At 48.4% G+C, this 115,343-nt stretch carries 87 protein-coding genes and 1 pseudogene (2 of these 88 running past the window's edge); 58 read left to right on the top strand and 30 right to left on the bottom strand.

Annotated elements, in window-relative coordinates; genetic code table 11:
- The 3 genes in view from QOL41_RS11010 to QOL41_RS11020 are tightly spaced (at most 45 nt apart) and all read left to right on the top strand, a layout consistent with a single transcriptional unit that may run on beyond the window.
- Nucleotides 1–425 carry the 3' portion of a DNA cytosine methyltransferase gene (locus tag QOL41_RS11010; protein ID WP_283429796.1) on the top strand. Its footprint begins 703 nt before the window's first position, so the window shows 425 of its 1,128 coding nt (coding positions 704–1,128); its start codon lies off the left edge, out of view; it ends in the stop codon at nt 423–425.
- A 1-nt stretch (nt 426) separates the two neighbouring features.
- On the top strand, nt 427–2,409 hold the full coding sequence (locus tag QOL41_RS11015) for a hypothetical protein (protein ID WP_283429797.1): 1,983 nt from the start codon (nt 427–429) through the stop codon (nt 2,407–2,409).
- A 45-nt stretch (nt 2,410–2,454) separates the two neighbouring features.
- Entirely contained in the window at nt 2,455–4,443 is a 1,989-nt protein-coding gene (locus tag QOL41_RS11020) for an LlaJI family restriction endonuclease (protein ID WP_283429798.1), read from the top strand.
- A gap of 188 nt (nt 4,444–4,631) precedes the next feature.
- Here the strand turns inward: QOL41_RS11020 and QOL41_RS11025 are convergent, their stop codons facing one another.
- Nucleotides 4,632–5,021: a hypothetical protein gene (locus QOL41_RS11025; protein ID WP_283429799.1), complete on the bottom strand. Its 390-nt coding sequence runs from the start codon at nt 5,019–5,021 to the stop codon at nt 4,632–4,634.
- Nucleotides 5,022–5,087: 66 nt separating this feature from the next.
- Between QOL41_RS11025 and QOL41_RS11030 the strand changes: the two genes are divergently transcribed.
- The 8 genes and pseudogenes from QOL41_RS11030 (at nt 5,088) to QOL41_RS11065 (ending at nt 17,786) form a co-directional block, all read left to right on the top strand.
- A complete protein-coding gene (locus tag QOL41_RS11030) occupies nt 5,088–5,633 on the top strand; it encodes a hypothetical protein (protein ID WP_283429800.1) in 546 nt (181 codons plus the stop codon).
- A 202-nt stretch (nt 5,634–5,835) separates the two neighbouring features.
- Nucleotides 5,836–6,096: pseudogene (locus QOL41_RS11035) on the top strand (ORF6N domain-containing protein); the annotation flags it as partial.
- A 158-nt stretch (nt 6,097–6,254) separates the two neighbouring features.
- On the top strand, nt 6,255–6,497 hold the full coding sequence (locus QOL41_RS11040; protein WP_283429802.1) for a hypothetical protein: 243 nt from the start codon (nt 6,255–6,257) through the stop codon (nt 6,495–6,497).
- Entirely contained in the window at nt 6,463–6,798 is a 336-nt protein-coding gene (locus QOL41_RS11045; protein WP_073188458.1) for a CopG family antitoxin, read from the top strand. The genes QOL41_RS11040 and QOL41_RS11045 overlap by 35 nt, the downstream gene beginning before the upstream one ends.
- Before the next feature lie 139 nt (nt 6,799–6,937).
- The gene (locus tag QOL41_RS11050; RefSeq protein WP_283429803.1) at nt 6,938–9,904 is read left to right on the top strand and encodes a glycosyl hydrolase family 95 catalytic domain-containing protein; all 2,967 of its coding nucleotides are present in this window, start codon (nt 6,938–6,940) and stop codon (nt 9,902–9,904) included.
- A 112-nt stretch (nt 9,905–10,016) separates the two neighbouring features.
- The gene (locus QOL41_RS11055; protein WP_283429804.1) at nt 10,017–12,080 is read left to right on the top strand and encodes a family 43 glycosylhydrolase; all 2,064 of its coding nucleotides are present in this window, start codon (nt 10,017–10,019) and stop codon (nt 12,078–12,080) included.
- A 102-nt stretch (nt 12,081–12,182) separates the two neighbouring features.
- Nucleotides 12,183–15,674 carry a beta-galactosidase, LacZ type gene (lacZ, locus tag QOL41_RS11060; RefSeq protein ID WP_283429805.1) on the top strand — a complete coding sequence of 1,164 codons (3,492 nt, stop codon included), beginning with the start codon at nt 12,183–12,185 and terminating at the stop codon, nt 15,672–15,674.
- 183 nt (nt 15,675–15,857) lie between these two features.
- Complete coding sequence (locus tag QOL41_RS11065; protein WP_283429806.1) at nt 15,858–17,786, top strand: cellulase family glycosylhydrolase; 1,929 nt, start codon at nt 15,858–15,860, stop codon at nt 17,784–17,786.
- A gap of 324 nt (nt 17,787–18,110) precedes the next feature.
- Here QOL41_RS11065 and QOL41_RS11070 read toward each other — a convergent pair whose 3' ends face one another.
- Nucleotides 18,111–19,637, bottom strand: a complete 1,527-nt coding sequence (locus QOL41_RS11070) for a T9SS type A sorting domain-containing protein (RefSeq protein ID WP_283429807.1) — start codon at nt 19,635–19,637, stop codon at nt 18,111–18,113.
- 264 nt (nt 19,638–19,901) lie between these two features.
- Here QOL41_RS11070 and QOL41_RS11075 point away from each other — a divergent pair, with 264 nt between their 5' ends.
- The 3 genes from QOL41_RS11075 to QOL41_RS11085 all read left to right on the top strand — a co-directional run bounded on the left by QOL41_RS11075 (nt 19,902) and on the right by QOL41_RS11085 (nt 25,805).
- Complete coding sequence (locus QOL41_RS11075; protein ID WP_283429808.1) at nt 19,902–21,782, top strand: cellulase family glycosylhydrolase; 1,881 nt, start codon at nt 19,902–19,904, stop codon at nt 21,780–21,782.
- Between the two features lie 199 nt (nt 21,783–21,981).
- A complete protein-coding gene (locus QOL41_RS11080; RefSeq protein ID WP_283429809.1) occupies nt 21,982–23,838 on the top strand; it encodes an endo-1,4-beta-xylanase in 1,857 nt (618 codons plus the stop codon).
- Between the two features lie 191 nt (nt 23,839–24,029).
- Nucleotides 24,030–25,805 carry an endo-1,4-beta-xylanase gene (locus QOL41_RS11085; protein ID WP_283429810.1) on the top strand — a complete coding sequence of 592 codons (1,776 nt, stop codon included), beginning with the start codon at nt 24,030–24,032 and terminating at the stop codon, nt 25,803–25,805.
- Nucleotides 25,806–25,944: 139 nt separating this feature from the next.
- On the opposite strand, the gene QOL41_RS11090 is transcribed toward QOL41_RS11085, so the two are convergent.
- Entirely contained in the window at nt 25,945–26,364 is a 420-nt protein-coding gene (locus QOL41_RS11090) for a hypothetical protein (protein WP_173654773.1), read from the bottom strand.
- Between the two features lie 393 nt (nt 26,365–26,757).
- On the opposite strand from QOL41_RS11090, the gene rplM reads away from it, so the two are divergent.
- Together rplM and rpsI are read left to right on the top strand one after the other, a co-directional pair.
- Nucleotides 26,758–27,186 (top strand): 50S ribosomal protein L13, encoded by a 429-nt coding sequence (gene rplM, locus QOL41_RS11095; protein WP_283429811.1) that lies wholly within the window; start codon nt 26,758–26,760, stop codon nt 27,184–27,186.
- Between the two features lie 17 nt (nt 27,187–27,203).
- The gene (gene rpsI, locus QOL41_RS11100; protein WP_173447304.1) at nt 27,204–27,608 is read left to right on the top strand and encodes a 30S ribosomal protein S9; all 405 of its coding nucleotides are present in this window, start codon (nt 27,204–27,206) and stop codon (nt 27,606–27,608) included.
- Nucleotides 27,609–27,729: 121 nt separating this feature from the next.
- Here the strand turns inward: rpsI and QOL41_RS11105 are convergent, their stop codons facing one another.
- The gene (locus tag QOL41_RS11105; RefSeq protein ID WP_283429812.1) at nt 27,730–28,485 is read right to left on the bottom strand and encodes a flavodoxin family protein; all 756 of its coding nucleotides are present in this window, start codon (nt 28,483–28,485) and stop codon (nt 27,730–27,732) included.
- Between the two features lie 214 nt (nt 28,486–28,699).
- On the opposite strand from QOL41_RS11105, the gene rpsB reads away from it, so the two are divergent.
- From rpsB to QOL41_RS11130, 5 genes are all read left to right on the top strand, one after another.
- Nucleotides 28,700–29,440, top strand: a complete 741-nt coding sequence (rpsB, locus tag QOL41_RS11110) for a 30S ribosomal protein S2 (RefSeq protein WP_073319269.1) — start codon at nt 28,700–28,702, stop codon at nt 29,438–29,440.
- Nucleotide 29,441: 1 nt separating this feature from the next.
- Nucleotides 29,442–30,323 carry a translation elongation factor Ts gene (gene tsf / locus QOL41_RS11115; RefSeq protein ID WP_072801121.1) on the top strand — a complete coding sequence of 294 codons (882 nt, stop codon included), beginning with the start codon at nt 29,442–29,444 and terminating at the stop codon, nt 30,321–30,323.
- 140 nt (nt 30,324–30,463) lie between these two features.
- On the top strand, nt 30,464–33,433 hold the full coding sequence (locus tag QOL41_RS11120) for a hypothetical protein (RefSeq protein WP_283429813.1): 2,970 nt from the start codon (nt 30,464–30,466) through the stop codon (nt 33,431–33,433).
- A 23-nt stretch (nt 33,434–33,456) separates the two neighbouring features.
- On the top strand, nt 33,457–34,548 hold the full coding sequence (locus QOL41_RS11125; RefSeq protein WP_283429814.1) for a hypothetical protein: 1,092 nt from the start codon (nt 33,457–33,459) through the stop codon (nt 34,546–34,548).
- A gap of 272 nt (nt 34,549–34,820) precedes the next feature.
- The gene (locus tag QOL41_RS11130; protein ID WP_283429815.1) at nt 34,821–38,021 is read left to right on the top strand and encodes an EAL domain-containing protein; all 3,201 of its coding nucleotides are present in this window, start codon (nt 34,821–34,823) and stop codon (nt 38,019–38,021) included.
- A 14-nt stretch (nt 38,022–38,035) separates the two neighbouring features.
- Here QOL41_RS11130 and QOL41_RS11135 read toward each other — a convergent pair whose 3' ends face one another.
- Genes QOL41_RS11135 through QOL41_RS11145 form a run of 3 tightly spaced genes read right to left on the bottom strand, consistent with a single transcriptional unit; the run spans nt 38,036 to nt 40,192 of the window.
- Nucleotides 38,036–38,701, bottom strand: a complete 666-nt coding sequence (locus tag QOL41_RS11135) for a DUF4230 domain-containing protein (RefSeq protein WP_283429816.1) — start codon at nt 38,699–38,701, stop codon at nt 38,036–38,038.
- Nucleotides 38,698–39,477: a lysophospholipid acyltransferase family protein gene (locus tag QOL41_RS11140; RefSeq protein ID WP_283429817.1), complete on the bottom strand. Its 780-nt coding sequence runs from the start codon at nt 39,475–39,477 to the stop codon at nt 38,698–38,700. Before QOL41_RS11140 ends, QOL41_RS11135 begins: the two co-directional genes overlap by 4 nt.
- Nucleotides 39,478–39,481: 4 nt before the next feature.
- Complete coding sequence (locus QOL41_RS11145; protein ID WP_283429818.1) at nt 39,482–40,192, bottom strand: beta-ketoacyl synthase chain length factor; 711 nt, start codon at nt 40,190–40,192, stop codon at nt 39,482–39,484.
- Between the two features lie 67 nt (nt 40,193–40,259).
- Here QOL41_RS11145 and QOL41_RS11150 point away from each other — a divergent pair, with 67 nt between their 5' ends.
- Genes QOL41_RS11150 through QOL41_RS11215 form a run of 14 tightly spaced genes read left to right on the top strand, consistent with a single transcriptional unit; the run spans nt 40,260 to nt 54,155 of the window.
- Nucleotides 40,260–40,535 carry a phosphopantetheine-binding protein gene (locus QOL41_RS11150; protein ID WP_173654421.1) on the top strand — a complete coding sequence of 92 codons (276 nt, stop codon included), beginning with the start codon at nt 40,260–40,262 and terminating at the stop codon, nt 40,533–40,535.
- 3 nt (nt 40,536–40,538) lie between these two features.
- Nucleotides 40,539–40,796, top strand: a complete 258-nt coding sequence (locus tag QOL41_RS11155) for an acyl carrier protein (protein ID WP_173654420.1) — start codon at nt 40,539–40,541, stop codon at nt 40,794–40,796.
- Nucleotides 40,796–43,126 (top strand): ApeI family dehydratase, encoded by a 2,331-nt coding sequence (locus QOL41_RS11160; RefSeq protein ID WP_283429819.1) that lies wholly within the window; start codon nt 40,796–40,798, stop codon nt 43,124–43,126. The genes QOL41_RS11155 and QOL41_RS11160 overlap by 1 nt, the downstream gene beginning before the upstream one ends.
- Nucleotides 43,119–43,886 (top strand): glycosyltransferase family 2 protein, encoded by a 768-nt coding sequence (locus QOL41_RS11165; RefSeq protein WP_283429820.1) that lies wholly within the window; start codon nt 43,119–43,121, stop codon nt 43,884–43,886. The genes QOL41_RS11160 and QOL41_RS11165 overlap by 8 nt, the downstream gene beginning before the upstream one ends.
- Nucleotides 43,887–43,889: 3 nt before the next feature.
- The gene (locus QOL41_RS11170) at nt 43,890–44,885 is read left to right on the top strand and encodes a lysophospholipid acyltransferase family protein (RefSeq protein WP_283429821.1); all 996 of its coding nucleotides are present in this window, start codon (nt 43,890–43,892) and stop codon (nt 44,883–44,885) included.
- 12 nt (nt 44,886–44,897) lie between these two features.
- Nucleotides 44,898–46,424, top strand: a complete 1,527-nt coding sequence (locus tag QOL41_RS11175; RefSeq protein ID WP_173654417.1) for an HAL/PAL/TAL family ammonia-lyase — start codon at nt 44,898–44,900, stop codon at nt 46,422–46,424.
- 16 nt (nt 46,425–46,440) lie between these two features.
- On the top strand, nt 46,441–46,881 hold the full coding sequence (locus QOL41_RS11180; protein ID WP_173654416.1) for an acyl-CoA thioesterase: 441 nt from the start codon (nt 46,441–46,443) through the stop codon (nt 46,879–46,881).
- A gap of 59 nt (nt 46,882–46,940) precedes the next feature.
- Entirely contained in the window at nt 46,941–47,501 is a 561-nt protein-coding gene (locus QOL41_RS11185; RefSeq protein ID WP_283429822.1) for a LolA family protein, read from the top strand.
- Nucleotides 47,498–49,873 (top strand): MMPL family transporter, encoded by a 2,376-nt coding sequence (locus QOL41_RS11190; RefSeq protein WP_283429823.1) that lies wholly within the window; start codon nt 47,498–47,500, stop codon nt 49,871–49,873. The genes QOL41_RS11185 and QOL41_RS11190 overlap by 4 nt, the downstream gene beginning before the upstream one ends.
- Before the next feature lie 19 nt (nt 49,874–49,892).
- Nucleotides 49,893–50,492 carry a DUF3261 domain-containing protein gene (locus QOL41_RS11195; protein ID WP_283429824.1) on the top strand — a complete coding sequence of 200 codons (600 nt, stop codon included), beginning with the start codon at nt 49,893–49,895 and terminating at the stop codon, nt 50,490–50,492.
- Nucleotides 50,489–51,718, top strand: a complete 1,230-nt coding sequence (locus QOL41_RS11200) for a beta-ketoacyl synthase N-terminal-like domain-containing protein (protein WP_283429825.1) — start codon at nt 50,489–50,491, stop codon at nt 51,716–51,718. Before QOL41_RS11195 ends, QOL41_RS11200 begins: the two co-directional genes overlap by 4 nt.
- Complete coding sequence (locus tag QOL41_RS11205) at nt 51,715–52,185, top strand: hotdog family protein (RefSeq protein ID WP_283429826.1); 471 nt, start codon at nt 51,715–51,717, stop codon at nt 52,183–52,185. The genes QOL41_RS11200 and QOL41_RS11205 overlap by 4 nt, the downstream gene beginning before the upstream one ends.
- A 15-nt stretch (nt 52,186–52,200) precedes the next feature.
- The gene (gene fabG / locus QOL41_RS11210) at nt 52,201–52,929 is read left to right on the top strand and encodes a 3-oxoacyl-ACP reductase FabG (RefSeq protein ID WP_283429827.1); all 729 of its coding nucleotides are present in this window, start codon (nt 52,201–52,203) and stop codon (nt 52,927–52,929) included.
- On the top strand, nt 52,926–54,155 hold the full coding sequence (locus QOL41_RS11215) for a beta-ketoacyl-ACP synthase (RefSeq protein WP_283429828.1): 1,230 nt from the start codon (nt 52,926–52,928) through the stop codon (nt 54,153–54,155). The genes fabG and QOL41_RS11215 overlap by 4 nt, the downstream gene beginning before the upstream one ends.
- Nucleotides 54,156–54,186: 31 nt before the next feature.
- Here QOL41_RS11215 and QOL41_RS11220 read toward each other — a convergent pair whose 3' ends face one another.
- From QOL41_RS11220 to QOL41_RS11265, 10 genes are all read right to left on the bottom strand, one after another.
- Entirely contained in the window at nt 54,187–55,044 is an 858-nt protein-coding gene (locus QOL41_RS11220) for a DUF6734 family protein (RefSeq protein WP_283429829.1), read from the bottom strand.
- A 3-nt stretch (nt 55,045–55,047) separates the two neighbouring features.
- Nucleotides 55,048–57,129, bottom strand: a complete 2,082-nt coding sequence (locus tag QOL41_RS11225; RefSeq protein ID WP_283429830.1) for a hypothetical protein — start codon at nt 57,127–57,129, stop codon at nt 55,048–55,050.
- Between the two features lie 2 nt (nt 57,130–57,131).
- On the bottom strand, nt 57,132–61,979 hold the full coding sequence (locus QOL41_RS11230) for a hypothetical protein (RefSeq protein WP_283429831.1): 4,848 nt from the start codon (nt 61,977–61,979) through the stop codon (nt 57,132–57,134).
- Between the two features lie 53 nt (nt 61,980–62,032).
- Nucleotides 62,033–66,151, bottom strand: coding sequence for a hypothetical protein (locus QOL41_RS11235; protein ID WP_283429832.1), 4,119 nt, complete (start codon nt 66,149–66,151; stop codon nt 62,033–62,035).
- Nucleotides 66,152–66,197: 46 nt separating this feature from the next.
- The gene (locus tag QOL41_RS11240; RefSeq protein WP_283429833.1) at nt 66,198–72,059 is read right to left on the bottom strand and encodes a DUF6603 domain-containing protein; all 5,862 of its coding nucleotides are present in this window, start codon (nt 72,057–72,059) and stop codon (nt 66,198–66,200) included.
- 321 nt (nt 72,060–72,380) lie between these two features.
- A complete protein-coding gene (locus QOL41_RS11245; protein WP_283429834.1) occupies nt 72,381–74,093 on the bottom strand; it encodes an acyl-CoA dehydrogenase family protein in 1,713 nt (570 codons plus the stop codon).
- A gap of 5 nt (nt 74,094–74,098) precedes the next feature.
- Entirely contained in the window at nt 74,099–75,124 is a 1,026-nt protein-coding gene (locus QOL41_RS11250) for an electron transfer flavoprotein subunit alpha/FixB family protein (protein ID WP_072798132.1), read from the bottom strand.
- 3 nt (nt 75,125–75,127) lie between these two features.
- Entirely contained in the window at nt 75,128–76,009 is an 882-nt protein-coding gene (locus QOL41_RS11255) for an electron transfer flavoprotein subunit beta/FixA family protein (RefSeq protein ID WP_283429835.1), read from the bottom strand.
- A gap of 578 nt (nt 76,010–76,587) precedes the next feature.
- Nucleotides 76,588–77,607, bottom strand: a complete 1,020-nt coding sequence (locus tag QOL41_RS11260) for an FISUMP domain-containing protein (protein WP_283429836.1) — start codon at nt 77,605–77,607, stop codon at nt 76,588–76,590.
- A gap of 99 nt (nt 77,608–77,706) precedes the next feature.
- On the bottom strand, nt 77,707–79,599 hold the full coding sequence (locus QOL41_RS11265) for a M6 family metalloprotease domain-containing protein (RefSeq protein WP_283429837.1): 1,893 nt from the start codon (nt 79,597–79,599) through the stop codon (nt 77,707–77,709).
- A 123-nt stretch (nt 79,600–79,722) separates the two neighbouring features.
- Between QOL41_RS11265 and pyrH the strand changes: the two genes are divergently transcribed.
- Nucleotides 79,723–80,430 (top strand): UMP kinase, encoded by a 708-nt coding sequence (gene pyrH / locus QOL41_RS11270; RefSeq protein WP_088657641.1) that lies wholly within the window; start codon nt 79,723–79,725, stop codon nt 80,428–80,430.
- A 44-nt stretch (nt 80,431–80,474) separates the two neighbouring features.
- Here pyrH and QOL41_RS11275 read toward each other — a convergent pair whose 3' ends face one another.
- On the bottom strand, nt 80,475–81,482 hold the full coding sequence (locus QOL41_RS11275; protein WP_283429838.1) for a Fic family protein: 1,008 nt from the start codon (nt 81,480–81,482) through the stop codon (nt 80,475–80,477).
- 269 nt (nt 81,483–81,751) lie between these two features.
- On the opposite strand from QOL41_RS11275, the gene QOL41_RS11280 reads away from it, so the two are divergent.
- Nucleotides 81,752–82,594 carry a 50S ribosomal protein L11 methyltransferase gene (locus QOL41_RS11280; RefSeq protein ID WP_283429839.1) on the top strand — a complete coding sequence of 281 codons (843 nt, stop codon included), beginning with the start codon at nt 81,752–81,754 and terminating at the stop codon, nt 82,592–82,594.
- 54 nt (nt 82,595–82,648) lie between these two features.
- Here QOL41_RS11280 and QOL41_RS11285 read toward each other — a convergent pair whose 3' ends face one another.
- The 7 genes from QOL41_RS11285 to QOL41_RS11315 form a co-directional block, all read right to left on the bottom strand.
- Entirely contained in the window at nt 82,649–84,415 is a 1,767-nt protein-coding gene (locus tag QOL41_RS11285) for a hypothetical protein (protein ID WP_283429840.1), read from the bottom strand.
- Between the two features lie 16 nt (nt 84,416–84,431).
- Nucleotides 84,432–85,271, bottom strand: a complete 840-nt coding sequence (locus QOL41_RS11290; RefSeq protein ID WP_283429841.1) for a hypothetical protein — start codon at nt 85,269–85,271, stop codon at nt 84,432–84,434.
- A gap of 8 nt (nt 85,272–85,279) precedes the next feature.
- A complete protein-coding gene (locus QOL41_RS11295; protein WP_283429842.1) occupies nt 85,280–86,281 on the bottom strand; it encodes a hypothetical protein in 1,002 nt (333 codons plus the stop codon).
- A gap of 8 nt (nt 86,282–86,289) precedes the next feature.
- A complete protein-coding gene (locus tag QOL41_RS11300; RefSeq protein ID WP_283429843.1) occupies nt 86,290–86,883 on the bottom strand; it encodes a hypothetical protein in 594 nt (197 codons plus the stop codon).
- Nucleotides 86,884–87,124: 241 nt separating this feature from the next.
- Nucleotides 87,125–87,634 (bottom strand): hypothetical protein, encoded by a 510-nt coding sequence (locus tag QOL41_RS11305; RefSeq protein ID WP_283429844.1) that lies wholly within the window; start codon nt 87,632–87,634, stop codon nt 87,125–87,127.
- A 21-nt stretch (nt 87,635–87,655) separates the two neighbouring features.
- Nucleotides 87,656–88,189 (bottom strand): hypothetical protein, encoded by a 534-nt coding sequence (locus QOL41_RS11310; protein ID WP_283429845.1) that lies wholly within the window; start codon nt 88,187–88,189, stop codon nt 87,656–87,658.
- Nucleotides 88,190–88,397: 208 nt separating this feature from the next.
- The gene (locus QOL41_RS11315) at nt 88,398–90,641 is read right to left on the bottom strand and encodes a YgiQ family radical SAM protein (protein WP_283429846.1); all 2,244 of its coding nucleotides are present in this window, start codon (nt 90,639–90,641) and stop codon (nt 88,398–88,400) included.
- A 445-nt stretch (nt 90,642–91,086) separates the two neighbouring features.
- Between QOL41_RS11315 and urtA the strand changes: the two genes are divergently transcribed.
- From urtA to QOL41_RS11400, 17 genes are all read left to right on the top strand, one after another.
- The gene (urtA, locus tag QOL41_RS11320; protein ID WP_283429847.1) at nt 91,087–92,337 is read left to right on the top strand and encodes an urea ABC transporter substrate-binding protein; all 1,251 of its coding nucleotides are present in this window, start codon (nt 91,087–91,089) and stop codon (nt 92,335–92,337) included.
- Nucleotides 92,338–92,469: 132 nt separating this feature from the next.
- A complete protein-coding gene (urtB, locus tag QOL41_RS11325) occupies nt 92,470–93,372 on the top strand; it encodes an urea ABC transporter permease subunit UrtB (RefSeq protein ID WP_283429848.1) in 903 nt (300 codons plus the stop codon).
- Nucleotides 93,373–93,401: 29 nt separating this feature from the next.
- On the top strand, nt 93,402–94,496 hold the full coding sequence (urtC, locus tag QOL41_RS11330) for an urea ABC transporter permease subunit UrtC (protein WP_283429849.1): 1,095 nt from the start codon (nt 93,402–93,404) through the stop codon (nt 94,494–94,496).
- Nucleotides 94,497–94,504: 8 nt separating this feature from the next.
- The gene (gene urtD / locus QOL41_RS11335; protein WP_283429850.1) at nt 94,505–95,335 is read left to right on the top strand and encodes an urea ABC transporter ATP-binding protein UrtD; all 831 of its coding nucleotides are present in this window, start codon (nt 94,505–94,507) and stop codon (nt 95,333–95,335) included.
- Nucleotides 95,336–95,344: 9 nt separating this feature from the next.
- Complete coding sequence (gene urtE / locus QOL41_RS11340; protein ID WP_283429851.1) at nt 95,345–96,058, top strand: urea ABC transporter ATP-binding subunit UrtE; 714 nt, start codon at nt 95,345–95,347, stop codon at nt 96,056–96,058.
- 2 nt (nt 96,059–96,060) lie between these two features.
- Nucleotides 96,061–96,741 carry an urease subunit gamma gene (gene ureA, locus QOL41_RS11345; protein WP_283429852.1) on the top strand — a complete coding sequence of 227 codons (681 nt, stop codon included), beginning with the start codon at nt 96,061–96,063 and terminating at the stop codon, nt 96,739–96,741.
- A gap of 12 nt (nt 96,742–96,753) precedes the next feature.
- Complete coding sequence (gene ureC, locus QOL41_RS11350; protein WP_283429853.1) at nt 96,754–98,466, top strand: urease subunit alpha; 1,713 nt, start codon at nt 96,754–96,756, stop codon at nt 98,464–98,466.
- A 22-nt stretch (nt 98,467–98,488) separates the two neighbouring features.
- A complete protein-coding gene (locus QOL41_RS11355) occupies nt 98,489–98,992 on the top strand; it encodes an urease accessory protein UreE (protein ID WP_283429854.1) in 504 nt (167 codons plus the stop codon).
- 2 nt (nt 98,993–98,994) lie between these two features.
- Nucleotides 98,995–99,705, top strand: a complete 711-nt coding sequence (locus tag QOL41_RS11360) for an urease accessory protein UreF (protein WP_283429855.1) — start codon at nt 98,995–98,997, stop codon at nt 99,703–99,705.
- A gap of 8 nt (nt 99,706–99,713) precedes the next feature.
- On the top strand, nt 99,714–100,322 hold the full coding sequence (gene ureG / locus QOL41_RS11365; RefSeq protein ID WP_283429856.1) for an urease accessory protein UreG: 609 nt from the start codon (nt 99,714–99,716) through the stop codon (nt 100,320–100,322).
- 30 nt (nt 100,323–100,352) lie between these two features.
- Nucleotides 100,353–100,715, top strand: coding sequence for a hypothetical protein (locus QOL41_RS11370; protein WP_283429857.1), 363 nt, complete (start codon nt 100,353–100,355; stop codon nt 100,713–100,715).
- Between the two features lies 1 nt (nt 100,716).
- Nucleotides 100,717–101,028 (top strand): hypothetical protein, encoded by a 312-nt coding sequence (locus tag QOL41_RS11375; RefSeq protein WP_283429858.1) that lies wholly within the window; start codon nt 100,717–100,719, stop codon nt 101,026–101,028.
- Nucleotides 101,007–101,771 (top strand): urease accessory protein UreD, encoded by a 765-nt coding sequence (locus QOL41_RS11380; protein ID WP_502846884.1) that lies wholly within the window; start codon nt 101,007–101,009, stop codon nt 101,769–101,771. The genes QOL41_RS11375 and QOL41_RS11380 overlap by 22 nt, the downstream gene beginning before the upstream one ends.
- Before the next feature lie 147 nt (nt 101,772–101,918).
- Nucleotides 101,919–103,082, top strand: coding sequence for a pyridoxal phosphate-dependent aminotransferase (locus QOL41_RS11385; RefSeq protein WP_283429860.1), 1,164 nt, complete (start codon nt 101,919–101,921; stop codon nt 103,080–103,082).
- Nucleotides 103,083–103,256: 174 nt separating this feature from the next.
- On the top strand, nt 103,257–104,087 hold the full coding sequence (locus tag QOL41_RS11390; protein WP_283429861.1) for a TIGR02147 family protein: 831 nt from the start codon (nt 103,257–103,259) through the stop codon (nt 104,085–104,087).
- The gene (locus QOL41_RS11395; protein WP_283429862.1) at nt 104,080–105,054 is read left to right on the top strand and encodes a hypothetical protein; all 975 of its coding nucleotides are present in this window, start codon (nt 104,080–104,082) and stop codon (nt 105,052–105,054) included. Before QOL41_RS11390 ends, QOL41_RS11395 begins: the two co-directional genes overlap by 8 nt.
- Before the next feature lie 24 nt (nt 105,055–105,078).
- Nucleotides 105,079–105,792, top strand: coding sequence for a porin family protein (locus QOL41_RS11400; protein WP_283429863.1), 714 nt, complete (start codon nt 105,079–105,081; stop codon nt 105,790–105,792).
- Here the strand turns inward: QOL41_RS11400 and QOL41_RS11405 are convergent.
- Both QOL41_RS11405 and QOL41_RS11410 read right to left on the bottom strand, forming a co-directional pair.
- A complete protein-coding gene (locus QOL41_RS11405; RefSeq protein ID WP_283429864.1) occupies nt 105,789–106,475 on the bottom strand; it encodes an epoxyqueuosine reductase QueH in 687 nt (228 codons plus the stop codon). The two genes, QOL41_RS11400 and QOL41_RS11405, sit on opposite strands and share 4 nt — an antisense overlap.
- 3 nt (nt 106,476–106,478) lie before the next feature.
- Nucleotides 106,479–106,871 carry a hypothetical protein gene (locus QOL41_RS11410; protein ID WP_283429865.1) on the bottom strand — a complete coding sequence of 131 codons (393 nt, stop codon included), beginning with the start codon at nt 106,869–106,871 and terminating at the stop codon, nt 106,479–106,481.
- A 232-nt stretch (nt 106,872–107,103) separates the two neighbouring features.
- On the opposite strand from QOL41_RS11410, the gene QOL41_RS11415 reads away from it, so the two are divergent.
- The gene (locus tag QOL41_RS11415) at nt 107,104–108,492 is read left to right on the top strand and encodes a carbon-nitrogen hydrolase family protein (protein ID WP_283429866.1); all 1,389 of its coding nucleotides are present in this window, start codon (nt 107,104–107,106) and stop codon (nt 108,490–108,492) included.
- A 2-nt stretch (nt 108,493–108,494) separates the two neighbouring features.
- Nucleotides 108,495–109,055 (top strand): NUDIX hydrolase, encoded by a 561-nt coding sequence (locus tag QOL41_RS11420; RefSeq protein ID WP_173653894.1) that lies wholly within the window; start codon nt 108,495–108,497, stop codon nt 109,053–109,055.
- Here QOL41_RS11420 and QOL41_RS11425 read toward each other — a convergent pair.
- Entirely contained in the window at nt 109,052–110,506 is a 1,455-nt protein-coding gene (locus QOL41_RS11425; protein ID WP_283429867.1) for a hypothetical protein, read from the bottom strand. The two genes, QOL41_RS11420 and QOL41_RS11425, sit on opposite strands and share 4 nt — an antisense overlap.
- Before the next feature lie 79 nt (nt 110,507–110,585).
- On the opposite strand from QOL41_RS11425, the gene rsmG reads away from it, so the two are divergent.
- Nucleotides 110,586–111,359 carry a 16S rRNA (guanine(527)-N(7))-methyltransferase RsmG gene (gene rsmG / locus QOL41_RS11430; protein WP_283429868.1) on the top strand — a complete coding sequence of 258 codons (774 nt, stop codon included), beginning with the start codon at nt 110,586–110,588 and terminating at the stop codon, nt 111,357–111,359.
- A gap of 88 nt (nt 111,360–111,447) precedes the next feature.
- On the opposite strand, the gene QOL41_RS11435 is transcribed toward rsmG, so the two are convergent.
- Together QOL41_RS11435 and QOL41_RS11440 are read right to left on the bottom strand one after the other, a co-directional pair.
- Nucleotides 111,448–113,625 (bottom strand): PorV/PorQ family protein, encoded by a 2,178-nt coding sequence (locus QOL41_RS11435; protein ID WP_283429869.1) that lies wholly within the window; start codon nt 113,623–113,625, stop codon nt 111,448–111,450.
- Complete coding sequence (locus QOL41_RS11440; RefSeq protein ID WP_173653884.1) at nt 113,618–114,181, bottom strand: hypothetical protein; 564 nt, start codon at nt 114,179–114,181, stop codon at nt 113,618–113,620. The genes QOL41_RS11435 and QOL41_RS11440 overlap by 8 nt, the downstream gene beginning before the upstream one ends.
- 72 nt (nt 114,182–114,253) lie before the next feature.
- Between QOL41_RS11440 and QOL41_RS11445 the strand changes: the two genes are divergently transcribed.
- Nucleotides 114,254–115,343: the 5' portion of an FKBP-type peptidyl-prolyl cis-trans isomerase gene (locus QOL41_RS11445; RefSeq protein ID WP_283429870.1), read on the top strand. Its footprint extends 338 nt past the window's final position; 1,090 of the gene's 1,428 nt are visible here — the first part of the coding sequence; it begins with the start codon at nt 114,254–114,256; its stop codon lies beyond the right edge, outside the window.

The raw sequence follows: 115,343 nt of genomic DNA on the forward strand, positions 1-115,343 counted from the left end.
TTCCGGAAAAAATGACGATCAGCGACAAGATGTGGATTGGTCATCAATTACGCAAAGAACGTAATAGGGCGAACGGGAAAGGATTTGGGTATTCTTTGTTCAAAGAAGATGCCTCCTATTGTAGCACCATTTCCGCACGTTATTGGAAAGACGGCAGTGAAATTCTGATTGATCAGTCAAAGAAGAAAAAAAATCCTCGTAAACTAACTCCTGTTGAAGCTGGTCGTTTGCAAGGGTATAAGATTGTCGGCAATGGTTGGAAGGATCCGCAAGCGGCAAACAACCAAAACAACAAGAATAAGTTGCCAACTATGAGAATTGTGGTGTCAAATAAAGAGGCTTATCATCAATTCGGCAATAGCGTTGCTGTTCCTGTGATTAGAACCTTGGCGAAAGAAATTAAGAAACAACTATTGGAGGTGTGATATGCCTTTAGGAAATTTAATTGAAAACGTCCAATCGTTCTTTAACAGTTCTCGACAGATGGCTAATAATCTGCCCGATGTCGTGTTGTCCGATGATTATTGTCGAGGTTTAAGGGAACTTTTACTTCGTTTTTATCCAAATGGAGTTGAGTGTAAAAAAAGTTTTTTCCAAGTAACAACGGATAGACAACTCAAGATTGTGTGTCCTAATCAATATTTGCTTTTTGCATCGATTGCGCATGACTGCGCTATAGTCCTAAAAAATTATTTTGACTTTCTTGATGGCTCAATCAAGAATGAATACGCTGCATTAGTGAACGACTTGCAAAGAGAATTTGCTGGCAGAGCAAAAAAATTTGATGATGCGACAGAAGATATTCTTGATGAAGTTGATGCATGGTTGATTAATCATAATTGCACTGCATACATAGAACATTGCGGAGAATATCCGGAAGATCGGCATTCGCTTTGTTTCTTCCTAGCAGCGTTTGGAGTAAAGAATTTTAAAGACGGAGATGGCTTTAGGCCAACAAAGGATTTGTTTAAGGGATATATTTTATCTATCACGCCCCTTCAAAGCGAATCTGCTGGATTTCTAGGCTATTTTGCGTATAACTTGACCACACAACCAGAGCTCTTTGATCGGTTGTCAGCGATTGTCAATCAAGACAATGCTGAGGTGATTGCAACATCTGCGCGACAAATAATTCTTTATGGGGCTCCTGGCACTGGAAAATCCTATAAAATCAACGATACTGAAAGAGGGTACGGTTTAAGAACTATAGACAAGGAGCTTAAATTCCGCACCACATTCCATCCTGATTATGATTACGCTCAATTTGTCGGTTCGTACAAACCAATAGAAACGTCAAATACTCCTATATTAAATAAAGACGATCTATCGCGCGAATTGAGACGATTCATGGCGGAGCAGCGTCCCAATCCAGTTCATAAATTTGCATCGTGCTATTTCAAGTCATTAAAAAGGCTATCCGCAGAAGAAAAGAGAGAACTTTTTGATGAAGCTGCAATACCAGAGTCTGTGCAAAACGCTGAAGTTCCCAAGGCTATATCTATCGCGGGATTTCTGGATAAGAGAAACAACTCATCATCCATTACATATTCATTCGTTCCGCAGGTTTTTGCAAAAGCTTATGTAAAAGCATGGTCAGAGTATCTTAAAGCGATAGATCAGGATCAAAACGCTATAGGGGAAAAGGTTTATCTGGTAATTGAAGAAATAAATCGAGGGAATTGCGCCCAGATTTTTGGCGACATATTTCAGCTACTCGATAGAGAGTGCGGCCATTCCGCATATCCGATAGATATTGACTCGGATTTTGCAAAATACATTGAAAATGAATTGAAAAATAATACAGACGTAGAGGATGCTTGGGGTAAATACAAGAATAAAATTCAGGAATGGGATAGTTCCGTGCAAGGAGAAGAACGTGCAGGCGATGATTTTTGCAAAATCGCACTTCCTCCGAATTTCAACATTCTTGCCACGATGAACACAAGCGACCAGTCGTTGTTCCCAATGGACAGCGCGTTTAAACGCCGCTTTGACTGGGAGTATGTGCCGATCAAGTACAAAAGTGATGCGACATGTGGTGCAGAATGGAACGCCGATCAATTTGATATTTCTGTTGGAAATTCCCGCTATATGTGGCTTGACTTCTTGAAAGCAGTAAATGCAAATATCAGCAAAGTAACTAGAAGTGAAGACAAGCAGATGGGCGAGTTCTTCATAAAGCATTCTGTTGATTATAAGGAATTCCGCTCCAAAGTTCTGTTCTATCTTTGGGATTCCGTGTATAAAGATGAAGAAGGTAATGGCGACGCGAAAAAGGTGTTTCATTTCAGGCTTGAAGGCGAAGAAGATAAAACGTTGACGTTCCAGTCGCTTTTTGAAGGGAACGATGAAACCCAGATAACGCGTATAGCAACAATTATGTCTAATTTAGACGTTGACCCCGCATAGGATCCGGATCCTGCGTAATAGAACATGTCGCGATAGGCTTGTTGCATGATTTTTCTATTTGAAGAGTTCCCTTACGATCCGACTTTTTTGAAAACCGTCATCGGTTATGGTGACGGCGATTCTAAAAGTCGGAGTAAAAGCGGATTTAATACGGAAACAATAAAGGCTGGAGTAAAAATTGATGGTGTTGGCTATTGTTTTTACAATGGTCAGCCGGTTTTTGTGCTGCCCAAGGTATTTCTTGAATACGAAAAAGATGAGCGAGGAAATGTCGTAAAGGATGAACGCGGAAATGATGTACGGAAGGCTTTTGACATACAGATAAATCGTAAGGGTGAAGACGTTTTTGGCGGACAAAACGATCTGGAAAATGCGTCTCTTGTGCCTGAACTACGCCATTTTTTCTCATCGTTGTCTCTTTGGCTTTATTCTGCTATTGACAAGTACCACAAGAAGGGAAATAAGGATAGTGGAGTTGAAACTCCTCCGCAAACAGAACATCGGCGGCTTAAAAAGAGTGACCGATATGCCACATTGCTTGATGTTATGAGCAGTATGGAACTGTTCTATAAAAAGAATCAAAGTCTTTTTGTCTTTATCGCAAAGAACAAACATAGCGACAATCACAAAATAAACTGGCAGCGTACCGTCAACAAAACGATTCCTTTTATACAAAACGGAGTTCCCATTTACATGAACCCCGTAAACAAAGTCAAGGTTTTTGATTTAGATGATCGTCTGTTGGTTCTTTATTTTTCCGCAATGAAATATATCCAGGATAAGTTTGGATATCAGATGCCGCAAAGCGAGTTCTATCAGCCGCTCAGAATGATTGAGATGGAACGGCTTTTGGAAAACGAACGTGGCCTGCGTGAACTCAAGAAAATAAAGTACAAGTATTTTGAAGATAGGCTTGTTAAGCTTTATAATATCATGGAAGCCTTCTTCGCATGGGGCGCCCGATATAGCAATACGAATAATAATGCGCAGGAATACCTGATCGCCAATTCGTTCAACAATGTGTTTGAGGCTATGATAGATGAATTGATTGGTGATCCTGAATTTGCGGATTTGAAGGATAATGAAGATGGCAAGATTATTGATCATCTTTATAGAGAAAAATCATTGATTTTCTCTTCTGGCTGCAATGATGATGTTTGGCATATAGGTGATAGTAAGTATTATCAAGATGCCAAGGACATTGAGGATACGTCCATTGCAAAGCAATATACGTATGCCAAAAATATGATACAGAATTTCTTTAGTCCTCAATACTTTAATGATGGCGAAAGTCATGATGCGAATGATGTGCACCATGGCATTCGTTATAGAGATAAATTGACTGAAGGCTATAGCGTTACTCCAAACTTCTTTATTCGTGGTTTTGTTCCAAAATACGAGGAATCTTCACAATATTCTTCTGATTACTTCATCAAGCGAGGTGATGGAACTCCTTTGATTCGTTTGGCGCAAGAGAAAGGTCAAAATAATGTTGAATCAGAAGAAGCGATGATAGAGCGGATGTGGAAAAACCGCAATCGCCATTTCAAAAATCGACTTTTTGATCGAGATACATTGCTGCTTCAGATTTATGACGTTAATTTCTTATATGTGCTCAAGGCGTTCACTTCTAAGCATTCGTCTCTTCGTGAAGAATTCAAGAATGAAGCCCGTGATAAGTTCCGCAAGAATTTTTTGAATTTACTCAGGAAAAAGTATTATTTCTGGGCGCTTTATTTGCCAAATTGGCAAGATGATGGTTATACAGAAAACCTTGAAACGTTTGTTAATGACAATTTCCGAGCGCTTGTGGGCCGTGTGTTTCGGTCAGAAGCAACGCCAAAATGTCTAATTCTAGCATTGGAACGAGAAGTTGTTGACAATTCAGAGGAAGGCTCCGATGATGATTATCGGAAAATCAAGGGAATTGTTGATGACAATAATTGTGACGTTTTTAGCCTGTTGCCCGAAGAAATATGGGGTGATGGGCTAATCCGACGCGATGACATGCGCGGTTGGCTAATGCCCCAATAGACATTTTTTTAAATGCGAACGCACTGCGTTCGCATTCGCGTTAGGGATAGTGACCCCTTGGGGCGGAGACGCGCTTGCGCGGCTCCGTTGCAAGAGCGGCGCGGGGGTGCCGCAGGCGCGCACGGGGCGCCTTGCGATATAGCCCGACCCGGCGAAGGGTGACAGGGGCCAACCGAGCCGGGGAACGCTTATGCATCATTTGAATTTTCCCAATATATTCTTGGCAACTCATAGCCGTCATGGCTGATTTCGCTTCCATCAATGTTTTCTAGCCCAGAATTCAATTCGATGTTCAAATTTTCAAGTTGCGTGTTGACTTTTGATAAAAAAACATCGTCGCTGTAATCCCCGGCTTCAAGATAGTCAACAGTCTTTGCGTAGATATGCGCTATACGCATGGCTTTATAAGCTTTTTTGTATACAGTTAGGTCTTCTTTTGTGTGCGGGGTGAAGTTCATATCTTCATTCTGAGCCCACGTGACCCATTTCTTGTCTTTCTGTTTTACGTATATGTTCCTGATGCACTCTGCAATTTCCTTGATGTACATTTCATGGTATTCAAAAACTCCGCCGGACATATTTCCTCCATGTTGAAAATAGTTCTATTAAGATGATTGCTTGTGCGTAATTTATATCCACACGTTATGGTGGTCAAGACCATTCACCGCGAGCTATTGAGAAGCCAATTGCAGTTTGAAGGTATAGGAAGGTCAAAAAATCTGATATCGCTTGACAGGGTATTCGATAAGATATACTTTTGGAATGTGCAGGCTGAAAATTCAAATGTAGAAGAACGTTATTCCCCGAGGAAGGATCGCACGGCGGCATGGCTCCTGGCGCTTTTGGGTTATTTCGGCGTTTTCGACTTTTACATGAAGCATCCCGTAAAGGGGTGTGTCAAACTGAGTGCCATGATTGCGTCGAATGCATGTGCATTTCTTACTGCAAATGGTGGCGACGGCGTTCTGTTGCTTATTTGTCATTCGCTCGAAGTTGTTTTTGTCTGGAATGTGTTCGACATGTTCCTACTTTCGAGAGGCCGTTATCGAGATGGAGATGGACGCTACGTGAAGAAAGAAACGCGGGATGCCACTGTCTTATTTTGGCTTGTTATAGTGTTGCCAGTCGTTATAGTTGTGTTTCTTGTTGTTAGTTTCTTAACCGGAACGCTCCGGCTACCGGTTGCGTGAATTTTCAAGGCGGGGTTGTAAAATTTTATTGCTCCCCTTGCCACGTTTGGCGATATTAGGTACATTAACGCCCGACGCGATTCTCTGTCAAATGGAGAACCGCGTCTTTTTTATTCCAGAATTTCGGGGTAAAGGGGACGCCTCTAACATCAACTAGCCGCGAACGCGGCTACATGGAGGCTGCATGGCTAAAAAGAATGATATGGCGGTTGCGCCAGTCAAATCGGAGTTTCCTCTCATCGACGAAACCCTGCTCAAATCGCGGATATATACCATCCGCGGGGTCAAGGTGATGCTCGATGCAGATTTGGCCGAGATTTACGGCTACGAGACGAGATTTTTTAATCGTCAGGTGAAAAACAACATTGATCGATTTGCGGAGGATTTTCGGTTTCAATTGAATGAGGATGAAATGCAAAACTTGATGTGCAAAAAATGCACATCAAGTTGGGGTGGAACACGAAACTGCATTGTGGAAAACCAGCAGTTGATTGGGGGTGATTTATTCTGTTCAAAAATGTAGCACTGCCGAAGAGGAGTAAAAAAAACATGTATTTCAATTTGTATTGTAATGTGTATTGACATGTATCTATACATTTTCTATAATAGAGAGGACGATAGATGAATATCACAAGGCACGCTTTTGAGAGGATGCGTGAAAGAGGATTCACCGTGGAAATGCTCGGAAAGGTTCTGCGGAGAAAAGGCTTGGTACGCGACCCATCTGATAAAGAAGGTGTTTCTAAAATCATTACCGAAGTTGATGATCGATTTTGGGCGTTATTTGTCTCTGACGATTTGAAAACTTTGATAACTGTAAGGAGAGCTCATGAAGACGAAGTGCAAAAAGCGCGAGAAGGTTAGGCTGCCCAAGGGGTTCAAGCTGGTTGACGATTTCTTGTCTAAAGAGGAGATTGAAGCGCTTGAAAACGACACATCGATGAGAGATCCGATGGTTATCACCGGCGGTCATGAGTCGGAGACGCTGGAGGAATCCATTGCGCGTATCAGTCGCGCTATTGCCGAGGCCAAGGAAGAAAAGAAGATGTATTCCATAAGGCTCAAGGTCAAGACGGTGGAATCGATCAAACGCAAGGCCGCCGCCGCGGGCATCCCTTACCAGACTTACGTGAACGTGTTGCTCGACAACGCCGCATCTGCCTGATGTGAGTGTCAACAGATGGTGTTGACTTCCCGCTACCCACTCCCATTGATAAAAAATCAATAAAAAGTGTCTTTTGGGGCGGTTTTTAGCCTGTTTTTGGGGCTAATTTTATTGTGGTTGGAAATTTTTAGGAGTTCTTATGAAGACGCTGGGCTTAGTGTTTGGTACTTTGGCGTGTGCTGCTGTGTTTACGGCCGCGGCCGAAAATCCCCTAAAACTGTGGTACAATAGCGATGCGGGTACCTCGTTTACCGATGCTTTGCCCATTGGCAACGGCTACATGGGCGGCATTGTCTACGGTGGCGTTGCAAAAGACATTATCGGCCTGAACGAAAGTACCGTATGGTCGGGCGGCCCTGGCGACAACAACAAGCAGGGCGCTGCAAGCCACTTGAAAGATGCCCGCGATGCCATGTTCCGTGGCGACTACCGCACGGCAGAATCCATTGTATCTAATTATATGATTGGTCCGGGCCCGGCAAGTTTCCAGCCGGTGGGCGATTTGGTGATTACTACGTCGCATTCGGGCGCTACCAATTACCGCCGCGAACTCGACCTGAAAACAGCTATTGCCAAGACCACCTATTCGGCAGGCGGCGTCAACTACACCCGCGAATATTTTGCAAGCTACCCGGACCACGTGATCGTGGTGCGCCTCACGGCTGACAAGAGCGGCTCGGTGAGCTTTGGCGCCACCATGACGACTCCGCACCGCAGCAACAGCATGTCCAGCAGCGGCAACACGCTTGTTTACGACGTGACGGTGAATTCCATCAAGTTCCAGAATCGCCTGAACGTGGTGGCCGACGGCGGTACGGTTTCGGTCGCGAACGGCAAAATCAACGTGCAGGGCGCAAACTCCGCAATGCTCGTGCTCACCACGGCTACGAATTTCAAGTCATATAACGATGTCTCGGGCAATCCGGGCGCAATCGCAACCGAGATTATGTCGAAGGTCGCAAAAAAATCTTACGATGACTTGCTTGCCGCGCACCTCAAGGATTACCAGACGATTTTCAATCGCGTCTCTTTGAACTTGGGCGAACCCGACAAGAGCGCAGGCGACATTACCAGCACTCGCGTCAAGAATTTCAATTCCACGAACGACCCCTCGCTTGTTGAATTGCATTACCAATTCGGTCGTTACTTGCTGATTTCGAGCTCGCGCAAGGGTGGCCAGCCGGCTAACCTGCAGGGCATTTGGAACAAGGATACAAGCCCGGTTTGGGGCAGTAAGTATACCACCAACATCAACCTCGAAATGAACTACTGGCCGGTCGAAACGGCTAACCTTGGCGAATGCGTGTGGCCGCTCATCGATAAAATCAAGAGCATGGTGCCGCAGGGCGAAAAGACGGCTAAGGTGCACTGGGGCGTTGACGAAGGCTGGGTGGAACACCACAATACCGACCTTTGGAACCGTACCGCTCCGATTGATGGCGCTTGGGGCTTGTGGCCTACGGGCGCAGGCTGGCTGAGCACGCACTTGTGGGAACATTTCTTGTTCAACCCGACTGACAAGGCGTATTTGCAGGATGTCTATTCTACCATGAAGGGGGCGGCGCTCTTCTTTGTGAATAGCCTTATCGAAGAGCCCGAAACCGGCAACAAGTACTTGGTCACGGCGCCGAGCGATTCTCCGGAAAACGATCACGGTGGTTACAATGTGTGCTTTGGCCCGACCATGGATAACCAGATTATTCGCGACGTGCTGAATTACACCATCGAGGCTTCCAAGATTCTGGGCGTCGACGAAGAGGCCCGCGCCAAGATGGAAGCGGTGGTAAAGCGGCTCCCGCCTACAAAGACGGGTAAGTATGGCCAGATTACGGAATGGCTGCAGGATTGGGATGACCCGAACAACAAGAACCGCCATATTTCGCACTTGTACGGCCTTTTCCCGAGCGCACAGATTACGCCCGAAGAGACCCCTGACCTGATCAAGGGCGCAGGCGTTACGCTTAAGCAGCGCGGTGACGATGCGACCGGCTGGTCGCTCGCTTGGAAGATCAATTTCTGGGCGCGCATGCACGACGGCGATCACGCTTACACCATGATTCGCATGCTGCTGACGCCGAACAAGACTTATAATAATTTGTTCGATTCCCACCCGCCGTTCCAGATTGATGGTAACTTCGGTGCGGTCTCGGGCGTGAACGAAATGCTCATGCAGAGCCATAACGGCAGAATCAACCTGTTGCCGGCACTGCCTTCTCAGTGGAAGGACGGTAGCATCAAGGGTATTCGTGCCCGTGGCGGTTTCGAAATTGATTCTATGGCCTGGAAGGGCGGCAAGCTCGCCTATGTGGCCATCAAGTCCGATGTGGGCCAGACGCTGAACATTGTGAATGGTTCTAACAAGTTCACCACGACGACGATCCCGGGCAAGGTTTACGAATTCGACGGCAACCTCAAGCTCACGAATCAGCCGTTCGAACCGGTGGTCATTCCGGGCAAGATTCAGGCCGAAGCTTATGTTGCTATGGATGGCGTTCAGATTGAACCCGACGAAGAAGGCGAACCGAATCTCGGCTGGATTAACGATGGCGACTACAGCGAATACTTGGTGAAGGTTCCGGCTGCAGGTGTTTACAAACTTACCGCCCGCGTGGCCTCTGGCGCCGAAGAAAAGTCGACCATTACGGTGTCCGATTCTACGGGAAAGGCGCTTGCGACGCTTACGGTGGACCCCGCAAAGACTGAAGGTTGGAATGACTGGTACGAAACTTCGACCGCGATCGATTTGCCCAAGGGCGAACAGAAACTCAAGTTCACTTATAACGGAAGCGATACGTACCTGATGAATGTGGACTGGTTCAGTTTCGATAGCGATCCGACGGCGATTCCGACGGCGGTGCGTGTGGCAAGCGCACTCTCGGTTCGCCAAGTGTCTATGGCCCGCGCCTCGGTGGCCCTGATGGTGAATGCTGATGGCGATTTTGAAGCCCGCCTGTATACGGCGAACGGCAATATGGTGGCTAAACGGCAGGGTAGCGGGAATTCGCTGGTGGAATTCGGCAAAAATGGCCGCCTGCTGCAAGGGACCTACATTGCGGTTGTCAAGAGCGGCAACCTGCAAAAAACGCTCAAAATCAAGGCATATTGATAACTTGTCCACGCGAAATGCCCTTTCGCGTGGAATTTTGGCCTTTTTTGGGGCTAATTTTAGAGGGGTGAGTAAAGAAAATCGCTCCAGTGGGGGCGTAAAGGGATGAATTATGATGTTTGTGAAGAACATTAAGGCGGCTGTCGCCTTGGTTGGTTTCGGGCTTTGCACGCAGGCCATGGCCGAAAACCCGCTTATCCAGACTTATTATTCTCCGGACCCGGCGCCTGTCGTGTTCGGCGATACGCTTTGCACCTATTCCGGCAACGACGAGGGCGGTAGCTTTTTTACGATGCACGGCTGGCGCGTATCGTGCACCACGGATATGGTGAACTGGACCGACATGAACACCCTCATTTTGGAAGCGGGTGACTTCAACGGTTCTGCCAAGAAAAACGGCGACTGGGCATCTCAATGTATTCGCCGCAATGACAAGTACTATTATTACGTGACTGTGGAATCCACCCGCGGCGGCCGCGCCGTCAACGTGGCCGTGTCTGACAAGAAGGAAGGCCCCTTCAAGGATGCACTGAACGGCAAGCACCTGGCGGGCCCCAACTGGGACTACATCGACCCTACCGTATTTATTGACGACGATGGCCAGGCATGGCTTTACTGGGGTAACCCCAAGCTTTATTACTGCCCCCTCAAGGAGAACATGATTGAATGCGCAAGCGACATCAAGGTCTCCGACATGAGCACCTTTAACGGCAAGTATACCGAAGGCCCGTGGATCCACAAGCGCGGAAAAAAATATTACATGATTTACGCCGCCGGTGGCATTCCCGAATCCATTGACTATTCCTGGAGTGATTCCCCGACGGGTCCTTGGACCTACAAGGGCGTCATTATGCCGAAAAGCGAACCGGGTGCCGCGTTCACCGTCCACTCCGGCATTGTCGACTTCAAGGGCCGCAGCTTCTTCTTCTATCACAACCAGAAGAACGTGAAGGGTGGCGGCTACAGCCGTTCTACCGCTATCGAAGAATTCACCTGGAATGCCGACGGTACCATTCCCACGATCCGCGCTACCAACAATGGCGTCGTGAAGCCCATCAAGAACCTTGACCCGTTCGTGCGCGTGGAAGCCGAAACCAAGTCCTGGGTGGGCGGCATGACAGTCAATACGTCGGGCGGCTACACCATCATCGAACATGTGAAGGCTCAAAACGGTGCGGTTTACCTGACCAATATGGGTAACAGCTTCTATACCAAGGTACGCTCTGTTGACATGGGCGACGGTGCCGACCGCATTATCGTTTGCACCAGGGGTAACGGCGGTAAGCTGGAACTCCATGCCGGCTCCGAAAACGGTGCGCTCCTTGCTACAATGAATATTCCGTCTAGTTCTGCCTGGCAAGAAAATTCGTTCGACTTGACTGATGCCGCAGGCGTCGATGACTTGTTCTTCGTGGTAAAGCAGGGCGGGTTCGATTTTGACTACTGGTACATGGAAAGCGAAAAGACCGCTGTGCCGCAGACTCCTTACAAGGAAGTGGCTGCAAAGATTCCGGGCAAGATCGAAGCCGAAAATTACGACGTGGGCGGCCACAATAAGGCCTTCTACGACAACGACCGCGAAAACCAGGGCAAGGCCTACCGCGAAGACGAAGTCGACGTCGTAGACATTAGCGATTCCAAGTGTGGCGACGCCGCATGCTCGGGCTATGCTATCGGTTACACGAACGATGGCGAATGGGTGGAATATACCATCAATGTCACGGCGGATGCCAAGTACGACATTACGGCGAATGTGGCGACCGCCTTCGAAACTTCTGCAATGCAGCTGTTCATTGACGACAAGGAAATCACGGAATCGGTTGTTGCCCCGAAGGTCGACAGCGTATGGACTACGTACAAGGTGATAGACGTGGGTTCCGTGGATCTCAAGAAGGGCGAACATGTGCTCAAGCTCTTGATTACCGGCGGTTATTTGAATGTCGACTGGATTCAGTTCACTGATCCGAATGCAACGACGATTGCCCGCGAAGTGCGCTTGGCTCCTCAGGCCAATGTTTCGTACAATGTGTTTGGGGCAACGGGTAAGTTCCTTGGCCGCGTCGATAACGTGGGTGCCAACCTTACTCAAACCCTTAAGAATGCTGGCTTCGCAAACGGTGTGTACATTATGCGTGCCGTGGGCCTGAACAAGACCCTCCGCGTACAAGTCCGTTAGCCCCTTTGATAAAATGTCAACAGAAATTGTGTAAACAGCGTGTAAATACCCCTTAAAAAGGGGTATTTTTTTATTGGTGTGGATTTTAAAGTGAGGTTTCTTATGAAAAGCTTCTTGGTTTCGTCTGCTGTTACGTGCGCAGCTCTTTGCGCTACGTTGGCATCCACTACAAATGCTCAGCCTAACGATGAATGGAACGGCAAGCCGCGTGTTTTCGCGGTAAACGTGCTTACTCCGCACGTGACTTCTATGCCGTACACCACCGTCAAAGAAGCTGTCAAGGGCGACCGTCATGCGTCTGAATGGTACCAGACGCTTTCGGGCAAATGGAAATTCTTCCATGTCGAAAAGCCCGCCCAGCGCAATAACGATTTCTACAAAGACAACTACGATGTGTCCGGCTGGAACGAAATTCCGGTGCCGTCGTCTTGGCAACTGTTTGGTTACGACCACCCGATTTACACCAACGTGGTTTACCCGTGGGCGCAGACCCATAACGTGTCTGCACCTGCAGCCCCCACCAATTTTAATCCGGTGGGTCATTACCGCCGTAACTTCACCGTTCCCGAAAAGTGGAGCGGCAAACGCATTCGCCTGCACTTTGAAGGTGTTGAATCCGCCTACTACGTTTGGGTGAACGGCAACTACGTAGGCTACGCCGAAGACTCCTTCACGGGTCACGAATTCGATATCAACAAGTATCTGCGCAAGGGCGAAAACAACATCTCTGTTCAGGTGTTCCGCTGGTGCGACGGCTCTTGGCTCGAAGACCAGGACTTTATCCGCCTCGCCGGTATCATGCGCGACGTGTACATTTACGCCGTTCCCGAAGTGCATATTCAGGACTTCCAGATCGACGCCACTCTTGCTAGCAACTACAAAGATGGTATCTTGAAGACCAGAACCTGGATTTACAACTCCACGGGTTCTGCCTCTGGCGACTACACTGTAGAACTTTCTCTCTACAACGAAAATGGAACCGAAGTCATTGCTCCTGTGTCCAAGTCGGTTTCGGGCATTGGCTCGAACGGTGGCCAAAAGGATATCTACTTCGAAATCCCGTATACCGCGCCCAAGCTGTGGTCTGCAGAAACTCCGAACCTGTATACGGCGGTGCTCGCCCTCAAGGATAGCAAGGGCAACATCGTGCAGGTCGAAAGCAACAAGATCGGTTTCCGCAAGATTGAAATCAAGAAGGATAATGGTGCTCCGCGCTTGTATGTGAACGGCATGCCTATCAAGTTCCATGGTGTTGACCGCCATGAACTCGACCCGGATAACGGCCGCGCGGTTACATACGACCGCATGGAAAAAGACGTGATTCTCATGAAGCGCTTTAACATTAACGCGCTGCGTATGTCGCACTATCCGAATAACCCCTACATGTACGATCTTTGCGACAAGTACGGTATTTACGTGATTGACGAAGCAAACGTCGAAAGTCATGGTGCAAACAGCAGCTTGCCCAAGAACAGCGACGACTGGCGCGCTCCGGCTGTGGACCGCATGAACACCATGGTGCAGCGCGACAAGAACCACCCGAGTATTATCTTGTGGTCATTGGGTAACGAAGCCGGTAACGGTAACGTGTTCGCCTCTGAACGCGAACGTGCCCACCAGATTGACTCTACCCGCTTTGTGCATTACGAAGGCGACTGGAACAACGCCGATGTGAACAGCTGGATGTACTTTGGCCCCGACGCCGTGCGTAGCTACAACGACGCCAACAAGCCAATTATGCTTTGCGAATACGAACACGCCATGGGTAACTCCGTGGGCGACTTGCAAGAATACATGGACGCCTTCTACGCTAACCCGCGCAGCTTCGGTGGCTTTATTTGGGACTTCATTGACCAGGGACTCCGCCACAAGGGTACGCCGTACTTTGAATTCGGCGGCATGTGGGGTGACTGGCAGAACGACGACAACTTCTGCGCGAACGGCCTCGTATTCCCCGATCGCGCCTTGCAGCCCGAAATTTGGGAAGTCAAGTATCAGTACGCTCAGGTCCGCGTCAAGAACGTCGACGCCGCCAAGGGCAAGATTCAGATTGAAAGCCGCTACCTCTACAAGAACCTGGGAGATTTCCTCGATGGCTACTGGTCTATCAAGGAAAACGGCAAGGTCATCAAGGAGGGCAAGCTGAACGGTTCGCAGATGAACGTTGGCCCGAACGAAAAGAAAGAAATCACGATTGACATGCCGAAAATCGAAACCACAGTTGGTGCCGAGTACTTCTTGGATCTCGATTTCCGCCTCAAGAACGATGAACTCTGGGCTAAGGCCGGCTATAGCATTGCCCACGAACAGTTCGGCATCGATTTGGGCCAGCTCTGGTCTACTGAAATCGATATCAGCACCTTGCCGACTTACAAGGTGAACAAGGCGAACGGTCTCGAAATCGAGGGCAAAGATTTCAAGATCCGCTTCGACGAAAAGAACGGCACGCTTGCAAGCTACGTGCTCGGTAACGATACCATTATCAAGAACGGCGGCATTCCGAACTTCTGGCGCGCCCCGATTGACAACGACAAGGGCTTCAACATGGAAAAGGGGCATGGCGAATGGCGCAAGGCAAGCCTGAAGCGCAACGTGACCTCCGAAGTCAAGGAAGTGTCTCAGCAAGAAACCCAGGTGACCTTCAACTTCAGCTTCCCCGATGTGGGCAGCACCAAGATGAAGATGACTTACTACGTGTACGGTAGCGGCGATATCGTGGTCAGCTACACGCTTAACCCCGATGGTTCCAAGAGCTACTTGCCGAACGTGGGTACAATCTTTACCGTGCCGGGTGGCTACGAAAAGGTCCGCTGGTTTGGTCGCGGCCCCGACGAAAACTACATGGGCCGTAACCGCGGAAGCTTCATGGGCCTCTATTCGACGCTCGCCGATTCTATGACAATCAAGTACATGGAAATCGGCGAAACCGGCCAGCGCACCGACGTCAAGTGGGCAACGCTCACCAACAACGACGGCAAGGGCCTGATGATTGTGGGTAACCCGCGCATGGAATTCAGCGCCCAGCATTACACTCCGGAACAGCTTTCCGATACAAAGCTTCCGTGGGAACTCAAGCGCAACAAGGACATTACGCTCCGCGTAGACTTGCACCAGATGGGCGTTGGCGGTATCAATTCCTGGGGTGCCCAGCCGCTCGATGCGTACCTGCTCAAGGCGAACCGCGAATACTCCCATACCTTCCGCCTGGCTCCGATCCGCCAAAAGTTGAACGACCCGACCGAATACTCGCTGCTCGGATTCCGCAACTTCGGCTGGAACAAGGAAATCGCCCCGGCTAAGTACGGCGAAACTGAAATCAAGAAGATTTACGAAAACCAGCCGGAAAAGGATATCACGGAAGGTGCTAATCCGAACACTGAAGGTTTGACCCCGATTCTGCCGAATAGCGTGAAAATGGCAAATAATGCCGTCCGCGACTACAGCGTATTTGACATGCAGGGTCGACTTGTTACTAAATTTACGACAGTTGGTATCGAAGATTTGCAGGCCAAGACAAAGGCCGCGGTCAAGCGCTCAGGTACATATTTGGTCAAGTCCAAGACCGGTACGGCTTACCGCATTAACGTGCGCTAACGCACAAACGAACCTCCACACCCCATGCAATGAACGCCCCGGTTTCGGCCGGGGCGTTTTACGGGCGGGTTTTGCTATTGAAATTTTTGCAAAAGTGTTTTTGTGAGGGGTATACAAAAATGGACTTTGGGGGTGTATCTTTAAATTGGTAAAAGTGTGCGCTTTGCACAAGGGATGGTAAATATGAACTTTAAAACGTTTTTCCCGCTATTTTTGTTGCCGGCGAGCGTTTTTGCCGCGGTAAACTTGAACGTAAGCCTGGGCGACAGCATTAAGCCGGTGACACACGTGGCGACCGGTTCGCTTTATGGCTTGACCGAGACGCTCCCGAGCAATATCGAAAAAGATGTGGCACCTCTCAAACCGAACGTGTTCCTTTCGCCGGCGCGTAGCGGTAGCGGTCGCCAGCAGCCTATCGGTGGCGCGTTCCTTGTGGCTCCGCGTGTCGAAAGCATCGGTGCCAAAATCCAGATTCGCTTGGCCGACGTTTTGCCGGGCTGGCCGTACAAGTTCCAGAATATGGACCACTGGAAAAACGAAGTGAAGTCCGTCATTAACGACAAGCTCAAATCGAACAACAAGAATTTTGACGGTTACGAAATTTGGAACGAACCGAACGATACCTGGAAATCAAGCATTGACTTCAATTCCGGTCTCTGGAAACAGACTTACGATTTGATCCGCCAGATGGACCCCGGTGCCAAAATCATTGGCCCGTCGTACTCCTTCTATCATGGTTCCAAGATGGAAGAATTCGTGAAGTACTGTTCGCAGAACAACTGCATGCCCGACGTGGTCAGCTGGCACCAGTGGGGTAGCGGTGGCTTCGTGGGTTCTGTCGAAACTTACCGTAACCTCGAAAAGAAATACAACGTCAAGCCGCGCCCGCTGAGCATCAACGAATATTCTTCGACCGAACACAGCGAAGAAGGTTGCCCGGGCTTGTCTATTCCCTTTATCGCTAAATTCGAACGTCACGGTGTCGAAAGCGCCATGATTTCTTGGTGGTTCGTACCGCTTCCGGGTCGCTTGGGTAGCCTGCTCACCAAGGATAACGAACGCGGTGGCGGCTGGTGGCTGTACAAGTGGTATGGCGACATGAGCGGCTATATGGCAAAGGTTGTACCCCCCAACGACAAGAGCGATGGCGTCGACGGCTTTGCTGCTCTCGACAAGAAGAAAGGCTTTGCAAGCATTGTGCTCGGCGGTAACACCAAGGGCGATGTGAATGTGAATATTTCGGGCATTCCTTCGGCATTCGGCAACAAGGTGAATGTGACGGTGGAATACGTGGTTTGGGAAAACAAGGACAAGGCCGTACCCTCGACGAATCTGGTGTCCGACAAGGAATACGACGTGAGCGACGGCAAGATTACGGTGCCGGTGAATATCACGAATACCAAGTATGGCTATCGCGTGTACATTACACCGATCATTCCTCAGGCGCCTTATAAGGATGTCGCCGCCGCAATCCCGGGCAAGATTGAAGTCGAAAACTACGACGTCGGCGGTTCGGGCAAGGCCTACTCCGACAAGGACGACGACAACAAGGGCGGAGAATACCGCGACGATGCAGTCGATATCGTTAAAGCAGGCAATGGCTACGCTATCGGTTACACGCAAGAAGGCGAATGGCTCGAATACACGGTGAAGGTTGCCAAGTCGGGCGAATACAATCTTAACGCAAGCTACGCCACATCGTCTGAAAATGTAGGCTTCAAACTCTATGTCGACGGTAATGCGGTTACAGATAACATAATCGTGCCGCAAGGTGCCGACTGGGAAACCTATTCGACATACGAAGCAGGCAAAGTGAACCTTACCGAAGGCGAACACGTGCTCAAGCTCGAAATCGTGGGTAACTACGTGAACCTCGACTGGCTCGAATTCGTGGACCCGTCGCAAACCACGCGTATCGCAGGCACTCCGGCATTGCAGCGCATGAATGCAAGCTACGACGTATTCAGTGCAACAGGCAAGTTCCTTGGTCGTATTGACCGCGGCGCTACCGCTACCGAATCGCTCACGGCTTCGCTCAAGAATGCAGGCTACGCAAACGGCGTCTACATCATCCGCACCTCCGGCAAGACCCACCGCGTAACCGTGCGCTAAGTGCCGCCTAGAACGCTTAATGACTCCATGCAACCTAAGGAACCCCCCGCGTAAGCGAGGGGTTTCTTTTATGCATACGGACGATGGCTAATCCTTTTGGAGTGCTCAAACGTCATTGGTCGCTTTAATTAAGCGCCGAGTAGAGGCGGCAAGCAAAAGCTTGCCGTCGAGACGAAGGACAGCCGATGGCTGATTAACCTTTTGGAGTGCTCATACCCCATCGGCTGTTTATATAAAAAGAATCCCTCGCCTAGGCGAGAGATTCTTTGGTTGGTTTTTAGGAGGTATTCTTAGGAGTACTAAGATTCGTTTGTGAGAGAGAACTTACTTCACGAAGCTTGCCGGGAGCGTGAACTGCTTCAGGAACGGCCAGCCGATGCTTGCGTCACCGTAGTCGTGGCCACCGCCCTGCTTGGTGCAGAGAACAACCTTCGTGCCATCCTGGCAGTTGGAGTATTCGTCGCAACCATTGGCGTTCTTGGTCGGAGCGCCGGTACAGCCGTTCTTTTCAGCCCAGAACTTGAAGGTGCCTTCGGCGCCCAAGAAGTTCAGACCGTCATTGAATCCGCTATCGCCACCCTGATATTTGCAGACAGGGTCATTTGTACCGCGGAAGTTGATGACAGAAATCGGACGAGACATCTTGCACTGTGCACTGTTGGTCTTGTTCAAGTCCATAGCTGCCGGAGCGACAGCTGCAAAGACGTCGGACATCATACAGGCCACGTGGTTACTCATACCGCCACCCATCGAGAAACCGGTTGCGTAAATACGCTGCGGGTCGATACAGGCGATTTCTTTGAGTTTGTCGATCATTGCGTAAGAGAACTTGACGTCGTCGTCGTTGGAACAGCAGGGGCCGACGTTCCAGCCGTTACCCATTCCACCCGGTTTGCTGGTGCCGTCCGGGTAAAGCGTGATTACGCCTTCGGGGTCAGTCTTGGCCTTGTACGGAGAACTTCCGAATTCGCCATTGCCGGAACCGCCAATCGGGTGGTAGTCAATAACGAGCGGTACGGGCTTGTCGCCCTTGTAGGCACTCGGAATGTGCATAATAAAGGTGCGCTGCTTGCCATCGACGGTCACGGACATGTTTTGCTTGTCTCCGACCTTTGCAGTCTTGCCAGAGCAATCGACTACGATAGGTCCGTCGTTGCCGGCACTGCTGGAAGACTTCGGCGGTTCGACCTGTTGAGAGCTAGAAGATTTCGGCGGTTCAATAGCTTCAGAGCTGGAAGAAGCGTCGGCAGAGGGCCTTACCATTTCGATGGTCACGCCGGTCTCGGTTTCGCTCTGCATTTGGTAGACAAAGTTGGCATAACCATCCAGCGCGAACTGGAGCATCGGCAACAGGTCGCCTTCTTTCTTGAGAGCCTTGACTGCACCCTTGTCGGTCAACATAAAGGTGCTGTTGCGGTTGTCTGCACTGACGCGGATGAACTTCGCGCCTTTTGCAAGCTTGCCCAAGTCGAGGGAGACGATTCCCTGGACGTTTTCGATGTTGTTCTTCTTGAGAACCTTGCCAAGGGAGTTGATCACGGACACGCTGAGAGAACGTGCGTCCGCGTTATAAATGGTGAGCATGTTGCCTTCCATGTGGAGGGCGACATTTGCGGTGTAGGCGTTGGCGACAATGCCCGTGTTGTCATCGCTGCTGAGGCGGAATGTGCCATCTTCGGCGCTAGTGGTTTCATAGCCGCCGAAGTTGAATGTGTTGATTTTTACACCGCCGAGCAAACGGCCGGAAACCTTGGATTTGACCACGCCGTCAATGCTCCAGGCAAAAGCCTGGCTGCTGAACAAGCCGAACAGTGCCAGGCTAGCGATACTTGCGAATTTGGGGTTACGCATAAATACTCCTTTTTTATGATACCCTTTTGTTTTCACTCCATAATAAATTTACACATTTATTGCCGAAATGCAATATATTTTGCGTAAAGTTTGCGAAACCACGGATAAATCTTACACATTTCCGTGTAAAAAGCGTTTTGTGGGGTAGGGGGTGTTGGTGTGTATGGATTTGTTGTCCATGCAATCTTTCCTTTAATGTGGAGAAAATCCCGTTTTGTAAAGTACCTTTAACTTAGGTGTTTACGTTTTTAAAGGATGTTGGTTATGAAAAGACTTTCCCTTTCTCTTGCTATTGCAGCCATTGCAGGCTTTGCGACCGTTGCTAACGCAGCCATGGCCGATGGCGGTGCAAAATTCCTGGGCAATATTACTACGGGCGGCCAAATTCGTAGCGACTTTGCCCAATACTGGAACCAGATTACTCCCGAAAACGGCTGTAAGTGGGGCTCTATCCATTCCCTTTCTAACGGCAACAGCGGTACAAGCAAGTTTGCCTGGGACAACTTCGACAAGTGCGAAAGCGCCTACAAGTGGGCCAAGGAAAAACCGGGCGAACGCCACTTCAAGTTCCATGCTCTCGTTTGGGGCTCCCAGTACCCGAACTTCCTCTGCAAAAAGAAAAATCCGGGCATTACCGTAGAACTCACCAAGCAGTACATTACCGAATGGTTCGATGCCGTTGCGGCTAAGTTCCCGGACCTCGAATACATCGACGTGGTGAACGAAGCCATTTGGGCGGGTAACAACTACCACTCCGGTTACGGCAAGCCTGCTGCAGGTGCCGAAGGCCACAGCACCGACGATACCGAATGCGGCGGCTCCTACATTATCGAAGCCCTCGGCGGTGACCGCGTTGTAAATGGCAAGCACCAGTACGACTTTATCACCACCGCTTTCAAGATGGCCCGCGAACGCTGGCCAAAAGCTGTGCTCATCTATAACGATTACAATACGCTTTCCTGGCAGATCAACGAAGGTATCGAACTCATCCAGACTATTGTCAAGAACGGCGCTCCGGTGGATGCTTACGGCCAGCAGGCTCACGACTGTAAGGGCATGAGCAAGAACGATTTCGAAAGCAAGATGACTCGAATCCATAACGAGACGGGCCTCCCGCTCCTGGTTTCGGAATACGATATCGGCGAAGCCGACGATACCAAGCAGAAAAACGATTACGCAAACCAGATTCCGTTTATGTGGGAAACTCCCTGGGTCGCGGGCATTACCATCTGGGGCTATATCAACGGCTCTACTTGGGTTGCAAACACCGGCCTTATCGAAAAGGATGGCCGCAAGCGCGCTTCCATGAACTGGCTCGAAGAATATTTTGCAAACAACTTAAGCAAGGGCAAGAACGATGTGACCTTCACGCCGATTGAGCCCGAACCGCAGCTTCCGTTCAAGGGAGAACCGATTGCCATTCCGGGTAAAGTCGAAGCCGAAGATTTCGATATCCCGGGCAAGGGCGTCAACGAAGACGGCACGAGCAACCAGTCCTATAGCGATGATTCCGAAAATCACGGCGATAGCGATTACCGCAAGGACACCGGTGTCGACCTTTACAAGAAGGCGACTGGCGTGATTGTGGGCTACAACAGCGAAGGCGACTGGCTCGAATGGACCGTGAACGTGGGTGATGCAGGTGACTACACGATGTTTGCCGCCGTCGCTGCCGCAGGTTCTACTTCCAGCTTCCAGCTCTCCCTCGATGGCAAGGCGCTCACTGACGTGATTGCGGTTCCTGCCGCCAAGGAAGGCGAAGAAAATTACGACGACTACAACAAGGTCAAGGCCAACGTGACCCTCCCGGCAGGCAAGCACATTCTCCGCATGGACGTAACGGGCGCCTGGTTCGACGTAGACTACTTCACCTTCGTGAAGGGCAAGGACGCGACTGACCCCGAACCGATCGAAAATCCGGGCCAGGAAACCTCTATTGGCAAGAACCTTGAACTCACGAACAACAAACTTCAAGATTACTACGTGTTCGACATGCAGGGCGTGCGCATGGGCGTGCTTTCGGCCTATGGTTTCGATGCCGCCAAGGAAATTCTCCAGAATTCCGGCGCCGTCAAGACTTCTGGCGTGTACTACCTGCGCAGCCGTAGCACCGGCAAGATGCAGTCCGTACGCATCACGAAATAAGACCGATTTTTCCATCTCTCTCTTAGACACATAGACCGAACAACGGGCCTCGGGGCGAATGCTGCGGGGCTCGTTTCTTGCTCTTTACATTATTATGGATATTTTATCAATGGAAATCCTTGAAGACCGTGAGCGATTCCGCCTTTGCCGAGATAATTTTATAGGAGCATGGTGTAACTTTAAAAAAGGATGTGGTTTCATGAAACAGAAACTTTCTTTCTCTGCTTTGGCGGTCGCACTTTCTTGTGCCGTTCCGTCGTTCGCTGGCCCCGGCCTTGCCGATGGCGCAGCCAAGTTCGTTGGTAACATTACTCAGAGTAATAGTGTCGGCTCAGACTTTACTGCGCTCTGGAACCAGGCTACGGCTGAAAACGGCTGTAAGTGGGGCTCCGTCGAAGGTCAGCGCGGCAAGTACAACTGGGGCGCCTGCGATGCTGCCTATAACTGGGCAAAGCAGAATGGTGGTCACTTCAAGTTCCACGCTTTGGTGTGGGGCTCCCAGTATCCGAGCTGGCTCAATGGCCTTAGCACAGACGAAACCAAGAAGGCGATTACCGCCTGGTTCGATGCGGTCAAGCAGCATTACCCGGATCTCGAAATGATCGACGTGGTGAACGAAGCTATCCGCACGGGCAACAACAGCTATCATTCTCCTTACGGCAAGAACAACAACATCATTCCGGCACTCGGTGGCGATAACGGTGGCAATTACCAGTTCGTAACGACCGCCTTCAAGATGGCGCGCGAACGTTGGCCGAAGGCTATCCTCATTTATAACGACTATAACACGGTTCAGTGGAACAAGGACCAAGGTATTCAGCTTATCCAGACCATCAAGAAAAACGGTGCTCCGGTCGACGCATACGGCTTGCAGGCCCACGACATGATGAGCCAGGGCGGTGGCCAGGGCGGTACCGGTGGCGGCGGCGTCTGCTTGAACATCAATACGCTCAAGAGCATTACCAAGGAAATCTGGGACAAGACCCAGACCCCGATGTTCATCAGCGAATACGACATTGCAACTACCGACGACAATATCCAGAAGCAGTGCTACTCCGAACAGATTTCTCACTTCATGGAAAACGAACACATTGCCGGCATTACCATCTGGGGCTACATTTATGGTCGCACTTGGCTCGACTGTAACGGCACTGCGAGTGGCTGCTCCGGCATTGTCAAGAATGGCCAGGACCGCGCCGCTTTGAAGTGGATGAGGGAGTACCTCAAGAGCAACAAGGGCGTGAACACGACTGGCCTCAAGACGGGTGTGCTCACTCCGGTCGAACCTGTGCCGCGCAAGTTGTTCAAGGGTTCTGCATTCGACATCCCGGGCAAAATCGAAGCCGAAGACTTTGATATTTCCGGTGTCGGCGAAACCAATGGCGTGAGCAACGTTTCTTACAGCGAAAGCGATATCGAAAATCACGGCGACGTGAAGGATTACCGCAAGGACACGACGGGTGTCGACCTCTACAAGAAGGCGACCGGCATCATCGTGGGCTACAACAGCGAAGGCGATTGGCTCGAATACACCGTGAACGTAAAAGAAGCGGGCGACTACACCATGTTCGCAGCCGTGGCTGCCGCAGGTTCGACTTCCAGCTTCCAGCTTTCTCTCGACGGCAAGGAACTCACCAACGTGATTACTGTTCCTGCAGCAAAGTCCGGCGAAGAAAACTACGACGACTACAACAAGGTCAAGGCGAACGTGTCCCTCACGGCCGGCACGCATATCCTCCGCATGACGGTGACTGGCTCCTGGTTCGACATCGACTATTTCACCTTCGTGAAGGGTAAAGATGCTACCGACCCCGAACCGATTGAAATCGAAGATGATCCGATGTTTGTCCAGCCGAGCATCCAGATCGATGAAAACGGCCTGCAGGACTACTTTGTGTTCGATGCACACGGCGTGAACTTGGGCGTGCTCTCGGCCTACGGTTTCGAAGGCGCTGCCGAAATTCTCCAGAACACGGGCGACATCAAGGCTTCCGGTATCTACTACCTGCGTAACCGCTGGACCGGAAAAATGCAGTCTGTGAGAATTTCTAGGTAAATTTCAAAACTCAATACACCAAACAACGGGCCCCGAGGCGAGTGCTTCGGGGCTTGTTTTTATTACAAAAATGTTACGCTATGGACATTTTGTCCATGGCAATTTCGCTTTTTAGGGTAAAATAGGGCGTTTTGCGGGATATATTTATAATGGTTTTTGGGATGAAAAACCATCAAAAAGGATGTGTGGATATGAAAAAGATAATCTCTACAGCAACGAAAGTTGCTGCTGTTGCTCTCGCAGCGTCAACTTTCTCTTTTGCCGGTCCGGGCTTGGCTGATGGTGCAGCCAAATTCGTCGGTAACATTACCACTAACGGCCAGGTCCGTAGCGACTTTACGTCTCTCTGGAACCAGATTACCGCTGAAAACGAATGTAAGTGGGCTTCTATCGAAGGTACCCGCGGTCGTTACAACTGGTCTGGTTGCGACGCTGCCTATAACTGGGCAAAGAACAACGGTGGCCACTTCAAGTTCCACGCCCTGGTGTGGGGCTCCCAGTATCCGAACTGGTTGAACGGCCTTAGCGCAGCCGACACCAAGACGGCAATCACGAACTGGATGGATGCCGTCAAGCAGCATTACCCCGAACTCGAAATGATCGACGTGGTGAACGAAGCTATTAAGTCGGGTGGCAGCTACCACTCTGGCTACGGCAAGAACAACAATATCATCGCGGCTCTCGGTGGCGATAACGGCAACTACGAATTCGTGGCTGAAGCCTTCAGAATGGCCCGTAAGCGTTGGCCGAACGCTATCTTGATCTATAACGACTACAATACCGTTCAGTGGCAGAAGAACGAAGGTATCGACCTTATCAATAAGCTGAAAAAGGCTGGCGCTCCGGTTGACGCCTATGGCTTGCAGGCTCACGATATGCAGGTTTCCGGTGGTCAGCAAGGTGGCCAAGGCGGTGGCGGTTCCTGCTTGAACATCAATACGCTCAAGAGCGCTATTGAAGAAATCTGGAACAAGACCCAGATGCCGATGTTCATCTCTGAATACGATATCGCTTCTAACGACGATAACGACCAGAAGAACTGCTACTCTCAGCAGATCTCCTACTTCATGGAAAATGAACACATTGCCGGTATCACCCTCTGGGGTTACATCTACGGTTCTACTTGGACCTCTGGCGGTAACTCCGGTATTATCAGGAACGGCCAGGACCGTCCGGCCATGACTTGGTTGAAGGATTACCTCTCCAAGAACAAGGGCGTGAACACGACGGGCCTTCCTACGGGCGAAATCACTCCGGTGGAACCTGAACCGCAGACTCCGTTCAAGGGTGAAGCTCTCGCTGTCCCGGGCAAGATCGAAGTCGAAGACTTCGACATTCCGGGCAAGGGCAAGAACGAAGACGGCACGAGCAACGCTTCTTATGCCGACGATGGCGAAAACCACGGTGATTCCGACTACCGCAAGGATACCGGTGCCGACCTTTACAAGAAGGGTACGGGCATTGCTCTCGGCTACAACAATACCGGTGACTGGTACGAATACACCATCAACGTTGCCGAAGCAGGCGAATACACCGCTGTAGCTTCTGTCGCAACCGAAGGTACTGGCGCATTCACGCTCTCCCTCGACGGCAAGGCTCTCGCCGACTTCGAAGTCACGGGAACTAGCTACGACGAATTCTCCAACGTGAGCAAGAAGGTGACTCTCCCGGCCGGCAAGCATATCCTCCGCATGGAAGTGACTCAGGAATACTTCGACATCGACTACATCGAATTCACGAAGGGTGACATTACTGCAATCGCCCAGAAGGTGGAACTCGACAACAACTCTCGTCAGGACTACCACGTGTTCGACCAGAACGGTGTCCACATGGGTGTGCTCACTGCCTACGGTTTCGACGCTGCTAAGGAAATCCTCCAGAGCTCCAGCGCTGTGAAGGCCTCCGGTATCTACTACCTGCGCAGCCGCACCACTGGCAAGATGCAGTCTGTAAGAGTTATTCGCTAATCTTTAGAAACTCAATACACCAAACAACGGGCCCCGAAGCGAATGCTTCGGGACTTGTTTTTTATTCAGGGGATTTTTGTGCAAACGAAAAAGCACCAGTGAAACTGGTGCTTTTCGAAATTCGATTTGAATTTACCGATTAGCGATCGTGAATGTCGATGCAGTCGCGGATGTCGCGGGCAGCGAACATACGGCCACGGCGCGGGTCGAGGCAGTCAACGCGATCCGGGCGGTTGCGACGGAAGTCAACAGTCATCCAACGGGTACCATCGTTGCAGTAGTAGTCGAAACGACCTTCTGCATCACCACGGTAGCAAGAACCTTCAACCATCGGACGGCGGTTGCGGTAGTCAACGCGGAAGTGGCGGTCACGCGGGCGGCAATCCGGCTTTTCAAAGCGGCATTGCAGGCGTTCACGCGGAGGAGGTGGCGGCGGAGGAGGAGGGTCGGCCGGTCTTTCCTTTTTCTTGCCATTGTCAACGTGAATCGTAAAGCCGGCCCATGCGCCGGAAGAAAGCATCAGCGTAGCTGCCAAGATTGCTAGAATGGGTTTCTTCATTCTTACTCCTTGAGAGAAATGCATTATATAGTTATGACCAAAATATAAGTTAATTAGTTCCAAAAAAGTGAGTGTGCTTGAAAAAAATATGGATAGGTTGAAAAAAATTACAGATAGTTTGCAAGCTTGTTTTGTGACGAGCGGTTGTCTTTAAGACTCGGGTGGTCGAGTGTAGTTTGTGTGCTTTTGAGGGCGAAAATGGGGTAATTTATAGCAAAACTATATTATAATTAATATAATTGATATAATCGATAGAATGAAAAATGCTTAAATGACGCGGATTTTTCGAAAAATAGTACTTTTTTGCCCTTGCAAAGCCCGGAAATTTCTTCTAAATTTAGCGCAGCATTTCACGGGGCGACTTTGCTCCGGAATAACTCAAAAAGGATTTACATGAAGACCATTACGGTAAACCCGAAGAACGTCGAACGCAAGTGGAAGCTTGTGGACGCCGCCGAAAAGCCTATGGGTCGCGTTGCCTCTGAAGTTGCAAAGCTCCTGATGGGCAAGCACAAGGCCATCTTCTCCCCGAACGTCGACACTGGCGACTTCGTGGTTGTGATCAACGCTGAAAAAGTTGCTGTTACCGGCAACAAGAACCTGCAGAAGCAGTACTTCCACCACACCGGTCACATTGCCGGTGAACGCTGGATCAACTTTGCCGACCTTCAGGCAAAGCACCCGACTGCACCGCTCGAAGCTGCCATTTGGGGCATGCTCCCGCACAGCGCTCTCGGTCACAAGATGATCAAGAAGCTCAAAATTTATGCCGGCGCCGAACATCCGCACGCTGCGCAGAAACCTGAAGTTGTAGAACTTTAAGAACGGAGGATACCTCTATCGCTACCGCAAAAAATAAGAAGATCTACCGCGGCACTGGCCGTCGCAAGAACGCCATCGCTGCTGTGATCCTGAAGCCGGGTTCCGGCAAGCGCACTATCAATGGTCGTGATTTCAAGGATTACTTCCATTCTGAAGTGCAGAACATGATTGCAAACCTCCCGTTCGCCATCCTCGGCAACGCGGAAGAATGGGACGTCGAAGTTACCGCTCGTGGCGGTGGCATCGCTGGCCAGATGGGCGCTGTCCGTCTCGGCATTGCCCGCGCACTGGTTGCTAACAACGCTGAAGACAAGCCGGCCCTCAAGAAGGAAGGCTTGATGACTCGCGACTCTCGTGCTGTTGAACGTAAGAAGTTCGGCCGCAAGAAGGCTCGTAAGCACTTCCAGTTCAGCAAGCGCTAATCTGCGAATTTGCTTTTACGGAAAACCCTGGCTCTCGCCAGGGTTTTCTTTTTATACGCTTGCTGCTAGCGTGTCATGCTGAGGAATCTCAGCATCGGCTCTTGGTTGTCTGATTAGTTTGTTAGAAATTATCCGGGCGGTCGAACATGTGCGTCACGAATTCAACGACCAGCGTCTCGTAGGCCTCGTCGCTGAAAATCGGCTTTTGCATCAGGTCGATCGCCTCTTGCGAAAGCTTGCCAGTTTTGGCAAGTTCTGCGCCGCCTTTCTTGTACTTTTCACGCAGCATGTTGAGGCGGCGCGGGCCCCCGCGGTGGTCGAGCGCTCGCATCTGCGGGCAGGCGATGAGCGTGTAGCCTTCGTGACCAAGAATGATGTCAAACTGCTTGCGGATCGGCTCGTACACAACGTCCAAATCCATCCAGGCGCAGCTCGAAAGCAGAATGATCTTCTGACCTTCTTTCTGGAACTGCAAGCCGTGCAAGTGCGAGTTCATGGCGGTGGCGCCTTCTTTAAGCTTCTGGCCCATGTAGGGGTGAACCATGCCCACGATGCGGTCCATGAGTACCTTCATCTGGCCCGGCACGCTAAACAGGTACAAAGGGAAACTCCAGATCACGATGTCGGAATTCGTGAGCTTTTCGCGAATCCAGGGCACATCGTCGTCCTTCATGAAGCAGCTGCCGTCTTCACGACCCCAGCAGCTTAAGCAACCGCGACAGGGCTTGATATTCAGACGGTCGATAAAAAGGTATTCCGACTCGTATTCGCCGCTTTCTTCTAGGCCTTCTACGAACGCCTTGGTCGGAATCAGGGTTCCGCTGCGTTCGTTTTTCGGGCTTGCAACCATCACGAGAATTTTCTTTTTATCTGCCATGGGCGCAAATTTAGTTAAAATTACGGATTTTTGCGCTTTACCTGCCTATGATTATTTTCTATATTATGCGCCGCTCGGGCAATTACGCTCGGGTAAAACCAATCACCGGCTTGCGAGAGTCGCTTCGGTGGCGAGGTCCACACCCCTAGGTTCGGGCATCGCTTCGCGGCTTAATTGCAGTCCGGGTAGTAACAACCGAAAAGGAAAATACATTATGGCAAATCTGCCTTCTGTCGAAGATCTGCTTGCTGCAGGCTCCCACTTTGGTCACCAGACTCAGCGCTGGAACCCGAAAATGAAACCCTACATCTTGGCTGAAAAGAACGGCATCTACGTTCTCAACCTCTCCAAGACTCGTGAACTCCTTGAAGAAGCTGCCAAGGCCGCTGCCAAGATTTCTGAATCTGGCAAGACCGTGCTCTTCGTTGGCACCAAGCCGACCGCTCGTCAGTGCGTGCTCGACGCTGCTGCTTCTTGCAACCAGTTCTCCGTGACCAACCGCTGGCTCGGTGGTATGCTCACGAACTTCCAGACCGTTCGTAAGTCCATCAAGAAGATTGACAAGATCGACGCTATGGAAGCTGATGGTACTTTCCAGGCTCTCTCCAAGAAGGAAGTCCTCGACAAGAACCGCGAACGCGAAAAGCTCCTTTCCGTGTTCGGTGGCATCCGTGAAATGGTGAACCTCCCGGGCCTCCTCGTCGTGACCGACCTCGCTCACGAAAAGATCGCCGTGGCTGAAGCTCGCCGCCTCCACATTCCTATCATCGGCATTTGCGACACGAACGTCGACCCGACTCTCGTGGACTATCCGATTCCGGCTAACGACGACGCCGTGAAGTCTCTCACGCTCATCGTCGACTACATCGCAGCTAACGTCCAGAAGCGTACTGCTGACAAGAAGGCCGACAAGGAAGAAGCTAAGAAGTTCGACAACGGCGAGGAAGAAAAGTAATATGCAGATTACCGCTTCCCTCGTTAACGAACTCCGTCAGAAGACTGGCGTGGGCATGATGCAGTGCAAGAAGGCCCTCACCGAAACTGACGGCGACATGGACAAGGCCGTTGAACTCCTCCGCAAGCAGGGTGCTGCTGTTGCCGCCAAGCGCGCCGACAAGGCCGCTAAGGAAGGCCGCATCTACCTCATCGAAACCGCTGACAAGGCTGCTGCTTTCGAACTCTCTTGCGAAACTGAACCGGTTTCCAACAACGACGACTTCGTCGCTCTCGCCAACATGGCTGTGAAGGCTGTCGAAACTCAGGCTATCGCCTCTGTCGAAGACCTCAAGAACGCTGTTGTCGACGGCAAGAAGATCAACGATGTGCTCCAGGACGTGCTCGTCAAGATCCAGGAAAACATCGACTTCCGCAAGTTCGCCGAAATGAAGAAGACTGCTAACTCCGTGTTTGGCGTTTACAGCCACATGAAGGGCAAGATCGGTGTGATCACCGAACTCGCTTACGAAGGCTCTGCCGACGAAGCTGCCCTCAAGGCTGCCGCTAAGGACATCGCTATGCAGGCCGCTGCATTCGCTCCGGTTGCATTGAACGATGCTGCAGTTCCGGCTGAAACGATCGAAAAGGAAAAGGAAATTGCCAAGGCTCAGATCGAAGCTTCTGGCAAGGCTCCGAAGCCTGAATTCCTGCAGCGCCAGATTGACGGCCGCGTCGCCAAGGTGCTCAAGGAAATCGTTCTCGAAGACCAGGAATTCTTCATGTCCGAAAAGAACCCGAAGAAGCTCTCTGTCAAGGACTATCTCCAGGAAGTCGTTGCCAAGCAGCTCGGTCTTTCCAGCTTGAAGGTCGTGAACTTCATCCGCTTCGAACGCGGTAACTAAGAGGTTTTGAGCTAGCGAGGTGTGAGGTCGTGCCTTCGGCACTCTGAGCATCGCCTAGTACAGGCTCTAAAATTTGGTCGCTCCCTTGCGGGGCGGCCAATTTTTTTTATTTTGTACAAGAGTTAAGAAAGGAGAACAAAATGCTGAAGAAGTATTTGTTTGGGATTTTAGTCAGCTGTAGTTTCGTTTTTGCCAAATTCGTTGATGTCATTCCGGTGGAACCTGCTCAAAAAGAGGGGTGCTACTCTATTTCCTCGTTAGAGGAACTTTATGGCTTTGCCGCGGTTGTCAACGGGACTCTCGAAGAAGGCCGTGCGGCAGAACCTTCCGCTTGTGGTCAGCTTGAAAAGGACATTCTGGTCAACGACACGACAACGGTTCATCGCACTTATAGGTGGGTCCAAAATCCTGAAACGCAGGAATACGAAAAGGAATACTACTTCTACATATACGATGAAAACCGTAAAGAAGTCGAAGTCGACACGAATGAAATCGAACATCACCACTGGACGCCGATTGGGGAATTCTCGGGAGCCTTCGATGGCCGAGGACACGTCATTAGGGCTTTGGAATATGCGGATAGCCTAGATACGGCGGCGTTTATTCGTACTACGGTCGGTTCCGATGCAGAACCTGTAAAGATTCAGAACTTGAAACTCCATTATTGGAAACTGGGCCCCCATATTGTGGGTGGTGGAATTGTCGCTGTCAATCGCGGGAATCTTTATTTTGAAAATTCTGTTGCTTTTGGCTCCATGTATGCTTATGCTGTTTCTGGCAGCTTTGTGGCGCAGAATGATGGAAACTTGATTCTGAAAAATATAGCTGCCGCCTCTGGCATTAGTGCTGGTTTAATAGCAGGGTTGGTTGTCGGTGTAAACAATGGCGAAGTGTCGATAGATAGTTTAGAGACATCGTATCCTGAAGGTATAGTTACGTATATGGCTCGCGCTGAAGGTGTAGATATTGCCGGTGGCGTGGTCGGCGCAAACGCTGATGGTGCGACCTTGAAAATATCGAATGCGAATATTGCTACATCCGTTACCGCAGAAAAACTTGCTGGAGGCCTTGTTGGGTATAACGGGATAGGTTCCGTAGCCTCTATTGAGGCTGCATCTTTTGACGAAGGCGATGCTTCTGCTCGGGTTGCCAGTTCTTTTGTTGGCAAGAATAAGGGAATCGTATCGATTCTGAATGCCTATTCGACCGCTTCAACGATGAAAGACAACGATACCGTGGGCGTGTTCGTCGCCTACAACGAGGATTCCGTTTCGCTTCGAAATGTCTACTGGATTTATGATGGTATATACGCTCGTCCGCAAGCAACGGAAAGGGATGTGTTTGTCGGAGTTTGTAGCGGTAAGGAATCCCTGCAAAATGGCTTTTATCTTAGCGATAAGGTTCTCTGGAAAAACGATAGCAGTTCCTGCATGGCGCGCTTGAACGCGCAGAATGCCGATGCGGATGCCTTTTTTGATGGTGTTGTCGCTATCGCGCTTAACCGCGGCAAAGATGGCGAAGTTTGGGGGCAGGACACGAGCTTGTACGACAACTACCCGAAGCTTGGCAGAAAATTAAATATCAAGCCCTTTAAGATTATGATGAAGGATACGCTCTATGTCGGTAACGATACAGTGCAGTATTCCTATGGAAGCAAGAAGAAACTGCCTGAACTGTTCCGGCACGGCTATGAGTTCTTGGGCTGGTATTATGAAGGCAAGGAAGATTCCCTTGTGTATGAGATCACCGAGAACGATTATGGACACAAGGTGCTGTATGCGAAATGGGACGGCCTGCCTACCTTGCCGGCAAAGGATTCTTTAGGCTGTTACTTGATATCGAGCGCAGGCGAACTTTATGGCTTTTACGAACTTGTTCCGCAGAATCAGAAAAAATGTGCCAAGCTGACAAAAGACATTGTTGTCAACAAGAATGTGCTCGATTCAGACGGTGACCGCGTTGATGAATATTTCCGAGACTGGTTTGGACTGCGTAGTTACACCGGTGTCTTTGATGGTCAGGGCCATACCATATCGGGCCTGTATATCGGGGCGCTTTTCGAAGAGGTCCGAGATGGCGATACGCTTGTTATCAAGAACCTTGGTTTCCGGGATTCCTACTTTATCGCGTACAACGCGGGCGCGTTTGTTTCTGAGAATCATGGGTACCTGACGATTGATAGTTGCTTTAATGCCTCTACGGTGCATAACAAAGTGTACTGGGCGGGTGGCTTTGTCGGTGAGTCCACCGGAGAATTGATTATCACCAATTCCCATAACGAGGGCCTTGTAGAACAAGGATCTGGTTTGGTGGGGACCATGGAAGGTCGCTTGATTATTGCCAACTCGTATAATTCGGGCTATTTAAAAGGTATTCATTCTATGAAGGGTACGGGAGGCCTTTTGGGGCAGAGTTACGGAAAGACCACGATTGTAAATTCGTACAACGTGGGACATGTGGAAGGTTGCTACAATGTTGGAGGCCTTATCGGCGAATCGAATAGGGAAACGACTATTTTGAATTCCTACAATGCAGGCAAGGTCGAAGGATGCTATGAGAAGTATTTCGGATTGGTGGGTGAAGATGTTTCGATATCGGGATCGCTTCCGGCCGGGTATTCCTTGGTAATGAAGAATGTCTATTATCCCGAAGGCTATATCGACGATAATGGCGGAATCCCCTTTACCGAAGAACAGCTCAAGAATGGTTATCTAGCGACCAAGCTCCATAAATACGTATGGCTCGATAGCGTTGCCAAAATCTATCCGAACGGGATTGACGGAAAAATCTGGGGCCAGAAGGTGGGGACTGATCCGTATCCGGTATTCTCCGGTGTATTGGATGGCGCGGTCGCGGTTCCGGACTCCGAATTTACGACCGCCTTGGATATGGATTGGATGGCTCGTTACGGAATGTCGCTCCAGGTGGTGTCAAGGAACGTTCGCGTGTCGGCGGCGCCTGTGGGTTCGGATTATGTAGCCTACGATATGCAAGGGCGCATTCTGCAGAAGGGCCGCGTTAAATCGGCTAACTTTGACATCGAGTTCCCGCGTGCCGGGCGGTATCTGTTGCGTATTGGCAATTGGACGGGCCGTGTCGATATAAGGTAGGGGATTTATAAAAGGAGAGTGAAATGCTGAAAAAGTTTTTGTCTTTGGCTGTAACGGGTTCTGTCGCTTTCGCGCTTTTGGCCTGCGGCGATTCAGATTCATCTTCCCAAGCGTCTGTACAAGATACGCCGCAAGTCGGCTCAGAAAGTTCCTCGTCCGAGGGACCTGCATCGCCGGATCCTCTTGTGAGTTCTTCGTCTGAAGCTGAACCGTCAGAAATTGTGGGCCTGGATACTCTCCCGTTCGACACCACGGGAATCGAGCCGGATTTCTACACTTATACGTATGACGAATTGGATCCTTTTACGCCCGAACAGCGCGCTGCGGTAGGTGCTGATGTCGTTTTGGGCCGCTATATTAATGCCCTGAAAAAAGTGCCCCCGTTTTGCGGTATCGACCATATCTATGCGAATGGAAAAGTCCTGCTCTCCTATAAAAATGGTTGGCCTGGTGATTATAAGTTCGCAATCCTAGTTCGTGAAGATTCGCTGATGCTTGCCGATGAACGCGATTGCAAGATGCCCGCTTGGGGCGCTTGCGGAAATGTAAATGACTATTTGAAAAAGATTACGGTGGGTAACGAAGTCTTTTTCTATACGGAAATAAAAGATCTGTATGCTTATCAAGATTCAGTGAAAGAATACGAACTGATTCGCCTGACAGATTCTACAATCACGGTATGGGTTAAGCCTAATCCATGGTATATAGAACCTGCGCTTGATACGGTTACCTTACCACCTCCAACGGGTTGGGAAATCGATGCCTTTGAAGGAGATTCGCTGGTGACGATTGTCGGTTATGACAGCAATCTTATAAAGGAGTATATCGACACCATTTTCATTGAAAAGTACAACGTGAAGATTACCGATATCGGAAGCACGTGGATTTTTGAAAATGAAACCTGCCGCACGGCTGACTATGTTCCTGATACGACTCACACGGTGCAGGAACAGTGCAAGGAACGGCAAGATTACATCAACAATGGTGTCGATTGTATGCAGCGCAATATCGGTGCTCCCGAGGGGGTGTATCCGAACTTGTGCCGCCCCACTAAAAAGAGCGGAGACGGTGTCTGGTGCATTCTTGATGGAGATTACGCTTCAGCCGCTGATTGACCTACTGTATATGCGAACAACGAAAAGAGAGAACTCCAAAAGGATTTGCTAGTCGTTGTTCGCCCTTCGCTCCGACAATAGGCTAATTGCCTATTGCCTTCGCTTGGCACTAGATTTTTTCGCAAAAAGCCGTCCCTTAGGGGCGGTTTTTTGCGTGTAAAGGGCGTGTTAGGGCTGTTTTTAGGGTTGAAATGTGAAAAAACGTTTGCAAATTCAAACGAAATCATTTAATTTAATAGGTAAGAGAGAAAATGTGAATTAAGGTGGGAGCAATGACTTTGCGTGAGAAATCCGACATTCCCGCGTCGGTAGTCGTGGATCTTTTGAATACGGCCAAGGTGGATCCGTTTGTGATTTTCGATGCGAAATCGCACGAAATCTATATGGTGAATCCTTCTATGTCGCTTTTTTGGAAACCGAAAAGACCCTATGAACAGGGAATCAAGTTCGAAGAATATTTCTTTCCTGCCAACGAACAGAATACATTGTTTGTCGAAGAACTCCTTGAAAAAGGGGTGACGATTATTCGCTGCCCGTATTCGGGAAAAGACCTGGTTGTAGAGGCGTCGCAGATTTCCTGGAATGGCAAGCGCTCCATTTTCATGCGCGTAAACGATCATTCCGACCGGTTCTTCGATTCCCTGACGGGGCTTCCGAATTTAGAGTATTGCCGCATCCGCGGAGAAAACTATGTAGAGGGTCTTTTAAATGCAGGTAAAACCCCTGCAGTGGTTTTCTTCGACATTATCGGGATGAAGCTTTACAACAATGCCAACGGCTTTAGCTCCGGAAACGAGTTCTTGATTCACTTTGCGGCCGTACTGAAAAAGCAGTTTGCAGATAACCTGGTATGCCGTAGCACGAACGACCATTTTGTCGTTGTTGCAGACATTGCCAACCTCAAAGAAAAGTTGTGCGAAGTTCGAAAATACGTTAAAGGTACGGTTTCGAAAATTTCGATGGACCTTTACGTGGGCATTTGTGAGGCCGATACAGACAGCGATATTCTCGACGCGATTGAAAAGGCGAAACTCGCCTGCAACGTTCAAAAGAAAAAGGGTGATAAATTTATTCGGCAATATGACGAAGACCTGCACAGAACTCTCATATTGCACAATTACGTGGTAAACCACATTGACGACGCCATTGAGAACGGCTACATCAAGGTTTATTACCAGCCGGTGGTGCGTACGATTTCGGAAACGTTCTGCGGCATGGAGGCGCTTGCTCGTTGGATCGATCCTGAACAGGGTTTTTTGAACCCGGGTGAATTTATCGGCGCATTAGAAGAATCCAAGCAAATTCATAAGCTCGACAGCCACGTGATAGAACTTGTTTGCAAAGAAATGCGCGAACAATTGGACCAGGGCTACCCTGTGGTTCCGGTGTCGTTCAACCTTTCGCGATTGGACTTTACCGGCTGCGATATTTTTGAGGTAGTTGAAAGCATTCTTGAAAAATACAAGATTGAGCGTGACTACATCCGTGTAGAAATTACCGAAAGCATCATGGCGTCGGATTCGTATATCCAGCATGAAATTGAGCGATTCCGTCTGGTTGGCTACGAAGTTTGGATGGACGATTTCGGGAGCGGTTATTCTTCGCTGAATACGCTCAAGGACTACAAGTTCGACGAACTTAAAATCGACATGGCCTTCCTTTCGAACTTTAACGAGGTATCTCGCACCATTATCAGCTCGATGGTCCGCATGGCGAAAAGCCTTGGGTTAAAGACCTTGGCCGAAGGTGTAGAAACCAAGGGACAGATGGAATTCCTGAAGAGCATCGGTTGCGAAAAAGTCCAGGGCTACTACTATGGAAAGCCGCAACCGTTGAAGGCTACCATGGAGCACATGGAAACTTCGGGAATAGCCATCGAAGATAGCAACACGCGTGCCGTGTATTCAAAAATCGGGCGTCTCGACTATCAGGAAAATACTCCCAGGGCGATCATGTCCTTCGAAAACGGAATTTTCAAGTTCCTGTTTGTGAACAAACAGTACGAAGAACAGCTCCTGAGTCTCGGTTTTAAGGATGTCCAGGAAGTCGAGGATGCTTCGAACAATCCTGAAAACCCGGTGTACTACACACTTCACGAGGCAGAAAGGGCCGCCTACGAGGCTCCCTGTGAAGTGACCTATGTGACGCATGGCATGTACGTCATTATGAGGGGGCGCCTGGTTGCCGACAATAACGGCTGTCACATTTACGACTTGTCTTTCCGCAATACGCATGTGAGTGCGTATGACAGTTCTTCTCAAGGTGGAGAGTCGGTGCTTCCGGCAAATACGAAGACTATATTGATTGCCGAAGCCAATCCGCAAGAGAGGGCATTCCTTGAAAGTATTTTGAGATCGGATTACCACGTGTTGCTTGCCGAAGATGGCGAACAGGCTCTTAGCTTGCTGCTTGAATACGGACGTCACGTGGCTCTTGCCTTGATTAACGCAAACCTTCCGAAAATGGACGGTTTCAAACTCATCCAGAATTTCCAAGCTGAACGGCGCAATCTCCAAATTCCATTTGTTGTCATGACCGACAACATAGATTTAGCCAAAGAAAGCATCCGTATAGGCGCCACTCAGTTCCTCTTGACGCCCATTAAAGATAGGGGCATGCTCAAGGCAAAAATTGATGGCTCTATCAAGAATGCCGAAATGCTGCAGCAATTGGCTTTGAACTATATGGAGTTTGTTCCTGGCGGAGTAATTCTGTACAGTGTAAAGACTGGCGAAATTCTTTATGTAAATGCCCGAATACTTGACATGTTTGAATGTAGCAGTGTCGATGATTTCCGTAATTATGCCGGGCGGTTCTTCAAGAATGCAATTGTTCCCGAAGATTACGGAAGGACGAATACGGATATTTCGGAACAGGTAAAGAGCAGAAGCACCGCGACAAAGCAATTGACCTTCCGTGTAAAGACAATCAACGGAAACATCAAGCGCGTCTATCATGTGGGAAAAGTCTTTGGCAAGACTCCGTATGGAACAATCTATTCGGCATTCATGTCCGAAGACGACTTGGCAATGAAAAAGTACTTTGCCCGTAAAGAATCTTTCGCAAAATTCATGGCATCGGGCGTGTCGACGAATACGAAATCTTACGACCCGGGTTATCGCGGATTCCTGTTCTGGAACCTGACCAAGAATTCTCCTGTGATTCGCATGGGCGGAATCTCGTACATCCCCAAGGATCTCGAAGACAAGTACACCTACGAAATCCATTACAAGTACCTGAGTTCCGTGATGCAGCAAAACGAAACTAATGTCATGAACGCGTTGGATTACACGCGCGATAAACTGATCCTCGATTACATGAACAAGTGCATGGTGCATTCGCTGGACATCAGCTATGACGTCGCGGGCTATAAATTTACAATCCGATCCAGTTTCGACATGATGATGGACCCGGAATCCGGCGACATCATCCTGAAACTGCAAAACGACAGTATCAAGACGACAAAGAAGTAAATGCGGTTCTGACGCTATTCTAGATTGATGTGGTAGCCATCATTGGGTTCTAGCCATCTTTTAACGAACGGCTGTTCGTTGTTTTCTTCGGGTTCGGCGAATTTGACGATTGACCCTAGGTAAAGCCGTATGATTTGCTTGGCGTGTTCGCGAGCCCTGCGCTTGAGTTCTTCGCTGTTTTCTTCTTCGTATTTTTTCTGCTCGGCAATAAAGAACTGCTTGAAGTCTTCGAATTTGATATCGTTGAACCAGCCCTTCTTTTCCCAAAAAACTTCAATGCTTTCGAAATTGATACTGTGGCTCAGAATTTTAGGTTCCGGCAAGTAAATCAGGATTGTCCTGGTGATTGGCTCGACATTGATTTTGATGTCTTTCAAGTCGTAACCGAGCTTGACATCGCCCTGGTAAATCAGCATGAATTCCTTGATGGACTTGTTGATTCTCCAGTCGGGCATGTATTTCAAGAGTTTCTTGGCGTCTTGGTAGTTCGCGTTTTTGCGGTAGTGGTGGTGGAGTGTTGCTAGCTCCGCAATCTCGCTGATTTGCTGCTCTACGAAAGCGCTTGTAATGGTCGGCCCTCTTGTCTCGGCGGTGTACAGCTTTTTCATGACTACGGCAGTCGCAACTACAGTTGCGCACACGAGAATCACGATGGCCAGTATTTTTAGGGCAAGCTTCATTTTGCCTCCGTGAGTTCCTGCTCGAGAACTTCTTTCATTTTCTTGGTGAGAGTACTTGCGCTTATCGTCATGGGAATATCTTCGTATTCCTTAATCGAAATGGGCTCGAGAACTTTCAGTTTGAACTGGAGACGTTCGGTCGGATGGTACTGCGTGATTCTGTCGTACTTGCGCAGTCCGATTTTATCGTTGCCTCCAAAGAAAATGGGAATGACGTCCTTCTTGGCATAGAGGGCGAACCTAGCGGCGCCCTTCTTGAATTCCCAAGGAACGCCGGATTTAGAACGCGTGCCTTCAGGGAATATAATGAGGTTGTTGCCTTCGTCCATCGATTTCTTGGCGCGCTCCAGCTGTTCGTCGAAAGGAATATTGTTTGGAATGTAGAGGTTCCTTACAATGAGCGAAACGAACTTGTTGTTGACGAGGTCGCCTTTCACGATGCAGTCTGCGTTGGGCACGAGCGAAAACAAGATGACGACGTCTAGAATAGAGGGGTGGTTCGCGACGACAACTTTGGAGCGGAGGTGGGTCAGCGCTTCTTTATTTTCGATATCTACGCTAATGCAGCCGATGGCGCTAATGACCTTGACGTAGACGATAAAGAAAACGTGGTTGAGCTTGCGTGAAAATGCCTTGAAGCGTCTTTCGGAAAAGCCTGTTATCAGGTGGATAATCGGGAATAGGCCTAGGGCAACGGTCAGACTAAAAAAGCCGAAAATGAAAAAGCTGACTAGCTTAACGAAAACATGCCAAGCGTGACGGATTCCTATGGCCATGGGGCTATTCCTTCTGCGAGTCTAGTTCGCGGAGAAACGCGAGGGCTTGCTCTGCGGCGGTGTCGTAGTGGTCTTGCCGAGTCTTGAACTGTTCGAACAGGTTTGCCACATCCACATTCTTGAAGGCGGCGTCCGCCTTAGATACCTCGGTCGTGAGTCTGAGCGCAATCGCGCACACGGCGTTGGGATAGGGAACTCCTGCAATGGGGGCATAAGTTTCGGGAATGGGTTCGTCGGCAAAGATAAACGTGCGCGTGTCGCATTCCTCGTTTTCAAGAGCGGCAAGGCAGTCCGCAAGTCCCGAAACAAAAGAATCCTTTCCAGAAGCAGTCGCTGCATAGCCTGCGGTGTTTGATTCGAGAATCGATGCGTTTGCGACCGAGGCGTTGAATACCGAAAGGCTAAAGTGGGCGGGCGAAACGTTGCCGGTTTCAATGAGCGCCTGCGAAATCTTTAATTGCTGGGTAATTTCGCCAAATTGCGAAGCAAACGTTACCTTGGATGCATTGAGCCTGTTGCCGTCGTTGTCGCGCGAAACTTGGTCGCTTACAAGGACAACCATTCGCGAAAGATAGCTCAAACGGCGTCTTGTGAGCATGGGAACAAACGAAACATCCGGCTTTGACTGCGTTTCGGTCGGAATAAAGCGGGATAATCTCTGGATATAGATTTTTTGTCTAGATTTTTTATCGGGCATGTTAAAATCCTGAAACATAATATAACAATATTTTTCTATATTGCGGTCCGTAAAATCAATGCTCAATCGAGGTCTTTAAAAAGTTATGTCCGATTTGAATAACCGCGTTAAAGAAGTTATCATCGAGTCTCTGGAACTGGAAGATGTCACTCCGGCTGACATCGTGGATTCCGCTCCGATTTTTGGCAAAAACGAAAAGGGTGAAGGCTTAGGCCTTGACTCTATCGATGCCCTTGAATTGGGCATTGCCATTAAGGAAAAGTTTGGGGTCTCTTTTTCTTCGGTGAAAGAAGAAGCCAAGAAACATTTTGCATCGGTAGATACTCTTTCGGCCTATATTGCCGAACACACTGAGGGTTAAGATATGGAAAAACAGGAAATTTTTGAAAAGATCAAAGCTGCTCTTGCAGAAGACTTTGATATCGAAGAAGAAAAGCTCGTGCCCGAAGCCAAGCTCTACGAAGACTTGGAACTGGACAGCATTGATGCTGTTGACTTGATTGTCAAGCTGAAGTCTTTCTTGCCGCGCAATATTGACCCCGAAGTGTTTAAGGCTGTCCGCACCTTGCAAGATGTGGTGGACGCTATCTATAACCTGATTCACAGCACGGAAAGCAAGTAATGAAATCGATGGCGGGAAAGATTTTCTTTGCCGCGATTTCTGTATTGTACCCGATTATCGTCTATTGCGGACTGGTATTCTGGGGACTTTCTCCACGGCGGCTGAGCGTGCTGCTTTTAGTGCTAGCTCTCAGCCACTTTCTGGGCTTTACGCGTAGCAAGTCGAACTTGGATCGTTGGCGGATTGTCCTGCTTGTGGTTCTCGTGCTTGCTTGTGCGTTCACCGCGTTTTTCTTGGACAACGTTTTGTTTGTCAAGTTCTACCCGGTGCTCGTGAGTGTAAGCCTGCTTGCTTTTTTTGCGTTTACGCTGATCAAGCCGCCAAGCTTTGCGTTTCGCATGGCAAGTCTTGCCGACAAGTCGTTGGCCGATTCGCCTTCAAGGCCTGCGGTAGAATGCTATTGCACTAAAGTAACGCTTGTCTGGTGTGTCTTTTTTGCAGTGAATGCAAGTGTCGCGACGCTTACTGTTTTCATGGAATCAGACAAAGCCTGGGCGCTTTACAACGGATTAATTTCTTACATTTTAATAGGGGTTATTTTTACCGTGGAATTCTTGGTTCGTAAGATGGTGCAGAATAAATTGCAGTCATACATTCCTGTATGTGAATTAGAAAAAGATTCTAGGCCCGAAGGCGCTTTGGTTAGCTTTGGCGCAGGTGATGCCGGCAAAGATTGCAAAACTTGGGGCGACCTTGTGCGCGATGTTTCCAGCGTACGCCATTTCCTGGAACAAAAAAATATAGCGTCGTGGATTTTGCATTGCGAAGATTCCTACTATTTCGCGGTCTCGCTTTTGGCAATTCTCCAGAGTGGATTCCGCGCGCTCGTGACCGCAAACCGCCAAGAAGCTTTCATTAAAGAAATCAAGAAACCGGAATATGGATTCTTGACCGACGAACCGTTCGCAGGCGATAGCTCTTGTGTCTTGATTCAAGATATTCTTGCTGCAAGTAAAAACAATGCCGAAATCAAGTTCGGAAAGTTCGACAAGTCGAAAGCCGAAATGGTCATGTACACCTCTGGCACGACTGGCGAACCGAAGGCGGTTCACAAGCTGTTCCTGCAATTCGAAAATGAACTTTTTGAATTGGTAAAGGTTTTCGGTAATGATTGGGTGAACCGCAAAGTTTATAGCACGGTTAACCATCACCACATTTACGGCCTCTTGTTTACGGCCCTCCTGCCGATTGCAACAGGCCTCCCGTTCCGCAGGCGTCGTATCGATTTCCCGACAGAACTTTCGGGCATTGCGTCTGAATCGGCCGTCATGGCCTCTAGCCCCGCATTCTTGAAACGCCTTTCTGCTGAGGCCGATAAGCCTGTCGGCTTTAAGTGCACTCCGGTGATTTATTCTTCTGGTGGCCCGCTCCCGGTCGAGGTGGCCCGCAGAGCAAGCGAACTCACGGGATACTGGCCCATGGAAATTTATGGCAGTACCGAAACGGGCGGCATTGCTTATAGGCAATCGAAAAATGGGGCTGTGTGGACTCCGTTTGAAGTCTGCAAGATGAGCCTTGCCGAAAACGAATGTCTGAATGTCAAGTCGAGCTATATTCTCGAAGCCGAAGGCTTTACGACAGGCGATCTGGTTGACCTTTATGACGATGGCCGATTCTTGCTTAAGGGCCGCTCCGATTCTATCGTGAAAATCGAAGAAAAGCGTATCTCGCTTCCTGAAGTCGAAAACAGAATCAAGCAGACGGGCCTTGTGCAAGATGTACGCGTGGTTCCCATGTCTGGCAAACGCCAGTATCTTGCCGCGGCGATTGTCTTGAACGAAGACGGTCGCAAACAATTTGCGGGCCAGCCCAAGCTTGCCATCAACAATTACTTCCATGATTATTTGGTAAAGTTTATCGAGAATACGGTGTTGCCGAAAAAGTGGCGCTACCTCGAAGAACTCCCGCAGAATACGGAAGGTAAAATCCGCATGCGCGATATTCAGGCGCTTTTCGGTCTTGCCGAAAGCCCGAACTTCAAGATTTTGAAATTCCGCCGGGAACCGGGCGTGTTCACGGCAAAGCTTGTGTTCCCGGCAACCAGCGAATACTATGACGGGCATTTCCCGGAATTCAAGCTGTTACCCGCTGTGGCGCAGGTTGACTTGGCGCTTCGCCTTGCAAGAAACTTTTTGGAAGTTCCCAAAATGCTTTCGAAAATTCACCGCACCAAGTTTGCAAACCCGATTATGCCCGAAAATCCTGTAGAACTGAAAATTACCTACGACGCCGATTCTGCCAAGGTTACGTTTGGCTATACGAGCGAGCAAGGTGATAAAAAGTATTCGAGCGGTTCGTTCACTATGAATCCGGAGCAGTCCCTTGGCTAAGAACGCTAAAGATAATACCCCGATTAACGTTTGTGCAATTGTGCCTGTGTACAGGCACGAAAAGGCTTCGCGCTCGGTTGTCGAAAAGCTGGTTTCGTACAATATCCCCGTGATTCTTATCGATGACGGTAATGCGCCCGAAGGCCACGAAATCTTGGTGCAAATTGTCAAGGAATTTCCGCATGTGAACCTTGTAACGCACGCAGTCAACCGCGGCAAAGGTGGCGCTGTACGCACGGGTATGGAAACTGCGGTGAATATGGGCTTTACGCATGCGCTCCAGGTGGATGCCGACGGCCAGCACGATATGGAAGCGATTCCGTTCTTTGTCAAGGCCGCTCAAAAGCATCCGAAAGACATGATTTGCGCGTTCCCGCAGTACGATGATTCTGTTCCGACGGCTCGTGAAAAAGGTCGTAAGATTACGAATTTCTGGATTGCTGTTGAAACGCTTTCGAAGCAGATTCCCGATGCCATGTGTGGCTTTCGTGTGTACCCGCTGAAAAAGTCTTGGCCTATTGTGCGTCGCTTCCGCAATAACCGCATGGGCTTTGATATCGAAGTTCTGGTAAGGCTTTCGTGGGCGGGACTCGTTATGCGTTTTTACCCCATCAAGGTGAACTATCCGGAAGATGGCGTGTCGAACTTTAGAATGTTCCATGACAACGTCGCCATTTCGCTAACGCATTCGATGCTTTTCTTTGGTATGCTTGTTCGACTTCCGATGATTCTTGGCCGTCGTTTGTTCTGCAAGAAATAGGGTATGGCTGAACAGCGCGAATATAAAAGCAAAAATGATGCTGTAAACGGGCACTGGGCCGACCTCAAAGAAGTGGGCGGAGGCCTATGGCATTTCCGTTTTATGCTTTGGGTCGCATGCCATTTACCACTCTTTATGGTAGAGCTTGTGACGGCTGTAGGCAGTTTTTTCTTTTGGCTTGGTGCGGCGCCTGTGCGTGCCCGTTCCCGAATTTATCTGGATCACTTGAGCAAAGCCAGCGGTAAAAAGATGGGCCTGTTTGGCACGTACAAGCATATTTATTCGTTTGCGCTCTCGATGATGGAAAAACTGCTCGGCTGGCGTGGGGCTATAAAGCTCAACCGCATTGAAAAGCAGAACGATGACTTGGAAATGTTTTTAGACCAGCTGAATCGCGGTCAGGGTGCGTTTATGCTCTGCTCGCATTTGGGCAATATGGAAATGCTTCGTTCGCTTACGGCATACGATGGCTTTATGACCAAAAGAAAGTTCGAAGTGTTTCCGGTTATCGATTTCTCGGTAACGTCAAAATTTAACGGATTGCTTCGCGAACTGAATCCGGGCTTAATGGACCACATTGTCGATGCAAACGGCATCGGGATTGAATCCGCCGTATGGATGAAGGAACAGGTCTCTGCCGGAAACTTGGTGGTCATTGCGGGCGACCGTACCTCGGCAAATTCGCGCAACCGCACGATTGCAACGGAATTCTTGGGAGAACCCGCAAACTTTCCCGAAGGCACATTCTCGCTTGCTGGCATTTTGAACGAGCCCGTTTATTTTGTCTTTGTCGTTCGCAAGAGTGATTTTAATATTCGCTCGACATACGAACTGCATGTAATGCGGGCTAAAACGTCTCTGCAATGCCCGCGCAAGGAACGCCCCGAGCGAATGAAGGCTTTGCTGCGGGAATACACAAGCATTTTGGAAAAGCTCTGCAAGGAGCATCCTTACCAGTGGTATAACTTTTACAATTTTTGGGAACGAATCGAAAACTAGGTAAATGTTCTTATGAAAACAGTCGTAATCGGAAAAGAAAAACTTTCTATCGAAGATATTGTGGCGATTGCCAAAAAGCAAGTTGCCGTCGAATTGGACAGCACTCCGGAATTCCAGAAGAAGATTGATTCTGGCGCAGAATTCCTGGACGATGCTCTTGCCGAACATGGTGGCATTTATGGCGTGACAACCGGTTATGGTGATTCTTGCACGCAGGTGCTGCCGCCGGAACATTATTACCAGCTTCCGATTAACTTGACTCGTTTTCATGGTTGCGGCCTTGGTCAATATTTCGACCCTGAAACGACCCGCGCGATTATGGCGGTTCGCTTGAACACTTTGGCACAAGGCTTTTCGGGCGTGAGCTATGCGCTCTTGAAGATGATTATGCTGTTCTTGCAGAACGATATTTTGCCGCTCATTCCGCAAGAAGGCTCCGTTGGCGCAAGCGGTGACTTGACTCCGCTTTCGTATTTGGCTGGTGCCATAATCGGTGAACGCGATGTGCTGTATAAAGGCGAACGCAGGCCTTCGCTCGATGTCATGAAGGAACTGGGAATTGTCCCGCACAAGTTCCGCCCCAAAGAAGCAATTGCTATTATGAACGGTACGGCTGCCATGAATGCGGTGGCCTGCATGGCGTATTCTCGTGCTGAATACCTTTCGGATCTGGCTTGCCGCATTACGGCGATGATTACGGTTGCCATGAAGGGCAATGCCTACCATTATTATGAACGCCTGTTCGAAGCAAAACCGCATCCGGGCCTTATTTGCGCTGCAAAGAAAATGCGCGAAGCCTTGAATTTGGATGTGGTCAAGAATGTGGTTCCCGAAAAAATCCAGGACCCGTATTCCTTGCGCTGCGCTCCGCATATCATTGGCTTGTTCTATGATTCTAGCGCCTTCTTGCGCCAGCTTATTGAAATTGAATTGAACAGCGCAAACGACAATCCGATTGTCGATCCGTTTACAAGGAACATTTTCCATGGTGGACATTTCTACGGTGGTCATATTTGCCTTGCCATGGATACCTTGAAGAACATGGTGGCAAACATTGCTGATCTTTTGGATCGTCAGCTCGCCATGATTGTCGATATCAAGTTTAACCGTAACCTGCCCCCGAATCTTGCTGGTAGCAAGGGCGACTACGACATTAATCACGGCTTTAAGGCCGTGCAGATTGGCGTGTCGGCTTGGACCGCCGAAGCGCTTCACCTTACCATGCCTATGAGCGTGTTCAGCCGTTCTACGGAATGCCATAACCAAGATAAGGTGAGCATGGGCACAATCGCCGCCCGCGATTGCATTCGCGTGCTGGAACTTTCGGAACAGGTGGCTGCTGCAACGCTTTTGGCTTCGGCTCAGGCACTCCGCATTCGCCTGGAACGCAATGAAATTTCTGAAGACCGCATCAAGAACCTGAAGGATACTTATGACCAGGTGTTCTCCAAGTTCAGCCCGCTGGAATGCGACCGTCAGCTTGAAAAGGATTTGCGCAACACCTTGGAACTCATTCGAAACAAGTTCTACACGGTGTAAGGGACTAGAATCGTTTATGGCTGCAAATAAAATCAAGGAAACGATTGAATTCCAGATTGAATTCTACGATGTCGATTCCATGCAGGTGGCATGGCACGGCAATTATGCTAAATTCATGGAAGTCGCACGTTGCGCGCTGTTGCACAAAATCGGTTATGACTATAACGAAATGACCCGCAGTGGTTACGTGTGGCCTGTTGTCGACATGCACATAAAGTATATCCGCCCGATGATCTTTATGCAGAAAATTCGTGCCGAAGTCACGCTCGAAGAATACGAAGTCTGCATGAAGCTTTCGTATAAATTTAAGGATGCAGAATCGGGCGCCGTACTTACCAAGGCCGAAAGCACCCAGATGGCTGTCGACATGAAAACGAAGGAATCCCTTTGGGCATGCCCTGCTTGCTTTGTAGAAAAAGTGCGTGCCTATTTGGAAAGCCAAGGTGGTTCAAAATGATTTGCGTTAGGCAGAAATTTTGCGAATGGTTACTGTTGCCTGTTTTAATAGGGCTTGGTGTGTCGTTCTCCTCTGCCGCCGTTTTTGATAATCCGGTAAACGAAAAGTCTAAGCAGGAACTGTCTCAGGTTTTAACGCAAGTGACCCGTTACGATGAAGTTTCGGGCGACTTCAAGCAGGTAAAATCCATCAAGAAACTGAATCGGGAATTTGTATCTACAGGCACGTTCCTTATTTCAAAAAAATCGGGCATTGTCTGGAAAATGCAGAAACCGTTTGTTTCTGAAATGACCGTGTCCGATGAAGGAATTTTTGAACGTAGCGCAAACGGTACAGTGAAAACGGTCTCGACAAAAGATAGCCCTGTCTTCGCTCAATTTTCAAAAGTGATTCAGGCTGCGTTTTTTGGAAACCTTTCAGAACTGGAATCTCGCTTTAGCCTCTATTACGAAAAAACGCAGAACGGTAGCCGTATCGGGCTTGTCCCGCGAGAAGCTGCGATTCGCAAGGTGGTCGCAAACATTGTCATGGAAATGTCTGAAAATCTGGACAAGGTTGTGATTACCGATGGCGAAGGCTCTCCTGTAACATACGAATTTACGAATCATAAAAGGAAATGAAACGCTTGAATCTAAATAGTCTGAATGTTAAAACCGGAGTGCTGCTCTGGTTTGTCGTTCATGCGGTTTTGATTGCCCTCGGCGTTTCTGTTCCTTGGAAAATGAATTCGGACCTTTATTCCATTTTGCCGGATTCAAATGAAACGAAAAACGTAAGTGCTGCTGAAAAAACGCTCAGTGCCCGAACTATGCGCAATATTTCTGTGCTTGTCGGGCATGAAAATTTCGATGTGGCGCGCGCCGCGGCGGTTGCGCTCGATAGCTTGCTCAAAGAGAATAACTCGCTCGAAGAGACTCGCCTTTTTGTTGATGAAAATTCGTTGAACGAAACTCGTGAATTCTTCTACAAGAATCGCTATTCAATACAAGGTGCGCCTGTTCGCGAAGCTATTGCGGCAGGTGATTTGGAATCGCTAAAGAACAACGCCCTTCAAAAGATATACGGTTCCTTTTCAATGTCCGACTTGAATCGCCTTGACGAAGACCCTCTCTTGCTTGGCGAAGCCTCTTTTGATTATTTCGCGAATCACTCGCCCTTGTCTTCGGGTTCTTTTGAACTTCGCGATGGCGTGCTTGCGGCAACCGATTCTGGCATTACCTATGTCATGTGGAATGCGGTGCTTTCCGAAAATGTTTCTGCCATGGCTTCAAATGGTCATGTTCTTGAACGCTTGAATGGCGTACTGGATTCGCTCAAGCAGGCAAATACGGGCCTTGTGTATGCAAAATCGGGTGCCATGTTCCATAGCTATGAAAGCTCGAATAAGGCCAAGTCCGAAATCGCCTGGATCTCGGGTGTTTCCATCAGCTTGATTCTCTTGCTGCTGTTGTTTGTTTACCGCTCTCCGCTGCCTGTTGTAGCAACGGTTTCGACCATTGCGCTTTCTGCCTTTACCGCTCTTTCGTTCACATGGTTCGTTTTCGAAAACATTCATGTCTTCACATTTGTTTTCGGAACGACTGTCATTGGCGTAAGCATTGACTATGCGGTGCATTTCTTCACGAGTTTGAAATCGGGTGTGCGCAATGTGCGCTCTGTTATCTTTAAAGGCCTTCTGCTTGGTTTCTTGACAACGGAGCTGAGCTATATGGCGTTGACTTTTACCGAATTTCCGCTGTTGCGCCAGATGGCAGTGTTCTCGATGGTCGGTTTGTTGAGCTCGTTCCTTTCGATTACGCTGTTGTTCCATGCGGTATTCGACAAACGTAATCAGCCCGAGAAAAAGGCGAGTGCGACTAATCTCCCGATGTCGATTCCGGAACGATTCCTTAAATTGTATTCTGTGCTCCCGCCCAAAGGCGTTCGCCTAGTGTTGATTGTGTTTGCACTGGCCTTAATTCCTGGGCTTGGAATGCTCCATGTGCATACCGACCTCGAAAGCCTTTATTCCATGAGTGCGGAATCGAAAGCCGCGGAATCGCTTGCCGCAAGACTCAACAATTTGGGCGTGTCTTCGAATTACTTCATTGTAGAAGGTTCCAGCGAGCAAGAAGTCCTTGAACGCGAGGCGCTTCTTTCGGCGCGTCTTGGACAAGCCGAACAAGATACCTTGTTGCAATCTCATCTGGCTTTGTCGAATTTTATTCCGTCTGCTAAAATTCAGCAGGTGACGTCTGCAAGTATCAAGCGCTTGATTTTAGATTCTGCAAATGTATTACATCCTTCAGTTCAAAGTTATCTGAAAGAAATCGGCGTGCAAAATGATTCTCTGCTTGTTGCTGGATTCTCTTCTGAAAAAATGCTTCCGGCAAGCCTTTCAGACAAACTCCCGTCAACGCTTCGCCTGATTCTGCAAATGCTCTGGATTGGCCCGATTCAAACGGATTCGGGAACTCAATTTTATAGCGCCGTATTGCCGCTCCACGTGTCCGCGCAGTTCGATGCTCAGACGGTTGCTCATGATATGCCGCATGTTTATGCGGTGAATAAAATCAAGAATGTAAATGCGTCCTTGACCAAGATTTCTCGCATGTCGCTTGCCCTTGTCGCAATTGCGTACCTTGTCGTGTTCTTAGTTCTTGTCGCTGTGTACAAGTTATCTGTCGCTTTGAAAATTATTCGTACGCCTGTCCTTTCGAGCCTTTTTGTGGCGGCCTTCTTTGGGTACGCCGGTGTTGATTTTAACTTCTTTGCCATTGTCGGTGTCATTTTAACGCTTGGCATTGGCATTGACTACGCGTTGTTCTTCTGGGAAGGCGGTCGCAACAATCTTGTGACAGTACTTGCTGTAATGCTTTCGGCCATGACAACGCTGATTTCGTTCGGGAGCCTTGTATGTAGCGCTTTTGTTCCGGTTTCGACTTTTGGCTTTGCTGTATTACTGGGTATTGCATGTTGTTTCTTGCTTTCACCATTGAGCGCGAAACACTAATTTTCTAACTTTGGCAACCATGAGTTTCGCTCGCAAAATCCTTGTGCTTGCAGGCTGCATGCTGTGCGTTGCATGCCTGGTTTCGTGCCATCGAGCTCTTGTGACGCCGGACTCGAATCCTGTTTATTATACCGATTCCAAGTACGTTCATTTGCTGCCGACCAAGGCTGTTTCGGGCCCAATCGATGGCGCCCAGCGTTTTGAAGGAACATTTGGCAAGACCTCTTTTAGCGGACAAGTCTGGGTGCTTGCAAACGATACCATTCTTTCAATCACGTTCTTTAACGATTTCGGAACGACGGTCGCTGAATTGACTTACGCAAAAGACTCTGTCTCATTTGCAAGCTCCGTGCTCGATGTCGAAAAGGTGAAGGCGGAATATATTCTTGCTGATTACCAGGCTTGCTTTTATCCGTTTGCAGCCTTGAAAGAAAATTTTGAAAAATCCGGTTTTGAATTTCGTGAACAGCTGAATCTAGCGGGTGACAGTAATTCTTTTGAACGCGTTCTTTCTGAAAACGGGAACGAAATTCTTCGAATTACCCGTAAGGCAAACGAAATCGATTTGGTGAATAAACTTCGCCATTATAAGTATCACATAACTCTTGGTAATGAATGATGAATCGCCCTTTGTACATAAACGATTGTGGCCTTTATTGCATTTGTGGCGGTAACAAGAACCAAGTTTTCGATAAAATTTCGAAGGGCGTTCGCGGCGATTTTTCGCAGTACGATGTAGCTGGCGTTATACGCCCGGCTGCCACCATCGATCCCGAACAACTCCCGCCTGTGGCTGAGAAAAAGTTTGACAATCGCGTGAACCGCCTTGCGCAAGCGGCCCTTTCCGGAATAGAAGAAACTATCCGTAAGGCCACGAACAAGTTTGGCGCAGACCGCGTTGGAATCTTTATCGGTTCTTGTGATAACGGCTCTGAAGCTTCGGTGGCCGCCCTCAGATGCTTTAAGGAAACGGGTGCGTTCCCTGAAGGCTACGTGCTTGATTTTCAGCGGGCCGATTTTCCGGCGCAGTTTATTGCAAACCAGTTCGGCATTACGGGAATGCTTTCGGTGCATTCTACGGCGTGCGCATCGAGTGCAAGCGCATTTGTGTCTGCCCGCAACAATCTTTACGCCGGCAATTGCGATGTGGCAATTGTGGGCGGAGTCGATATTGCATCGCTATCAGTGATTCTCGGCTTTGCCTCTCTCGAAGCCATGAGCGACCGCCCGACAAATCCGTTTAGCGCAAATCGCTCGGGGCTTACGCTCGGTGATGCGGCTGCATTTTTTGTCGTGACGCGGGAACCCTGTGCAGAACTTTGCGCGCCCGATTGTGAAATGCTTAAAATTGCAGGCCTTGGCGAAAGTGCCGATGCCGACCACATTACCGCACCGCGCGCCGATGGCGAAGGAGCGTATCAAGCAATGAAGGCCGCGCTGAAAGATGCAGGAATCGATGCATCTGCAGTGGGCTATGTGAATCTTCACGGAACAGGGACCGAATTGAATGACGCAATGGAATCGCGCGCCGTCAATCGTCTTTTCGGCGAAGCAAATCATGTTGATGTCCCCGCCAGCTCCACCAAAGCTCTGACAGGCCACACTCTCGGTGCCGCGGGCGCCCTAGAAGCGGCATTCTGTTGTCTTGCGCTAAAGAGTCGTAATGCAAGTGGCGAATGCCTGTTGCCCGCGCATCTCTTTGATGGCGTTGTAGACCCGAATCTTCCGCCAGTACACTTGGTAAAGCCCGGTGAATCGGTAAAGAACCTCAAGTATTGCATGAGCAATTCGTTTGCTTTTGGAGGTTGTAATGTGTCCTTGGTTATTGAAAACGGTTTGGTATGACTGAAGAATATAAAACAAGAGAAAGTGTAAGCGAACTTGTGCCGCACAAGGGCAAAATGCTCTTGCTTGACCGCGTGCAAAGCTATAGCGTTGAAACGGTGACCATCACGACTGAAATCGATATTTCCCGGGATAGCTTCTTTTACGAAGAAGAATTGGGCGGCGTGCCGGCCTGGGTTGCTTTTGAATATATGGCTCAAAGCATTTCGGCCTTGTCGGGCATTTATGGCCGCTCTAAAGGCGAAAAGCCCAAGGTTGGCTTTATCATGAGTGTAAGCGGTTTTAAGTCCGATATCGCGGCCTTTAAAGAAGGCGACAAAGTGGTCGTGACTGTGCACGAAACAATCCGCATGGATTCCGCAGTCACCTTTGACGGCATCGCAAGCATTGACGGTAAAACAGTTGTGACGGCAACGCTCAACACGGTTGAAGTTGACAACGCCAAGGAAGCTTTAGGAATTAATTGAATTTGAGGAAAGAACATGGATAACGCAAAATCAGTTTTGATTACAGGTGCAAGTGGTGGAATTGGCCTTGCGATTGCAGAAGCGGTCGCAAAGGAAGGTTACACCGTAGTTGCCCATTACAATAGAAATTCTGCTCCAATAGATGCCTTGGCCGAACGCGTAAATGCAAATGGGGGCTCGATTCGAAAGATTCAGTTTGACATTAGCAATCGCGAACAGTGCCGCGAAGTTCTTGAAAAGGACATCGCTGAAAATGGTGTGTATTACGGCGTCATTACAAACGCTGGCGTATGCGCCGACGCAGCATTCCCTGCCATGACCGACGAATATTGGGACAAGGTTTTGAATACGAACTTGAACGGTTTTTACAATGTGGTTCACCCGTTGGTGATGCCCATGTGCCGTAAGCGCAAGGGTCGTATTATTACAATCTCGTCTGTGTCCGGCATTATCGGCAACAGGGGACAGGTTAATTACAGTGCCTCGAAGGCGGGCCTTATCGGTGCTACGAAGGCGCTTGCAACAGAACTTGCTAGCCGAAACATTACTGTGAACAGTGTTGCGCCGGGCGTTATCGAAACCGAAATGATTAAGGACGCTCCCCTCGATATGATTCTGCCCGCTATTCCCATGAAGCGTGTGGGCAAGCCCGAAGAAGTGGCGGCAACCGTCGTGTTCCTTCTTTCCGAAGGCGCAGCCTATATTACCCGCCAGGTGATCTCGGTAAACGGAGGCTTGGCATGAGTCGTCGCGTCGTTATTACGGGTGGCAGCTGCATTTCTTCGTTGGGAATGGAAGTCGAAGACGTCTTTTCGGCCCTCAAGAGCTTGAAAAACCGCGTCGTTCGCATGAATGAATGGGATATGTATGCGCAAATGAATACGCGCTTGGCAAGCCCCATTCTGTACGATCTGCCGGAATATCCTCGCAAGAAAATTCGCGGTGCGGGTCGAGTGGCTCTTCTTTCTATCGCTTCTGCAGACAAGGCCATTCAATGTGCAGGCCTTGCCGAACAACCGGAACTCTTGAAGTCTGGCCGCGTCGGTGTTGCTTACGGTTCGTCCATGGGTAGCATCAATCCGCTGCTTGACTTTTTCTCAATGCTGAAACCGCCTCATGACTGTTCAAAGATTACGGCAACAACTTATATCCGTTCTATGCCGCAAACTTGCGCCGTAAACGTGAGTGTGTTCTTCGGCACGACAGGCCGCATTATTACGACAAATACCGCCTGCACAAGCGGTAGCCTTTCAATCGGTTATGCTTACGAAGCCATCAAGTACGGCATGCAAGACGTCATGATCGCCGGCGGTGCCGATGAACTCGATGCGACTGAATCGGCCGTGTTTGACACCTTGTTTGCAACAAGCGTAAAAAACGATACGCCGGAACTGACGCCTGCTCCGTTCGACAGCAATCGCGATGGTCTTGTGATTGGCGAAGGTGCCGGAACGCTCATTCTCGAAGAATATGAACACGCCAAGGCCCGCGGCGCGCATATCTATGCAGAACTGGTTGGCTTTGGACACAATACCGACGGCGATCATATTACGCAGCCGAAAAAAGAAACGATGCAGATTGCCCTGGAACTCGCTCTTGCTGATTCGGGCCTTTCTCCCGATGCCATTGGCTACGTAAGCGCCCATGGTACTGCAACGCGTCACGGTGACGTGGCTGAAAGCTGGGCAACGTACGGTGCCTTCAAGGAACGCGCCGTGCCTATATCCAGTCTTAAAGGCTACATCGGACACACCCTGGGTGCATGCGGTGGCATTGAATCGTGGCTTAGCATTAACATGATGAACCGCGGATGGTTCAACCCGAATCTTAACCTTAAAACGGTTGACCCCGCCTGCGCCCCGCTCGATTACATTATGGACTCCGGCCGAGAATTCGACACCGAATACATCATGTCGAACAACTTCGCCTTCGGCGGCGTAAACACATCGCTCATATTCAAGCGCGTGTAATGTTGTAACAAACTATAAACGGCTCTCGGCTTTAAATGTAATTTTCCATGATTACATTAAAGACTTCGGAGTCGTTTCTGTATTCAGGGAAAAGCTTGTTAATCTTTTTCATCAAGGCACAACAAAGAGAAACTCGTTGACTTCTGCGGTCTCGGGCTATGTTTTTCGCTCCCCACAAATGGGAAAAATTGTCATTGTTGTCTTGGAAAGGATCGTCCAAAAATGCGTAGATGGGGATATCCATCGCTTTTGCGCACATTGCTACCACACGTTGCTCTGCAAATACCATTTGAGATACGAATTCGCAAGGCATTTCCTTGTTGTCTGTCATGAAGTCAATGGAACGTGTTGTGTAATATTCCAAAAAATCCTTGTCCCCAAAATAGGCAAAGGCTGTGTTGCACGGGTTTACCGACCAGTCCCACTTAGGGTCGGGGGCGTACCCTTTTCGCCTTTTAAGCAGTTCCAAAGGCAGATAACACTCTACAAATTCTTCTCGATGTAAACAGGCAAACTTTTCTTTAGAAAGAATTTCGTTAAGATCTGTCCAAACGATTAAATCCGTGTCGATCAACGCGACGGGAACCCCTTCGTTTTTAATGGCGAATAACTTGGCTCCGGCCCAGAAAATATTCTGGTCTATAGAATCGGGAATGTTCGATATGGTTTCGGTGTCAATGCCTCCATTCCACAGGTCCGTAAGTCCAAGGCTTTGATAATATGCTAAACCTACATCATCTGTATAAAGTTTTATGGGACCATTGCACCTTCTCCACATTAAAGCGGACAAAATTGTGGTCAGAATTTCAAAATCTTCTATAAAGTATTCTTTCCCTTTGTTCTTGGCAAAATAGGGCGCTGTACTATTGACGTGAAGTCCTGTAATCATCTGTTATTCCTGGTTTTCCGATTCCTGTTTTCCATCGTCCAATTCAATTGTTCTGGGCTTTTTCGTAGGAATCAATTCGTCGAATAACAAACCACTGTTGGCTTGGTATTCACTAATGATGGTGCGGTTCCCAATCCAGTTAAAGGTTTTTCCGAGGAACCATCTGGTTCTCTGAGCTGTTTTAACAAGTTTGGTCCCATAACCCGCAATCTGGTTCTCGTCAATGTAGAAGGGCTTTACACCTCCATTACGATCTTTTTCTGTGGCCAACAATTTTGTGGAGGGCCTGACAGGGAGGAATTCATTATTGTAGAACAGAGGCATTCTTGCGCGACGGAAATGGATGTTGCGGAAATCATCCAACTGTTCCGGCAAGAAGGGAATCCAGTTCAAAGGTACGCGGTTCTGAACCAGCAAAGAATACTCCGCTTCAGTTTTATTGGCAGCTGCGTTTTCTTTTGTTGAAGCTTCTTCGTTTTGAGTATTCTTCTCATCGACATCCCTAAATACCGCGTCGGATAAGGTCTTGCCATCCAATGTTCCGCCACAGCCGTCGTTGATTTTTGTCTCGACACCCCATACCATATTGGCCATTTCGTCTCTTAAGAACTGGACTTCTTCAATGGGTGAACTTTCTTCAGTTTTCTGAACCACAGGAGGGAACAATAGTCCCCTTGCTGTAGTAAAGTTGTCTTTGGCAAAGGCTTGTGCGCTTGCTATGCCAAACAAATTCCAACGATCGGTGAATTCGTCTGAATCATTGTTGCCATCTACATCTTCGGCGTCTTCTTCAATATAGATTCTTTCGCCAAAGGAATCCTTTATGACAACGCCTTTCACATCAAGGACTACTCCGGTTTCTGTTTCTAACGGTACAATCATCCAATCATTGCTGTACATGCTAATGTACTGCATGATGGCTGCCGTCGCCAACATGCTAAAGTCTTTTTCATCGTCGGCAACCATATTGACTTTAGTGTTTTCAAATTCCCATAGCTTTTGAGAGGGGGCCCCGGTAAAGTTTGCCGGCACGGGAATGTAAGAAAACATTTTTTCTTCAACGTCTTTGGGAGAATCCTTTTGTGTTGAGATTTCCGAGCTTATGTTTTTTCCGCCGCTGACATAATTTAAAATATTGCCCTCTGCTGGAATTGTTCCGAATCCAGAAGAATCTCTTTTTACAGTATTATTGTTTCTTTTGACAAAATTAAGATCCTTGTTGTCGAAGGAATACCAGGAAAGTCGGCCATTATCATAGTCTTCGGCGTCGTACTTTGTCGAACCTTGATGAATTTCTACTTGGTATCCTAACTTTTGGTTGCTCCAACAACTATCGGTCCTTTTGTGAGGAAAGTACTTTGCGTCAAACCAAGATACATATTCCTTCAATAAACCCATCATTTTTGATGCGGATGCAGGAACAATATCTTTTAATTTTTTCTCAACTTCAAATTTATTGAAGTCTACCATTTGGTATAATTTATACCCGTCAAAAGTGCGCTTGGAATAGGCGGCAGAAAAATCTTTCAACGCCGTGTTGTTCTTGAGCTTCAAAGTCTCAATGGTGTTGTTGATGCTCTGATGCTTGTAAAAGTCCTCGCTACAGAATTCTTTCATCAACCATTCATGAAGCTTTGAATATGTTGCTGAATCAAATTCACGAAGAAGTCTTTTCTTGAAATGCATAGCGGACTGGACGCGAATATAGGGAGTTATTTCAGCATCCATTTTTTCCACTTCGTATTCAAGCGGTGTATCTGTGGAATATGAACGATTTTCCACATCGCCACTTTCGCTTTTTAAGCAGACCTGATTGAACCTTTTCTTTACTGCCTTAATTTTTACGGATACCGGAGTGCCGCAATCGTTACCGTCAAAGCGCCCAAATTGCCATTGCCGAGTCAACAACCATAAAGGGTCAAAAACTTCAAAGGAAAGAGCTTTCTTAAAGTCTTTTGTTCTGGTCTTAGGCTCTAATCTTGAATATAGACCTGATTCGGTTTCATAATTCAATTCATGAATATAGTTCCAGCGGGCAATAAAATAATTCTGCTGATTTGTATAGAATGATTTTGTTGAAGACATACTTACTCCTTAATATTCTTACCACCACTAATGACGTCGAAAACATTAAACGGCTGGAATCCGGCCTTGTAGAAGGCTGAAGTGGAATAAGAAGATGGATAGCGTTCTGCTGTAATTCTAAAGTGGATTTCACTAAGTAACGGGAATATAGGACTCAAGGAGCCGTGATTGTATATGGTGTCCGGATCTACAGCTCTGTTCATCATCAAGAATCTTGTTTCATCTAGAATGTCAAGCAAGGAATCAACATCCCATTTTTTATCATTGGCAGCATTGCTTGTTTTTCCTGACGGAATATTTTTTTGCTCATACTCAGAGGGCTTTGCGTTAATGATATTGTGGTTGATTGCAACAAGTATAGCTTGTGGTGCTTCGTTGTCCGGCCTGTCAGCGTGGAATACTAAGCCAGCGTCATGTTTCTTGTACGGAATGTACTCAAGCCATGAGTCTACGACAAGACCTGCGTTGGTGCTAAGGGTCAGCTTGTCACTCGAACGCTGTAAGTTGTAGGCGTCTGTATTGTAAAGAACCATGGAATCTACATCTTGCAATTCCGATTCATTATCAACAGATAGGCCGAGCCAATTCCCGCTAACAACTTCAGATTTGGAAGATTCCGTCTGTAGTACTGCAATCTTACCCAAATCCATATCAAAGGCCGTTTGGAACATGGAAAGCTGGTGAATATTTTTCATTCCGTCTCTAACTTCAGAAACTTCGTCTTCCCATTGGTCAAAAGCGTTGAAGTTCAAATTCTTGTAGAAATGCGGACCACTTTTTACCACTGCATCAATGTGTTCTGCTCGGTTAACCAAGTCTTTTTCAGAGGGGTTTCCCGTCAAAAGATTGAACCGTGGGATAACTTTTAAGGACTCCAATGTAAGTGTTTGAATGGCAGAAATAAGACCTTTAATGGTTAAGGCTTCCTTTGACTCTACTAAGGACTTTGCAGTTTCAATTCTCTCTGCGAGTTTGCGTTCTGCGTCTTCCATGGTGTTCAAAAGTTCCTGTTGCAAGGACAGGGTCTTTTGCATTCTTTCAGGCCATAAATCGGGGTCTACATTTCCTGCAAATATATCAGAGTCAAACTTGCCGAGGCAATTGACAAGACCTGCCTCTACGCAAGTGCAAAGATATTCATAGGCTTCACGAATAAACCCGTCGCTGTATAAGTCTTTCTTGTTAGACTTTCTAATCCAATTGTCGATATTGGAATGGATATTGCCTAAGCATACAATCAAGGGGTCATACCGGTATCTTTTTAGTTCGTCAATATCGGTGAATTCTTCTTCGTCAGCACCTTCCCAAAGAGCGCTTTGCAAGTCCGAGGCGCGCATTTCTCGACTATGGAGAACGATTGATCTTAAGGCGTTCAGACGAACTTTATCTTCTGCAAGGGTCAATTCTCCTTCTTCGGGAATCCATTTGCCGTCCACATTGTCCTCAAGAATTTCAATGTCTCCAGAAACTCTCGGATATTTCAGTCGCCATTTGGTTTTGAGATAGTTTTTGAACGATCCTTCATAAAGTGATAAATAAAGGTATTCAGAACCGCTTATGTCCAGATCCTTCAAAGAACAGACATGAGTGGTAAAGCTTTCAGCGGAGTCCATCTCTTTGACGAAGAACTTCAACCTGTCCATGTCGCCAATTACGCTTTCGATCCAAGCGTTTATAGAAGGTTCTGCAATATTGAATGCTTTTTTAGGCGTTTCGTCAACTTCCGGCAGCATTATGCCAGCTTTATGCGATACGACGACGTGTTCCGAAGGAATTTTTAAAATTTCCGGTTCCGGAATGCTGCCCTTGCCGTCGGTAAGGAATTGGCCGATTGCATAGAAGGAACTCTTGTCGCCCATGACAAGGCGGTGAACACCTTCTGAAAGCAATAGGTCGTTCAAGGCGTCGTAAGAATCCATCAAGCGTTCAATTTGCTTGAAGAATACGCGGCCTGTTTCTGTAACTTTATAGTGCGTTTGCGAATGTTCTTTTACTTCGGCAACTAAAAGCTTGTTGGTGTGATCGTTAAGATCGCGAAGCCATTCAAGACTTCCGCTGTCTTTATAATTTTCCTCCAACCAACTAGAAACGGATTTAGACCAATTCCATTCGGCAATAAACGTATTGAGAAGAGCCTCACCATTGATTACCTGCATGGAATAGTCTTGGGCTTCTTCTGTTTGAGAATTTAAATCGACAACTTGTTTGAATTGCTGGCGCAGCGGGTAAATGAATTGGTCGAGCTCCACTTTAAATAAATCGTGAGCGTCGTGCAGGTATCGTTCAAGATCAACGCCAAGAATTACGCCGGTCGACATGCCTCGTCTAACGCCGTCTACAAGGCGTAGGGCCTGGCGAACGCGCATAGATGACAAGTTTACGCAAATATGAGCGTCTGTTGCGCTTTCCTTGGATTTCAGGTAGGCGCTTCTCAAAACTGCAGTGGTCAAAGCATGTTGTAAGGATGGTGCTACAACATAGTGTCCCTTATCGTAGCCAGTATTCTTGTAAATTGTGCTTTTATTCGGGTCGAGGTCCAGCTTCATGTTGCGAATGATATCTTGGCATTTACCGATATCATTGATTTTTTCGCGGCTGTTTTCCTTAAGATTGAATATCCATCCATAGGCGCCGATTTGCGGGGCGTCACGATGTTTCGCTCTCTTCAAACGGTCTTGGGCAGACTTGGTTACGCCCATAAACCATGCGTCCAATCGATAGGTAAACAAGTCCAAAAACTCTGCCACATAAATGGTCAGGTCTTCATCTTGTATTTCGTTTTTTAAATCTTCGCTAAGGCAATCTTTTAACTTCTCAAGGGATGCTTCCCGAGTGATGTCTATAGGCTGATCCGCAAAGAAACCCAAATCATTTAAATCAGAAATGTAGTCGGTAAAGGGTTCTTTTAAGAAATTCTTTTCTAGAAGGGGGGACCTTACTATAAATCGTTCCTCATACGAGGCTGAATAGGGCGTTTGCCCTGCCATTTTCAAATAATTTTTTTCAGCTGTATCGCCTACTAAGTTTTGAGAATGTGGAATCTGACTTTTGCGAATTTCCTTCCATACTTCTGCAAGGGCGACAAACTGCCTTAGCAGTTTGGCTTCAACGCTGTCCTTATTAAAGGTTGCTAAGAACTTTTGGTAATCAACGGCAGGTAAAAAACTGTACGGAAGCGTATCCACTTTTATGGTGGGCAAAATACCACGGGCGCGGACATTGTTAATAACAAAATCTCCCACCGTATCAAGCAAATTGTTTAAGTAATCGTCATCACTTTCAATGTTGCCTTTAAAGTGATTCCATAGCTCCTGATAAACGCGTTTTGCCTTTGAGTCCTGCTTATGGTTGCCCCCTGCGACTCGTCTCCAACAGGATTCATAATCCATTCCGGTGAAGTTTGCCAATATAGAGGATTCTTCCGCAAGGTCATCATCCGTTTTATACTTATCATTAACTTCAATGTCAAAGCGTTCTCGCTTTATTTCCTCGGCTTCATCCTTAAATTTTCCGTCAAGGCTGTTCGTAGGAGTGCCGGCGGCGACATACGAAATTCCGGACGCCGTATAGTTGTGCCCGTTAAATAGTTCCGTAAGTTTTTCTGCGCTTTCTGCTTCGGAGAAGTCGTTTATTCCTAAGACATAGATGTAATTAAATTCATTTACATCGTTTGGTATGGGTACAGTTATGGCCATGCCGCATTTTTCAGCTTCATCGTAATCAGTCATCCATTTGGCGCCACCCTTGATAACCATATCTCCATTGCTGTTGATTTGGAATGGAGAAACTTTATGGCCGTTTTCATCTACTTCCTGTTCGTTGGGGTCTATACCCATTTGAAGGTCCGAAGGAATATCATTGGAGTAGGCGTAAATTAGATCCTTGTTTCCGTTGGCAACTTCTCCTATAAAGAAGAATTTTTGGGGCAATATGTTAGATATCGGTATGTCAAGCTTCGTAGTTTCGTTGACCTTGTTGAAGCTAAAAAGAGATTTGTCGGTTAGATAACTCTTTATCATATCGTCAAGAGTTATTCTATTTTTTGCCATGGTATTTATGAATTCATCCACATCTTTCCGCAGCGAAAGCAGAACGGTATAATCAACATCCCATAGTTCAAGACGGCGACAGTTTTCTCTAATTTTTTTAGAATTACGTTCGTAGAAATTAATGTAGTCGTCCAGATTTCGAGAAAGGTAAGCGATTGTATTGCTGATGTTGTCGTATAGGTAATCCACGACATATTTGCAACTAGAAATGCCTGTCTTTATTTCGAAAAGCATTCTTTGAACATCGAATAACTTTGTACGAACGTAAAATTCTACTAGGTATTCGTCTGTTGCTGGAGTTTTGTCCTCATCAGGAATACTGTCGTCATATTCGTCGTCGTTACTGGTCGTTCTGTAATCATCTTCATTAAGATGCTGCGTTATAATAGACAAATGGTCGTATATCGTTTTGCAGTTTTCTTCAATGGTCGCCATATTACTATAGGGGCGACGATAAAATAATTTTTGGCCGGGCCTGTAGTCGTCTATATAATCTGGCCTTAAACATCTACAAATCCAGGCGGCACGATAAACGGGATACTTTCTGCAAAGAACTTCCCATGCTTCATATTCCCTTATGTCACTACCACTGGCAATGTACCATTGAATCCAAAAGAACTTGCCGTCTTCAATTTCTTCCTTGGTCAATTTCTCGGTGTGGTAATCCAGCATAATTTCATCTGGAATTACTCTTACACAAAGCTGCTTTTGTTCTTTTACCTTGCGAAAATGGGTTTCCAAACGCAAAGGGAACATCATAAACGGGCGTTGAACTATAGTATCCTTGAGGATTTCGTTCAACTTATTCTTATTCAAGTTGTTTAGGCGATTAGTATTGTTTTGGGACATTGTCATTAATTCTTTTTAAGAAAGGTTAAAACGTGGCGGCCGATTGTAGACGGTGTATCTAGGTGGGCATTAGCATATCCTGCAGAGGTGTCGCCGAATTCCGCGTCAGATCTAGCTTTTTCCTTAAAGGCAAGGTCCTCGACAACTTGCTTAAAGGCTAGCAAATATCCTTGGTTCGGCCCTTCGGGAGAGCCTAAGGCTTCTGCTAGGCTTATTTTAAATCCGACAATAAGGACGTCCTTTATATAAGCTTCTGAAACTGGTTTTATGATCGCAGCATTGTCAACATTATCTGCAAAGCTGAATGTTATTGTGCCGTCTGTTTTTACAGATGCTTTAGCCTTATGGAGGAATATCTCGGTATAGGGGTATAGCTTGACAAGGTCTCCCTTGATTGCGAACAATAACAAGCCGTCTTTACCTGCACAATGATTTTTCCCGAGATTGTTTGTCCATGTATGCAAGGATTTTACGTCAAAGAAATCATCTTTACGAATAGACTCTACATCGGTTTCGGAATCCCAGAACTTTTTGAAATAAGAACCTCGTTGATCCGTGGGGTATTCACGCCACAAAAGCTCACGACCCATTTCTGTGTTCATGCCGCATAAATAGGCTTCCACAAAGGCGGTGTTATTTTCGAACATGGCAACACTGTTGTTGGGAATATCTTCAATACACGGGAGTATAAACTTGTCCGAGAATTGCTTGAGGTAATAGTAAACCGGTTCCGGGAATATGGGATAAGCCATAATGGGATACCTGGATTGAAGAAGATCTTCAATGTATTTGTCTTGCAACTCTTTATTGGAGAAGAATTCTTTGTAATAACCAGATGCAACTTCCCAAATTCGGTTGTATGTTTGGTCGTCAAGGACGTCTTTTTTCAAATCGTCAATATCTTTGCAGCTGTCTTGATCTTGCTCTGGGGCTTCTTCTGCCTTTGCTGGAGACAATTCTTCTAGCTCTTTTACAAATTTATCGAGTTGCAGCCATGACGCGTAAATTGGAGCATTGGTTATGTTGGCAAATTCATTGAGCATGTCGTTATTGATGAGGAATTTGACATAATCATATGCAGTTTCAAACTTCTGTATGTCGTTGCTTGAACTGTCAATCGTCAGGTTTATTCTGTCAGGATTGCTAGACAAGATTTTTATTATTTTGTCTTTTACGCCTGGTCGAATTCCTGATTTTAAGGTCGTGTCTTGTAATTCCAAAACGTCATATTCTAGATTGTCGCCTTCTTCAACAACGTTATAGTAACTTTCGTCTGGTTTGTAGAACTTGTAATGATAGGAATCAGAAAGTTTTCGTTTCCATTTGGCAGGCTTATAATAGTACAGTTTTTTCTCATTTACATTGTATTCGTACTTTGCTTCTTCTGATGCAGAAGAAGCGTAAATAAATGTGTCTCGGGCGGCGAAACCATTGTATTCTTGGATGTCGGAAAAATAATCGTAAAGTTTACCACATTCAAGCCAGATTTCGGCGTTGTTTTTTATATTAAAACTGTTTAGGCTGATTGTCTGTTCGTAATTCGTTAATCGAATATATTTGCAAATTTCCGGTGAACCAGGATTTGTTATATGTATGCATGCGTAAAGGTCACGACCATTTTTATTGTTGAAATGTTTAATAACGAACGAGCTTATTTTTCTCTTCCATTTTCTTTCATCTCGACTTCCGGTTGTTTTTTTATCATAAAATAATTTCCCTGATGCATATCCTTCTGTTTTTAAAGAAGAAGTTGTCTCTATTCTATGTCCTTTTCCCAGAGTAGTTTCGCATTCAAAATTAGGGTCTTGAATCTGGCTTTCTGTCAGTGTTTCGTATTGATGATAACCGTAAGATGATGTTGGAACATCGTAAAGATATTGCAATACGTTTTTGTACCGATCGTCTTTTTTAGCCTTGCCCTTTGAAACAAAATAAAAACCTTTTGAGTAATTGGTGTTATATGGCATGTATGTAATCAGCTTCTCACATCCAAAAAGCTTTTCATACATAGTGTCTGGCAGCCCCCAAACAACATCATAGTAGAGGGCGATATGTGATGAATAAGCAGACTCTGTAATATAGCGTTCATCAACTTTATTCAGAGAACAACATGCTGTTGAATCTAGGTCTTTGACTTTTTCAAACCAAGTACTATTTTCGAAATTTGTATAAATATGTCCGTTTTCGAGTCTTCCCCAAGTATATTTGTCGCTATAATCTAAATAGCTGCAAAAGTGATTGTTGTACTGATTTATGCCGGCGTTCAATCCATCTTTGGGGAGAATGCCGTAAAAATGTTTCCAATCTTTGCATGAGCCTTTGCAGACTTTTAAGTAATTTCCGAGGACATTTCCTACAATAAAATCAGAAATCTTGCTCAGCAAAGCTTCTTTGGTCGTTGCAAGTTGCTCCACTGTAGGAAGGTTATAGAAGGTATGCCATTCATCATTAAAAATCTGATGCGCGGCAATGTTTTCCATCATTGTGGTCAAATTCAAATTTTTGAATTTCTGCGCTAAACGATCTGTTACACGCTGGAATGTTGCTGAAGCGAAGGCGGCAGGAATTCCCTTGTCATTCAAAATGTCATTTAGCGATTTTCCGTTGCTGCCAGATTTCGTATTTTGCATGGTGGACAAACGTTGCATGAATCCGGCGATAAAGGCGTTTTCGTTTTGATTCATCCATTCGTAATTCATGCCCTTGACGGATTTGTTGACGCCAATACTCAGAATTCTCTGATATAGTGTTCTGTTAAGGGTTTGTATTGCTTCTACTTGTTTCCAAGCTCTGTTTACAAACTCTTCCTGATGCTTCTGAATGGTCTTTTTACCAAGGCCTGCAACGGCCCTATAATGGAGATCTAAGTTGACTTGACGTACCCATTCAGGAGAATCCTTGTGACCGAGCGATGTGGCCATGCTGTGCTTTCCTCCGTATATAGGAGGAACTACCCACGGATCATCATTTTCTTGCTCATTTTCGTTCTTGCTTTCGCTAATATCTTGTTTGTTCTCTGCAAAAACGGGGCTTCGACTAAGTAAACGGAACAATCTACCATAAAGTTCATTTTCATCCTGCCGTTTGGGATCCGGAAAAGAATCTGGATTTTTCAGCTTTGGATCATTGGTGGGAACCTTTGTTGCCGCAGGCATTAAAATGGTTTTGGTTGCAGATTGATTTTCTAGTCCCTTACCTAAAGAGGTTACATCAACATCAATGCCTGTCTTGCTTGCTTCATAAACATCTAGGTTTTCAACCAAGGTGTCGAAACTATATGTGCCTGTTTTAAAATTCCATGTATAATATACAGGGAATGTTAAGGGGGAGGGGTGTTTGTCGCCCTCGGTTTGTTCGTCAAAGGTGTTTTCCCAAGAAGGGGCCTGGGCAATAACATCTTTGAGTTTTTCTGAAGAAAAGCCTATACCACGACGTCTACCAACTTCAAAAACGGGAATGACCACAGCTGTGTAATTTGTATTGCCGTCCAAAGGAACGCCTTCTCGGCGCGTCCCCAAGAGCCTACAGAAGCGGGCGTTCTTACCGGAATCCGTTTGTGCATGGGCTGCTTTCCATATATCTTCTTTTTGAGGGAAAATAGCAGGGTATTCATCTTTGGTTATTTTGAACGTGACAATTTTGTTGCCATTTCCACTATTCTGTATTTCACACTTGGACGAATCACACACCACAAGAGCTATCCATGGACGAAGTTTGTCGCCTTTGGGTGCTGCAGGAGTGTATCGCCAGGCAAAATCAGGGTCCCAAAATTCTATGTAAGGAAGATAATCACTAGAAAAACCTTCCGTACCGGCTGCTGGGGAAACGTTCATAATGGCGTTTGAATTTATGGATAGAATGTCTCCGGGGCCTGCAATTGCAATCTGTTTGGATTCAGGGGTGATTGCAGTAAGGGATGCTACGCCTTCTTTATCTTCGGGCAAAAATTCTTGTTCAGACATTCCACTTGCGATTTTTGCCGTGACGTCTATAATCGCTCGTTGGCGATATAAGGAATCACTATTGCTATCATTGCCAAGTTCATCTGATTGAGTTATCCTTGTGGAGATGCCCTTTCTTACGAAGGGTGTAAAGAATCCATTCGTGTTAATAACTTCTTTCATGTCGTTACTATTGTTTGTTTGGCCCATAATTCACTAGTGGTAAAGATTAAACATTCTTAATTTTGTCAGAGAGCTGAGATTTGTAAGTGTCTGCAAGAGCCTGATCAGTCTGCTTGACATATCTGTCAAATCCGGCGGCAGTCCTTCGCAGAGCGGCTCTCATTGTGTTTGCAGAAGACTTTTGGGTGCTCTGGAGTGTGCTTGCGGAAGACGATTTATTTGAATCGCTAGAGCAATAGGTTTCCCAAAAATCTTTGTTGCATTTTCCAAAGTTGTCTTCGCATATTTCATAGTTTTCTTCAAAAGAAATATCATCGAAACCTGAAATATCTTTGCCTACGGTTGCTTTGATTCGGAAGCCGGAGTGCATGTCTTCGTAAGACGGATAAGAAAGCTTTTCTTTTTCGCTCAGTCTCTTCACAAGGCTAGGCGCAAAGGAATTCATTTCTGCGTCGTATTCAACAGTGCGTCCGCCAATTGTTATTTCCTTGATTGCAAGGAAATTGCAGTCGTTTACGGTTCCTTCGCCGTAGCATTCCATCTTTTTATAGAACGGAACAGCAGATTGCGTAAACATGATGCTTTCTGAAGGCTGCATCACAAAGTCGTTACGGTCGAATTCCACCATGGAGACCATGTTGTCGACAAGATCCGTGGAAATAAACTTCCAGTTGTTCCTGTCATTAAAGGCGTCGGTGTAAAGCGGCAGTACGTCAATACGGCTACGGTTGTCGTCGACCTGCTTTTTGCCCCAAGTAAGACTGAAGGATACCTTAATCTTAATGAACAGCACCCAGAAACTAGCTGTACCCTTGGCATGCCACTGAGCAGGGCCACCAAGTTCAAAGTCAAGGCTAATGGAGCAAATGGTGCAACTGCCCACCTTGACTGCAAGTCCTGCGGACATGTCTACAACAAACATAAAGGGGTGGAACTGGAATAGAGCATTGAATCCCGCATATCCAGTGATTCCAAACTTGTCCCAACCAATTTTCATCTGGAAATCGGTACCGAACTGGACTGTATTCGAAGTTATCGCGAAGTAAGCTTCCAACGACATTTTCAAAATGTCATAATCCAGTTTCATTCCCATGCGCTTCATGTCTGGAAGGTTGAAGCCGCTTTCAGGTTTGTACTGCGGATGGAAACCGCCTGCCGATAATATAAATCCTTTCGTGCTGCCGGCCCAGTAAATGCGCAAGGCCACATCGCCATAAAGGTCAATACCTACAATATGGGAATCGTACAGGTGGGCGTCAAAGAAGATTCCCTTATCGGCCTGATAGCCGCCCATAAAGCTTGCGTTAATGGCGATTAGCTTTTTAGCGCTTTCATTTTCAATTTTTACTGCGATGTTACCGGCAATAATAATGGCTACTGGGCTCGGAGCCTGTATAAATAAGCCGAGGTCCGCTTTAAGGATTTCTCCCCAGGTGATTTGCCCGAGGAGACCAAAATACATTTGCCCTTCATGAATGGGGTAGTAATTATCGATATTTGCAAGGATTTTTTCGATATCCTTGTCAATATCCTTTGTCAGCAAAACAGAAGTGAGAGTTCCGTCGTATACGGCATCGCGTAGCTTATCAATGTTTAGTGCGCGGTTTACGCCAAGGGAGCCGCCAATAGCGGTCAACGAGAATCCCATGCCCAACTGAATGCCCGGGGTAAAGAATACGCTCAGGGCTCCGCTAAAGGAGTACGGCGTATTGTTCTTGCCCGTGGTGAACAGGATTCTTCCACTGGCACCACACTTGTCAAGAATGGTCAGTTCCACTTGTCCAAAGAAGCGGCCCTTTTCTTCGTTCCAGTCCACAAAGCCTGAACCCTTGACAGCCTCTACGTCGATAGAAATGCCAAGGCCGCTGGGGAACTTGAACTTCGGAGATATTTTGAAAGAACCCGGCTTAAAATTGGAGTCTAAGACGTTGCATTTAATACCGAGCCCCATTTCGGGGAAGGTGATAACGATACCTTCCAAGTCCACAACAAAGGTTGTCAACAGGTTGGCTAGGAGATTTCCCTTTTCGCCGCCGATTTCCAAATTGATGTTGTTGAACTTGATAAATTTCAAGTCAATATCACTGTTGATGGGAATATTGACATAGAGTCCGCCATCTATATTGAATCCGTCACTTAGGGAATAGCCTACATCAAGTTTGCTTAGCTTAATGGCTATATCGTCCTTCAAAATTTTCTTGAAAAAGTCATTTTGATTACGGAGTTTTAAAGTAAGGACTAGGGTATCTAATGTGCCGTTTACACCGAAGTCAAAACCCTTGTTGTCAGAACCTTTCTTGTTGTAGGAAAGGGATGTTGACAAGGAGTAATTTTTTATAGACAGCGAAGCAATGTTTGTGTCGAAGAAACTTAAATCGCCAGCCCCTTCTTTTCTGCTGAATCTTAAAGAGGCGTTTGCACTAACGGAATCTTTATCGCCACTTGCATTAAATAGGTTGCTTCCGATAGGCTTGCTTACATCAACAAAAATATTCGTTGTCTCTTCTGAATTTTGCTTGTTGGTATCAATGTTGTTGTTTAAACCAAAATCATCTTTAAATTCTAGTTTATGATTTTTGCCGATGTTGATAGTGAGACCAGATGAGTGGTCTAGAATAGGGACTATGTAAAGACCTTCGTGTTTCTCGCCATCAACAGTTTTCTCACCTGCAAACAGTACGAGTTGTATGCAAACATTGGCTTCTCCGTTGGCGCTTCCGCTGTTGTCTGTAATTTTTTTAGTCCAGATGTCTACAATCAAGATGTTGTTTTCGGCATCAAACTTGTAATCGGGCAATTTGATGTTCTCTAAACAAACCGGAAGTTCTGGAATCTTGCAGATCTCGAAAGCCTTCTCCCTGATTTGTTTTGGAATGGCTTTGATTACCTTTACAGCAAATAGGAAACCGCTCTTCCAGGTGTCTACTTTTGGGGCTTCATCGGCCAAATCCTTGACATCGCTGACGAGCTTCTCAACTACAGGAATTGTGTTGATGATTTCGTCAATGACGGAGTCAACATTATCTAACAAGTTCTTGAGTTCGGAATTTTTAAGAATATCATTTAAAGTTTTTTTGACGGCTTTAAGAACTTCACTAAGAACTTCGTTGAACCAAGCCTTGATAGCTTTTCGGATTTGAGAGAGTATAGGCTTGATGATGATTTCGTAGAACTTGTCTTTAACCTTTTCAAGCCATGTATTTAAGATATTGCAAGCAAGTTGCGGGATTCCTTTTGAATATTTGACAATTTCGCTAACATTTTGTTCGGTGTCAGCTTTTAGCTGTTCAGCATCCTTACATATGGCTTCAGTTAATTCTTTTATGGCGCTATTTAAGGCTGTGCCAAAATTTTCAAATTCTTTGTCCAAATCAGTTGGAAGTCGATCTTCAACGGCGTCTGCAACGATGTCGTAATACTTGGAAAAATCAATTCCATCGAATGGATTGTTGGGGGAATTCCCTTTTAACAATTTATTGACGCAATCTTCAACAGCTTCTTCAACTTCTTTTTTATTCTTCGGGATTCCTGCCGTCTGTATTTCAAATTCAGTCTTCAGTTTTATTACGGTGTCATTAAAACTGTTTTCCCATTTGTCCTTGTCAAGGAAATCTTCGATTTTTGATATAATATTTTTTGAATTTTCACGGAGGTTGTCTACAGCTTTCTTGGCAGAGTCGTTACAATGAGTGAGTGTTATATCCTTGTTTAGCTTTACCCCGTTAAAGGATGCTGAGATTTCCTCGCATGCGGCCTCACCTAAGGTCTCAATAAAGATTTTGTAGAAACTGCTATCGGTATCAATTGTTCCAATATTTATTGCTGCTGTATTTTTAAGGTCGTTTAACTTGTCGCTTACTTGATCCTTGAGATTCCCTAAATCTTTACTTACTTGTTTCTTTAGGTCGTCAATGAGGCCTTCGCCTTTCTCACGGAAACTTTCAAATTCGGCGGTCAATTGACTCTTTGTTTCAAGAGCGATATCTTCCAAGGCAATCAAAGCGGTATAAATATATGCCTTGAATTCCTTCAAATTTTCAATAAACTCGTTCGCTTCAGAAGCGGTGTTCTTCTTGATTTCTGCTTCAACGCGAGCGACCAATTCCCATAAGAAGTCTTTGATAGAACTGATCTTGGGAATATTACAGTCAAAGGCATTTAACAAATTGGAAACTTTGACGATTAGCTTTTCGATATCGTCGCAGTTTTTTAAAGGGAATTTTTCTTCTAGATAACTCTTGGGGCTTGTAAATATTTGCTTCAGCGCTTTCCAGTCAAAAGAGGGAATCTCTATGGACTTGATTGGATCTAAAATGCCGCCATCGTTGTCATCTACTTTATTAGGAATGTAGGTCGCGAGTTTGACCTTTTCTTCGCCGATTATTCCGACGAATTCTAATACGGCATAAACCTTATGGAACGTTCTTGCGAGAGAATCGTATTGGGGGAATTCTTCCTTAATGAGCTCTTTTATTTTCGCTTCGGCAACCTTAATGGCCGCCTGAATTCGACGAGAGATTTCTTCCTTAATGCGATTTTCAATTTCTTTCTTGATTCGATCGCGAGCTTCATTTATTCTGTTTTGAATGTTATCTAATTCAGAAGAAACGTATTTCTCGGCGTTGTCCTTGAGTTGAGAACCGGCGTCTTCTAACTTGTTAACGATATTTGATGCGGTATCTTTAACGATGCCTTCCGCGTTTGAACCAGACTCTTTAAGAGTGCTGCCGATTTTACCGGCCGTGTCTGGAAGGTCCTCGATTGCTCCTGTAGGCGATTTTTCTGCAGTTTCTGCAAGCTCTTTTATTTCGGATTCTATTGCATCTTGCGCTTCGCTTATTTCTTTTTCGGCAGCCTCTAGAGCGGCAGTTAATTCTTTTTCTAGCTGAGATTTGAGATCATTAATCTCTTTTCTAAGATCGAGGATTTCATCCAAAAATTCCAACATTTTTTGGAAATTATCGTCTTTGCTAATCTTGGCAAAGAAATCCACAATGTTTTTAATTGGCCCTTCAAGACTGTTTTGGGCATCTTTGAGGTCCTTACCTAATTTGTCTCTATAATTTTTGAGCTCATCCCAAATAATATTGAGGTCGTCTCTGAAAACGTCCTTGGCATTTTTCAAAATGAGAATAAGGATGTAATCTAGGATTCGCTTTCCGAATTCTTCCGTAAAATACGTAGAGCTTATAAAATCGCCAAAATCCTCGCATTCATCCTTAATTTTTCCCCATTCAATATCCGAGAATTTCTTGATAAGGTCAAGAATCTCCTGAATGAGGCTGAGAATGGGCATGATCTTGCCGTAATCGCTGCCTTCTGCTGCCAAACCAATATTAAACTTCTCGGTTCCGATTAACAAGGTATCGCTATCGCCGATTTTTTTAGCTTCATCACATAGGTTGTCTAGGGAGCTGAAACTGTTTTTTACGTCAGACCAAGTGACAAGCGTGGTATTTTGGCCATCCTTCTTTTCGTTAGGATTAATTTTGATGCCAGATATAAGGTTTTCGATAACCTCCTGGGGGTCTTTATCTTGGTAATCCTTAAAAAGCTTTTTGAATGCTGTACCAAGTTTTTCGCCAGATACAACAAGTTGCTTTAATACTTCGTAGAGATCGTTGCATTCCGACCCGGCAGCCGAAATATCGTAACCAAGTTTCTTGATGATTTTGTCAACAAAGAGCTTGAAGTCGTCGGCGCTTTTGTTCTTTACCTGGTCCAATTCTTTCTGGAAATCTTCCCTGGTGGCACCTTCTTTTACAAGTTCGTCAAGTAGATCCTGTAAAATGCAGTCTTTGACTCGCGAAAAAACGGTCGCAAGTTTTTCAATAAAGTAGGTGACAGTGTCAGCGGGCTTTTTGTCCTTAGAGGCCCCATTGTTTGATGAATTCTTGTTGTCGCTCATAGTAATACACGGTTATGCTTAATTTATCCAAATTTGCAATATAAAATAATGTTTTAGTAATAAATGAATATGGTTTGTAAAAATTTACTTTCGTAACTTTTGTATGTAACCGATGTTCTTTCTGAGCCTTTGTATGTAAGGCATTGTGGATAAATTTATATTTTAGCTTGTTTGTGTAAAAATATATTTACCGTCTTGTTTTGTATGTGTTTTGTATGACAAAATACTTGACTAATCACCGAAGATTTCCTTTTTAAACAACAAAAAAGACCCCGATGCATTTGCATCGAGGTCTTCAATTTTTTGTCGCGTTAGCGAGGCTTATGCCTGCTTGTAGCTTTCCAGCGATTCCACGCTCAAGCTCTTCACGAAGTTGTAGTGCTTCGCGATTTCGGCTTCGGCGAGGTTCAGGTACACCTTCACGCTCTTGTCGAACAGTTCAGGCGACTTGGTGGCATCGCGGAGGAGCAGCTGGCTCATCACGCAGTTGGCGGCCATTTCGTACAGGTGACGGCTGCAGAGGTCGGTGAATTCGTTGTTGTTGGCGGACTTCACGAATTCCACAGCTTCGTTGTACTTCACGTCCATGGCCTTTGCGCGGGCCTTGAGTGCTTCGTATTCCGGGCGAACATCCTGAGCTTCGAATTCTTCGAGCATCTGGCTGTAAGTGCCGGTGGTCACGTGCGGGAGAGCTGCAACCGTCTGCAACTGCGTCGTACCTTCGTAAATCGAAGTGATACGGGCGTCGCGGTACAGGCGCTGGCAAGCGTATTCGAGCATGTAGCCCGAACCACCGTGAACCTGGATGCTGTCGTAGCTGTTGATGTTAGCGTATTCAGAGTTCATGCCCTTTGCAAGCGGAGTGCATGCAGAGGCGAGCTTCTGGTACAGCTTGAGTTCGGCCTTTTCTTCGTCGGTGAGCTTGCGGTCACGTTCGATGTCTTCGAGGCCCTTGTAGATGTCCACGTAGCTGGCAGTCTGGTACAGCAAAGCGCGGCCTGCATCAAGGCGTGCCTTGATGTGAGAAATCATTTCGTACACAGCCGGGAAGTTCACGATGGCCTGGCCGAACTGCTTACGGTCCTTGGCGTAGGCGAGAGCTTCGTTGTAGGCCATCTGGCTGATGCCCACGGACTGAGCGGCAATGCCGAGACGGGCACCGTTCATGAGGGCCATCACGTACTTGATCAGACCGAACTTGCGGCGGCCGCAGAGTTCTGCCTTGGCGTTCTTGTAGACAAGTTCGCAAGTCGGGCTTCCGTGGATACCCATCTTGTTTTCGATACGGCGAACGTCAACGCCACCGTCGCGCTTGTCGTAAATGAACATGGAAAGACCACGACCGTCGCGGGTGCCTTCTTCGGAGCGGGCGAGCACCAGGTGAATGTCGCTATCACCGTTCGTGATGAAGCGCTTCACGCCGTTCAGGTACCAGCACTTGTCAGCTTCGCTGTAGGTGGCCTTGAGCATTACGCGCTGCAGGTCGGAACCGGCATCGGGTTCGGTCAAGTCCATCGACATCGTTTCGCCGGCGCACACGCGCGGGATAAAGCGGGAACGCTGGTCCTCGTCGCCGAATTCGTACAAGGTCTCGATGCAGTCCTGCAGGGACCAGATGTTCTCGAAACCGGCGTCTGCAGAGGCGATCATTTCGTTGATGGCCGTGTAGGCGGTAATCGGGAAGTTCAGGCCGCCAAAGCGGCGCGGCATCGTGACACCATTGAGGCCGGCCTTGCGGGTGGCTTCGAGGTTTTCATAAGTCTTGGAAGCGTAACGAACGCGGCCGTTTTCGCAGTGCGGGCCTTCGGCGTCCACTTCTTCAGAGTTCGGGAAGACAGTGTTTGCGGTGATGTCGCCAGCGACTTCGAGCACGCGGTTGTAGTTGTCCATCGCGTCGGCAAAATCTTCCGGCGCATAGTCGAAAGCGTCCTTGTCGGCATAGCCCTTTTCCTTGAGCTCGACAATGCGCGGCATCAGGGAATTGCTTTCGAGGTTGAATTTAATCTCGGGATGATCTGTATAAAAATTCGCCATATCGCCTACTTATTGTTTGCCTTGTAATACTTGATCATCTTCGGGAGGACTTCTTCGACTGTGCCGTTGATCACGTAATCAGCGATAGCGTTGATCGGAGCTTCGGGGTCGGAGTTCACGGAGATGATGATACCTGAATCCTGCATGCCAGCGAGGTGCTGGATCTGGCCGGAAATACCGAAAGCGATGTAGACCTTCGGGCGGACCGTCACGCCAGTCTGACCGATCTGACGGTCATGATCGACAAAGCCCGCATCCACGGCGGCGCGGCTAGCACCGACTTCTGCGTGGAGTTCCTTGGCAAGTTCAAACAGCAGGTCGAAGTTTTCCTTGGAGCCCATGCCGTAACCACCGGCGACCACGATCGGGGCGCCCTTGAGGTTGTGCTTGGCCTTTTCCACATGGCGTTCGAGCACCTTGACCACGTATTCCGTTTCCGGCACGTACTTGGCCACGTCGTGCTTGATGACTTCGCCCTTGTAGTTCGGGTCCACGATTTCCTTCTTCATCACGCCTTCGCGCACGGTTGCCATCTGCGGACGGTGTTCCGGGTTCACGATTGTTGCGACGATGTTACCGCCGAATGCCGGGCGGATCTGGCAAAGCTGGTTTTCGTAAGCCTTCTTCACGCCACCGATGCTCATTTCGAAGCTGTCGATTTCGAGTTCGGTACAGTCGGCGGTAAGGCCGCTGTGCATGGCGCTAGAAATGCGCGGGCCGAGGTCACGGCCAATCACGGTTGCACCGAGCAAGCAAATCTGCGGCTGCTCTTCCTTGAAGAGGTTCACCACGAGGGCTGCATGCGGGTTGGTGGTGTAGGGGAACAGGCCTTCGGCGTCGAACACATGAACCTTGTCCACACCGTACGGGAACACCTGCTTTTCAATGCCATCGAGGCCCTTGCCGGCGCAGATGCACTCGAGCTGAACGCCGAGAGTGTTGGCCAGCTTGCGACCCTTGGACAAAAGTTCGAGGGAAACGTCAACGACGGTTGTGCCCTCAATTTCGCAATATACAAATACGTTATTCATAGGCTAGCCAATAATCTTCTCGTCTAAAAGTTCCTTGATAAGTCCTTCAACGTCGGCGTCGCTCGCGGTAAGCGTGCGGCTTTCCTTCGCCTTGAACACGATGTTCTTGACAGCCTTCACGTTTGTCGGAGAACCGGCCTTACCAATCTGAGTCGGGTCGGCGTCGATGTCTGCGGCACCCCACTGCGGGATGTCGAGGTAGGGCTTCTTCGCGATGAGGGCGGCGTACTTTTCAGCGGCTTCCGGAGCGCGTTCGGCGACTGCGGTAGCGTTCTTGTACTTCATGATACGCTTGGCGTTGCGCGGGCGGCAGGGCGCTGCACTGCCGTTCACAGTCACGACCAGCGGGAGCGGTGCTTCCACCGTTTCCACACCACCGTCAATATGGCGGCGGATCACGACCTTGCGGGCCTTCTCGTCGAGGCTCAGAATTTCTTCGGCGTAGGTCACCTGGGTAAGGCCGAGCTTTTCTGCGATCTGCGGACCGACCTGGGCGGTGTCACCGTCGATAGCCTGGCGGCCACCGAGAATAATGTCATAGTCGCCGACCTTCTTGACGGCCTGGGCGAGCGTGTAGCTAGTAGCGAGCGTGTCTGCGCCACCGAGGGAGCGGTCCGTAATCACGTAACCGCAGTCGGCACCGCGGTACAGAGCTTCGCGGATGACTTCGGCGGACTTCGGCAGACCCATCGTCAGCACGGAAATGGTGGAACCGGGGAACTGGTCCTTCAAACGAAGGGCTTGCTCCAGGGCGTTCAGGTCTTCGGGGTTGAAGACCGCGGGCAATGCGGCACGATTGATGGTTCCCTGCTCCGTCATGGCATCGGGGCCCACGTTTCGTGTATCAGGTACTTGCTTAGCAAGCACAACGATTTTAAGACTCATATTTCCTAACTATTGAATTTACGGTTAATGTTTAGTTGGGGTACAAGATAGAAATTATCGCTTGTTCAAAGCGAACTCAATTGTGTCTTTTTGCTTGTTAGCGTCTTGTAATAATTCTGTAATATTTCTGTAGCAAATGATTCCGGGCCAAAATACCACACGGATTGGAAATGCCTAACGGCATTTTTTAGGGGGTATCTCCTTTGATGCCTGAAAAGGGAGAAGCCTCTCCCTGGCTCGCACTTCGTTGCTCACCACCTACTCTGCGGGGACACCCCGCAACGCCCCGTTGCCCTCTGTCATGCTGAACTCGGTTCAGCATCAGCTTTCTATGTCCGAGAATAAAGAGCGCTCCGTCTCTGCCTGCACCGCACGCTCACATGGCCGTTCCGGAATGTTCGCTTTGCGGTCAGGCACTCGCCTCCGCTTTCCTTAGCAATTGCTCTTCTGCTGTCGCGTTGCCCCTATTCCGCCAGTTGTCATGCTGACGAAGGTCAGCATCAGCTTTTCAGACCCGAGAAATCAAATAAATGGGCCACACTGATTCGAAATCACTAACGTGATTTCTGTTTAGACTTTTATTCAACCATCACGCAGCGAACGGACGTTCCATGTGTTTTGTAAATGCTCTGCAAAGCATTTCCTGTAGAAGAATTACTTTGAGAACCACTCAGTGCCGCAGGTTTATCTAAAGATCCCTCTTCCGGATAAAACCAATAAGTCGTTTCGTTTAAATTTCTGAATTTATAACCCCAATTGTATCCCGCACCAATCAAGCTGTATCCGCTATAGTTGTGCCCGCCAAATCCCATGGCACGAACGCCTTTCACGCCAGCATCGTTTCCGTCGGCATGTACAACGATGTAGAAATCGTCGTAAGTCAGCAAACGCCAACCTTCCGGGCAGATTCCCCGGTGGTTCGGCTTAATCTGGTCAGCGCAACTCTTGGCGTTGCATTCGCTCGGCAGCTGCATAGCCTCCGCCCACTGGTAAAGGCCACCGTATTTATCGCAATTCGTCGTGTCATCATTGTAGCAGTAGCGTTCAATTTTAGAATCGTCGACTTGATCCTCACCACCAGCTACATCTATACCGATATTCAGATTCTCCGCCATTACCGTTACAGAAGCAGGATTTCCATCCTTGTCCTCTCCGTTAATTGTCAGATAATAATATTTACGCCCATTACGTTCGTCTGTAAATTCTTTATACGCTCCAGAAAGAAGGCTATCCGATGAAAAAACTTTCTGATGATTATAAGGTTTATATTCACTACTACTCGATTCTCCCACCACGCTACTGCTCGAAGCAACAACACTCGAAGAAGACTGCTTAACTTCTTCGCTGCTACTGGATTCATCCTTCTTGCTAGACGAGGACTTCACGACACTGCTACTAGAATTTTCTTCTTTCGCAGACGAAGAAGACTGTTTGTCTTCGCTAGAAGCGGGCTTTGCCGAAGAGCTAGATTCCGTTGTCTTTTCTACTGACGAAGACGATTCTTCGCCCGGGTCTGTGGCAGGCGCGGAACTACTAGATTCATCACCGCAGGCGACAAACAAAACCGCAACAACCAACAGCGCAAAAATCTTTTTCACAGAAAACCTCCAGTAACCACAATCGTTTTTACCAAATTTAAATTATTAAAAAAGGAATCACGTTAGTGATTCCCCATCCGTGTGGCAAAACGAATTCTTTTACTTTCCGATTTCTACATACCTGCCCTTGGGCAAATCAGGCATTTCACCGGATGCGCTTCTTTGACCCACGGGTTTGCCGAGTACGTTGAAGATTCTGCTTCCGGGTTTGCCGTGTCTCGACTTTTCAAGGTTTGAAATGACGGTGGTCTTTCCGCCAATGGTTATTGTGATTTCGAAGGTGACTTGCTTGTTCCCGTAAACGACGGCCTGCTTCACAACATAAGTTTCCCCGGCCGAGACCTTGTTCGGCATGTGCCCAATCTTGGTTGTCATGGTTGCAAGGTCTACGTTAGAGAAAACGATACTTGTGCCGTTCGGATCCCAAGCGACGATTTTGCCGTCCGAATCAAACCAGTGTCCGGTCCCTTCGCCAGTGGTGCGGCTGTTGAGCGTTCCATCGGGTTCCACTCCGTAGAATGTTGCTTTGTCGCCAAATTCGTTTTGCTTGATGCCTAAAATCTGGGCGACTTCGCTGCCTTTCAAGTCGAGGGTCACGTAAGCGTAGTTGTTGTCAAGTGGGAGTGTTACGTCGAGGGCGATTTTTTGAACGGTGAGTTCAGCGACGCTGCTGGAACTTGCCGGAGTCGAAGAGCTTGAAACCGGTTCGGGACAGTTTCCGCCGATGCAGAAGGTGAGCGTTTCGCCGGGGGTTCCAATGTCGGTAATCTTGAGGCCTGTTGTGGAGCCGTTATACCAGCGGATAGCGGGGTAGGCGTCATCTGAAAATTCCGGGTAGGAACCGCTCTTGAAGAACGTGTTGGCGGTGCTGCCTGGACTTGGCCATTGATCGCCCGGGTTGTCGCTTGATTTTCCCGCCGCGCTGGCATGCACGATTCGGAGTCCGAGCTTGTCTGCAGCGGAATTGCCTTCAATCGAAAAATCGTAGTGTTGCATCAAGAGGCCGCTACCTGCAAGCACCTTGTTGCGGCCCGTGTTGCGTACGTAAGACCACACCAATCCTTCTTGGTTTGGCCTGTTTGGGTTCTTGTAGCGGTAGCAGAATTCGCCGGGCTTGGTGGTTTCGAAACTCACGTCGTCACTCGTGATGTCGATAAACGGAATCCAGCCTTGGTCTGCACGGAAAAAGTCATTGATGGCTACCGGGTTCCAGTCGTTTGCGCGGTTGCCCATGGTGCAGTAATCTCCGTACCAATAAAGGTCCGGCCAGCCAAAAATCATGTGCCCGCTTTCGTGTACAAAGACGTATATCGAAAATTTGCCTGGCATGTCCGTCATTTGGTGGTGGGTGAGCTTTACGCCGTCGCGCCTTTCGTTGGACCATCCGGAATGCGGCCACAGGCCCTGCCCCCATGTTTGGCCTTCGCCGGCGTACACGATGTTGATTGCTTCAGTGGTGCCGTCTTTGTCATTGTCGTAGCGTGAAAAATCAACCTGAGAATCAAAATACGCGAACACCTCTTTCATTAGGGAATCGGACCCTGTGTATCCCGGCAGGCTTTCGTACCAAGATTTAGGATGCTTAGCGCGATACCATCCGTAGACTTCGTTGGTGAGGTCCAGTTGCCCGTTTGAAACGTCTAAATAGTAGTCGCGCACAGAACCGTTGCAACCGTCTCTATTGAAACCTTCTTTGTTCAGCCATTCTTCGACTTCGCTTACGGTGACAGGTGCAGCCTTGTCTGAAAAATCGACAAGGAGCGTGAGACTGTAGATTTTGCCCTTGGGGGCGGCGTAGTGGCCTTTCGTTTGTGTTGCAACGGCTCTCGCTAAACCGGAACTGGACGCGCTTGCTTTGGATCCGGTGAATGTCGGGCGGGCTTCTTCGGGCCATTCCTGGACGCGTTTCCCCTGATACACGATGTCTGCAAAAAGCATCGTCGGGAATAATAATGAGCCTAATAACAGGCCAAATGCAATTTTGGTTTTCATAAACATCCCATTTTCTTTAAACCACCAAATATGGAAATACATTTTTTTACGGCGAGGGGAACTCTTTGTCCGTTTTTTATTACATTTCAGAGCATAAAATATTCCTAATTCCCCCAAAAAATTATGTCTAAATTCAAACGCATTCTTCTCAAGCTCAGTGGCGAAGCCCTCGCAGGCGAAAAGGGCCACGGTATCGACAACCAGATTCTCTCTGACATGGCGTCCGAAATTGCCTCCATCGTCAAGCAGGGCGTGCAAGTCGCTCTCGTCATTGGCGGCGGCAATCTCGTCCGCGGCATTTCCGCTTCTGCAGGCGGCATGAACCGCGCCCAGGGCGACGCCATGGGCATGCTTGGCACCGTGATGAACGGCCTCGCCATGCAAGATGCTCTCGACAAGCAGGGTGTTGACTCTGTAGTGATGTCTGCTATCCGCATGGAACCGGTTTGCGAATTCTTCGACCGCCGCAAGGCTCTCAAGCTTCTCTCCGCGGGCTCCGTGGTTATCTTCTCTGCAGGTACCGGCAATCCGTTCTTCACCACGGACAGCTGCGCGGCTCTCCGCGCTATCGAAAGCGAATGCGATGTGATTATGAAGGCTACTAAGGTCGACGGCATCTACACCGCAGACCCGGTCAAGGATCCGACTGCCACCCGCTTTGACGACATCAGCTACAAGGAAGTCATTTCCCGCGGCCTCAAGGTCATGGATACCGCAGCAGTTGCTCTCTGCATGGAAAACAACATGCCCATCTTCGTGTTCAAGATGGAAAAGGGTAACCTGACCCGCGCCGCCGTCCAAGGCGACCTCGGCACGCTGGTGCACTGCTAATTTTCACTTGTCATTCCCGGCTAGACCGGGAATCGCCTTGTCTTTTAAATCAAGCTGTATTTCTGGCTTCGTCCGCCCTTGTTTTCGGGGCGGACGATTTCTTTTTGAATCAAGTCCTGAATGTCGCGGAGTGCGGAATCGTGGCTCGTGCCGGTAAAGGCGGCTACTTCTTTCACCGAGAATATCGCCGGAAGCTCTCCGCTCCAAACGGCTTCGATAATCTTGCGCTCGCGGGCGCTTAAATCAGCCTGCTGGTTCTTTTGCAGGAACTGCATTTTCTTGAGGGCGTCAGCAGTTTCTTTGCTGCATTCTTCAATGGATTCTCGCATGGCGTTCAAGAACCACAAAATCCATTCCGTCAAGTCGCCGTTTCCGGCCTGCGCCTTGAATAAAGTTTGTATGTAATTCTCGCGGTCCTTCAAGATTTGTTCATTCAATGCATACTGGCAGCGAGTGGTATCTTCGCTTCGGGCCAAGAGCATCGCGCTTAAGGCGCGGGCAATGCGTCCGTTGCCGTCTTCAAAGGGGCGAATCGTCAAAAACCAGAAGTGGGCAATGGCCGCTTTAATCGCGCCGTCTTGCGTTGAATTTTCAAACCAGTCCATAAAGCGTTCCATTTCGTGTGGAATGCGCTCCGGGCTCACGCCAGTAAAAGTCCCTGCAATGCTTTCCTTGGTCCTGTAGCTTTTTACCTTATTTTGGCCAATGGCTGCATGCCATGCGAACAGGCGCTCTTCGGTAAGGGGGAGCTTGGCGTTTTGAATGGCGCCGACAAAATTTCGAATGTCGTTCTTGGCGGAATTCTTCTTTTGAATCTCGCTCTCCAGCTTTTGTGCATCCAGGGTGATTCCGTCGAGGGCGTAGTTTGCGGCAATGTCTTTGGCAAGCATGCGCGTCTCGAAATCCGAATCGCAAACCAAGTCGGCAACGCCCACAAGGGTGCCTTCGAGCAAACGCGTCTGGCCCAGGGCGTCTATGACGCTCTGCGCATTGTAGCGAAACTTGGTCCAGTCAGGGTACTGGTGTATGAAAAGCGGCTTAGAAACTATCATTTTACGCAAAATATACGTAGAAAAGCGGAATTTGCAAGCCCAAAATTGGAATGTTCCGACTTGGAATAGGGATTTGACGATTTTTTTAGCCGTTTTTAAAATTCATGTTTATATTAGTTTACAAGATGGATGAAAGGGGCCAAGCGGTTTGAGGTGTTTGCGCTTGGTGAGAGGCTCGGTAGCGGGGTTGGCGTACCGAGCCTCTCCTTTTTTTATCCCCGAATCAATAGGCGCCCTTCTTCTGGTGTTTGAATTTTTATTTTTAGTATATGCAAAAAATCGATACGTGGTACAAGGCCGAGGGCTATTGCCCTGTTGAAGAATTTGAACTCGCAAGCTACCTGCTTTTCGAAGCTGGCGTGGCTACACTCGAAGAATTAGACCCCAAGGCAGAAGGCCGCACGGACTTTTGCTTTTATACCGGCGACAAGGCCGAACGCGATCGTATCGTAAACGAATTCCCGCAGTATCATTTTACCGTCAGCGAAGAACCTGCCAAGGATTGGGACAAGTGGTGGCGCGACCGTGCGCAGCCGGTGTCTGTGTCCCCGCATTTGTGGGTGCGTCCGCCTTGGGTTGAATTTACTCCCGATGACCCGAAAGCCGTGGTGCTTGAACTGGAAGCAAAGACTGCTTTCGGTACAGGCGAACACGATACCACCAGCAGCTGTGCCACCTTGATGGAATCTATTGATTTCAATGGCAAGACGGTGCTTGATATCGGTACGGGTACGGGCATTTTGGCCATGTACGCTCGCCGTTTGGGCGCCCGCATGGCGGTGGGTACCGAAATTGATCCGCTGACCATTCCTTGCATTGCCGAAAACTTCGAACGCAACGGCTTTGAAAAGAGCGACTGCATTCTCGGCTTCCTGGATGCATTCAAAGATGGCGCCAAGTTCGACGTGATTCTCTGCAACATGATCCGCAGTGAACTCTGGCCGCTCCGCGATGACATCGAAGACCTGCTCGCCGCAGGCGGTGAACTCATTATCTCGGGCCAGCTCCTCACCGAAAAGGATTATATCCTCAAGTGGTTCGAAGAAGCCGGCTTCAAAGTCAAAGAAGAAAGAGTAAGCGGCGAATGGTGGAGTGTGCTTGCACACTCTTAAATGAGCCGCGTAGTAGGGAAAAAAAATAAGGCTCGGCTTTTGGCCGAGCTTTTTTTATTCGTCTAGTTCAGGATCTGGATCAGGATTTGGAGGGGGCGATGCTATGTAAGCTTCATAATCGGCTTGGTTTGATTCCACCCAATTATATACTTCATCGCTTATGGTGCACTTCCAGTAGCTAATGGTTATTCCAATACGATTGCTTATGGGCTCATTCTTGATTTCATTTACATTGCTTTCTGCGCAGGTTGAGAGTACTGTGGTGTCGTATTCGGTAAACCAGTCAAGAAGTTCTTGCTTGCTTTGGTCGGTGATGGTTGCATCTTCACCGTTCTTGACTGTAACTGTCTTGTCGCCGCAGGTTAGCGTGTAATTGCCGGTCTTGTTGTCGTCTTCATCCAGTTCGTCAGCGACAGTGCAGCTTTCTCCACTGTCCCCTTTCAGCCCATCCTTGAGGGTAATGGTGCTATTGCCGCAAGTAACGGTGTATTCGCCAGTAAGCTTGCCATCTTCATCCTTGATGGCTTCAACGGAGCAACCGTCGCCCGTGTCGCCCTTGGCTCCATTCAAGATAGTTCCCTTTTCCTCGTTGCCGCACATGATGACAAAACCCTTGCCGTCTTCTTTGCCGTTTTTATCGGTAGTGGGAACTGCAGTGCAGCTTTCACCATCATTGCCATTCTTGACTGTAACGGTCTTGCCGTCGCAGGTCAGCGTGTAGTTGCCTGTCTTGTTGTCGTCTTCGTCCAGTTCATCGGCGACAGTGCAGCTTTCTCCGTTGTCACCCTTCAGGCCGTCCTTAAGGGTGATGGTGCTATCGCCGCAAGTAACGGAGTATTCGCCGGTAAGCTTGCCATCTTCATCCTTGATGGCTTCGACGGAGCAACCGTCACCTGTGTCGCCCTTGTCTCCGTTGGTCCCGTTCAGGATCGTGCCCTTTTCTACACCGCCGCACATGATGACAAAGCCCTTGCCGTCTTCTTTACCGTTTTTATCGGTCGTGGGAACGGCGGTGCAGCTAGTCCCGTCATTGCCATTCTTGACAGTAACAGTCTTACCATCGCAGGTTAGTGTGTAATTGCCGGTCTTGTTATTGTCTTCGTCTATTTCGTCGGCAATTGTGCAGTTTTCTCCACTGTCTCCCTTCAGACCATCCTTAAGAGTAACGGTGCTTTTGCCGCAAGTAACGGTGTATTCACCGGTATAATTTCCTAGCGTGTTCGTTTTTGCGATAATGGAGCATCCGTCTCCCTTGTCGCCTGGGTCGCCTTTGTCACCCTTGGCACCGTTTGTGAGAGAACCAATCAATTTGTCTGCGCATATCACGTCAAAACCGGTTGTTGTTGCGATTGCCGTACAACTGGTTCCGTTTGTACCGTGCTGAAGAACTCCTACAGAAACTCCATCGCAGATAATTGCGTAACCGTTTACTACTTCTTCCGCAATGCAGCTGGCCCCATCGTTACCGTTTTGGAGCGTTCCAATCAAGTTCCCGTCGCACATGACGGAATAGCTGATGTTTTGGCCGAATTCGTCCTTGTTGGGAACCGCAATACACCCAGCACCATCAGTACCGTTAATACCGTCAATGCCGTTGTTTCCGGAAAGATTTTTCCAGAATGTTGTGTTGCAAAAAAATACCGCACCGGAATCTGCAACATATATCATCTGTCCTGCGTTAGCGGCTTCGCACTCAGGTAATTCGGATACGTTTCCAACGGTGGACAATCCTGAATCGTTTTTTGAAGAGGTGTCGTCACCGCATGCAAAAAACAAGCATGCAGAGGATAGTGCGACGATGTAAGGAATCAGTTTTTTCACGTGTCTACCTTAATTTCTATTGAACATTTGCCTGGCAATTGCCTGGGCGTCTTAAAATTTCAATTTTTTGAATTGCAAAATCGGACTTGTTTAGTTCTTCCAACGAGAATGTCATGGTCTGTGTTGCCTGACAGTGGGTTTTAATTTTGGATTCCCAAGTGTCGTAGAAGTCAAAATCGAATGTCATGAACGAGTCTGTATTGCTTTTTATTGAAGCTCGAGCGTGGGCGATTCCAGTTGGATTTAATGCTGTTCCTTGAATTCGAATTTGGTAGGAATATCCGTAATGAAGGTTTATGGAATTCTTGATCGAAATGGAACTGATGTCGTTAATGGTGTTATTTGTCTTAAATTGAAGCTCGCAAAAATTAGCACTGTTAATTCCAATTTTTGCAGTTGCTTCGCCCAATGCTTCAATTTCCCAAGCCTTGGTACTACAGGAATTTCTGAAGTTTCCTCCAGAAAGGATATTTACAGGTTCCAATTCCTGGGCAGGAGGCTGATTGTTGCTGGAAATAGAAGAATTGCTCTCCATAGAAGAGAGTGGATACCATATGTTGGACTGACAACGGTATACATAGCCTGTGGGATTATATGACTGAACAGCACCTTCTTCGCAGAATACAAACCAATTGTTTTGTAGGCAAACGAACGAAATGAGGCTGGAGTCGGCTAATACCTGATAGGCTATTCGGCCTTCAACGCAAATTCTTTGTGCGTTCAGTTCCGTTAAGTAGTTTTCTTGTTCCTGCCAGGCGGCATCCTGGCTTCCCCAGGTGTTTTCCACATTTGCCTGATAGTCGGTGCAGGCCACCATCCCAAGGAACGGAATAAAGTATAAAGTCTTCTTTACCATAATAATCCTTAGAACAGGAAGGTGATTCCCATGCCCACAAGTCCGGCAGCCGCAATACCGATAGCGATATTACGTTTGGTCTGGTAGTTCCCGGCGTCGTCGTAGGACTGCTTGTAGGTACTGTGATTTATTGGAATTCTGTTGGCTGCGTCGCTTGCTTTGTTGTCAAAAATGACAGCGAAAATGCCTCCTGTAATAGCGACGCCAGCGCAAATGGAAAGCGGAATCCAATGAATCTTGAAGCTTGATTGCTGAGTTTGTGATTTGGTTTGGGGTGCGGGTGCCGCTGCAGCAGCTGCTTGTTCCGCAGCTTTGGCTTGTTTTATTTTTTGCTGTTCAGCTTTCAGCTGGTCAATCTTTTGCTGTTCAGTCTTAGCTTGGTTTGCTTTTTGCTGATAGGCTTTATCAAGGGCTGCTTTCTGTTTTTTTGCTGTGGCCAGTTCCGCCTTTATTTGGGCGAGCTTTGCTTGTTCTGCTCTTACTTGCTTGGAGGATGTTGTTCCGTTGCAAGATTGTTCCACAGGAACCAAGCCGAACTGAGTGCTGGCAGTGGAATTGTCCACAGGAATTAAGTCAAAGTTTTCGGTTGCAGAGCCATTGTCTACGGGAATCAAGTCAAAGTTTTCAGTTGCAGGGGTGTTGTCCACGGGAATTAAGTCAAATTGAGTACTGGCAGTGGAATTGTCCGCAGGAATTATGTCAATTTGTTGGGTTGTGGTTTCCGTCGAGACAGTTGTGTTCCATTCGTCGAAATGGTTTGTGTTTTGCTGAACGGAAGGGGCGTTTTGCACATAAGTCTGTTGGGTATTTGCTGGCTGCTTTGAATGTGCTTGCCTACGGACTGCAGCTTTTTTTTCTTCCTTGGTTTTGTATTTATCTGTTGCGAAATCCGAAGACTTGTTTTCGTCCCCCCAAAGGTCATCTTGAGTGGATGCACCCCACAAGTCGTCTGCATTTGAAGCGCAGACGGCAAATAGGATTGAAAATAGGAATAGCAGGCGTTTTGTCATTTGAATAATTAGAAGGAGTGCTTCAGACTGGTCTTGAATGCGTAAGCAGAATAGTCGTATTTGCCGGTTCCGAAAACCATTGCGGAGAATTCTTCTTCAATAAAAGTATGTTTCACGATTTCGAAATTGAATCCGCCGAAAATAGCAACTCCGAAGTCGAATCGGTCTCCGGCATATACCTCTTCATTCTGGTAATAGTAACCATACCAATCGTAGACTTCTCTTTCTCTTGCAATCTTACTTTCGGTAATCATGGTTGCGGCTTCTGCACCGATAAACCAAATGAAGCTAGGTTTTGCGTTGAAGTCTGCTTCGGTTGCAAAATTCAGTTCAAAACCCGGCTTTAGAGTGATGTTGCCGTTATAGGATTCTTCCGTAGAACTGAAAGTATAGTTTAAGCCTAATTCAGTGCTCCAGGCAAAATGCTTGGAAAGAATCAATGCGCGTTGTACACCCGCATGGATATATTCAGTATAGTAATCTGCGCCGATGGGGATGGCTCCTTCTACAAACAGCAGATTTTTTTCGTTGAATTGAAAACGGATACTTGCAATGGGATTCGGCATGCCGGATGGATCGTTAAACTGGTATCCCAGATTCATAAGTGCGAATTCTAGGGAGGTGCCTATAACATAGCGTGCGTTGATGTCAAATCTGTGAACATCAGCATCACCAAATGCTATGAAATGACTAGCCTTTACGGTCAAGCCCGCATCAGAATCCTTTAGCGGAAAATATCCCCATGTAGCAAAAGAGAGTGAAACTCCTAGAAGGGATAGAATGAGAAACTTTTTGAACATGGAAATATCTTTCCTATGAGGAAATCTTAGTTATTGTTGGAATTTAGTAGTTGCTCTGATTAATCGGGTTGCAGGGCTGGCAGCCACAGGTGACACATGCGCATGGAACGCAGGCGGGTGCAGGTTCAGTGGGCTTGCCTACAACGACAACCTTTGATTCCTGGGATGTTGCGTTTTTCTTGGGAGTCCACTTCTTTGCTTCGTCAATGGTCAACGGGGTGTAAGAAACGGCGAGACCGGAGTATTTGCAAGAATAGGATGTTGCAGCACCCTTCTGGATGGTGGTTTCTTCCATGCTGACATCAATTATGTCGTCTGCGGAGGGATAAATCTTTGTGACGTACTTGAAAAATTCGACGGCAGAACAGCGGCTGTCGACCTTTGTAGCTACCATTCCAAGGGCGTCCATACGTTCTGCGCCGTAGGCTTCGAATTTTGCAGAACCGACGGGCGTAATTGTGTTGATCTTTTCTTCGTTATTGCTTTTGATTAATGCACAACCGGAAAGCATGAAAACGCTGATCAATGCGAGCAAGAGTACTTTGGTATTCATTTTATTCCCTTTCCTTTGTGTCTATCTGGTGTAGTAGGCATCGTTAGAGGTTTGATTAGTATTTTCTTCAACCTGTTCGGTATTTTCTTCTACCGGCGGTTGCTCTTCAGTAACTTCTTGCTGTGCTTCGGATTCTTCCACGGTTGCTTCCGAATTGGCATCATTCATGGCGAAGAAATCCTTCCATTTCAGGAACTCTTCTGGATTAATAGACTTGTAATTAACAGCCAGTGCGGAGTACTTGCAGGAAAAACTGGAATTTCCTGCGTTTTTGACTTCAGTTTCTTCCATGCGGATATTGACGATGTCAGACACGTTTTTGTACTTTGCAACAGCAGCTTTTGCTACGTCAGACACGGAGCAGCGGTCTTCGGTCTTGATGAAGACGGGACCGAGAGTTTGCATGTTCGAAGCGCTGAAAGCACGAATGCGAACATCTTGAGGGTGGCTGTATTTGTCGATTTCTGTAACGCGGACTGAGGTTGACGACAGTGCGCAACCTTCGAGGGCGATTGCAGAAAGAATTGCCAAAGAAAAGGCGGAAATTTTATTCATTGTTTACGTTCCTTTACGAATTGTAAAGAAATATAATACAATTGTGTATATTTTTCAATACATAAGTAACAAAAAACTTACATTTATATTCTCGCCGATGCCGGCGAAAGTCGTATCCATATATATGGATATGACCGAGCCTAGCATTTGGCAATCTCACGAAGTGAGATTGCCATGGTGGAGTGTGCTGGCGGTGAACGCCTAAGCGTTATTTTCCGCGGCGGAAAGAGCTAAACTGCACCGGAGAATTATTCCGTTTTTCATTCCCGCGCTGATTGTCGCGGAAATTGCGGCCCTTGTTGCCACTGGAGTCGCGGCGGTCGCCGTTAAACTTGCGATCGCTATGGAAACTCTTACGTTCTCCATTCCCGAAATTGTTGTTGCGGTTTTCGTCACGGAAGTCGCGGCGTTCGCGATTGTCATCACGACGACCTTCGCGCCTGTCATTGCGCGGTTCGCCAAATTGTGCTGCGCGGCGTTCTTTGCGGGCGGAGTTTTCCCAACGGCCCTTGTCGCCGGTTTTCTGCGGCACGATGGTGACTGCGCGCTGTTCGCGCTTCTGCTGTTCGCGCTGGCGGTATTCTTCGTTTTCTTCGCGTTCCTTGCTCGGGAAGAATTCCTTGCCTTCGGCCTTCGCGCTGCGGCTTAAGAGCAGGCGACCAATCTTGCCGAGTTTCAGGCGTTCAAGCGTCGCGCGAATCTGCGGGCGGTTCTCGGGAATGTACCAGAAGAAGAACTGGCGCTGGCTGCGCTTTTGCTCCGGCGTTTTCGCTACATAAAGCGGCTTGCCGTCCGGTGTCATTTCGCTGTAGAACATCTCGGTCGCAATCGTCATCGGTGTGGGCGTAAAGTCCTGCACCTGCTCCAGCTGGAATCCGAGCTGCTTTGTCTCGAGTGCAAGTTCGGCCATGTCGGCCTCGGTACATCCGGGGTGGCTACTAATAAAGTAAGGAATAATCTGCTGGCGCTTTCCGATGCGTTTGCATTCGTCATCAAAGAATTCCTTGAACTTGTGGAACAGCGTAAAGCTTGGCTTGCGCATCAGCTTGAGCACGGCGTCGCTCGTATGTTCCGGAGCCACCTTCAGGCGTCCGCTCACATGGTAGTCGATGAGCTCGCGGGCGTATTCTTCGTGGTCGCGAATCAGTTCCTTGTCGTCGGTTTCTTGCAGCAGCATGTCGTAACGCACGCCGCTTCCAATGAACAAGTGCTTTACCTTCGGGTGGTTACGCACTTCGCGGTAAAGTTCCAAAAGCTCGTGGTGGTGCGTGTCCATGTTGTCGCAGACTTTCGGGGTCAGGCAACTGGGGCGTGCGCACTTTTGACAACGGCTCGGGTCGCGACCGCGCATGTTGTACATGTTGGCGCTCGGACCGCCCAAATCGGTGATGGTGCCGGCAAAGCCGTCCATTTTCGTAATCAAATCCACTTCGCGCAGAATGCTTTCTCGGCTACGGCTCGCAATGAACTTACCCTGGTGTGCGTTGATGGCGCAAAAACTACATCCGCCAAAACAGCCGCGGTGCGTGTTGATGCTAAACTTAATCATGTCGAACGCAGGCACGTTGCCGCGCTTTCTGTAACGCGGGTGCGGTTCGCGGGCGTAGTTGTATTCAAAGCTTTCGTCCAGCTCGCCGTATTCCAGCGGCGGGTAGGCGGGGTTAATTACCACGGTCTGTTCTGCGACATCTTGCAGAATGCGACGCTGGAACCACTTGTTGCATTCGATGTCTACCCTGCGGCAGTTCTCGATTTGATTGCGCTTGTTGGCGAGGCATTCCTCGTAACTATACAGGCGCATGTCTTCCCACTGCTTGGTCGTAGGAATTTGTCCCTTGGGCGCAAGGTAAGCGGTCTGCGGAATCGAATGCAGGCTGGAGAAAGGTACGCCCTTCTTCAAGAGTCGTACGATTTCTTTCAGCGGCTTTTCGCCCATGCCGTAAACGAGAATGTCGGCTTGCGTATCGAAAAGAATGCTGGGCTTAAGTTTGTCGCTCCAGTAGTCGTAATGCGTCACGCGGCGCAGGCTTGATTCGAGCCCGCCAATGAGTAGCGGCACATCGGGATAGAGCTTCTTTAAAATCTTGGCGTACGTGTAAGTCGCGTAATCGGGGCGGAAACCGGCCTTGTTTCCCGGTGTAAAAGCATCGTCGCTACGCAGGCGCTTGGCGGCGGTGTAATGGTTCACCATGGAATCCATGCCGCTCGAAATCGCGAAGAACATGCGAGGCTTGCCGAGTTTCTTGAAGTCGCGCAAGTCGTCGCGCCAGTTCGGCTGTGGCAAGATTGCCACGCGCAGGCCTTCATGTTCGAAAAGTCGACCGACCACAGCGTGCCCAAAGCAGGGGTGGTCCACGTAGGCGTCCGCGCTAATGATAATCACATCGACATAGTCCCAGCCGAGTTCGTCCAGGTCTTCTTTGCAGATGGGTAAAAAGCGCGGATCGTACATAATAAAAAAGATAGAAAAAGCCACCGATATTTCTGTCGGAGGCTTCTGCTTTAGAGGGATGGAGTCGCTACATAGTCAAATTTTTTAGATAGTTCGTTAAGTCCATATTCGCGGTGTAGCTCACTGGGCATTCAATGATGCTTGGAACATCCTGAGAAAAGGCCTCTTTCAAAGTGTCTGTTAAATCTTCGGTGCGTTCGATGCAAAATGAGCGGCCTAAACAAGCCTTTTCCGCCATTTTCTGTTTCTAAATGTTTGTTTTGTGTACAAGAAATGTAAGGCTATGCAGAAAACGTGACTACAAGAATCTTACACAAAATGTACTTTTTACAGAATTTGCAAGTTTTCTCAACTCATGCCCATCTATTATAGGCAAATTGGATTTCTCCGACGATTGGCACGGCTTTTGCAATTACACAACCGAAACCAACAAGGAGAATTCCTCATGAACATTACCCGTAAGTTTTTATCCACTCTTGCTACTGGCGCATTGGTCCTGGGTGTCTTCGGCCTCATGGGCTGTGAAGACAGCAAGGAAAGTACAACTGTCAAGAAGGAGAGCGAAACCGTCAAGGTGGGCTTGCTTCACTCCCTCACCGGTCCCATGGCCATCAGCGAAAAGTCAGTCCGCGATGCAGAAGTCTTGGCTATCGAACAGATCAACAAGGCCGGTGGCGTTCTTGGCAAGCAGATTGTTTTTGTTGAAGAAGACGGCGCTTCTGAACCGTCCACTTTCGCAACCAAGGCTGAAAAGCTGATCGACATCGAAAAGGTTGCTACTGTATTCGGCTGCTGGACTTCTTCTTCCCGTAAGGCTGTAAAGCCCATTTTCGAAGAATACAAGTCCCTGCTTTGGTATCCGGTGCAGTACGAAGGCATGGAAATGTCTCCCAACATCGTCTACACGGGTGCAGCACCTAACCAGCAGATCGTTCCGGCTATCGAGTACCTGATTTCCAAGGGTTACAAGAAGCTGTTCCTTTTGGGTTCCGACTACGTGTTCCCCCGCACCGCGAACATGATCATCAACGCTCAGGCTAAGGCTGCAGGCGTTGCCGTGGTGGGCGAAGAATACGCCGATATGGATCAGACCGATTTCGCAGCCATCATCGCAAAGATTGAAGCCGCAAAGCCCGATGTCATCGTGAACACCTTGAACGGTACCGGCAACGTTTCTTTCTTCAAGCAGATGTCCGAAAAGAACTACTCCAGCAAGGAATACATGACGATGTCCTTCTCCATTGCTGAAGAAGAAGTGGCTGCCATCGGCCCTGCCATTCTCAAGGGTCACCTGGTTTCCTGGAACTACTACCAGACGACTTCTACTCCTGAAAACGAAGCCTTCGTTGCCGCTTACAAGGCAAAGTTCGGTGAAAAGCGCGTAACTTCTGATCCGGCTGAAGCGGCATACGATGCAGTTTATCTGTGGGCAGAAGCTGTGAAGGTCGCCAAGAGCTTCGAAGTGGATGCAATCCTTACCGCACTCAAGTCTGGAACAATTTCCTTCAAGGCTCCGGAAGGCGTCGTGACGGTTGACGGCAAGTCTCAGCACCTCTCCAAGCCGGTCCGCGTGGGTGAAGTTGCCGAAGACGGCTTGATCAAGGAAGTGTATGCTACCGCTGGCCCCGTGGCCCCGGATCCGTACCTGACGACCTACGATTGGGCGGTAAAGGCCGGTCTCCAGCCGCTGAACTAAATCTCGTTTTGCCATCCTACAATAAGACCGCGGGCTCTCGCGCCCGCATCAACGCAACAGCGGGCCTTAGGGCCCGCGCCCTTTTTGCAAATAAAACTTCAACTTTTTAAACGCATTCGGACCGAGGGTACCTTGGAACAAACCATCAACATCCTTTTTAACGGTTTAAGCCTCAGCTCCATTATTTTGTTGACCTCCTTAGGCCTTGCCATTACCTTTGGCGTAATGCGCGTCATTAACATGGCCCATGGCGAATTCGTCATGATAGGTGCCTACACGACGTTTGTGGTTCAACAGCTTTTCTCAAAGTTCCTGCCCGAATCAATCGGCGGTCTTTACTACTTCGTAGCTATTGCAGCTGCATTCGGCGTTGCATTCGGCCTAGGAAGCCTCCTGGAAAAATTTGTGATTTCCAGACTTTATGGTCGTGAAATCGATACCCTTTTGGCCACATGGGGCATCAGCCTGATTTTGCAACAGGGAGCCCGTTCCATCTTTGGTTCCCAGGGCGTAAACGTTAATGCCCCCGCCTTCCTCAGCGGCGGTATCACTCTTGGAGAATGTACTTTCTCCTACAACAGAATTTTCATTATCCTACTGGTGACCCTTTGCATGGGCGCTGTTTGGCTCGTCATGTACAAGTCTAATTTCGGCTGCCAGATGCGCGCTGTGATGCAGAACCGTCCCATGGCTCAATGCATGGGTATCAACTCCCGTAAGGTGGACAACGTCACCTTCGCCATGGGTTCCGGATTCGCTGGCATTGCAGGCTGCTCCGTAGCCCTCTTGGGTTCCATCGACTCCACCGTTGGCCAAAGCTACATCGTCAACTCCTTTATGGCTGTAGTGCTTGGGGGCGTTGGCAACTTGGCCGGTACTGTCATCGGTTCCAGCATTATCGGCATCAGTTCCATCTTTACTGAAAACTACACCTCTTCCACTATTGCAAAGGCTGTAGTACTTCTTATCGTCATTGTGTTCTTGCAAAAGAGACCCCAAGGCTTGTTTGTTATCAAGAGCAGAAATTTGGATTAAAGGTTTAACGAAGGATTTTAGGTACAACCATGAAGGCTTTAAAACTATTCGAAAGACACGGATCCAACGTTACTTTTGGGATTATCGTTTTTATCCTGGCCATGATGCCTGTGCTCCTGATGCTGGGCGTGGTCAGCAGCGGTTCCACCATTTTGTTCCTGGGCAAGTGCATTAGCTTTGCCATCGTAGCCATCGGTATCGATTTGATCTGGGGCTATACTGGAATTTTGAGCCTTGGTCACGGCTTGTATTTTGCCTTGGGCGGATATGCCATGGCCATGTACCTGAAAATGCAGGCTACCGGCGGACAGATTACGGACTTTATGCACATCGGCGGTTTGACAGAATTGCCTTTTGTCTGGGAGTTTTTCACCCTTTCTCCGGGTAGCTTGCTCTTTGTTGTTATCGCCCCCGCAACTGTTGCATGGATCGTGGGCTACTTCATTTTCAAGAACCGCGTGAAAGGCGTTTATTTTTCCATTATTTCCCAGGCGCTGACTTGGGCCGCATGTTCCCTGTTTATCGCTATGTCCCCCTACACCAACGGTAACGTGGGCATCACCGAAATCAAGTCCATTTTCGGTAGCATCAAGGGCAGTGCAAACCAAGGAAATATGTTCCTGCTTTTTTACGCCGCTCTTATTACTTTAGTTGTAATTTACGCTCTTTCCAAATTCCTGGTGGAACGTAAATTCGGCAAGGTTTTGATCGCTATTCGCGACGGTGAAAACAGAACTTATTTCTCCGGTTATCCTGTAAGCCGCTACAAGACTTTCATCTACGTTCTTTCTGCAGCTTTCGCAGGCATTGCCGGCGCTATCTTCGTGAACTTTAACGGATGTATCACTCCTTCCCAGATGACGATTACCTACTCCATAGGCATGGTAATCTGGGTGGCCATCGGCGGCCGCGGAACCATTATCGGTGCTGTGATTGGAGCTTTTTTCATTAACATCTGCGAATACAACTTGAGCTCCGGTAGTACCGTAGAAGTTTGGCAGTACATTATCGGCATTCTGTTTTGTGCCACCATTCTGTTCTTTAAGGGAGGCATCGTCGGACTTGTTCAAGATAAGGCTCCCAAAATCATTGCAAAAATTCGCACCGGCAAGGTGAAGGCTTAAGGTAGATTATGTCCTACGAAATCGTTTCGAAAGAAGAACTGCATGCAAAGATCGAAAAAGTTGAACCCGTCAAACAGCTTTGTCCCTTTGTTCTTGAAATCGACCATATCTCTGTCTGCTTTGATGGCTTTTACGCCTTGCACAATGTTCATACCAAGGTTAAGAGAAATGACATTCATTTCTTTATTGGTCCTAACGGTGCAGGCAAAACCACTTTGCTGGATATTATCTGTTCCAAGACAAAGCCCACCAGCGGCTGCGTGGTTTTCCACCCGATGTACAAGGATCCCGTGATCTTGACGGGTATGAAGGAATACAAGATTGTCTGGCTTGGAATAGGCAGGAAATTCCAAGTGCCTTCTGTGTTTGTCAACTTGACTGTGGAAGAAAACATGATTCTCTCTTTGAAAAAAGGCAAGAGAATTGTGGATGCCATTCTTCGCAAGCCCAAGAAGGAAGAAATGGACCACATTGAAGAAACCTTGCAGAAGGTTGGTCTTGCCGACAAACGCAATTGGCGTGCCGGTTCCTTGGCTCATGGCGAAAAGCAATGGCTTGAAATCGCTATGCAGCTGGTGCAAAAACCGGAAGTCATTATGTTGGACGAGCCCGCCGCAGGCATGGGCAAGCCCGAGACTTTCAAGACCGGCGAAATCTTGAAGGAAATCAAGAAAGAATGCACCGTTATCGTTATTGAACACGATATGGATTTTGTCAAGCAGATTGCAGACAAAGTAACTGTTCTTCACGAAGGGAAAATTCTGATGGAAGGCGGTGTGAAAGAAGTGCTAGCTGATCCCACCGTACAAAAGGTTTACTTGGGTCGCGGTGGCGAATAGGAGATTTTTATGCTTTACTTGAAAAACATGGATTCTTATTACGGTGAAAGTAAGGTCATCGAAGGCCTCTCTCTGGATATTCCCAAGGGAAAGATTGTCAGCCTTATCGGCCGTAACGGCGTTGGCAAAAGCACTACTTTGAAGAGCATTATGGGCTTGGTCAAGACCGGTCCCGAAACATCCCTCCTTTTTGACGGCAAGGAAATTGCCGGCTTGCCTGCATACGAACGCGTTCGCCGCGGCATCGGCTATGTTCCCCAGGGCCGCGATATCTTCCCGCAGATGACTGTTCTTGAAAACTTGGAGTTGGGCGTGCAACCTAAACTTGGCCGCGGCGAGAAAGTGGGCAAGAACAAGATTCCCGAATACTTGTACGATTTGTTCCCTATTCTTCCTAAGTTTGCCAAACGCAGGGGCGGAGATCTTTCTGGAGGCCAGCAGCAGCAACTTGCCATCGCCCGCGCCTTGGTGCAGGATCCTAAAATCTTGATTTTGGACGAGCCCACCGAAGGTATTCAGCCCTCCATCATTAACGACATTGGCCGCGCCATTCGCAAGATTAACGAATGGAAAGGCATTACCGTATTGCTGGTGGAACAGTACCTGGATTTTGTCATGGAAAATAGCCACTACATCAACATTATGGAAAAGGGCAACATCATTTTCCACAAGGAAACTTCCCTTTGCGAAAAGGCTAAAGTCCAGAAACTGATGACGGATTAATTATGCATTTAACTCCCAGAGAAACTGAAAAGCTGATGCTGCATTACGCAGGAATCGTTGCAAGCGAAAGGTTACAGCGAGGTTTAAAGCTTAACTATCCCGAGGCTATCGCCTACATTTCTAGCAAACTATTGGAACTGGCCCGCGACGGCAAATCTGTTGCAGACTTGATGTCAGAAGGCCGCAAGATGCTCTCCGCAGATCAGGTTCTTGATGGCGTTGCAGAAATGATTCACGAAGTCCAGCTGGAAGCTACTTTCCCCGATGGCACCAAGCTTGTCACCGTACACGATCCCATTCCCACCACCGGAAAAATCATTCCCGGCGAAGTCCTTGTGGAAGACGGGTTCATCGAATTGAACGTCGGCAAGAAAACCATCATTTTGGACGTCACCAATACCGCGGATCGCCCTGTTCAGGTAGGTTCCCACTTCCATTTCTTCGAAGTCAACAAGAAATTGGATTTTGATCGCACGGCCGCCTACGGCATGCGTCTCGATATTCCCGCAGGCACTGCCGTTCGCTTTGAACCTGGCGAAACAAAGACCGTGAACCTGGTGGAAATCGGCGGCTCTCGCGAAGGCCACGGCTTGAATGGCTTGGTGGAAGGCTTGATGGACGACGAAAAGATTAAATCCGCGGCGTTAGACAGGGCTTCTGCAGAAAAATTCGCAGGCGCATAAAGGCGGGAATTTATGTACAAGATTTCTAGAAAAGATTACGCTCAGATGTACGGCCCCACTGTTGGCGACCGCGTCCGTCTTGCTGATACCTCCCTTATCGTGGAAGTGGAAAAAGATTACTGCGTCTACGGCGACGAAGCGAAATTCGGCGGTGGCAAGTCCCTTCGCGATGGCATGGGTCAAGCCGTCCCCTTTAAGGATGAAGAATGCTTGGACTCCGTGATTACAAGCGCTCTCGTGATTGACTCCACTGGAATTTTCAAGGCCGATATTGGCATTAAGGACGGCCTGATTGCAGGAATCGGTAAAGCCGGCAACCCTCACATGATGGACGGTGTCACTCCCGGCATGATCATCGGAGCCTCTACCGAAGCCATTGCCGGTGAAGGCCTGATTTTGACTGCAGGCGGCATCGATACCCACATTCATTTTATTTCGCCCACGCAAGTTCGCACGGCCCTTTATAGCGGCGTCACCACCATGGTTGGGGGCGGTACAGGCCCTGCCGACGGAACCAACGCCACCACTTGTACGCCGGGCGCGTTCAACATTCACAGAATGCTGGAAGCAGCAGAAGACTTACCCATCAATTTGGCATTCCTCGGAAAAGGAAACGGATCTAATCCGGAACCTTTACGCGAACAGATTCGCGCAGGGGCCGCAGGCCTCAAGCTCCATGAAGACTGGGGTTCCACTCCCAAGGCAATCGACACCTGCCTCGGTGTCGCAGATGAATTTGACGTCCAAGTTTCGATTCACACGGACACTTTGAATGAAGGCGGCTTCGTAGAAGACACCATTTCTGCCTTTAAGGGGCGTACCATCCACACTTACCATACGGAAGGTGCGGGCGGCGGACACGCGCCCGACATCATTCGCGCGGCGGCCTTCCCTAATGTCCTGCCTTCTTCTACAAACCCCACCATGCCTTTCACGAAGAATACCATCGACGAGCATCTGGATATGCTGATGGTATGCCATCATCTTGACAAGAACAACAAGGAAGATGTGGCCTTCGCCGACTCCCGGATTCGTCCGGAAACGATTGCCGCCGAAGACGTTCTTCACGACATGGGTATTTTCTCGATGATGAGTTCTGACTCCCAGGCCATGGGCCGCGTAGGCGAAGTCATTACCCGCACTTGGCAAACTGCGGACAAGATGAAAAAGCAACGCGGTACTTTGGAAACGGACACGCCGCGCAACGATAACAACCGCGTGAAGCGCTATGTTGCCAAGTACACCATCAATCCGGCCATCACCCACGGAATTTCCAAGTATGTAGGTTCCGTTGAAGTGGGCAAGATCGCAGACTTGGTTTTGTGGCGTCCTGACATGTTCGGTGCAAAGCCCGAAATGATTTTGAAGTCCGGCTTTATCTGTGCTTCTAAAATGGGCGACGCCAACGCCAGCATTCCCACCCCGGAACCGGTGGTGTATACCGACATGTTCGGCGCCCACGGAAAGGCCCTGGCAAAGACTTGCATTACCTTCGTTTCGGAATACGCCTTTGCCCACGGCATCAAGGAAGAACTGGGACTTTCCAGAACGGTTCTTCCCGTAAGCAATTGCCGCAACATCGGGAAAAAGGACATGGTCCACAACGATCGAATTGCAAAACTGGAAGTCGATCCGGAAACTTACACCGTCAAGGTGGACGGTGAAAGAATCACCTGCGAGGCTGCCACAGAACTCTCCCTCGCCAGAAGGTATTTCCTCTTCTAAAGCAACCCACAAGGAGTCCGAAATGATCGCCGATAAAATTCTTGGAAACCTTCACAGGAGTTCCGAAACGCCCTCAAAGGTTGTCGTTGACATTCCCTTTGAATGGTTCGAAACGGACAGGCATCGCATTTTGAAAATAGCCGATGACGGCACGGAAGTTGGCATCCAGATTGACGAAAATCTTTCTGATGGCGATGTTCTTGCCGTTACGACGGAAAAAATCTACGCTGTCCGAATCAAGAAATCAAAGCTGCTTCACATTCCCGTCAAGACGATGGAAGAAATGGGCCGTTTGGGATTTGAATTGGGCAACCGCCATTTGTCTCTGCAAATCGCAAGCGATGGCATCACCATTCCCTTTGACGCACCCACCTTCGAATACCTCGTCCGCCTCGGTTTCAATCCTCGAATTGTAGAAGATGTCTTTGCCGACTACATCGTGTGCAAGGCTCATGGAACAACTCACAGCCACGATCATTCTCATGAGCATCATCACGACACCGAAGGCCACCACCACGAACATTAATTATGCTTGCCACCCTTCGGATGATTCAGATTTGCGATAGCCTGTTTCCTATTGGAGCCTTTACCCTCTCCAATGGTCTTGAAACATTGATTGCAAACAAGACCATCACAGACGGAAACGCCCTAGAAGAATACGTTTCCGGCTTTTTGAGTATCCTGCCCTACAACGATTTGGGCGTGATGATGTTGAGCTATGGCCATGCCCACGATATGGAATTCATCAAGGAACTGGACCACTTTTCCATGGCCCTGAAAGCCCCCGAAGAAGTCCGCACCGGTTCCAGGAAACTTTGCAGCCGGTTCCTTAAAATCTACAAGGAATTTGAGGGCGCCACGGATCGTAACTACCCGGCCCTCGATAATTACCGTTGCGCTGTTCTTGGGGACCCCTCCCAAACCACCTCAAGTTCCTGCATCGGAAACCACGCCGTTGCCGTCGGCCTTTTTGCTAGTGATATCGGCCTCGACAGGGACGAGGCGGCTAGCATCTACACCTATAGCCTTTTGAACGCCGTCGTGACCAATGGGGTCAAGATGATTCCCCTGAGCCAGATGGTGGGGCAAAAAATACTCAGTCTAAACCAAAAGAAAATCCTCCTGGCGGTCCAACAGGCCGCGACGCTCCAGATGGACGACCTTGGGGTCGGTGGCATTGGCATAGATATTGCAAGTATGAAACACGAAGAACTTTATTCACGACTTTACATGAGTTAAATGAGATTATGAGTTACGTAAAAATTGGCGTTGGAGGCCCCGTAGGCTCCGGAAAGACCGCTTTGATCGAAAGACTTACTCGAAAAATGAGCAAGGAATACAGCATTTGTGTGGTCACTAACGATATTTACACTAAGGAAGACGCAGAATTCTTGATCAAGAATTCCGCATTGCCCGCCGAACGAATCGTAGGTGTGGAAACCGGTGGATGTCCCCATACCGCCATTCGCGAAGACTGTTCCATGAACCTGGAGGCTGTGGATGAAATGGCCCGCAGGTTCCCTGATGTACAGATCATTTTTATCGAAAGCGGTGGCGATAACTTGTCTGCAACATTCAGCCCCGATTTGGCGGACGCCAGCATCTACGTGATTGACGTGGCGCAAGGCGAAAAAATCCCCCGCAAGGGAGGCCCCGGCGTTATGCGTTCCGACTTGCTTGTAATCAACAAGACGGACTTGGCCCCACTGGTTGGCGCAAGCCTGGAAGTCATGGCCCGAGATTCGGAGCGCATGCGTGAAGGCCGCAAGTTCTTATTCACAAACCTGATGAGCATGGATGGCGTAGATGAGGTCATCGCATGGATCAAGAAGGCCGTTTTATTCGAAGGCGTTTAATCCCCAAAACTTTTTTCAAAGGAGTTCCATATGGCATGTTTTACAGTCCCTCTTGCAGAAGCCCTCATCACCACAGCCGTCACCCTGGTTGTGGAAAAGAAAATGCCTGAAAAGGCGCCGCTGCAGGCTCCCCGCCGCTTATCCAAGCTGTTGTGGGGCGGCTCCGCCCTGCTTGCTTTCGAGCATTTCTGGCATGGCGAAATCCAGCCGTTCTACCCCTTCCTTACGGCGGCACAGAGCCCCGAATCTACGCAGACGATGCTCCACGAAATGTCTACCGTAGGCGTGGGCATGGCGTGCATGGTCACCTTGGCGTGGGCGGCGTCCTTGATATTCCTAAAGACCAAAGACAAGACAAAAGTGGCTCGCACCACTCAATCCGAGGAGGCGTAAAATGACCTTGCTTATTACCGTAATCGCAGCCATCGTTTCTAGCCTTCTCTGGTACAGCAGCATGACCAAGCAGGGCAAGGATTCCATGAAGTATTCCACCCTCTGCTACATGTACTGGGGCGCATCCCTCATGTGGCTTGTAGATGCCATTGCAGAATACGCGGAGTTAGGTGCAGAGTACTTTACCCCGGCCTTCGCCGACATGGTAAACGACGCATTCCTCGGAGTTTCTGCAGTAACCTTGGGGTTGGTCATCTGGCTTGCACGGCTGTTTTGGTCCGCTAGATCCTTATGCAAAGTTCGCTCCGCATAAAGACCTGCTTTCGAAACGGAATTACTGAAATTGAGGACGCGTTTTATACGTCCCCTTACAAAGTAATGCATCCTTTTCATGACGGAAAACATTCCGATATCATGATGATGGCTGCCTCCGCCGGCCTCTTTGGAGGCGACCATTTCTCATTGAATCTGGATTTTGGCGCAAAAAGCGACGCCACTTTTCTTTCTCAAAGCTACGAGAAAGTTTTTAATACTGACGGTAAAATTGCTTCCAAGAATATCACAATAAGCGTAGGCGAAGAGGCTAAAGTCTGCTACATGCCTTCCCCCGCCATTCCCTTTGCCGGGAGCCATTACCAGAGTGAGGCAAGGGTCCAGATTGATCCCTCCGCCATCTTTATTTATGCAGATATTTTCACTTGCGGCCGCACCGGCATGGGTGAATTTTTTTCTATGGACAAGTTCCAAAGCAAAAGCCGATTTTACGTGGGTGACAAGCTGGTTTTCGCTGACCACACCCTTATAGACCCCCGTAAATTTGACTACGCCAAAATCGGTTTTTGGCAGAATTACACTCATAACGGAATGATGTTCGTATACTGCCCCAAAGAGGGAATCCTAGATGATTTGAAGAAGACTATCCGGGAAAAGGGCAAGGATGTGGGGGGTGTAACAGGCGTTTCCCATGCAGGAAAGGGTTTAGTGGTTCGAACCCTGGCCATGCGAGGGGAAACCATCTGGGATTTTTTTGAGTCTGTCAGGAATCTTTACATGTAAAAAATGTAAAGTCTCTAAAAAATGTATTTACATAAAACTTGCAGGAAAGCTACCGCCGCAAGTGCCTCTGACATAATTTTCCTGTACTCCACATAGTCGGGGCCCGTCTCGAAAGAGGCGGGGCTTCATTATACTACATTTCAGGCCATGAAACCTTTAAGCAATCGTACTGAACATTTTACGGAATCGGTCATTCGTCACATGACGCGTATTGCAAACGCTTGCGGTGCCATCAACCTTTCTCAGGGCTTCCCGGATTTTGATCCGCCCAAAGCCTTGCAAGACCGCCTAGCCGAAGTCGCCCACACGGGCCCGCATCAGTACGCGCTTACCATCGGTGCACAGAATTTCCGCGAAGCGCTTTCTAAAAAGCAGGAACGTTTCAGCGGCCTTCGTTACGACCCGCAAACCGAAATGGTCATCACCTGCGGCAGCACCGAAGCCATGATGGTTTCGATGATGTCGATTTGCAATCCGGGCGATAAGGTGGTCATCTTCTCGCCGTTCTACGAGAACTATACTGCCGATACAATTTTGAGCGGTGCGTCTCCGATTTATGTGCCGCTGGACCCGCACGATTTCACCTTCGATGCCAACGTCCTCGAAGATGCCATGAAACAGCCGGGCGTCAAGGCTCTCGTGCTTTGTAATCCGTCGAACCCGAGTGGAAAAGTCTTTACCCGCGAAGAACTGCAGATTATTGCCGACCTCGCCATCAAATATGATTTGTATGTAATCACTGACGAAGTCTACGAGCACATTGTATTTGCCCCGCATCATCATACGTATTTGGCAACGCTCCCGGGAATGCGCGAACGCACCATTGAATGTTCCAGCCTTTCCAAGAGCTATTCCATTACGGGCTGGCGCCTGGGCTATGTGCTCGCTGACGAACCCGTCATGAACAACATCAAGAAAATTCACGACTTTACGGTGGTGGGCGCCGCCTCGCCGCTGCAAGAAACCGCACTCACCGCCCTCAATTTCGGCGACGATTACTACCAGGAACTCCAGGCGCATTACACGCATATGAAGGAAATCTTCACCGGTGGCCTGCGCAATTTAGGCTTCAAGTTCACCGAACCGCAGGGCACGTACTTCGTGATGATGGATATCAGTGAATTCGGCTACAAATCTGATGACCAGTTTTGTATCGACCTCGCGCAAAAAGTGGGTGTCGCCGCAGTGCCGGGTTCCAGCTTCTTCCGCGAACCGGTAAATCACTTGATTCGCTTCCATTTTGCCAAGAAAGACGAAACCCTCTACGACGCGCTTAACCGTTTGGAAAGCCTTCGTTCTAAGATGAAATAAGTGAATCCGTCATCCGGCAATTTTGGCCCCGCTGTGGCGGGGCTTTTTCTTTTTTATGAAACAGAGTGTTTCATGGATTGTTTGGAATAGTATTGTTTTTAATAAAAAATCGTAGTTTTTGCTAAAATTTCTCTTGTTTTGTTTCATAGAAAACCTATTTTTAAATAAAGAACCATGAAACGGATTACGGAATATAACGATTACCGCTGCTACATGCGTGATTATTACGAGGAACGCAAGCGTACTTCGTATTTCTCGTGGCGTGAGTTCGCAAAACTGGCAGGTTTTTCTTCATCGGGCTACCTGAAACTAGTTTGCGACGGCAAAACCCGTCTCCGTCAAGATGGCGCCCTTAAGGTGGCGCGTGCCATGGAACTTTCCGGATACCGTCTGGAATATTTTTGCATGCTGGTGGAATTCTGCGATGCCTCGGACGAACGCTCCCGCGTACAGGTTTTCTCCCGGATGCGCACTCTAATGGAGGAGAATGGGGTGCGTGTCCTGGGAGCCGAGGCGTTTGACTATTATCGTTCTTGGGTGAATCCTGTCGTACGTGAACTTGCTCCAATGATGCCCGGAGCCAAGCCTTCGGATATTGCGAAAATGTGTATTCCCGAGGTGACGGCGGGCGAGGTTCGCAATTCGCTGGAATTGATGGTGCGGGCAAATTTGCTGGATCGGCAATCCGACGGAAAGTACGTGCAAATGAACAAGGGACTCACGGGAAATCCCGCATTGTTGTCTGCGTCTATGAAGGTGATGCAAAAGCAGGTGGCGCAACTGGCTGCCGATGCACTGGATTCCGTTCCTGCAAAAGAACGCGATATTTCGGGATTTACATTTGGAATAAATGAAAAAACTTTTGAACGCCTGGTCAACGAAATCAAACTCTTTCGCGAACGAATCAAGGAAATTGTTTCCGAAGACGAAGGATGCAATCGGGTTTACCGGTTGAACCTGCAACTGTTTCCCCTGAGTGAAAAACTGAAGGATAAAGATGAATAAAATTCAAATGAGAAATGTTTTCGCCTTTTGTGTTGGATTCCTCGCTCTGTTTGCGGGTTGTGCCGGCTTTACCGAAGACGTGAGCGGGAATACCTCTGACAATAATTCTGTCGATAGACGTCAGATTGAATCTCAATATGCGCTAGCCCGTGTCGCTCAGTCGGGAAAAGTGGAACGCAGTTCCGCTGATGACTCTATAACAATTACGTTTGAACAAAATGGCGGGTGCGTTAAGGACGGAGAGTCGTTCGCCTATGACCAGAACTTCTACTTTGCGAATTCGAAGACGTATGCCTACAGCTTCCGTGACGATACGCTCTTGCTCACAAGAATCTATGAACCGGGCCCGTACGAAGTAAATCAAGAAAGATACGAGGAATCGTTTATCTTTGTGGGTGGTACGCCGGGTAAACTCGATGGAATTTGGGAAAATACGCAGTGCCGCTACCGTGAAGAAAAAATATACTGCATGAACGATGGCTATGATCAGTATTTCAAGTTCGATGGTGACAACGTGGAATATCGCGTTGCGGATCATGAAGATTACGACTACATGCAGACTGTCTTTGTGGACCAGTTGTTCGATTTCCTCGGGAATGGAGGCTCCATCCAGCTCGAAACGCCTTATTACTATTCGGATACGAAATATGGGCAGGAAAGCTCCGGTATCGTCATTCTCGAAAAGACGAATAACACGGTGAAGTTTACTCATGCCGATTTGACGTTCGAACTGAGTGTAGATTACGCTCGCTATAAAGACAGCTTGCACGTAACGCTAAAGTCGGGAGATGTTTCATGCGTGGGGACGGTCCGCGATATGGACGATGTCTTGCCCGGAATGTGTTCTGATGACAATGCAGATTACTTGTGGAAATCGAGCTCGGGCGCGTATACGTACGAACGGATGAATTCTAATGAGTTTGAAACATGCATCGACGGAATTCTCGGACGTAAAAGAGAACTCTAAAATATTGTAGTTCAGGAGGAGAACATGACTATACAAAAAATGATGACGGCGTTTGCTGCCATCCTGTTGGCGGGCGTACCCTTGTTTGCCAAAGATGATTCCGCTTCAAGAAAACTCGATATGGGCGTACGTCTAAGTGGGGGCTCGGTGGGCATTGTCACCGATTCCGAATGGGATTATTATACGAACGGGGTCGGTAATGCGATTACGCTTTCCTTTGATATGGCGTATCGCCTGTCGCCCAAATTCTACCTTCATTCGGGCTTAGGATTTGATTTCCGCTATTTTTCGAGCTATGTGGAAATGGGAAATAATTGTGATGGCTCCTGTGGCGGAACGTGGAAGGGCGATGAATGGGATGCTTTGTTTTATCTAGAAATTCCGATGCTTGTGCAATTCCGCATTCCGGGAATCCTGTTTCTGGAGGTGGGACCTTTCGTGAATGTTTTCTTGGCGAAAAAAGAAGAATTGGTTGGGCCTGGCAGATACCTGAATAACCAATACTACGATGAAATGTTGTTTGGTGCGGGCGCGGCGCTTGGCATAGGCCATGTTTTTGATAATGGCCTTTTTATAGACCTGCGTCTTACGTATCAATTTACGGATATTGCGGATACTGAAAGGATAAGCCTTGCTCAGAGACTTCAGCCAGAAGAAAATAGCCGTGAGCCAGATAAATGGGATGGCTCTTACATTATGCTGAATAAGTTGCAGCTTGGAATCGGATACTGGTTCTAGGCTTGGGATTCGCGAACTTCAGAATCACGAGCCTCAGAATCGCGCTTCTCCGCATCTCTCTTGGAATAAACGCATCCGCAATAATTCTGTCGGTATAAATTGTATTCGGCGGAAAGCTGAATCGAGCGCTTGTACCCGCCCTTCTTCTTGAAGTCGCTGGGCAGGCGCTTGATTCCGTAAATATCGCACTGTTCCTGCACCACTTCGTTCAGCACCTGCGCATTTTTCATGGGGCTAATCGTGAGCGTGGTGGTAAAGTATTCACAGTTCAGTTCCTTAGCGAGTCTTGCCGATTCAGCGAGGCGTAGCTCGAAACACTTGCGGCAGCGTGCGCCGCCTTCGGGCTCGTTTTCAAGCCCGCACACAGTATCGTAGAATTTTTTCGGGTCGTATTCGCCTTCAATCAGTGTAATCGGATACTTGGTCTTGAATTCGGCAACAAAGCGCTTGATTTCTTCGACGCGGTGGCGGTATTCTTCGTCCGGCGCGATATTCGGATTAAAGTAGAAAAGCGTAATCTTAAAATACTGCGATAGGTATTCAATGGTGTAACTGCTACAGGGTGCACAGCAGGCATGCAACAAGAGCGTCGGCACTTCGCCGGTGTGTTCCAGCCTGCGGATAATGTAATCCAAGTCGCGCTGGTAGTTATGCTTAGGGGTGTTGGACTGCTGCGGTTCCATGGCTTACTCCCAGCTGAGAGTTCCGAAAGCCGTAATCCAGTAGCAAACCGTTGTAATCACGGCGAAGGTTCCCATCACGGTACGTTCCTTGTGGGCGGTGCTAAAGAGAACCGTTGCGGTATAAAAAGTCAAGTACAGCGCAAAGAAGAATGCGAGAATCCGTGTCACCATGAACGGGATAATCTCGGGCAGGACATGCCCCGCCGAAAGCAACACGAAAAGAGCCACAAATTGCATCGTGGTCGGCACGATGAACGCCTTGCGGACCTCGGGCGGAATCACCTTGTAGCGCGCATTCATGGCGTAGGCGCCGAGCGGGGCGCCCAAGGCAAGCGCAATATTCAGAGCGATGGAGGGCAAAAAAGCGATAGCCCCGATGATTGTAGCGATAATCATTGCGAAAAAAATAGAAATTACCCCTAAAAAAGAGGACGGCCCTGGGTAAAGGAGGTAACCTAGGGCCGTCAGGGAGTGTTTGGGTACCTATAAAATAGATATTCCAACTTGGAATAAGCCTAAAAATCGTATAAATCGCGTATACCCGAGTAAACATCCTGTATCCACCTAAAACAGGGGCGGAAACGGCGAATTTTTTGAAATTTTGCCCTTTTTTTCTATATTCCTCACTATGCTGGACCTCTATAACATTGTGGCGGAATTGTGTTCCGATATTGTAAGCTCCTGCTCGGAGAAATTCTTTGTCGAATACAGCTGTGTTTCCCCGGCCGAAAAATCCCGCATCGCAAAAGTCGTCCAGGCAGAAATTCCCGCGCTGTTTCAGGATTCCGGCAATGGGGCGAGCGTCCGCGAACTTACCTCCGAAAACCTGACCAGTGAATTTCTCGAAAACTTAAAGTCACTCATCAATCGCTTGAAGGCTGTCGACGATTATTACGCCTTGCTCGGGTTATTGCAAATCTTAGACCATGCGATGGCTTCGCTATTGAATGGAGCTATAGCCGAATTCGAACGAGAAAAATTCTCGATTGTGTTGAACACCAACCGCGAATCGGTCGGAATGGGGCTCTTGCCGCGTTGCTCTTGCGTGTGGGAACGCAAACACCGCTTGATTCATCGCTACAATAACCTCGAAAGTTTCCTGTACAACATTCTGCTGATTGAAAACTCGGTGCTCGGCGAACTGATTGACAAACATTACTTTTTGAAAGACGAATTGTTCCCGCGTTTCAAGGAACGCCATGCCGTAAAGATTGCTGCAACTCCTTTAAGGCTTGAACGGAATTTTCAGGTACATTTAAGCGACAAAGATAAAATCCAGTACTTCAATATCGCTTACGAGAATCATTCGTATGAAGCGGATAACGAACTCATCTGGAAAAAGATTTGGACCGCCGCTGAAAACGAAAGCGATATCGTCGTTTTCCCGGAACTCCTTGGGAATGTCGAGATGGCGGAATTTGTGACGAGTAAAATCAAATCGCTTTCGCCTGCCGATGCCGACAAAATCCCGTCGCTCATTATTCTGCCATCTTATTGGGAAAAGAACCGCAATGTCGTCACGGTCATGGACAAGTTCGGAAACGTGATTTGCAAGCAGAATAAGCAAAACCCGTTCCGCAAAGAATTCGGTGGTGTCGGTTATTTGGAACAAATCAGTTCCAATCTCGTGGTAAACATTCTGCATTACGAAGGCATTGGCCGCATTGCGATTATGGTCTGCCGCGATTTCTTGGAAACGGAATACATGCAGCAACTCATGCGTTGCTTCAAACTCACGCTGATTATTGTGCCGTCATTCTCGACGGGCTCCTACGATTTCCGTCGCTCATTCGATTTGTGCGCCCACGAAGACTGCAACGTGGTTTGGGTCAATACCTGTGCCGCGCTCGTTAAAGGCAAGGAATCGAACTTCCAGGACATTGGCTACGTGCGCAAGCGAATCTCGCGCAATGAAGACGAAGCGCAAATGCTTTACAAAATGCCCATTTGCAAGGGCGCGTTTAACCGTGAATGCAAACATGACTGCATTTACTACGAAACTATACAAAAGGTGTGATTATGGAATTTGAATCGATTGAAAAAATCCACCAGGGCAAATTCATTACCCGCTATGACATTCACTATAAGACCGTCAGCGGCAAGCCCAAAACTTACGAAATGATCAGCCGTAATCCCGACATTACGGGCCTCAAGGACATGCTCGAAAAGAAACCGCATGCGGTCGTGATGATTATGCATGACTGCACCGGTCAAAAGCTCCTGCTTTGCAAGGAATACCGCATGGCTGTGGGCGAAAGCATTTACAACTTTCCGGCAGGTTTGATTGATCCGGGCGAAACCTACGAAGAGGCGGCCGCCCGCGAACTCCGCGAAGAAACGGGCCTCTCGCTCATGCGCATCGACGAAGTCTGGAAACCGAGCTATTCCGCCGTTGGATTTTCCAACGAAAGAAACGTTGTCGTCGTAGGCGTTGCCGGTGGTGAAATTCGCCCTAGCGATTCCGAACTCGAAGAAATTCAGGCGCAGTGGTTCGACAAAAAGCAAATCCGCGAAATCCTAAAAGACGAACGCCTCTCTGCCCGCACGCAGACCTATTGCGCTCTCTGGAGCCGTGCCTAAAAATTGATTCTCGCCCTCATCGCCGCATGCAGTGGGTGAAACTCCTCATCAGCGGTCCGCCTGAACGTAACCGCCAACGATAACTGTAAAAAGTCATTCCCGATTTCGGCGCTACTGCGTAGCCTGATTTCTCGCGAAGGCATGCCTTTGGGAATTGTGACCGCAATGCTTGCGCTGTTGGCTGCATCTTGTGCGTAAGCGACTCCGGCCTCGTAAAGAGGCGTGCTAAAACCTTCATCTCGCTTGTGCCTTGCGCGAATCTTTCCTGAAAAAACAAAATGCTCGTGTGCCGATTTTTCGCTTTCTAAATTCCACGTCGACTGGATTTTTAACGCCCAATCATTTTGCCTGCAACGATCTTCTCCCGAAATGCAAGTCACGCTTGCTGTCGTCCTTAAAATCTCGGGACCCGATTCCGCGCTTGCCTTGAACCGAGTCTTACTCGTGTCGCCTTCTAGCGGAATCGTCGTCCGCGCATCCGCCGTGAATTTACTCTTCCACGAATCATGCAATGTCGCCCCGATTGTCTGACTTCCCCAAAAGCGGCTCTTTGCAATCGTCGGGCTCAGGCGCGATTCCTCCGGCAGCGAATCCCCGTGCGCGTAAGCATCCGTCTTCCATGCAACCGTCGCATACTCCATCTTTTCGCGGTGCTGAAATTGCAACTTCATCAATGGCAATTCTCTAATTCCTGGAACCCACCACACGGCCAAATTTCCCCAGTTGCCCTTGGCCTCTGCCGTAAATGAACGATGCTCGATGCTGTCCGCATGGTTCAGGTGATGCCAATAGGCAAGCTCTATTTCAAAGTCTTTTTCTTTTGGTGGTCCTCGGAAAGGTGTGAAGGCGAAACTCGGGCGGATTGTTTTCGCGGTATCCAAGAATCCTCCTAGGCGAAAGATTCCTATCGGGCTGTAAAGCGAATAGAATAGGGCGGTGCCCCACAAGGTGTCAAGCGGAATCACGCTATGCAATTCCTTCGTCGAAATCTGGCCAAAGTGCGCTTCGCTACCTTCATTCCGGTAAGTCAAGAGCGACTGCGTTCCAAGCCGTAAAGAATAGCGGTAAAAATTCAGACGCAATTCTGCACGCCCGCTTTCCAAGTGCCCAAGCGAATCGGCGCGGCCTCGCCATTCAATATACCCATGCGGAACAAGGCTCGGCCGCGGTTTCAGTTTCGGCTTTTTCTGTCGCGCTTTCGCTTCCGTCTTCTTTGTCTTCGCGGGCGCGGTGTCTTCGCTCGCGCAACTTTCAAGCGCGTACACCTCGGCGAGCATGCAGGCTTCTTGCAAATTGCCTTCTTCGAGCAAGTCTAAAATTTCGCGGGCCTCATCGCCATCAATAATGCCGTCGTCCCACCATTCAAAAACGCGTGCTTCGGTGAGTTCTGTATCAATTACTGCAAAAAGGGTGCTCGCAATCGTCAAAACCAGCAATAAAATCAATCTCATTTTACGGTCCTCTATATCTATACGCCAGATTCGCCGAAAATGTGAAAATTCGCCCCTAAAAAATTCTATTTTTGTTTTTATGGCAAATAACTGGTCTAAAAAGCCCTTCTCGAAAGCCCCTTCCCGCAATGCGTCCGCCGCTGGCCGCGACTTCGTGCCGCACCTTAAGGCTCCCCGTACCGACTTCCCGCTCTTTAACGGCAAGCGTGTTACGCCCTCGCTCGCGGGTCTCGACAAGTTGCTGCATTACTACGGCGTAGAACTTCAGCCCGAAACTCTCAAGCAAATTTGGGAATTCCATCAGCTGTTGCGCGCCAACAATGACGACCAGGATTTAACTCGCTTGAACGCCTTCGAAACCATGGTGGAACGCCATTACGCCGACTGCACGCTTATCAATGCGTACGTGCCCAAGTGGCCTGCTCGCATGATCGACGTCGGTAGCGGCGCCGGTTTTCCGGGGATACCTCTCAAGATTGTGAACCCCTCCATTCGACTCACGCTTTGCGAACCGCGCCCGAATCGTATCAACTTCTTGAATATGGTCATCGAAAAGATGGGCCTCAAGGGTATCGATGTGTTCGGCCATAAAGTCACAAGCCGTAGCATGACCATTCCTGTCGATGGCGTTATCAGCCGCGCTTTCGAACTTATGGAAAAAACGCTCCCGCGCATCGCCAATTCGCTGAAGATTGGTGGCCGCGTATTCTTCATGAAAGGCCCCGCTGTCGCAGACGAACTCAAGACCTTCCACCCCGAAGATTTCGGCTACAAGTTCGTGGGCAAGCATTTCTACACGATTCCGAACAGCACGCAAGAACGCGCCCTGATTATCCTCGAACGCGTAGAGTAACATTAAACGAAAAAAGGCCGGATTTTTCATCCAGCCTTTTTCTTTTTGCGAAAATCTCTCGTCTGTAGGGCGCAGCCCGTTCTCTCGTCTAAAATTTGAACAGCATGCCAAAGCGCATCTGGCCGTCGCGAACACCGTCGTTGTCGCCTACGTCCTTGATGGTGGCAAAGTCAAACTGCAGCACGTCGGAGAGCATGAAGCCGAAGCCCAGGTCCACTTCGTTACGCTTGCCGGTTTCGTCGTACAGGTAACCAGCGCGCAGGGCAATCGTGTTCGCATACACAAATTCGGTACCCACGTTGAACACGCCCTGCAGAATAGATTGGATAACCTTGTTACCGCTTCTTTCGGGGCGAATCAGAGACTTCCAGCTTGCAATGTAGAACGGTTCCGGATTGCCCTTTTCGTCGTCATAAACCACTTCGCGGTTATAGTCGGCAAGAATGGTCCACTTGTAATCGGCGAGGCTCAGGATTTCGTAAGAAAGGCCAAGGCGCCAGGTCAAGGGAATCGGGTCTTCAATCGTCTTGTCCACGTAGTAAACGCTCGGGCCAATGTTGGCGAGTACCAAGGCAAAGTTTAATTTGTCTATAAACAGGTTCTTCTTGAGCACGCCGATATCGAAGGCGTAACCGAAGGTGGTTGCTTCTTCTTCGCCAGCGGCCGCGCCAGAACTCAGGTCAGAATAGAAGAACTTGATAGAAAGGCCCAGGCCCCAGTCGTTCGGAAAACGAGTGCCGTAGCTGAAGCCGCCCACGATTTCAGAACTGTTATAAGCGACCAGGTCGTCGGCATCCACGTCACCAGAGGCAACGGTCGAACCGAAACTCACGAAGTTCACGAAGAATCCGAGTGTGCCCCAATCGTTCAGCGGAACAGTCATGCCTGCATAAAGGTGGTACAGGTCCGGAATATTCAAAACCGGCAAGAGCTTTTCATAGAAGGCGGTAATCTGGTAGTCGGCATCCTTGAACTGCTCCATGCCGTTCGCGGTGCTGAACCATACGTCGTTTCCTTGCGGCAACACGGCCCAAATCTTGTTGGTGGAAAGACCGTTTCCGCTGTGGTAGTGGACCCATTCGTCTTCGCTCTTGGTGGAACCTTCTTCTTCGGCAGCACCACGTTCAAGTTCTGCCTTGCGGCCGCTTGCGGTAGCGTAGTCCGGCAGATGGCGCCATACGCCCTTGTCGGTTGCAATCCAAATGCCACCACGCTGGTCCACAGAAACATCGTTCACCCTGTTGTCGGCAAACTGCACCTGTTCCCACTTGCGCAGCGTAAAGTGCGAAAGACCTCCGTTGTGGGCTGCCCATACATGGCCCGAGCTATCGACGGCAAGTGCGGTCGGGTTCAGGTCCATAATGCCGTCTTCCTGATTGAACAGGCTCCAACGGTCCTTGTCGTTTACGCTCTTTTTCGGAATAAGTCTTGCGATACCAGCGCCTTCGACCGCCACATAAAGTTCCTTGCGGTTTTCAGACCACACGAGTGCGCGAACCTTCTGGCTCGGGAGCACCTTACCTTTCTGCTCGAATTGACCATTGCGGTAAACGAACAGACCGTCTTCGGTACCGATCCAAATCGAAGCCCCTTGGCTTTCGATGGCGGTAATGCGGTGGTTGCCGAGTTCGCTGTCGTAGTTCTTCCAGGCCTTGCCATCAAAACGGTACAGGGACTTGGGGGTGCCAACCCAGAGCTTTTCGGTGCGGCTTTCGTAAAGAACAGCGGTAATAGTGTCCTTAACAATCAAGTTCCAAGGCATCTTGACTTCGACCACGTGCTTTTCGTCATCGGCATTCTTGATGTCGTTGAACTTCTTTACCTGGCGAACGTATTCGTCCAGGCCGTGTTCGGTGCCCACGTAAATCTTAACGGCGTCACGGACCTTGGCGTTACCCTGAAGGGTAATGGAGTGGTAGTCGACCCACTGTTCACCGTCGAATTTCTGGATACCTTTAGCAGTACCGGCCCAAAGTTCGCTCTTGCTAAAGAAGCCGTCCTTGGAACGCGATGCCATGCTGGTAAAGTAGGGGGCGTTCTTGGAATCGGCGGGGTAGCTCATGCGCCATTCATCGGCAAGCGGGCCAAAGGCAAGACCTGCCGGGTTGTAGTACATGGCAGTCGGGTCGTCAGCAAGGGCTGCACTAGCTTCGCCCATACCCAGCTGGCGTGCGCCAACGGGCATTTCGAGCGTGATAATGGCAGAACCGGCCGCAAAAGACAATGCGGGTGCAAAAACGAGTGCTGTAAGTAGAGATTTACGCAAGTTGCCTCCAATCGGGGACGTCGTAGTGGCTACCGTGCGAAGGCACAACTGCTTTCCAACCGGACTTGCTGGGGTTTTCCCAGGGTTGCTTGGGCAACAGTCTGCAATCGCAGCCTAGTACATAGGGCGGCAGAATTTCAGCATGGTTGCGAATCTGCTCGCGGGTAATAAAGTTTTCGTCGCTCACGAACTTCACATATTGCTTGCCTTTGGGACCAAGTTCAATGCGGTAGGTGGCGGTGCCGTTCTTGTCGCCTTCGTCAATGGTGCGAATGGTTTCTTCCATGGTGGCGTTCCATTGGGCGATCAGTTCTTCTTTCTTTTCGGGGGGCAGGTTCTGGGTGTCAAGCCAAGACCTCAAGGATGCCTCGGAAGGTTTGACGGCTGTGAGCGATTCTCGGGCCGGGCGAACCACAACGGCGTACTGGCCCGAAACGTCAATGACACGTTTGGGTTCGTCTTTTTCGTCGGAACTGTGAATAATTACGTACGCGCCTATGGCGGCAAGTATCACGGACAAGACGATAATCGCTATGACAATAATGACTGATAGCATATTTTATTCCATTTGGAATTATTCGTTACTCTCAAAAACTAGCATTTTCTAAATTGTGGGACAGGAGATTTTATGTTAAAATTGAAGATTTTTCTTGTATTGCTGATGTGTAGTGCCTGTTTTGCCATTCCTTTCAAGGTGGAAACGGTTAAGGAAGGCTCGGGAGACCCCATTAAGGCAGGCCAGCTTATCAGGGTGCATTACAAGAGCTATGTGTATTTAGACAGCGCAAGAATCTTAGCCGAAAAGGCTCGCTTGGCCGACTCGCTCCGCATCGCAGATTCTTTAAGACTTGCAAATGATTTCAATTCTGACCAGGTAGCCGGTATGACAAATGTTGACACGGCTGCAACTCTGGACAAGTCTGCAAAAAACAAGAAGAAAAAGTCCAAGAACAAGAAGGAATCTAAAGCCGCAGTAGATACCGTGGCGCAAGCTCCTGTCGCAGAACCGGTGACGCTTGCAACCTACATCGATTCCATCTCTCCGCTTCCGTCTGACACTCGCTTTAGACTGTTCTCGGAATCTTATTCCGGCGGCGAACCGCTTGAATTCACGCTTGGCATGGGCCTTGTGATTCAGGGTTGGGAAAAGGGACTTGTCGGCATGAAACCGGGCGAAGTCCGCAAACTCTATGTGCCGTACCAGATGGGCTACGGCGAAAATTCTCTCGAAGGCGTTCCTGAATATTCTGACTTGTTCTTTATTGTAGAACTCGTCAGCGCAGAAAAGCCGATGGAACCCGATGTGTTCCCCAAGAGCGTCGAAGGCCTCAAGTGGCGCGAAGCTGCCAAGGGCCTCAAGGTTTACGATGAAAAGGTCGGTACCGGTAAGCCTGCCATGGTAGGCTCCGTGCTCAAAACGCATTACACCGGCTGGCTCCTTTCTGGCCGCAAGTTCGGTTCCTCTAAAGACATGGGCAAGCCGCTCTCGGTCGTAATGGGTGCTGGCAAAATGATCAAGGGCTGGGAAGTCGGTCTCGAAGGCATGCGCGAAGGTGGCGTGCGCTGGTTCCGCATCTCTCCGGCTATGGGTTATGGCGCAACCGCTTACTCCATGATTCCTTCGAATTCGACTTTGATTTACCGCGTGGAACTCGTCTCTTCCGAAGTAGACGACGCTGTCATCGCGAACATGGATTTCTTCCCGGATACAACGACGC

The sequence above is a fragment of the Fibrobacter sp. UWB10 genome, assembly GCF_900182935.1.
Classification (GTDB): domain Bacteria; phylum Fibrobacterota; class Fibrobacteria; order Fibrobacterales; family Fibrobacteraceae; genus Fibrobacter; species Fibrobacter succinogenes_O.

Bases quoted from the DNA above. Each gene is read 5' to 3' on its own strand.
- QOL41_RS11015 (WP_283429797.1), top strand. From the start codon at position 427: ATGCCTTTAGGAAATTTAATTGAAAACGTCCAATCGTTCTTTAACAGT.
- QOL41_RS11020 (WP_283429798.1), top strand. From the start codon at position 2,455: ATGATTTTTCTATTTGAAGAGTTCCCTTACGATCCGACTTTTTTGAAA.
- QOL41_RS11025 (WP_283429799.1), bottom strand. From the start codon at position 5,021: ATGTCCGGCGGAGTTTTTGAATACCATGAAATGTACATCAAGGAAATT.
- QOL41_RS11030 (WP_283429800.1), top strand. From the start codon at position 5,088: ATGGTGGTCAAGACCATTCACCGCGAGCTATTGAGAAGCCAATTGCAG.
- QOL41_RS11040 (WP_283429802.1), top strand. From the start codon at position 6,255: ATGAATATCACAAGGCACGCTTTTGAGAGGATGCGTGAAAGAGGATTC.
- QOL41_RS11045 (WP_073188458.1), top strand. From the start codon at position 6,463: ATGAAGACGAAGTGCAAAAAGCGCGAGAAGGTTAGGCTGCCCAAGGGG.
- QOL41_RS11050 (WP_283429803.1), top strand. From the start codon at position 6,938: ATGAAGACGCTGGGCTTAGTGTTTGGTACTTTGGCGTGTGCTGCTGTG.
- QOL41_RS11055 (WP_283429804.1), top strand. From the start codon at position 10,017: ATGATGTTTGTGAAGAACATTAAGGCGGCTGTCGCCTTGGTTGGTTTC.
- lacZ (WP_283429805.1), top strand. From the start codon at position 12,183: ATGAAAAGCTTCTTGGTTTCGTCTGCTGTTACGTGCGCAGCTCTTTGC.
- QOL41_RS11065 (WP_283429806.1), top strand. From the start codon at position 15,858: ATGAACTTTAAAACGTTTTTCCCGCTATTTTTGTTGCCGGCGAGCGTT.
- QOL41_RS11070 (WP_283429807.1), bottom strand. From the start codon at position 19,637: ATGCGTAACCCCAAATTCGCAAGTATCGCTAGCCTGGCACTGTTCGGC.
- QOL41_RS11075 (WP_283429808.1), top strand. From the start codon at position 19,902: ATGAAAAGACTTTCCCTTTCTCTTGCTATTGCAGCCATTGCAGGCTTT.
- QOL41_RS11080 (WP_283429809.1), top strand. From the start codon at position 21,982: ATGAAACAGAAACTTTCTTTCTCTGCTTTGGCGGTCGCACTTTCTTGT.
- QOL41_RS11085 (WP_283429810.1), top strand. From the start codon at position 24,030: ATGAAAAAGATAATCTCTACAGCAACGAAAGTTGCTGCTGTTGCTCTC.
- QOL41_RS11090 (WP_173654773.1), bottom strand. From the start codon at position 26,364: ATGAAGAAACCCATTCTAGCAATCTTGGCAGCTACGCTGATGCTTTCT.
- rplM (WP_283429811.1), top strand. From the start codon at position 26,758: ATGAAGACCATTACGGTAAACCCGAAGAACGTCGAACGCAAGTGGAAG.
- QOL41_RS11105 (WP_283429812.1), bottom strand. From the start codon at position 28,485: ATGGCAGATAAAAAGAAAATTCTCGTGATGGTTGCAAGCCCGAAAAAC.
- rpsB (WP_073319269.1), top strand. From the start codon at position 28,700: ATGGCAAATCTGCCTTCTGTCGAAGATCTGCTTGCTGCAGGCTCCCAC.
- tsf (WP_072801121.1), top strand. From the start codon at position 29,442: ATGCAGATTACCGCTTCCCTCGTTAACGAACTCCGTCAGAAGACTGGC.
- QOL41_RS11120 (WP_283429813.1), top strand. From the start codon at position 30,464: ATGCTGAAGAAGTATTTGTTTGGGATTTTAGTCAGCTGTAGTTTCGTT.
- QOL41_RS11125 (WP_283429814.1), top strand. From the start codon at position 33,457: ATGCTGAAAAAGTTTTTGTCTTTGGCTGTAACGGGTTCTGTCGCTTTC.
- QOL41_RS11130 (WP_283429815.1), top strand. From the start codon at position 34,821: ATGACTTTGCGTGAGAAATCCGACATTCCCGCGTCGGTAGTCGTGGAT.
- QOL41_RS11135 (WP_283429816.1), bottom strand. From the start codon at position 38,701: ATGAAGCTTGCCCTAAAAATACTGGCCATCGTGATTCTCGTGTGCGCA.
- QOL41_RS11140 (WP_283429817.1), bottom strand. From the start codon at position 39,477: ATGGCCATAGGAATCCGTCACGCTTGGCATGTTTTCGTTAAGCTAGTC.
- QOL41_RS11145 (WP_283429818.1), bottom strand. From the start codon at position 40,192: ATGTTTCAGGATTTTAACATGCCCGATAAAAAATCTAGACAAAAAATC.
- QOL41_RS11150 (WP_173654421.1), top strand. From the start codon at position 40,260: ATGTCCGATTTGAATAACCGCGTTAAAGAAGTTATCATCGAGTCTCTG.
- QOL41_RS11155 (WP_173654420.1), top strand. From the start codon at position 40,539: ATGGAAAAACAGGAAATTTTTGAAAAGATCAAAGCTGCTCTTGCAGAA.
- QOL41_RS11160 (WP_283429819.1), top strand. From the start codon at position 40,796: ATGAAATCGATGGCGGGAAAGATTTTCTTTGCCGCGATTTCTGTATTG.
- QOL41_RS11170 (WP_283429821.1), top strand. From the start codon at position 43,890: ATGGCTGAACAGCGCGAATATAAAAGCAAAAATGATGCTGTAAACGGG.
- QOL41_RS11175 (WP_173654417.1), top strand. From the start codon at position 44,898: ATGAAAACAGTCGTAATCGGAAAAGAAAAACTTTCTATCGAAGATATT.
- QOL41_RS11180 (WP_173654416.1), top strand. From the start codon at position 46,441: ATGGCTGCAAATAAAATCAAGGAAACGATTGAATTCCAGATTGAATTC.
- QOL41_RS11190 (WP_283429823.1), top strand. From the start codon at position 47,498: ATGAAACGCTTGAATCTAAATAGTCTGAATGTTAAAACCGGAGTGCTG.
- QOL41_RS11195 (WP_283429824.1), top strand. From the start codon at position 49,893: ATGAGTTTCGCTCGCAAAATCCTTGTGCTTGCAGGCTGCATGCTGTGC.
- QOL41_RS11200 (WP_283429825.1), top strand. From the start codon at position 50,489: ATGATGAATCGCCCTTTGTACATAAACGATTGTGGCCTTTATTGCATT.
- QOL41_RS11205 (WP_283429826.1), top strand. From the start codon at position 51,715: ATGACTGAAGAATATAAAACAAGAGAAAGTGTAAGCGAACTTGTGCCG.
- fabG (WP_283429827.1), top strand. From the start codon at position 52,201: ATGGATAACGCAAAATCAGTTTTGATTACAGGTGCAAGTGGTGGAATT.
- QOL41_RS11215 (WP_283429828.1), top strand. From the start codon at position 52,926: ATGAGTCGTCGCGTCGTTATTACGGGTGGCAGCTGCATTTCTTCGTTG.
- QOL41_RS11220 (WP_283429829.1), bottom strand. From the start codon at position 55,044: ATGATTACAGGACTTCACGTCAATAGTACAGCGCCCTATTTTGCCAAG.
- QOL41_RS11225 (WP_283429830.1), bottom strand. From the start codon at position 57,129: ATGTCTTCAACAAAATCATTCTATACAAATCAGCAGAATTATTTTATT.
- QOL41_RS11235 (WP_283429832.1), bottom strand. From the start codon at position 66,151: ATGAAAGAAGTTATTAACACGAATGGATTCTTTACACCCTTCGTAAGA.
- QOL41_RS11240 (WP_283429833.1), bottom strand. From the start codon at position 72,059: ATGAGCGACAACAAGAATTCATCAAACAATGGGGCCTCTAAGGACAAA.
- QOL41_RS11245 (WP_283429834.1), bottom strand. From the start codon at position 74,093: ATGGCGAATTTTTATACAGATCATCCCGAGATTAAATTCAACCTCGAA.
- QOL41_RS11250 (WP_072798132.1), bottom strand. From the start codon at position 75,124: ATGAATAACGTATTTGTATATTGCGAAATTGAGGGCACAACCGTCGTT.
- QOL41_RS11255 (WP_283429835.1), bottom strand. From the start codon at position 76,009: ATGAGTCTTAAAATCGTTGTGCTTGCTAAGCAAGTACCTGATACACGA.
- QOL41_RS11265 (WP_283429837.1), bottom strand. From the start codon at position 79,599: ATGAAAACCAAAATTGCATTTGGCCTGTTATTAGGCTCATTATTATTC.
- pyrH (WP_088657641.1), top strand. From the start codon at position 79,723: ATGTCTAAATTCAAACGCATTCTTCTCAAGCTCAGTGGCGAAGCCCTC.
- QOL41_RS11275 (WP_283429838.1), bottom strand. From the start codon at position 81,482: ATGATAGTTTCTAAGCCGCTTTTCATACACCAGTACCCTGACTGGACC.
- QOL41_RS11280 (WP_283429839.1), top strand. From the start codon at position 81,752: ATGCAAAAAATCGATACGTGGTACAAGGCCGAGGGCTATTGCCCTGTT.
- QOL41_RS11290 (WP_283429841.1), bottom strand. From the start codon at position 85,271: ATGGTAAAGAAGACTTTATACTTTATTCCGTTCCTTGGGATGGTGGCC.
- QOL41_RS11295 (WP_283429842.1), bottom strand. From the start codon at position 86,281: ATGACAAAACGCCTGCTATTCCTATTTTCAATCCTATTTGCCGTCTGC.
- QOL41_RS11300 (WP_283429843.1), bottom strand. From the start codon at position 86,883: ATGAATCTGGGATACCAGTTTAACGATCCATCCGGCATGCCGAATCCC.
- QOL41_RS11305 (WP_283429844.1), bottom strand. From the start codon at position 87,634: ATGAATACCAAAGTACTCTTGCTCGCATTGATCAGCGTTTTCATGCTT.
- QOL41_RS11310 (WP_283429845.1), bottom strand. From the start codon at position 88,189: ATGAATAAAATTTCCGCCTTTTCTTTGGCAATTCTTTCTGCAATCGCC.
- QOL41_RS11315 (WP_283429846.1), bottom strand. From the start codon at position 90,641: ATGTACGATCCGCGCTTTTTACCCATCTGCAAAGAAGACCTGGACGAA.
- urtA (WP_283429847.1), top strand. From the start codon at position 91,087: ATGAACATTACCCGTAAGTTTTTATCCACTCTTGCTACTGGCGCATTG.
- urtC (WP_283429849.1), top strand. From the start codon at position 93,402: ATGAAGGCTTTAAAACTATTCGAAAGACACGGATCCAACGTTACTTTT.
- urtD (WP_283429850.1), top strand. From the start codon at position 94,505: ATGTCCTACGAAATCGTTTCGAAAGAAGAACTGCATGCAAAGATCGAA.
- urtE (WP_283429851.1), top strand. From the start codon at position 95,345: ATGCTTTACTTGAAAAACATGGATTCTTATTACGGTGAAAGTAAGGTC.
- ureA (WP_283429852.1), top strand. From the start codon at position 96,061: ATGCATTTAACTCCCAGAGAAACTGAAAAGCTGATGCTGCATTACGCA.
- ureC (WP_283429853.1), top strand. From the start codon at position 96,754: ATGTACAAGATTTCTAGAAAAGATTACGCTCAGATGTACGGCCCCACT.
- QOL41_RS11355 (WP_283429854.1), top strand. From the start codon at position 98,489: ATGATCGCCGATAAAATTCTTGGAAACCTTCACAGGAGTTCCGAAACG.
- QOL41_RS11360 (WP_283429855.1), top strand. From the start codon at position 98,995: ATGCTTGCCACCCTTCGGATGATTCAGATTTGCGATAGCCTGTTTCCT.
- ureG (WP_283429856.1), top strand. From the start codon at position 99,714: ATGAGTTACGTAAAAATTGGCGTTGGAGGCCCCGTAGGCTCCGGAAAG.
- QOL41_RS11370 (WP_283429857.1), top strand. From the start codon at position 100,353: ATGGCATGTTTTACAGTCCCTCTTGCAGAAGCCCTCATCACCACAGCC.
- QOL41_RS11375 (WP_283429858.1), top strand. From the start codon at position 100,717: ATGACCTTGCTTATTACCGTAATCGCAGCCATCGTTTCTAGCCTTCTC.
- QOL41_RS11380 (WP_502846884.1), top strand. From the start codon at position 101,007: ATGCAAAGTTCGCTCCGCATAAAGACCTGCTTTCGAAACGGAATTACT.
- QOL41_RS11385 (WP_283429860.1), top strand. From the start codon at position 101,919: ATGAAACCTTTAAGCAATCGTACTGAACATTTTACGGAATCGGTCATT.
- QOL41_RS11390 (WP_283429861.1), top strand. From the start codon at position 103,257: ATGAAACGGATTACGGAATATAACGATTACCGCTGCTACATGCGTGAT.
- QOL41_RS11395 (WP_283429862.1), top strand. From the start codon at position 104,080: ATGAATAAAATTCAAATGAGAAATGTTTTCGCCTTTTGTGTTGGATTC.
- QOL41_RS11400 (WP_283429863.1), top strand. From the start codon at position 105,079: ATGACTATACAAAAAATGATGACGGCGTTTGCTGCCATCCTGTTGGCG.
- QOL41_RS11405 (WP_283429864.1), bottom strand. From the start codon at position 106,475: ATGGAACCGCAGCAGTCCAACACCCCTAAGCATAACTACCAGCGCGAC.
- QOL41_RS11410 (WP_283429865.1), bottom strand. From the start codon at position 106,871: ATGATTATCGCTACAATCATCGGGGCTATCGCTTTTTTGCCCTCCATC.
- QOL41_RS11415 (WP_283429866.1), top strand. From the start codon at position 107,104: ATGCTGGACCTCTATAACATTGTGGCGGAATTGTGTTCCGATATTGTA.
- QOL41_RS11420 (WP_173653894.1), top strand. From the start codon at position 108,495: ATGGAATTTGAATCGATTGAAAAAATCCACCAGGGCAAATTCATTACC.
- QOL41_RS11425 (WP_283429867.1), bottom strand. From the start codon at position 110,506: ATGAGATTGATTTTATTGCTGGTTTTGACGATTGCGAGCACCCTTTTT.
- rsmG (WP_283429868.1), top strand. From the start codon at position 110,586: ATGGCAAATAACTGGTCTAAAAAGCCCTTCTCGAAAGCCCCTTCCCGC.
- QOL41_RS11440 (WP_173653884.1), bottom strand. From the start codon at position 114,181: ATGCTATCAGTCATTATTGTCATAGCGATTATCGTCTTGTCCGTGATA.